General features: G+C 65.5%; 102 protein-coding genes and 1 pseudogene (2 of these 103 cut by a window edge). 50 read left to right on the plus strand and 53 right to left on the minus strand.

Features of this window, described 5'->3' with window-relative positions; genetic code table 11:
- Positions 1 to 19 carry the 5' end (the start) of a hypothetical protein gene (locus QXZ94_RS09610; RefSeq protein WP_315720211.1) on the minus strand. It extends 212 nt beyond the left edge of the window, so only the first 19 of its 231 coding nucleotides appear in the window; the start codon lies at positions 17 to 19; its stop codon lies off the left edge, out of view.
- A gap of 105 nt (positions 20 to 124) precedes the next feature.
- Between QXZ94_RS09610 and QXZ94_RS09615 the strand changes: the two are divergent.
- Positions 125 to 314 (plus strand): annotated as a pseudogene (locus tag QXZ94_RS09615) (DUF3072 domain-containing protein).
- A 120-nt stretch (positions 315 to 434) separates the two neighbouring features.
- Positions 435 to 722 (plus strand): hypothetical protein, encoded by a 288-nt coding sequence (locus QXZ94_RS09620; protein WP_315720212.1) that lies wholly within the window; start codon positions 435 to 437, stop codon positions 720 to 722.
- 33 nt (positions 723 to 755) lie between these two features.
- Here QXZ94_RS09620 and QXZ94_RS09625 read toward each other — a convergent pair whose 3' ends face one another.
- Positions 756 to 2108, minus strand: coding sequence for a glycoside hydrolase family 3 N-terminal domain-containing protein (locus tag QXZ94_RS09625; protein ID WP_315720213.1), 1353 nt, complete (start codon positions 2106 to 2108; stop codon positions 756 to 758).
- Between the two features lie 210 nt (positions 2109 to 2318).
- Between QXZ94_RS09625 and QXZ94_RS09630 the strand changes: the two genes are divergently transcribed.
- The 7 genes from QXZ94_RS09630 to QXZ94_RS09660 all read left to right on the plus strand — a co-directional run bounded on the left by QXZ94_RS09630 (position 2319) and on the right by QXZ94_RS09660 (position 11524).
- Positions 2319 to 3794 carry a DUF4173 domain-containing protein gene (locus QXZ94_RS09630; RefSeq protein WP_315720214.1) on the plus strand — a complete coding sequence of 492 codons (1476 nt, stop codon included), beginning with the start codon at positions 2319 to 2321 and terminating at the stop codon, positions 3792 to 3794.
- Positions 3795 to 3817: 23 nt separating this feature from the next.
- Complete coding sequence (locus QXZ94_RS09635) at positions 3818 to 4519, plus strand: response regulator transcription factor (RefSeq protein ID WP_315720215.1); 702 nt, start codon at positions 3818 to 3820, stop codon at positions 4517 to 4519.
- On the plus strand, positions 4516 to 6135 hold the full coding sequence (locus QXZ94_RS09640) for an ATP-binding protein (RefSeq protein ID WP_315720216.1): 1620 nt from the start codon (positions 4516 to 4518) through the stop codon (positions 6133 to 6135). Before QXZ94_RS09635 ends, QXZ94_RS09640 begins: the two co-directional genes overlap by 4 nt.
- Before the next feature lie 319 nt (positions 6136 to 6454).
- Complete coding sequence (locus tag QXZ94_RS09645) at positions 6455 to 8071, plus strand: ABC transporter substrate-binding protein (RefSeq protein ID WP_315720217.1); 1617 nt, start codon at positions 6455 to 6457, stop codon at positions 8069 to 8071.
- A gap of 23 nt (positions 8072 to 8094) precedes the next feature.
- A complete protein-coding gene (locus QXZ94_RS09650; protein WP_315720218.1) occupies positions 8095 to 9072 on the plus strand; it encodes an ABC transporter permease in 978 nt (325 codons plus the stop codon).
- 2 nt (positions 9073 to 9074) lie between these two features.
- Entirely contained in the window at positions 9075 to 9905 is an 831-nt protein-coding gene (locus tag QXZ94_RS09655; RefSeq protein ID WP_172108707.1) for an ABC transporter permease, read from the plus strand.
- Positions 9902 to 11524, plus strand: a complete 1623-nt coding sequence (locus QXZ94_RS09660) for an ABC transporter ATP-binding protein (RefSeq protein ID WP_315720219.1) — start codon at positions 9902 to 9904, stop codon at positions 11522 to 11524. Before QXZ94_RS09655 ends, QXZ94_RS09660 begins: the two co-directional genes overlap by 4 nt.
- A 104-nt stretch (positions 11525 to 11628) precedes the next feature.
- On the opposite strand, the gene QXZ94_RS09665 is transcribed toward QXZ94_RS09660, so the two are convergent.
- Entirely contained in the window at positions 11629 to 12939 is a 1311-nt protein-coding gene (locus tag QXZ94_RS09665) for an FAD-binding oxidoreductase (RefSeq protein ID WP_315720220.1), read from the minus strand.
- 150 nt (positions 12940 to 13089) lie between these two features.
- Here QXZ94_RS09665 and QXZ94_RS09670 point away from each other — a divergent pair, with 150 nt between their 5' ends.
- Positions 13090 to 13947 carry a VOC family protein gene (locus QXZ94_RS09670; protein WP_315720221.1) on the plus strand — a complete coding sequence of 286 codons (858 nt, stop codon included), beginning with the start codon at positions 13090 to 13092 and terminating at the stop codon, positions 13945 to 13947.
- A 43-nt stretch (positions 13948 to 13990) separates the two neighbouring features.
- On the opposite strand, the gene QXZ94_RS09675 is transcribed toward QXZ94_RS09670, so the two are convergent.
- Genes QXZ94_RS09675 through QXZ94_RS09685 form a run of 3 tightly spaced genes read right to left on the minus strand, consistent with a single transcriptional unit; the run spans position 13991 to position 17132 of the window.
- Positions 13991 to 15025 carry a 2Fe-2S iron-sulfur cluster-binding protein gene (locus tag QXZ94_RS09675; protein WP_172108699.1) on the minus strand — a complete coding sequence of 345 codons (1035 nt, stop codon included), beginning with the start codon at positions 15023 to 15025 and terminating at the stop codon, positions 13991 to 13993.
- Positions 15025 to 16956 (minus strand): ethylbenzene dehydrogenase-related protein, encoded by a 1932-nt coding sequence (locus QXZ94_RS09680; RefSeq protein ID WP_315720222.1) that lies wholly within the window; start codon positions 16954 to 16956, stop codon positions 15025 to 15027. The genes QXZ94_RS09675 and QXZ94_RS09680 overlap by 1 nt, the downstream gene beginning before the upstream one ends.
- Positions 16953 to 17132: a hypothetical protein gene (locus QXZ94_RS09685; protein ID WP_315720223.1), complete on the minus strand. Its 180-nt coding sequence runs from the start codon at positions 17130 to 17132 to the stop codon at positions 16953 to 16955. The genes QXZ94_RS09680 and QXZ94_RS09685 overlap by 4 nt, the downstream gene beginning before the upstream one ends.
- A gap of 828 nt (positions 17133 to 17960) precedes the next feature.
- Between QXZ94_RS09685 and QXZ94_RS09690 the strand changes: the two genes are divergently transcribed.
- From QXZ94_RS09690 to QXZ94_RS09730, 9 genes are all read left to right on the plus strand, one after another.
- Positions 17961 to 19745 carry a type I secretion system permease/ATPase gene (locus QXZ94_RS09690; protein ID WP_315720224.1) on the plus strand — a complete coding sequence of 595 codons (1785 nt, stop codon included), beginning with the start codon at positions 17961 to 17963 and terminating at the stop codon, positions 19743 to 19745.
- A gap of 3 nt (positions 19746 to 19748) precedes the next feature.
- On the plus strand, positions 19749 to 21698 hold the full coding sequence (locus tag QXZ94_RS09695; RefSeq protein ID WP_315720225.1) for an HlyD family type I secretion periplasmic adaptor subunit: 1950 nt from the start codon (positions 19749 to 19751) through the stop codon (positions 21696 to 21698).
- Between the two features lie 121 nt (positions 21699 to 21819).
- A complete protein-coding gene (locus QXZ94_RS09700) occupies positions 21820 to 23901 on the plus strand; it encodes an autotransporter strand-loop-strand O-heptosyltransferase (RefSeq protein WP_315726178.1) in 2082 nt (693 codons plus the stop codon).
- Between the two features lie 503 nt (positions 23902 to 24404).
- A complete protein-coding gene (locus QXZ94_RS09705; protein WP_315720226.1) occupies positions 24405 to 27707 on the plus strand; it encodes a hypothetical protein in 3303 nt (1100 codons plus the stop codon).
- Between the two features lie 574 nt (positions 27708 to 28281).
- Entirely contained in the window at positions 28282 to 30060 is a 1779-nt protein-coding gene (locus QXZ94_RS09710; protein WP_315720227.1) for a hypothetical protein, read from the plus strand.
- A gap of 227 nt (positions 30061 to 30287) precedes the next feature.
- Positions 30288 to 34517, plus strand: a complete 4230-nt coding sequence (locus QXZ94_RS09715) for a sulfotransferase (protein ID WP_315720228.1) — start codon at positions 30288 to 30290, stop codon at positions 34515 to 34517.
- A 625-nt stretch (positions 34518 to 35142) separates the two neighbouring features.
- A complete protein-coding gene (locus QXZ94_RS09720; protein ID WP_315720229.1) occupies positions 35143 to 35736 on the plus strand; it encodes a formyltransferase family protein in 594 nt (197 codons plus the stop codon).
- Between the two features lie 292 nt (positions 35737 to 36028).
- Positions 36029 to 36379, plus strand: a complete 351-nt coding sequence (locus QXZ94_RS09725; RefSeq protein ID WP_315726180.1) for a hypothetical protein — start codon at positions 36029 to 36031, stop codon at positions 36377 to 36379.
- A gap of 55 nt (positions 36380 to 36434) precedes the next feature.
- Positions 36435 to 36869 (plus strand): hypothetical protein, encoded by a 435-nt coding sequence (locus tag QXZ94_RS09730; RefSeq protein WP_315720230.1) that lies wholly within the window; start codon positions 36435 to 36437, stop codon positions 36867 to 36869.
- 6 nt (positions 36870 to 36875) lie between these two features.
- Here the strand turns inward: QXZ94_RS09730 and QXZ94_RS09735 are convergent, their stop codons facing one another.
- A complete protein-coding gene (locus QXZ94_RS09735) occupies positions 36876 to 37103 on the minus strand; it encodes a hypothetical protein (protein WP_315720231.1) in 228 nt (75 codons plus the stop codon).
- Positions 37104 to 37299: 196 nt separating this feature from the next.
- Between QXZ94_RS09735 and QXZ94_RS09740 the strand changes: the two genes are divergently transcribed.
- The 3 genes from QXZ94_RS09740 to QXZ94_RS09750 all read left to right on the plus strand — a co-directional run bounded on the left by QXZ94_RS09740 (position 37300) and on the right by QXZ94_RS09750 (position 41463).
- Positions 37300 to 38190 (plus strand): DMT family transporter, encoded by an 891-nt coding sequence (locus QXZ94_RS09740; RefSeq protein ID WP_315720232.1) that lies wholly within the window; start codon positions 37300 to 37302, stop codon positions 38188 to 38190.
- 210 nt (positions 38191 to 38400) lie between these two features.
- Complete coding sequence (locus QXZ94_RS09745; protein ID WP_172182977.1) at positions 38401 to 39861, plus strand: caspase family protein; 1461 nt, start codon at positions 38401 to 38403, stop codon at positions 39859 to 39861.
- Between the two features lie 180 nt (positions 39862 to 40041).
- On the plus strand, positions 40042 to 41463 hold the full coding sequence (locus QXZ94_RS09750; protein ID WP_315720233.1) for a caspase family protein: 1422 nt from the start codon (positions 40042 to 40044) through the stop codon (positions 41461 to 41463).
- Positions 41464 to 41598: 135 nt separating this feature from the next.
- On the opposite strand, the gene QXZ94_RS09755 is transcribed toward QXZ94_RS09750, so the two are convergent.
- Both QXZ94_RS09755 and cysK read right to left on the minus strand, forming a co-directional pair.
- Positions 41599 to 41838, minus strand: coding sequence for a BrnA antitoxin family protein (locus tag QXZ94_RS09755; protein ID WP_172108669.1), 240 nt, complete (start codon positions 41836 to 41838; stop codon positions 41599 to 41601).
- Positions 41839 to 41840: 2 nt separating this feature from the next.
- Positions 41841 to 42809, minus strand: a complete 969-nt coding sequence (cysK, locus tag QXZ94_RS09760; RefSeq protein ID WP_315720234.1) for a cysteine synthase A — start codon at positions 42807 to 42809, stop codon at positions 41841 to 41843.
- A 482-nt stretch (positions 42810 to 43291) separates the two neighbouring features.
- Here cysK and QXZ94_RS09765 point away from each other — a divergent pair, with 482 nt between their 5' ends.
- Complete coding sequence (locus QXZ94_RS09765; RefSeq protein ID WP_008962685.1) at positions 43292 to 43510, plus strand: hypothetical protein; 219 nt, start codon at positions 43292 to 43294, stop codon at positions 43508 to 43510.
- 136 nt (positions 43511 to 43646) lie between these two features.
- Here the strand turns inward: QXZ94_RS09765 and tgt are convergent, their stop codons facing one another.
- Positions 43647 to 44801, minus strand: a complete 1155-nt coding sequence (tgt, locus tag QXZ94_RS09770; protein WP_315720235.1) for a tRNA guanosine(34) transglycosylase Tgt — start codon at positions 44799 to 44801, stop codon at positions 43647 to 43649.
- Positions 44802 to 45074: 273 nt separating this feature from the next.
- Here tgt and QXZ94_RS09775 point away from each other — a divergent pair, with 273 nt between their 5' ends.
- Complete coding sequence (locus QXZ94_RS09775) at positions 45075 to 46112, plus strand: aspartate-semialdehyde dehydrogenase (RefSeq protein WP_315720236.1); 1038 nt, start codon at positions 45075 to 45077, stop codon at positions 46110 to 46112.
- 349 nt (positions 46113 to 46461) lie between these two features.
- Here QXZ94_RS09775 and queA read toward each other — a convergent pair whose 3' ends face one another.
- The 4 genes from queA to coaD form a co-directional block, all read right to left on the minus strand.
- Entirely contained in the window at positions 46462 to 47556 is a 1095-nt protein-coding gene (queA, locus tag QXZ94_RS09780; RefSeq protein ID WP_315720237.1) for a tRNA preQ1(34) S-adenosylmethionine ribosyltransferase-isomerase QueA, read from the minus strand.
- Positions 47557 to 47759: 203 nt separating this feature from the next.
- Positions 47760 to 48224, minus strand: coding sequence for a peptidylprolyl isomerase (locus tag QXZ94_RS09785; RefSeq protein ID WP_172108659.1), 465 nt, complete (start codon positions 48222 to 48224; stop codon positions 47760 to 47762).
- Between the two features lie 273 nt (positions 48225 to 48497).
- The gene (locus tag QXZ94_RS09790) at positions 48498 to 49061 is read right to left on the minus strand and encodes a peptidylprolyl isomerase (protein WP_172182996.1); all 564 of its coding nucleotides are present in this window, start codon (positions 49059 to 49061) and stop codon (positions 48498 to 48500) included.
- Positions 49062 to 49137: 76 nt separating this feature from the next.
- Positions 49138 to 49632, minus strand: coding sequence for a pantetheine-phosphate adenylyltransferase (gene coaD / locus QXZ94_RS09795; protein ID WP_315720238.1), 495 nt, complete (start codon positions 49630 to 49632; stop codon positions 49138 to 49140).
- Positions 49633 to 49916: 284 nt separating this feature from the next.
- Here coaD and QXZ94_RS09800 point away from each other — a divergent pair, with 284 nt between their 5' ends.
- On the plus strand, positions 49917 to 50174 hold the full coding sequence (locus tag QXZ94_RS09800) for a hypothetical protein (RefSeq protein ID WP_315720239.1): 258 nt from the start codon (positions 49917 to 49919) through the stop codon (positions 50172 to 50174).
- 46 nt (positions 50175 to 50220) lie between these two features.
- Here QXZ94_RS09800 and gyrA read toward each other — a convergent pair whose 3' ends face one another.
- The 3 genes from gyrA to QXZ94_RS09815 form a co-directional block, all read right to left on the minus strand.
- Positions 50221 to 52971, minus strand: a complete 2751-nt coding sequence (gene gyrA / locus QXZ94_RS09805) for a DNA gyrase subunit A (RefSeq protein WP_315720240.1) — start codon at positions 52969 to 52971, stop codon at positions 50221 to 50223.
- 169 nt (positions 52972 to 53140) lie between these two features.
- Positions 53141 to 53539 carry a DUF2306 domain-containing protein gene (locus QXZ94_RS09810; RefSeq protein ID WP_315726182.1) on the minus strand — a complete coding sequence of 133 codons (399 nt, stop codon included), beginning with the start codon at positions 53537 to 53539 and terminating at the stop codon, positions 53141 to 53143.
- A gap of 227 nt (positions 53540 to 53766) precedes the next feature.
- Entirely contained in the window at positions 53767 to 54270 is a 504-nt protein-coding gene (locus QXZ94_RS09815) for a single-stranded DNA-binding protein (protein WP_172133154.1), read from the minus strand.
- Between the two features lie 482 nt (positions 54271 to 54752).
- On the opposite strand from QXZ94_RS09815, the gene QXZ94_RS09820 reads away from it, so the two are divergent.
- The 6 genes from QXZ94_RS09820 to uvrA all read left to right on the plus strand — a co-directional run bounded on the left by QXZ94_RS09820 (position 54753) and on the right by uvrA (position 62813).
- Positions 54753 to 55496: an outer membrane protein gene (locus QXZ94_RS09820; protein ID WP_315720241.1), complete on the plus strand. Its 744-nt coding sequence runs from the start codon at positions 54753 to 54755 to the stop codon at positions 55494 to 55496.
- Positions 55497 to 55689: 193 nt separating this feature from the next.
- Positions 55690 to 56445: an outer membrane protein gene (locus QXZ94_RS09825; RefSeq protein ID WP_172108645.1), complete on the plus strand. Its 756-nt coding sequence runs from the start codon at positions 55690 to 55692 to the stop codon at positions 56443 to 56445.
- 314 nt (positions 56446 to 56759) lie between these two features.
- Complete coding sequence (locus QXZ94_RS09830; RefSeq protein WP_315720242.1) at positions 56760 to 57542, plus strand: outer membrane protein; 783 nt, start codon at positions 56760 to 56762, stop codon at positions 57540 to 57542.
- A 216-nt stretch (positions 57543 to 57758) separates the two neighbouring features.
- On the plus strand, positions 57759 to 58487 hold the full coding sequence (locus QXZ94_RS09835) for an outer membrane protein (RefSeq protein ID WP_172108641.1): 729 nt from the start codon (positions 57759 to 57761) through the stop codon (positions 58485 to 58487).
- A 291-nt stretch (positions 58488 to 58778) separates the two neighbouring features.
- Complete coding sequence (locus QXZ94_RS09840; protein ID WP_172108639.1) at positions 58779 to 59423, plus strand: outer membrane protein; 645 nt, start codon at positions 58779 to 58781, stop codon at positions 59421 to 59423.
- A 327-nt stretch (positions 59424 to 59750) separates the two neighbouring features.
- Positions 59751 to 62813, plus strand: coding sequence for an excinuclease ABC subunit UvrA (gene uvrA / locus QXZ94_RS09845; protein ID WP_315720243.1), 3063 nt, complete (start codon positions 59751 to 59753; stop codon positions 62811 to 62813).
- A 283-nt stretch (positions 62814 to 63096) separates the two neighbouring features.
- Here the strand turns inward: uvrA and QXZ94_RS09850 are convergent, their stop codons facing one another.
- From QXZ94_RS09850 to QXZ94_RS09860, 3 genes are all read right to left on the minus strand, one after another.
- Positions 63097 to 63423 (minus strand): hypothetical protein, encoded by a 327-nt coding sequence (locus QXZ94_RS09850; RefSeq protein ID WP_315720244.1) that lies wholly within the window; start codon positions 63421 to 63423, stop codon positions 63097 to 63099.
- 238 nt (positions 63424 to 63661) lie between these two features.
- Positions 63662 to 63958, minus strand: a complete 297-nt coding sequence (locus QXZ94_RS09855; protein ID WP_315720245.1) for a hypothetical protein — start codon at positions 63956 to 63958, stop codon at positions 63662 to 63664.
- A 179-nt stretch (positions 63959 to 64137) separates the two neighbouring features.
- The gene (locus tag QXZ94_RS09860) at positions 64138 to 65130 is read right to left on the minus strand and encodes a lipase family protein (RefSeq protein ID WP_315720246.1); all 993 of its coding nucleotides are present in this window, start codon (positions 65128 to 65130) and stop codon (positions 64138 to 64140) included.
- Positions 65131 to 65389: 259 nt separating this feature from the next.
- Here QXZ94_RS09860 and QXZ94_RS09865 point away from each other — a divergent pair, with 259 nt between their 5' ends.
- Positions 65390 to 66043: an HAD-IA family hydrolase gene (locus QXZ94_RS09865; protein WP_315720247.1), complete on the plus strand. Its 654-nt coding sequence runs from the start codon at positions 65390 to 65392 to the stop codon at positions 66041 to 66043.
- An 81-nt stretch (positions 66044 to 66124) separates the two neighbouring features.
- Here the strand turns inward: QXZ94_RS09865 and QXZ94_RS09870 are convergent, their stop codons facing one another.
- The 6 genes from QXZ94_RS09870 to QXZ94_RS09895 form a co-directional block, all read right to left on the minus strand.
- Positions 66125 to 67024 carry a cytochrome D1 domain-containing protein gene (locus QXZ94_RS09870; protein ID WP_315726184.1) on the minus strand — a complete coding sequence of 300 codons (900 nt, stop codon included), beginning with the start codon at positions 67022 to 67024 and terminating at the stop codon, positions 66125 to 66127.
- A gap of 281 nt (positions 67025 to 67305) precedes the next feature.
- On the minus strand, positions 67306 to 67872 hold the full coding sequence (locus QXZ94_RS09875; protein WP_315720248.1) for an SRPBCC family protein: 567 nt from the start codon (positions 67870 to 67872) through the stop codon (positions 67306 to 67308).
- A gap of 114 nt (positions 67873 to 67986) precedes the next feature.
- Entirely contained in the window at positions 67987 to 68673 is a 687-nt protein-coding gene (locus QXZ94_RS09880; protein WP_315720249.1) for a UPF0149 family protein, read from the minus strand.
- 818 nt (positions 68674 to 69491) lie between these two features.
- A complete protein-coding gene (locus QXZ94_RS09885) occupies positions 69492 to 70262 on the minus strand; it encodes an AAA family ATPase (protein WP_315720250.1) in 771 nt (256 codons plus the stop codon).
- 75 nt (positions 70263 to 70337) lie between these two features.
- Positions 70338 to 71195 (minus strand): PCC domain-containing protein, encoded by an 858-nt coding sequence (locus QXZ94_RS09890; RefSeq protein WP_315720251.1) that lies wholly within the window; start codon positions 71193 to 71195, stop codon positions 70338 to 70340.
- A 6-nt stretch (positions 71196 to 71201) separates the two neighbouring features.
- Positions 71202 to 72803: an acyl-CoA synthetase gene (locus QXZ94_RS09895; RefSeq protein WP_315720252.1), complete on the minus strand. Its 1602-nt coding sequence runs from the start codon at positions 72801 to 72803 to the stop codon at positions 71202 to 71204.
- A gap of 18 nt (positions 72804 to 72821) precedes the next feature.
- On the opposite strand from QXZ94_RS09895, the gene QXZ94_RS09900 reads away from it, so the two are divergent.
- The 4 genes from QXZ94_RS09900 to QXZ94_RS09915 all read left to right on the plus strand — a co-directional run bounded on the left by QXZ94_RS09900 (position 72822) and on the right by QXZ94_RS09915 (position 74167).
- Entirely contained in the window at positions 72822 to 73061 is a 240-nt protein-coding gene (locus QXZ94_RS09900) for a hypothetical protein (protein WP_315720253.1), read from the plus strand.
- Positions 73062 to 73068: 7 nt separating this feature from the next.
- The gene (locus QXZ94_RS09905; protein ID WP_315720254.1) at positions 73069 to 73608 is read left to right on the plus strand and encodes a DUF3828 domain-containing protein; all 540 of its coding nucleotides are present in this window, start codon (positions 73069 to 73071) and stop codon (positions 73606 to 73608) included.
- Between the two features lie 6 nt (positions 73609 to 73614).
- Positions 73615 to 73887, plus strand: coding sequence for a GNAT family N-acetyltransferase (locus QXZ94_RS09910; protein WP_172108615.1), 273 nt, complete (start codon positions 73615 to 73617; stop codon positions 73885 to 73887).
- 115 nt (positions 73888 to 74002) lie between these two features.
- On the plus strand, positions 74003 to 74167 hold the full coding sequence (locus QXZ94_RS09915) for a DUF1127 domain-containing protein (protein ID WP_315720255.1): 165 nt from the start codon (positions 74003 to 74005) through the stop codon (positions 74165 to 74167).
- Positions 74168 to 74261: 94 nt separating this feature from the next.
- Here QXZ94_RS09915 and QXZ94_RS09920 read toward each other — a convergent pair whose 3' ends face one another.
- On the minus strand, positions 74262 to 74669 hold the full coding sequence (locus QXZ94_RS09920) for a DUF3597 domain-containing protein (RefSeq protein ID WP_315720256.1): 408 nt from the start codon (positions 74667 to 74669) through the stop codon (positions 74262 to 74264).
- A 400-nt stretch (positions 74670 to 75069) separates the two neighbouring features.
- Between QXZ94_RS09920 and QXZ94_RS09925 the strand changes: the two genes are divergently transcribed.
- Both QXZ94_RS09925 and QXZ94_RS09930 read left to right on the plus strand, forming a co-directional pair.
- Positions 75070 to 75981, plus strand: coding sequence for a DUF2189 domain-containing protein (locus QXZ94_RS09925; protein WP_315720257.1), 912 nt, complete (start codon positions 75070 to 75072; stop codon positions 75979 to 75981).
- Between the two features lie 198 nt (positions 75982 to 76179).
- Complete coding sequence (locus tag QXZ94_RS09930; RefSeq protein ID WP_315720258.1) at positions 76180 to 77001, plus strand: lytic murein transglycosylase; 822 nt, start codon at positions 76180 to 76182, stop codon at positions 76999 to 77001.
- A gap of 72 nt (positions 77002 to 77073) precedes the next feature.
- Here the strand turns inward: QXZ94_RS09930 and QXZ94_RS09935 are convergent, their stop codons facing one another.
- On the minus strand, positions 77074 to 77340 hold the full coding sequence (locus QXZ94_RS09935) for a hypothetical protein (RefSeq protein ID WP_315720259.1): 267 nt from the start codon (positions 77338 to 77340) through the stop codon (positions 77074 to 77076).
- A 476-nt stretch (positions 77341 to 77816) separates the two neighbouring features.
- Here QXZ94_RS09935 and QXZ94_RS09940 point away from each other — a divergent pair, with 476 nt between their 5' ends.
- The 5 genes from QXZ94_RS09940 (at position 77817) to QXZ94_RS09960 (ending at position 82563) form a co-directional block, all read left to right on the plus strand.
- Positions 77817 to 77969, plus strand: a complete 153-nt coding sequence (locus QXZ94_RS09940; RefSeq protein WP_172108605.1) for a DUF1127 domain-containing protein — start codon at positions 77817 to 77819, stop codon at positions 77967 to 77969.
- 156 nt (positions 77970 to 78125) lie between these two features.
- The gene (gene trmFO / locus QXZ94_RS09945) at positions 78126 to 79559 is read left to right on the plus strand and encodes a methylenetetrahydrofolate--tRNA-(uracil(54)-C(5))-methyltransferase (FADH(2)-oxidizing) TrmFO (protein WP_315720260.1); all 1434 of its coding nucleotides are present in this window, start codon (positions 78126 to 78128) and stop codon (positions 79557 to 79559) included.
- 7 nt (positions 79560 to 79566) lie between these two features.
- Complete coding sequence (locus tag QXZ94_RS09950) at positions 79567 to 80667, plus strand: AMP-binding enzyme (RefSeq protein WP_315720261.1); 1101 nt, start codon at positions 79567 to 79569, stop codon at positions 80665 to 80667.
- Positions 80668 to 80736: 69 nt separating this feature from the next.
- Positions 80737 to 81627, plus strand: a complete 891-nt coding sequence (locus tag QXZ94_RS09955) for a TauD/TfdA family dioxygenase (protein ID WP_315720262.1) — start codon at positions 80737 to 80739, stop codon at positions 81625 to 81627.
- Positions 81628 to 81870: 243 nt separating this feature from the next.
- Positions 81871 to 82563, plus strand: coding sequence for a TauD/TfdA family dioxygenase (locus QXZ94_RS09960; protein WP_315720263.1), 693 nt, complete (start codon positions 81871 to 81873; stop codon positions 82561 to 82563).
- A gap of 14 nt (positions 82564 to 82577) precedes the next feature.
- On the opposite strand, the gene QXZ94_RS09965 is transcribed toward QXZ94_RS09960, so the two are convergent.
- The 5 genes from QXZ94_RS09965 to yajC all read right to left on the minus strand — a co-directional run bounded on the left by QXZ94_RS09965 (position 82578) and on the right by yajC (position 86927).
- Positions 82578 to 83441, minus strand: coding sequence for a phytoene/squalene synthase family protein (locus tag QXZ94_RS09965; RefSeq protein ID WP_315720264.1), 864 nt, complete (start codon positions 83439 to 83441; stop codon positions 82578 to 82580).
- Positions 83438 to 83815, minus strand: coding sequence for an Mth938-like domain-containing protein (locus QXZ94_RS09970; RefSeq protein WP_315720265.1), 378 nt, complete (start codon positions 83813 to 83815; stop codon positions 83438 to 83440). The genes QXZ94_RS09965 and QXZ94_RS09970 overlap by 4 nt, the downstream gene beginning before the upstream one ends.
- A gap of 42 nt (positions 83816 to 83857) precedes the next feature.
- Complete coding sequence (secF, locus tag QXZ94_RS09975; RefSeq protein ID WP_172133172.1) at positions 83858 to 84865, minus strand: protein translocase subunit SecF; 1008 nt, start codon at positions 84863 to 84865, stop codon at positions 83858 to 83860.
- 8 nt (positions 84866 to 84873) lie between these two features.
- On the minus strand, positions 84874 to 86475 hold the full coding sequence (secD, locus tag QXZ94_RS09980; protein ID WP_315720266.1) for a protein translocase subunit SecD: 1602 nt from the start codon (positions 86473 to 86475) through the stop codon (positions 84874 to 84876).
- A gap of 83 nt (positions 86476 to 86558) precedes the next feature.
- Positions 86559 to 86927: a preprotein translocase subunit YajC gene (gene yajC, locus QXZ94_RS09985; RefSeq protein ID WP_172108587.1), complete on the minus strand. Its 369-nt coding sequence runs from the start codon at positions 86925 to 86927 to the stop codon at positions 86559 to 86561.
- 203 nt (positions 86928 to 87130) lie between these two features.
- On the opposite strand from yajC, the gene QXZ94_RS09990 reads away from it, so the two are divergent.
- Positions 87131 to 88135: an ATP-binding protein gene (locus QXZ94_RS09990; protein ID WP_315720267.1), complete on the plus strand. Its 1005-nt coding sequence runs from the start codon at positions 87131 to 87133 to the stop codon at positions 88133 to 88135.
- A gap of 164 nt (positions 88136 to 88299) precedes the next feature.
- Here QXZ94_RS09990 and QXZ94_RS09995 read toward each other — a convergent pair whose 3' ends face one another.
- Positions 88300 to 89739, minus strand: a complete 1440-nt coding sequence (locus tag QXZ94_RS09995; RefSeq protein WP_315720268.1) for a peptidoglycan DD-metalloendopeptidase family protein — start codon at positions 89737 to 89739, stop codon at positions 88300 to 88302.
- Positions 89740 to 89846: 107 nt separating this feature from the next.
- Positions 89847 to 90494, minus strand: a complete 648-nt coding sequence (locus QXZ94_RS10000) for a protein-L-isoaspartate(D-aspartate) O-methyltransferase (RefSeq protein WP_315720269.1) — start codon at positions 90492 to 90494, stop codon at positions 89847 to 89849.
- 273 nt (positions 90495 to 90767) lie between these two features.
- On the opposite strand from QXZ94_RS10000, the gene QXZ94_RS10005 reads away from it, so the two are divergent.
- The gene (locus tag QXZ94_RS10005) at positions 90768 to 91151 is read left to right on the plus strand and encodes a response regulator (RefSeq protein WP_172108579.1); all 384 of its coding nucleotides are present in this window, start codon (positions 90768 to 90770) and stop codon (positions 91149 to 91151) included.
- A gap of 8 nt (positions 91152 to 91159) precedes the next feature.
- Here the strand turns inward: QXZ94_RS10005 and surE are convergent, their stop codons facing one another.
- The 12 genes from surE to QXZ94_RS10065 form a co-directional block, all read right to left on the minus strand.
- On the minus strand, positions 91160 to 91927 hold the full coding sequence (surE, locus tag QXZ94_RS10010; protein ID WP_315720270.1) for a 5'/3'-nucleotidase SurE: 768 nt from the start codon (positions 91925 to 91927) through the stop codon (positions 91160 to 91162).
- 94 nt (positions 91928 to 92021) lie between these two features.
- A complete protein-coding gene (locus tag QXZ94_RS10015; protein ID WP_315726185.1) occupies positions 92022 to 92378 on the minus strand; it encodes a hypothetical protein in 357 nt (118 codons plus the stop codon).
- 98 nt (positions 92379 to 92476) lie between these two features.
- On the minus strand, positions 92477 to 93802 hold the full coding sequence (gene serS / locus QXZ94_RS10020) for a serine--tRNA ligase (RefSeq protein ID WP_315720271.1): 1326 nt from the start codon (positions 93800 to 93802) through the stop codon (positions 92477 to 92479).
- A 126-nt stretch (positions 93803 to 93928) separates the two neighbouring features.
- Positions 93929 to 94744, minus strand: a complete 816-nt coding sequence (tatC, locus tag QXZ94_RS10025; RefSeq protein ID WP_315720272.1) for a twin-arginine translocase subunit TatC — start codon at positions 94742 to 94744, stop codon at positions 93929 to 93931.
- Positions 94741 to 95268, minus strand: coding sequence for a Sec-independent protein translocase protein TatB (gene tatB, locus QXZ94_RS10030; RefSeq protein WP_315720273.1), 528 nt, complete (start codon positions 95266 to 95268; stop codon positions 94741 to 94743). The genes tatC and tatB overlap by 4 nt, the downstream gene beginning before the upstream one ends.
- Before the next feature lie 103 nt (positions 95269 to 95371).
- Complete coding sequence (locus QXZ94_RS10035) at positions 95372 to 95605, minus strand: twin-arginine translocase TatA/TatE family subunit (RefSeq protein ID WP_172108567.1); 234 nt, start codon at positions 95603 to 95605, stop codon at positions 95372 to 95374.
- Between the two features lie 294 nt (positions 95606 to 95899).
- Entirely contained in the window at positions 95900 to 97063 is a 1164-nt protein-coding gene (scpB, locus tag QXZ94_RS10040) for an SMC-Scp complex subunit ScpB (RefSeq protein WP_315720274.1), read from the minus strand.
- Between the two features lie 19 nt (positions 97064 to 97082).
- Positions 97083 to 97922, minus strand: a complete 840-nt coding sequence (locus QXZ94_RS10045; protein WP_172108563.1) for a segregation and condensation protein A — start codon at positions 97920 to 97922, stop codon at positions 97083 to 97085.
- Complete coding sequence (gene nagZ, locus QXZ94_RS10050) at positions 97919 to 98947, minus strand: beta-N-acetylhexosaminidase (protein WP_315720275.1); 1029 nt, start codon at positions 98945 to 98947, stop codon at positions 97919 to 97921. The genes QXZ94_RS10045 and nagZ overlap by 4 nt, the downstream gene beginning before the upstream one ends.
- Positions 98948 to 98989: 42 nt before the next feature.
- Positions 98990 to 100555: an SPOR domain-containing protein gene (locus QXZ94_RS10055; RefSeq protein WP_315720276.1), complete on the minus strand. Its 1566-nt coding sequence runs from the start codon at positions 100553 to 100555 to the stop codon at positions 98990 to 98992.
- 95 nt (positions 100556 to 100650) lie between these two features.
- Positions 100651 to 102447, minus strand: coding sequence for an arginine--tRNA ligase (gene argS, locus QXZ94_RS10060; RefSeq protein WP_315720277.1), 1797 nt, complete (start codon positions 102445 to 102447; stop codon positions 100651 to 100653).
- A gap of 8 nt (positions 102448 to 102455) precedes the next feature.
- Positions 102456 to 103622 carry a deoxyguanosinetriphosphate triphosphohydrolase gene (locus QXZ94_RS10065; RefSeq protein ID WP_315720278.1) on the minus strand — a complete coding sequence of 389 codons (1167 nt, stop codon included), beginning with the start codon at positions 103620 to 103622 and terminating at the stop codon, positions 102456 to 102458.
- Between the two features lie 110 nt (positions 103623 to 103732).
- On the opposite strand from QXZ94_RS10065, the gene erpA reads away from it, so the two are divergent.
- A complete protein-coding gene (erpA, locus tag QXZ94_RS10070; RefSeq protein ID WP_172108553.1) occupies positions 103733 to 104074 on the plus strand; it encodes an iron-sulfur cluster insertion protein ErpA in 342 nt (113 codons plus the stop codon).
- Positions 104075 to 104090: 16 nt separating this feature from the next.
- Here erpA and QXZ94_RS10075 read toward each other — a convergent pair whose 3' ends face one another.
- Both QXZ94_RS10075 and QXZ94_RS10080 read right to left on the minus strand, forming a co-directional pair.
- Complete coding sequence (locus QXZ94_RS10075) at positions 104091 to 106406, minus strand: ATP-binding protein (RefSeq protein WP_315720279.1); 2316 nt, start codon at positions 106404 to 106406, stop codon at positions 104091 to 104093.
- Between the two features lie 782 nt (positions 106407 to 107188).
- Positions 107189 to 108004: an amidohydrolase family protein gene (locus QXZ94_RS10080; protein ID WP_315720280.1), complete on the minus strand. Its 816-nt coding sequence runs from the start codon at positions 108002 to 108004 to the stop codon at positions 107189 to 107191.
- A 113-nt stretch (positions 108005 to 108117) separates the two neighbouring features.
- Between QXZ94_RS10080 and QXZ94_RS10085 the strand changes: the two genes are divergently transcribed.
- Positions 108118 to 108714, plus strand: coding sequence for a TetR/AcrR family transcriptional regulator (locus QXZ94_RS10085; protein ID WP_315720281.1), 597 nt, complete (start codon positions 108118 to 108120; stop codon positions 108712 to 108714).
- Positions 108715 to 108717: 3 nt separating this feature from the next.
- On the opposite strand, the gene QXZ94_RS10090 is transcribed toward QXZ94_RS10085, so the two are convergent.
- Together QXZ94_RS10090 and QXZ94_RS10095 are read right to left on the minus strand one after the other, a co-directional pair.
- Positions 108718 to 109458 carry a metallophosphoesterase family protein gene (locus QXZ94_RS10090; RefSeq protein ID WP_315720282.1) on the minus strand — a complete coding sequence of 247 codons (741 nt, stop codon included), beginning with the start codon at positions 109456 to 109458 and terminating at the stop codon, positions 108718 to 108720.
- A gap of 95 nt (positions 109459 to 109553) precedes the next feature.
- Complete coding sequence (locus QXZ94_RS10095; RefSeq protein WP_315720283.1) at positions 109554 to 110459, minus strand: LysR family transcriptional regulator; 906 nt, start codon at positions 110457 to 110459, stop codon at positions 109554 to 109556.
- Positions 110460 to 110556: 97 nt separating this feature from the next.
- On the opposite strand from QXZ94_RS10095, the gene styA reads away from it, so the two are divergent.
- Positions 110557 to 111804 carry a styrene monooxygenase subunit StyA gene (gene styA, locus QXZ94_RS10100; protein WP_315720284.1) on the plus strand — a complete coding sequence of 416 codons (1248 nt, stop codon included), beginning with the start codon at positions 110557 to 110559 and terminating at the stop codon, positions 111802 to 111804.
- Between the two features lie 21 nt (positions 111805 to 111825).
- The gene (locus QXZ94_RS10105; RefSeq protein ID WP_315720285.1) at positions 111826 to 112353 is read left to right on the plus strand and encodes a flavin reductase family protein; all 528 of its coding nucleotides are present in this window, start codon (positions 111826 to 111828) and stop codon (positions 112351 to 112353) included.
- Positions 112354 to 112383: 30 nt separating this feature from the next.
- Here QXZ94_RS10105 and QXZ94_RS10110 read toward each other — a convergent pair whose 3' ends face one another.
- Both QXZ94_RS10110 and QXZ94_RS10115 read right to left on the minus strand, forming a co-directional pair.
- Positions 112384 to 113061 carry a glutathione S-transferase family protein gene (locus QXZ94_RS10110; RefSeq protein ID WP_315720286.1) on the minus strand — a complete coding sequence of 226 codons (678 nt, stop codon included), beginning with the start codon at positions 113059 to 113061 and terminating at the stop codon, positions 112384 to 112386.
- Between the two features lie 81 nt (positions 113062 to 113142).
- Complete coding sequence (locus QXZ94_RS10115) at positions 113143 to 114246, minus strand: anhydro-N-acetylmuramic acid kinase (protein ID WP_315720287.1); 1104 nt, start codon at positions 114244 to 114246, stop codon at positions 113143 to 113145.
- Between the two features lie 196 nt (positions 114247 to 114442).
- On the opposite strand from QXZ94_RS10115, the gene tyrS reads away from it, so the two are divergent.
- On the plus strand, positions 114443 to 115343 hold the 5' portion of the coding sequence (gene tyrS, locus QXZ94_RS10120) for a tyrosine--tRNA ligase (RefSeq protein ID WP_315720288.1). Its footprint extends 353 nt past the window's final position; 901 of the gene's 1254 nt are visible here — the first part of the coding sequence; the start codon lies at positions 114443 to 114445; its stop codon lies off the right edge, out of view.

A 115343-nucleotide genomic window follows, 5' to 3' on the forward strand; every position in this document is an offset into this window, starting at 1 on the left:
TGAAACTGAGGTCGCGCATCTGTCCACCATGCCAAGGTCGTGAAGCATTCTAGAACAAACAGGGAACGAATTGCAAGCCAGAAGTGTTCGAGCTTGTGAGTGAGGGCATCAACGGAGGTCCATCATGACCGGAAAGATCGAAAAAGATCCGAGGAACTGGACTTCGGGAGACGATCCGATGACGGACGCAAGCCTCTTACTTGAAGACGCTTGGCCAGCAGACAGGTCGGCCTGATCCGACACAGCACGTGCGGACCAAGGCGCAGGCTTCGGAACTCATCGATGAGTTGAGACGGGCCGCAGAGTTGGAGTGAGCCGCGATCCAGGGACGAGCCGACACGGATTGGTATCTGAGTGCTTCGGAACCAAGGCAGGAGCGGTCGCGAATCAAGAGCCGGTTGTCTAATCTTTGCGGTATTCCTCGGGAGTGCACCATGGTTGCGGACAGTGACAGCAAGGTCGCCTGGCATCGCGCTCAGCTCAAGAAGAACCGCGCGGCGCTCAAGCAGATCGAAACGGCGCGGTTCACCATCGGCGAGAGTGCCGATGCCAGGGCGATCGAGCGGAGCAAACGGCAGGTCGCGGAGCTTTTGCTCAAGATCCGCGAGTCGGAACAGGTCGTCGGTCAACACGACAAGCAGACCCGACGACCATTGGGAACGGATCTGCGCAGCCTCTCCAACGTCGCCTGGCGCAACTGGACCGGCAACGGTCCGCGCTGACGAACGAGCTATCCTCATCGGTTCGCTCTCGTCTCAGTCGACGTGCCTCCGGGAGGCAGAGCTTTCCGAAACGTTGGCCGCCAGAGATCTATCGTCCCCTTGCTGCCAGCGCGCGAGCCGCTCGTCGCTTCTTCGAAGCGCATTCAGGTCGATCCGTCCCTGCGCCAGCGCCCGCTTGGCACAGCCCAGCACCCGATGGAACTGCGTGCCGTCATAGGCGACGAGCAGAAGGTCGGCGCCGCCATTGAGGGCCTCCACGACGGCTCTGCAGAGGTCGCGGCCGTAGATCGCTCCCATCACGAGATCATCGGTCACGATCACGCCGTTGTACTTCCAGCGGTCGCGGATGAGGCCTTGAAGCACGGCCTTGGAATGCGAGGCTGGCCGCTCTGCATCGATCGCGTCGACGACGACGTGACCCACCATCATCGCCGCGTGCGAATTGTCCAGCACCTGACGGAACGGTCGCCAATCCGACTGCTCCAACACATCGGCCGGCGTGTCGAGCTGCGCCGAGAAGTGATGGGTATCGGCCGCGACGCGGCCAAGGCCGGGAAAGTGCTTGACCGCGGCGCGGACACCGCTTGCCTCCAGGCCGCGGACATAACCGAGCGCGATATCGCCCACCGCAGCCGGATCGTCGGAAATCGCGCGCTGTCCTATCAGCGTGTGGAAGTCCAAGCGGTTGCGCTTCCAGCGCGGACGTAGATCGACGACCGGCGCCAGGTTGAAGGTGATACCAGCTGCGGCCAGCGCCTGTCCTTGAGCGCGCCCCATCTCGAAGGCGTCATGCGCGCGACGCGGCGCGGGCAGATCGGCCAGCGTCGCAAGCCCGGGCATGTTCGGCACTGTCGGGGACAGGTGCGCGACGCGGCCTCCTTCCTGATCTGCCGACACCAGCAGCGGTGCCAGCCCGGCATTCAGGCGCTCGGCCTGCAATCGCGCGATCTCGGCGCGCAGCTGAGCCATTGTCCGTCCGCGCACGTTGCGGTGGGTCACATAGACGCCGGCAATCAAGCCCCGCCGTGCCAGCGCCGCGGCATCCTCCGGGACCGTGTAGCCGACCATGAAGTGCCGCCCGAGCAGATGGGCCACGTCCGGGTCTGTGCGAAACGTCTCGTACTTGCGCCAGCCGAACATGAACTGCGTCGATGTCAACGCGAACAGCGGGATGCACCATATCAGCACCAACAGCCGCCCCGCGGGACCTCGTCCCCAACTGCCGCTGAGCAAGAGCAGCAGCGGAGCTGCCAGGCCGATGACGAGCAAGGCTGCGTGGCCGGTTCCGCGCAGGCGGACCAGATACGGCTCGTTGCTGTTGAACGTGATGAAGATGAAGAGCAGAGCAAGGGTCCAGAGGACCAGCGTCCTGATACGCCCGAGCATGTGTGAGGCCGATCATTGCAAGGAGACAACGACCCTTGCGTAACAATGACGATCCGCCGGCGCCAGCCGCGGAATCGCATCTGCACGATATCTGCAAACAAATCCTGAAATGCTGCAGACCTCTTCGTGAGCCCCTGCACGCGGCCGCGTCATGTTGGCTCATCGGCTGGCAAGCGCCGGCCGCATCGCGACTCGTTCGAGGATCCCGCAATGACCAGCTCCGCAGAGCTGACGGCCGCTCCGGCCGTCTCTTTCCCCATGTGGCACAAATTCGCCGTCGCCTTCGGCCTTCTCGGGCTTGCCGACGTGCTGTTCTATGACCAGACCGTTGGGCTCTCTTTTCCGATCTTTGCCGCGGCACTGGTCGCGGCCAGCATGCTGGTGAATCATGCCGGCATCGACCGCCGGCGCGCGATCCTTGCGGCCATCGTCCTCGTCGTTGGCCTACTGCCGGCGGTCGAGGATTTCACCCTGCCGTCGCTGTCGATCGTCGTCGTCACGGCGATCTCGGCCGTCGCCCTGTCGACCAATCCGGCCGTCAAGGGACTTCGCCTGCCGCTCACCGCCGCAAGGCAGTTGCTGCTGATCGGGCCGTTCCGGCTGATACCCGACATGATCACAACGTTCCGCAGCCATGATCTGACGCGGCTGCTCTTGACCTGGAGCATCCCGCTCGCGCTCGGACTCGTCTTCAGCCTGTTGTTCGCCGCCGCCAACCCCGTGATCGAGCAGTGGCTCGATCAACTCCGCCCCCAGCGCCTCGTGTCCAGCCTGAGCTTCGGACGTCCCCTCTTCTGGCTGCTGATGCTGTCCCTGATCTGGCCGTTCATCAATCTGCGTTGGAGGCAGCGGACGACGCCGCCGAGCCAGCCGGTCGAACCCGAGGCCAACCAGATGCCGCCGTCCGTGGTGCCCCTGCTCAGCCCGCAGACCGTCGTGCGCTCCTTGATCCTGTTCAACCTGTTGTTTGCGATTCAGACTGCGCTGGATGGTGCGTATCTGTGGGGACATGCGGCCCTTCCGGACGGGGTGACTTACGCTACCTATGCCCATCGCGGCGCCTATCCGCTGATCGTCACGGCGCTGCTGGCCGCGGTCTTCGTCCTCGCCGCCGTCCGCTCCGGGCAGGACGATGAGCCGCGGCTGATCCGTCCCCTGGTCTACCTCTGGGTCGGCCAGAACCTTCTGCTGGTGCTCTCCTCGATCCAGCGGGTCCACATCTACATCGAAACCTACCTCCTGACGCACTGGCGCATCGCGGCACTGATCTGGATGGGGCTGGTTGCCATCGGTCTGGTCCTGATCGTAATCCGGATCGTTCTGAACCGCCCGACTGCGTGGCTCGTCCGCATGAACCTGATGACGCTCGCCGCGACCCTCTATGCCTGCACGCTCGTCAACTTCTCTGGGCTGATCGCCGACTACAACGTCGCCCACAGCCGTGAGGCAGGACGGAGCGGGGCCGCCATCGACGTGCAGCATCTCTCGATCCTCGGTCCGCAGGCCCTGCCAGCGGTGCGGCGGAGCTTGCTGCTGTCGCCTGGAGAGGCCGGACTGTCCCGGGTGCACGACCGGCTCATGGAGCAGCAGGCAAGCGACATGGCGAACTGGCGCTCCTGGACCTTCCGCGGCTGGCGCTTGCAGCGCTATCTCGATACACATCCCCTGGCGCAGAAGCCAAACTGATGTCCCGCCGCGGAGGCTCCATTTTGTCCCCTCGAATTCTCATCGTCGACGACGATCCGCACATCCGCGAGGTGCTGCGCGTCGCGTTGAGCAAAGCGGGCATGACGGTGACGGAGGCGGCCGACGGCCGCGCCGCCCTCGCCAGGTCCGCCGAGGACCGGCCGGATCTGATCGTGCTCGACGTCGGCATGCCGGAGTTCGACGGCCTCGAGGTCTGCCGGCGCATCCGCCGCACCTCGCAGGTGCCGATCCTGTTCCTGTCGGCCCGCGACGAGGAGATCGATCGTATTCTCGGATTGGAAATCGGCGGCGATGACTACGTGACCAAGCCGTTCAGCCCGCGCGAGCTCGTCGCCCGCATCAATGTCATCCTCAGGCGAGTCACGAACGGCGGGGGTGATCGCTCGGCCGAGCCGGAGGAGCTCGTCCATGGCCGGCTCCGGCTCGACCCGCAGCAGCATCTCGCCCGTTACGGCGACACGCCGCTGACCCTGACCGCGCTCGAGTTCAGCATCCTGCGCACGCTGATGACGCGCCCGACGGTCGTGTTCAGCCGCGACCAGATCATGAGCGCCGCCTATCAGCTCAACATCCAGGTCTCCGACCGCACGATCGACAGCCATATCCGCAACATCCGCGCCAAGCTCGCCGCTGCGCGCTGCGAGGACGCCATCGAGACGGTGCACGGCGTCGGCTTCAGGCTCGGCCGCTGCGGGGCCGCATGATCGCGCCGAAGCCGAAGAAGAAATGGCGGCCGTCGCTTGGACAGATCGTGTTCGGCGTCCTGGCGCTGGTCGCGACCCTGCCGCTGGTCGGGCTGTTCTTCTTCCGCATCTACGACAACCAGCTGATCCGCCAGACCCAGGCCGAGCTGATCGCACAGAGCCGGGTGCTGGCGGCGGTCTATGCCGAGGAGGTCACGGCGCGCCTCGCCTCCGGCATTGCGCTGGGCGCCGAGATCCCGCCGGAAGCCCGGCCCGACGCCTCCGACGAGGTGACGCCGATCCGTCCCCTGCTCGATCTGCTGGCCAACGATCTCTTCGTCCGCCGTCCCGACGCCCGCGAGGCCGTCCGGCCTGCGGACCCCGCTTATGTCGCGATCGGCGCCCGTCTCCTGCCGGTCATCCGCGAGACGCAGAAGGTGACGCTGGCCGGGTTTCGCGTGCTCGATCCGCAGGGTGTGGTCATCGCCGGCCGCGACGAGATGGGCAGATCGCTCGCCCATATCGAAGAGGTCGCCGCAGCGCTGAAGGGAAGATACAGCGCCGCGCTCCGCATCCGCATTCCCGACAAGGCGCCGCCGCCGATCTACTCGATCAGCCGCGGCGTCGGCGTCCATGTGTTTTCGGCCATGCCGGTGGTCGTCGACGATCACGTCGCCGGCGTCATCTACACATCGCGAACGCCCCGCAACATCTTCGAGCATCTCTATGTCGAACGCGGCAAGTTCATCGCCGCGGGATCCGCCATCATTCTCACCACGTTGCTGGTCGGCCTCATCGTCTCGCGCACGATCACCCGGCCGATGCGCGAGCTGGTCGACCGCGCCGGCAGGATCGGCCGCAACGATCCCCAGGGCTTCCGGCCCCTCGCCCATTACGGCACGCGCGACTTCGCCGAGCTGGCCGAGCACTTCTTCGCCATGGCCGCACAGCTCGCGCGGCGCTCGAACTACATCAGAAATTTTTCCGCTCATCTGACGCATGAGCTCAAATCGCCGCTGACCTCGATCAAGGGCGCCGCCGAGCTGATGCTGGACTCGCTCCAGACATCTTCAGCTCTTCTCACCCCCGCGGAGCAGGAAAGGTTTCTCAGCAACATCCTGGGCGATGCGGAGCGGCTCGATCGGATGGCGCAGCGCCTGCGCGAGCTCGCCCGCGCCGAAGCCGTTCAGCAGAGCGAGACAAGCAGCCTGATCGATGTCATTCCCCAGCTGCGCGAGCGGTTTCCCACGCTCCAGATCGAGACGCGCGGCGTGCTGGAGCGACAAGTCGGACTATCGAGCGAGACGCTTCTGATCGTCCTCACCCACCTCGCCGACAACGCCGCGCGCCACGAAGCCCGGACCATCAGCCTGGAGGCGGAGGACCATGCCGACCAGCTGGTCCTGACGGTCGGCAACGACGGCACTCCGATCTCGCCTGCGAACCGCGAGCGGATCTTCGACGCATTCTTCACCACCCGGCGCGACAGCGGCGGCACCGGAATGGGACTGGCCATCGTGCGCGCTATCATGATGAGCCATGGCGGAGAGATCAATCTTCTGCCGGCCGAGCACAACGTCCGTTTCGAGCTGCGTCTGCCGGCCCGCGGAGAATCACGACAGCCCCATCTGAAATAGCAACATACCTCTCCCCTTCTCGGAGGTTGCCGACCAGGCGCAAATCTGTCTGTGGAGGACGCCGGGCGCGGGGCGGCTGGGGACCCGTGCGCCGTCGCCAGCGGCAGCACACCATTTCCCTGCCCCTCGCCGCCAAAGCCTGGCCATCCTGCCGAACGTTCGTATACGAGCAATCCATCTTGCGTCGGCTATCCCGGGCCATCGCAGCTGCGACGGTTCGGCCGCGCAATTGGGAATGACTTGGGCGCGCGATCCGCGTAAGCTCAAGGGCTATTGCACCATCGGCCAGCCTTGTTGCTGCGTCCTTCGGGAGACCTTGATGAATTCGAGCCGTTTCGAAATCAATCGCCGCACCGCCCTTCTGACCTCCGCTGCGATTGCCGCCAACGTCGTCAATCCGTTTCGTGCCTTTGCCCAGGAGACGCCGCGCAAGGGCGGCGTGTTCAACGTGCATTATGGCGCCGAGCAGCGGCAGCTGAATCCGAGCCTGCAGGCCTCGACCGGCGTCTACATAATCGGTGGAAAGATCCAGGAGAACCTCGTCGACCTCGACGCCAACGGCCAGCCGGTCGGAGTGCTCGCCGAGAGCTGGGAGGCGGCCCCCGACGGCAAGACCATTACCTTCAAGCTGCGCAAAGGTATCAGCTGGCACGACGGCAAGCCGTTCACGTCCGCGGATGTGGCCTTCACCGCCATGAACATGTGGAAGAAGATCCTCAACTACGGATCGACCCTGCAACTGTTCCTGACGGCGGTGGATACGCCGGATCCGCAGACCGCGATCTTCCGCTATGAGCGTCCGATGCCGCTCAATCTTCTGCTGCGCGCCCTGCCCGATCTCGGCTACGTCTCCGCCAAGCACATCTATGAGACCGGTGACATCCGCCAGAATCCGGCCAACCTCGCCCCTGTCGGCACCGGCCCGTTCAAGTTCGTCAAATACGAGCGCGGTCAATACGTCATTGCCGAGCGCAATGCCGACTACTGGCGCGCCAACGCCCCCTATCTCGATCGCATCGTCTGGAAGGTCATCACCGATCGCGCCGCCGCGGCGGCACAGCTCGAGGCGGGTGAGCTGCATTACAGCCCATTCTCGGGGTTGACCATCTCCGACATGGCGCGGCTCGGCAAGGACAAGCGCTTCATCGTCTCGACCAAGGGCAACGAGGGCAACGCCCGCACCAATACGCTCGAGTTCAACGTCCGGCGCAAGGAGCTGTCGGACGTCAAGGTCCGCCGCGCCATCGCGCATGCGATCAACGTGCCTTTCTTCATCGAGAACTTCCTCGGCGATTTCGCCAAGCTCGGCACCGGTCCGATCCCGTCGACCTCGACGGACTTCTATCCCGGCGCGAACACGCCGCAATACCCCTACGACAAGGCCAAGGCGGCAGCGCTGCTCGACGAGGCCGGCTACAAGCCCGGCGCCGGCGGCACGCGCTTCGCGCTGAAGCTGCTGCCCGCGCCGTGGGGCGAGGACATCTCGCTGTGGTCGACCTTCATCCAGCAGTCGCTCGGCGAGGTCGGCATCGCAATCGAGATCGTACGCAACGACGGCGGCGGCTTCCTGAAGCAGGTCTACGACGAGCATGCGTTCGATCTGGCGACCGGCTGGCACCAGTATCGCAACGACCCGGCCGTCTCGACCACGGTCTGGTACCGCTCCGGCCAGCCGAAGGGCGCACCCTGGACCAACCAGTGGGGCTGGGACGACGCCAAGATCGACAAGATCATCGACGATGCCGCCACCGAGGTCGATCCGGCCAAGCGCAAGGCGCTCTATGCCGATTTCGTGCGCGAGGCCAACACCGAGCTGCCGGTCTGGATGCCGATCGAGCAGATCTTCGTCACCGTGATCACCGCGAAGGCGCGCAACCATTCCAACACGCCGCGCTGGGGATCGTCGAGCTGGCACGATCTCTGGCTTTCCGCCTGAGCCGGAATCCGTCAGGATAGGCCATGCGCATCTTGAGCCTTGCGGGGCGGCGTCTCGCCGCCTCGATCCCCACTTTGTTCCTGATCCTGATCGGCGTCTTTCTGCTGCTGCAGCTCGCGCCAGGCGACACGGTAGACGCCATGATGGCGCAGATGGGCGGCGGCGATGCGGCCACCGCACGCGAGCTGCGCCGCTTCTATGGCCTTGACGTTTCGGTCCCGGTGCAGCTCGCCAACTATCTATGGCGGCTGGTGCGGCTCGATCTCGGCTTCTCCGCGATCTACGGCAAGCCGGTCGCCGCCGTGATCCTGGAGCGCCTGCCGCCGACCCTGCTGCTGATGACCTCCGCTCTCTCCTTCGCGTTCTTCTTCGGCTTGGTGTTCGGCGTCATCGCGGCACGCAGCGTCAACCGCTGGCCAGATACGCTGATCTCGACGGTCGGCCTGATCTTCTACGCCACGCCTTCGTTCTGGTTCGGCCTGATGGCCATCGTGGTGTTCTCGATCTATCTGCAATGGCTGCCCGCGGGCGGCTTCGAGGACATCGGCGCCGTCAGCACCGGGGTCTGGCGCGTGCTCGACATTGCGAGTCATCTCGTGCTGCCGTCGCTGACGCTCGGCCTGATCTTCCTGGCGATCTATCTGCGCATCATGCGGGCCTCGATGCTCGAGGTCCTGAACCTCGACTTCGTCCGCACCGCACGCGCCAAGGGCCTCGACGAGACCCGCATCGTCACCCGCCACGTGCTGCGCAACGCCCTGCTGCCGATGGTGACACTGATCGGACTGCAGGCTGGAACGATGCTCGGCGGATCGGTGGTCGTCGAAACCGTGTTCTCGCTGCCCGGTCTCGGGCGCCTTGCCTACGAGTCGGTGGTCCAGCGCGATCTGAACACGCTGCTCGGCATCGTCTTCGTGTCCGCATTGCTCGTGATCCTGGTCAACTTCGTCACCGATCTGCTCTACGCGCGGCTTGATCCGCGCATCACGGCGGAGAGCTGAACATGGACGCAGCGAAGCGCTACTTTCGCAGTCCGGCCGCGGTGCTGGGCCTGATTCTGCTGCTGATCGTCGTGGGCATGGCGATCAGCGCCGGCTATCTGTACCCGCGCGATCCGCTCGCGCTCGCCGGCCGGCCGCTGATCTGGCCGTTCGCCAATCCGCGCTTCCTGCTCGGCACCGATAATTCCGGCCGTGATATTGCGGCCCAGATCTTCCACGGCGCTCGCATCTCGCTGTTGATCGGCGGCGTTGCGACGCTGATTGCCGTGACGATCGGAATCATGGTCGGCGCGCTCGCCGGCTACTATGGCGGCTGGATCGACAACATCCTGATGCGGATCACCGAGGCCTTTCAGACGCTGCCGAATTTCGTTCTGCTTCTGGTGCTGGTGGCCGTGTTCGGCTCGACATTGACGACGGTGACGATCGCAGTCGGCATCGTGTCCTGGCCCGCGCCGGCGCGGCTCACACGGGCGGAGTTCCTCTCGTTGCGCAGCCGCGAATTCGTCCAGGCCGGCCGCACCCTCGGCATGCGCGACACGCAACTGATCCTGCGCGAGATCCTGCCCAATGCACTGCCGCCCGTCATCGTCTACGCGGGCGTCGTGATGGCGGTTGCGATCCTCCTGGAAAGCGCGCTCGCCTTCCTGCGGCTGTCCGACGCTAATGTCGCCTCCTGGGGCAATCTGATCGGCCTCGGGCGCGACGTGCTACGCGTGCAATGGTACGTCTCGGCCATTCCCGGCGTCGCCATCCTGACCACCGTGCTGGCGGTGTCGCTGGTCGGCCAGGGTCTCAACGACGCCCTGAACCCGCGGCTGAAGCAACGATGAGTGCGACAGCTACGATTCTCACCGTCGACCGCCTCAGCGTCCGCTTGCCGAAGGGGGCCGACCGGTCTCACGCCATCTCGGAGGTCTCGCTTTCGATCGCCGAAAACGAGATCGTCTGCATCGTCGGCGAGTCCGGCTCCGGCAAGTCGATGATGGCCAACACGATCATGCGGCTGCTGCCGGACGGCGTGACCACCGACGGCGGCCGCATCCTGTTCGCCGGCCACGATCTCTGCACCGCGACGGCGGCCGAGATGCGCCGCATCCGCGGCGCCGACATCGCGATGGTGTTCCAGGAACCGATGACGGCGCTCAATCCATTGCGTACGATCGGCGACCAGATCGGCGAGGTCCTGGACATCCATACCGATCTGTCGAAAGCCGAGATCCGATCGCGCGTGCTGTCGCTGCTGTCGGACGTCAACATTCCCGATCCGCCGCGCGCGGCGAAGGCCTATCCCCATGAGCTGTCCGGCGGCCAGCGCCAGCGCGCAATGATCGCAATGGCCCTGGCGCTCGATCCGAAGCTGCTGATCGCCGACGAGCCGACCACGGCACTCGACGTGACGACACAGGCCCAGATCCTCAAGCTGATCCGTGAGCTGCAACAGCGCCGCAAGACCGCCGTGCTTTTCATCACCCACGACTTCGGCGTCGTCGCCGAGATCGCCGACCGCGTGGTGGTGATGCAGCATGGCGTCGTGGTCGAGCACGGTCCCGCCATGGATGTGCTGCGTCATCCGCAGCACGCCTACACCAAGCAGCTGATCGCCGCGGTGCCGCCGGTTGCGGCGCCACCACCGCGTCCGCTGTCGGACGACGCCATTCTCACGCTCTCCGGCGTGGTCAAGACCTATCGTACCGGCGGCTTTCTCGGTCGCGGCGAGCGTGTGACGCATGCGGTGAAGGATGTCTCGCTCACACTGCCCAAGGGGGCGACGCTCGGCATCGTCGGCGAATCCGGCTCCGGCAAATCCACCCTCGCGCGTTGCATCATCCGCCTGATCGATCCGGATGCGGGATCGATCCTGCTCAACGGTCAAGACTGGGCCCGGCTGTCACGCCGCGACATCCGTGAGCGGACACAGCAGATGCAGATGGTGTTTCAGGATCCGTTCGCCTCGCTGAACCCGCGCCGCAAGGCCGTCGAGCTGGTGGCGCAGGGCCCGATCGTGCACGGCACGCCGCGGAACCAAGCGCTCGCCGAAGCACGTGAGCTGTTCGACCTGGTAGGGCTCGATCCGTCAGCGGCCGATCGCTTTCCGCATGAATTCTCGGGCGGCCAGCGGCAGCGCATCGGACTTGCGCGGGCACTCGCGCTGAGGCCTGCCGTGCTTGTGGCCGATGAGCCGGTGTCGGCGCTCGACGTCTCGGTGCAGGCGCAGGTGCTGAAGCTGCTCAGCGATTTGCGCGAGCGGCTCGGCCTGTCGATCATCTTCATCACGCACGATCTGCGCGTCGCCGCCCAGATCTGCGATCTCGTCGCCGTCATGAAGGACGGTGTCGTGGTCGAGCACGGACTCACCCGCGACGTGTTCGGCAGCCCGCAGCACCCCTATACCCAGGCGCTGCTCGAGGCGATTCCGGGCGGCGACTTCGCCCGGACGGCGCATGGCTGAACGCTAAAGCATGATCCGGAAAAGTGCGCAGCGGTTTTCCGAAAAGATCATGCGCAAACAACGACCTAAAGCGCGATGACTATTCATCCTGATCTCATCGCGCTTTAGGCAATCTCGCGAGCGTCGCGATAGCGGTACAGCAGCAGCATCAGCGGCGCGAACGGACGCAGCAGCGCGTGCGCCGGAATGGTGACCGGCTCCGTGAACGGCAAGGCCAGTTGGTTTGCGGGCACGCCGCGCACCGCCTTGGCAAGCTCCGCACCGAGCGGGATCGTGAGCGCGACCGCGCGACCGTTACAGCCGGTCCAGCCGTAGGCATCCGGGCCGAGGCGATGAATGCGCGGCATGTAATCCGTGGTCATGCCGACATAGCCGTTCCAGACGTAGTCGAACCTGACCTCGCCGATCTGCGGCCACAGCCGCTGCAGGCGTTCGGCGACCCGCGCCTTCAGCCGCTCGGCCTTGTTGCCGGGGCCGATCACGGCGCCGCCGGTGACCAGACGGTTGCGGGCATCGTATCGGGCGAAATAGAGCTCGCCATGGGTGTCCGACATGGCCTGCCGCGCCGGGATGATGGTCTTGCGGATATTGTCCGACAGCGGCTGCGTGGCCATCTGCCACGACAGCACCGGCATCACCTCGTGCGCGATATCGGGTGCGAGCGCCTTGGAGAACTCGCCGCTATAGGCATTGCTCGCGAGCACCAGCGCGCGCGCCGACAGCTCCCCCCGCGCCGTGCGCACGATCCAGCGATCCCCCCGCCGGGCAAAATCGATCACGGGCGAGCGCGCATAGATCCGGCCGCCCAGCCTCAACACCGTCCGCGCGAGGCCGCGCGCCAGCGCAAGCGGATTGATGTGGCCGCCGGTCTTGTTCCAGAAGCCGCCATGCCAGGCGTCCGAGCCGAGCATGTCGCGCGCCTCATCGCGCGACAGCAGCTCGACGGGCGCGCCGAACTTCGACCACTGCTTGAACCTGCGCTCGGCGATCTTGATGCGGCCGGGCGTATGCACCGGCTGGACCCAGCCGGCCTGCTCGTGCTCGGCGTCGATGTTGTAGCGTCTCACGGTGTCGAACAGATTGGACGCGCTGTCGCGCAACATTGCCACGAAGCGCTCGCCAGCGGCGCCATGTCGCGCGACGAGGTCGTCCGGATCGGGACGTGACAGCGTCGGAATGACCTGACCGTTGTTCCGGCCGGACGCACCCCAGCCTGCCTCCATCGCCTCGACGATGGCGACGTCCGTCCCCGCCTCGCGCAGATGCAGCGCCGTCGACAGTCCGGTGAAACCGCCGCCGATGATGACCACATCGGCCTGCACACTGCCCTGGAGCTCGGGCAGCTCAGGTCCGGGCGGGGTCTGCGCCGCCCACAGGGACGGCGGCCATTGAACGGAATTCGTCGTGGTGCTCATCGTGGACAGCTCATCCTTGCTGGTCGACCGCCCTGCCGGAGATCGATCTTGCCTTGCACCCAGCGCCCGGCTGCGCCGGTTGCGGCGCATGGGTCGATTGGGCATAGTTCGGCCGCCAATATGCCAAGTTCGCTGCAAGGAGACAAACGCGTGGCCCTCAAGAATGTCATCGGTATCGATCACGCGGTTGTCGTGGTGAAGGATCTGGACGCAGCGGCCCAGACCTGGAAACAGCTCGGCTTCACATTGTCGCCGCGCGGGACCCACAGCGCCAAGATGGGGTCGGGCAACTACACCATCATGCTCGATCCCGACTACATCGAGCTGCTTGGCATTCTCGCCGAGACCGATCACAACGTTCCGACCCGCAATTTCCTCGCGCAACGCGGCGAAGGCATCGAGCGCATCGCCTTCACGGCGATCGATTCCGCAGCTGGCGCCGAGGAAATCCGCAGCCATGGCTTCGAGCCGATCGGACCCATCGACTTCGAGCGCCCCGTGCCGCTGCCCGACGGCACCATCTCGGCCGCGAAATTCCGTGTCTTCCAATGGCCTGTTGCCGAGGCGCCGGGCGGCCTGCGCATCTTCGCCTGCCAGCACAAGACGCGTGAGACGGTGTGGATTCCGGAATTGATGACCCATGCCAACGGCGCCAGGCAGCTGAAGCAGGCGCTGATCGTCACGCCCGATCCGGCCAAGGATGCCGCGCACATGTCGCGCCTGATCGACCGTGACGGCCGCAGTGAAGCGGATGGCGCCGTGACCGTGGCCTCGGGCGGCGACCGTGCCGATTTCGTGTTCCTGACCCGGGACCAGTTGGCGGCGCGCTATCCCGCCGTTTCACTCGCGGGATTGCCCGAGCGCGGCGGCGCCGGCCTGGTGCTGGCCTCGCATGATCTGGCCGCCACCGAGAAGGCGCTGGGGACGCAGGCTGTCCGCAGCGGCGCCAGCCTCGTGGTGGCCCCGACATCGGCGACGGGGACGCTGCTCGCCTTCATCGCCGGCTGATCGGGCCGACGCAGCGGCCGCACGTTCCGCGGCCGCTGCGAGCTTACTCCGCGGGCTGGAACATGGCCGGACGGCCCCGCTGGCTGTCGAGCCAGCCCACCAGCCGGTCCATCAGTCCGCCGCTCGACTCTGACGGCTGCGCCGACGACACGAACGGATCACAGTGACACTTAGCGCCGGCCGCGCGTGACATCTTGGCGACTGCATCGGTCATCGCCGGCGCGCCGCAGGTGTAGACGACGTCATTCGGCGTGAGCTCCGGCATGTGCTCGGTCGGACGGCCGCTCCGAATCGCGGGCGAGACGTTCTGCGGCTCCGACACGATCGGAATGATCTTGACGTTCGGAAAGCGCGCCAGCCGGCACAGCGCCTGATGCATGTAGAACGATTGCAGCGTGCGCGACACGACGATGAAGACGATCTCGCGCTTCGGATTCTCGGTGATGGCCGCCACCGCAATCGCCCACATCGGCGCGAAGCCGGTGCCGCTCGCCACCAGGATGATCCGGCCGCGATGCTTCTGACGGAAGAACGCGGTACCGAGCGGGGCCGTCAGCTTGACGCGATGGCCGACCTGAATGTCGCGGCCGAGCGCCGACGACACCAAGCCATCCTTCAGGATGCGGATGTGCAGATACAGCAGATGGCTGTCGGGCGCGCCGACCATCGGATAGGTCGGGCTGTAGCAGCGCGTCGGAAAACCGCGGTACTGGACCTTTGCATATTGTCCGGGGAAGAACCGCAGCGGCTTCGGCATTTCGATGGTCACGCCGACGACGTCGGGCGCGAGCCGCACCAGATCACCCACCTCGCAATTCATGGTCACCGTATCGGGCACGGGCTCGGTGATGATCTTGAGGTCGGATACGACACGCGCCTGGCATGCGTGCGCCATGTCGCCTTCCATACCGCCGAACAGCTTGCCGTCGACGACCGTCACCTTGCACGAACCGCAGATTCCACTGCGGCAGTCATGGGGCAAATCCACGCCGCTGTTGATGGCGCCGTCGAGCAGGATATCGCCCACATTCGCGTAGAACGTTTCCCTGTTGTACTGGATTTTGCAAATCTTACCCATCACTGCACCTCAAGTCGCATCGGCCGGATCTGCCTCGTATGTCTGATCTGGGTATGGTCGAACGCTGCGACACGCATGAACACGCCATTCTTGATGGCAACGTCGTATTTGCTTTTCGTGTCTATTTTGCGGGCGATTTCGAGCGTCCAGTGGCCCGCGGCCCAACGTGCGGCACAACGGATGTCGGCGCGGTCGCCGGTGAACTCGCCGCTGACGAGAACGCCGGGCACCACCGTCCCGATCGGCGTCTGCGCGTCGGCTTCGGCCGAATACGGCACCGATTCGGCCTCCGTCATGAACCAGCGCGCGCCTTCGCTCTCGCCGATGTTGGGATCGAGATTGATCTCGCCCATCGCGGCGGTCATGGCCGCGACGTCCTTCGGAAGGCGCTTCGGTCTCACGCCCCGATTTCCAAGCCTTGCAGCCTCCCTGTCGATCACGAAATTGTCCGAATAGTTCGCGGTGCCCGGATCGGCGGCGAAGCCGCCTTTATAGGGGGCGAGGCCCTTGACCTGATCCGGCGTCGCCTCGGCCGGGGGTCCGAAATGATCGTCGTCCATCCAGCCGGTCGGGCCGCCGCTGGTCGCTTTCCACAGCCACGCGTCGGCATAGAGATTCGGCGCCGGCGTGTAGTGAATGCCGCGTCCCGACAGCGTCGCAGGCTTGTCGGGCATCGGCTGCGAGCTCATGTGGAACGTTCGGTCTGCGGCCAGCGTGATCGGCAGCGTCGTGAACAGCAGCGAGAACTTGTCCTCGTTGAAGTCGTTTTCGTCGCCCTTCTCGAAGCCGTTGTGCAGCAGATGCCAGCCATCGGCCTTCTTGATCATCGGCAGTTGCTTCAGCGAACGGGTCGGATCCTCCCAGATGACGAGGAAGTAGACCCATGTGCCGTCATGCGCGGCCTTGATCCACACGCGTGATTCGCCGGTGCCGTCGAAATTGTCACCCTGGTTGGTCGTCACCATGTGCGGCTGGATATTGCGCCAGACACGATCGGATGAATCACCGTCGAGCGTCGGCGCATCGGAGGACGCGATGCGGTACACCGTGACGCTGTCCTCGGCGTAGTAGTCGGCTGCAAACATCGCCGAGCCGATCACGATGGCTGCGGCCGTTGCGACCATGAACGGGTTGGCCTGGAAGCTCGGGTTGCGGCGACGCGAGTTGCCCTTCGCGGGCGCCGGCGGTGGGCGCATCCGTCCCGGCGGCATGCGCTGCTCGGCGCGGCCGCGCATCGGCTCCTCCATGCGGCGCGGCGCCGGCATCGGGTCACGCGCGGCGGGTCGCGCAGCCGGCGCGGGTTTCCTCGGCGGCGCTTCGGCCTCCTCCAGCTTCTCCGACTGCTCCACCAGCATTGTGAGGAGTTCAACGGGGTCGAGTTTCGGCGGCGGCGGCGGCAAGGGCGCCGGCCGGAACACGCGATAGAGCTGCATCTTTCCGCCGATGCTGAAGTGAACCAGGACGTGCAGCACCACGAACGCCGGAATGACCCAGGTCGCGTACCAGTGGATCATCATGGTCACGTAACCGGACGCCACGCCGAAGAACAGCATTCCGCCGGTGACGATCAGCGTCGCCATGGAGATGAACAGCGTCCAGTGCAGCAGCACGCTAATCGAACCGAGCCGCGCCGGCCGTTTTCCGAGCAGACCCTTGAACCGCATCTTGTCGACGGTGACGCGACGGCCGAGCCCGGACTTCGCGATATAGATCATGTAGGCGACGGCGACGCTCGCCAGCACGACTCCGGCCGGCATGTGCCAGGTCCAGGTCCGGTGCCGTGGCAGCAACCAGTCGAGGTTGTTTGCGATCCAGGCGTGTCCCGGCGCTTCGGTCGCCATGCGAAGCCCCGTCAGGAATGCGATCACGGTGGCCCCGACGAGGGTCCAGTGCAGAATGATCGTTCCGTAATCGGTCTTGCGAATCTTCATGCGTGCGCCTCCCGACCTGCGCGCACGCGATCGGCGCGACTCACCGCCGATCCGGTGACCGAATTTCGTTTCGGCGGATGGATCTGGCGCGGGATGGCCTGATGTGCAGGCATGGCCCGTTCTTGGCTCAAATCCATTCCCGCATCACGCGTCCCGATGATGGTGATGTAGTCCAACTTGTCGTCCCCCGGATACTCTCAGTGAGCAACTGCTTCGTCTGATTTCGGCGAAACCGCGCCGCCCTCCATGCCGATCGTTGCCACGTTACGTTTCAACGCGACCGCGTGGATCACGTCTGTGGTTGGTCAGTTGTTGCGGACCGAGCCGGTGACGGGTTGCTCGGATCGCATGGGAACTGGCCCGCTTCGTCCTCCCCTGATCTGTTCTGACTGTCGTCATGCGACCGATTGCCGGACCCATCGCGATAGCGCGTTCGCTGACAGAACGTACTACCAACTACGACGGCCGACAGTGTTGGTCGTGGATCTCAGGCCGATGCGCGAAACCGAAGTGTCCATGTGTTGCCGCCGTCGCCATGGTCAGTTCTCCGCACCGCCGTCGAATGACAACGCATGTGCGTTGCACCGCAGGAAGATTTATTCGCCTTCGTGGCGTCAATCGGCCCGGACCACGGCCAATGAGTGCAGAAGCAAGGTGATAGGCCGACGAATGTGTGACGCACGCCTTGCGTGTTGGTTGTCATCACACCGCAACCATCGAAGATCGTAAGCGGATTCCGGATCGTCGTGATCGCCGCGAACGATTTCGTCGGCCTGCGGCCGGCACGGCGACTTGCCGTGCCCCGGAGAATTCGTCCCCGACGGCTGCGACAGAAAGGGCTGCGTGTCTAATTGTTGCCGGAAAATCGTCGGCATCGACTGTCAAGAGCGCTGATTGAAGCACTAGCCTTTGGGAGACGCGCCTGGATGAGTCTGGCTCAAGACCGCCCGCGAACGAAAGCTGCGGCTGCCCTCACTGACCTTCTCTCGGGAAGCGACGATCCAGTGACGCGCGGATTGCGGCAGGCTGTCAAGCGCATGGCCGGCATCGGCGTGTTCAGCGGCGTCATCAACGTCCTGATGCTTTCCGGCTCCGTCTATATGATGCAGGTCAACGACCGCGTGGTTCCCAGCAAGAACCTGGCGACGCTGATCGGCCTCTCGGTCATGATTCTGGCCGTCTACGTCATCCAGGGCTATTTCGACGCGTTGCGCACGCGCATGCTGTGTCGTGTCGCGACCGTGTTCGACGCAAGCTTGCAGGACGCCATTCACCACGCGCTGGCCACGCTGCCCCTGCGCGGCACCAAGCCGATGCTGATGCAGCAGCCGCTGCGCGATCTCGACCAGCTCCGCGCCTTCATGTCGAGCATGGGACCGACCGCCTTTCTCGACATGCCCTGGATTCCGATCTTCCTGATCGGCATGTTCCTGTTTCATCCACTGATCGGCATCACTGCCGTTCTCGGCACGGTGGCGATCGTCTCGATGACGCTCGTGACGGAACGATTGTCGCGGCAGGCGAGCAAATCCGCCAGCGACACCAGCGCTGCGCGCCAGGTTCTCGCCGATGCCACTCAGCGCAATGCCGAGGTGATTCGCGCGCTCGGGATGCTGGATCGCTTTTCGGCGCGCTGGAACGCCGTCAACGAGCGCTATCTCAAGGACAATATTCGCGCGAGCGACGTCTACGCCAATCTCGGCGCGGCCGCGAAGGTGCTGCGTTTCATGTTGCAGTCGGGCATGCTCGGGATCGGCGCCGCGCTCGTCGTCTCCGAGCAGGCGTCCGGCGGCGTCATGATGGCGTCGTCGATCCTCATGGGCCGCGCGCTCGCGCCGGTGGAGATCGCGCTCGGCAGCTGGAAGCAGCTGGTCGCCGCGCGCCAGGGCATCGTGCGCCTGCGCGACATCTGCAGAGCGACCGCCAGGCCGGAAGCGCCGCCGGTGGCGCTGCCACGCCCGTTCCGCGAGCTGGCCGTCCAGGAGCTGACCGTTGCAGCACCGGGCACGGACCGCCCGATCGTTCACAACGTGTCGTTCTCCATCAAGGCGGGCACGGGCCTCGCGCTGCTCGGCGCGAGCGCCTCCGGGAAAACCTCGCTGTCGAAGGCGCTGGTCGGCATCTGGCCCGCCGTGCAGGGAACGGTCCGGCTTGATGGTGCCGCGCTGGACCAGTGGAGCAACGAGGATCTCGGTCGCCACATCGGCTATCTGCCGCAGGACGTTGCCCTGTTCGACGGCAGCATTGCCGACAACATCTGCCGCTTCGACGAGAATGCGAGCTCGGATGCCATCCTGAAGGCGGCGCAGATCGCCGGCGTGCACGACATCATCCTGCGGCTGCCGGAAGGCTACTCGACGCGAATCGGCCAGGGCGGCATGTCGCTATCGGCCGGTCAGCGCCAGCGCGTCGGTCTTGCCCGCGCGGTGTATGGCGATCCGTTCCTGATCGTCCTCGACGAGCCGAATGCGAATCTGGACACCGACGGCGAGAATGCGCTCAGCCGCGCCATTCAGATCATGCGACAGCAGAATCAGAGCATCGTCATCGTCATCTCGCATCGCCCGAGCGCTCTGAATGCGCTCAACATGGCGCTGGTGCTCTTCGAGGGCAAGGCGATCGCATTCGGTCCCTGTCAGGAAATCTTTGCCCGCGTCGCCGGCGCCAAGGCTCCTGCTGGACCAGCGGTCACGCACGCCACCGCTGCACCCAGGGTTGCCGCTCCGGTCGCAGCGCCAAATCCGAACGCCCGAACGCTTCGTCGCGCCGCCCCAGCAGAAAGCGCTTGATCCATGAAACACATCAACGACTTCAGGCCCTTTGACGACGAAGACTATGTGCGTCCCAAGACCCGCGCCGTCGGTCCGCAGGGCGACGCTCTGATCCTCGAGCTGCAACGGTTGCAAGGCGCGTTCGACGACGGCTCGGACGAAGACCCGCGGCAGCGCCGCGGCTCGCGCGACGGGAAGAAGCGTCGGCGCCCGCCGCCATCGCAAGTCAGGCCCAAGCCGCGCAAGAAGAAAGGCAGCACGATGGGCCGCGCCATCGGTGCGTCGTTGTCGCTGTTCGGTCTCGGCGGCCAAGCGCCGAGAGCACGCCGGGGTGAAGGCATCCGCGAGATGGACTGGCAGCAGCCGGTACCGACGCGCGGCTACGAGCCGGAGCTGTCTCCGCCGCCACGCCATGCGCCCGCGCGGATGCCGGGCAACAACAATTCCGCCGCCCTCGTCGATCTCAGGAATGCGCGGCGCGACGACGACTTCGGCGTTGCTCCGCGCACGATGGGACAGCAGAATCTGCCTGCCCGTCTCGCGCATGCGCCTGCCGTTCCGCAAACCGGCGTCCGCCGCCTCGTCGGCACCGCCGGCACGGCCTTGACGACCGGCATGACCTTCATCGCCACGCAGGGAACGGCGGCGGATCTCGACGACGGCTCGGACGAATCGCTCGTCCCGCGCGTCGGCCGCATGTTCGAGAACGAATTGCGGCTCGGCCTGCGTGTGCTGCTCGTGGCGGGGGTTCTCGGCGGAGGCTGGCTGACTTTGGTGCCGCTGGCCGGCGCGATCGTGGTGCCCGGCAATCTCGTGGTGCAATCCAACGTCAAGGCGATCCAGCATCCCACCGGCGGCATCGTCGCGGAGATCAAGGTCGACAATGGCAAGCGTGTGGCTGCCGGCGATCTGCTCGTGCGGCTCGACGCGACTCAGAGCCAGGCCCAGTTGCAGTCGATCACCAAGCAGCTGAACGAGCAGCGCGCCAAGATTGCCCGCCTCTCCGCCGAACGCGACGGTCTCGATCAGCCGGACTACCCGACCACGCTGACGTCGCGCCCGGACGATCCTCACGTTCGTGCGGTGATCGCCTCGGAGAACGCGCTGTTCAAGGCCCGTGCGGTCACGCGCAGGAGCCAGAAGGAGCTGCTGCAGGGACGCATCGTCCAGCTCAACAACGAGATCAGCGGCATGGAAGCCCAGCTCGATTCGAAGGGCAAGCAGATCGACCTGATCAAGGGCGAGCTCGCCGGCGTGCAGGATCTCTATGACAAGCGCCTCGTTCCGTTGACGCGACTGACGACGCTGCAGCGGGAAGCCGCCCGGATCGATGGCGAGCGCGGCCAGCTGGTGTCCAGCGTCGCGGAGACCAGGTCAAAGATCAGCGAAGCCGAGCTGCAGACGGTCAAGATCGACCAGGATTTCCGCAGCGAGGTGGTCAAGGATCTCAGCGAGGCGCAGGCCAAGGAAGGCGATCTGGTCGAGAAGGGCGTCGCCGCGCGCGACCAGCTGGACCGCATCGAGATGCGCGCACCGAACTCCGGCACCATCCATCAGCTCGCCGTTCACACCATCGGCGGCGTGATCAAGCCGGGCGAGACGATCATGGAGCTGGTTCCGGACTCCGACGAGCTGCAGGTCGAGGGGCATGTGCAGCCCAAGGACATCGATCACGTGCACACCGGACAGGATGCGATGGTGCACTTCAATGCCTTCAACCAGCGCACCACACCGCAGGTGAGCGGCCAAGTCTCGTTCGTGTCGCCCGACATCACCAACGACCCGCGGACGGGCTCGACCTTCTACACGGTCAGGATCACGCTGTCGGACGAGGAGCGGAAGCGACTCGGCGGCGTCAATCTGATGCCCGGCATGCAGGCCGAAGTCTACGTCCAGACCGGCAGCCGGACGATGCTCAGCTATCTGATGAAGCCGGTTCTCGATCAGTGGCGCCGCGCCTTCGTGGAGTAATAAGGCCGAACAGGCGCGGTCTGCGACCTCCTTCGAGGCCTGCAAACCGCGTCGGCCAGTCAAGATGAACGTTGCAAATTTTTCCCGCACCTCGGATCCGACGATGGTGCCGACGATTGCGATGCCGTCAGCCGACGCCCGACCGGGCGTACGAACAGACGCGGCCGCTCGCCTGGACCGGCCTCGGCTGCCGCCGCCATCGACGGTGCCGACCCAAGAGGGACCGCAGGGACTTCGATTCGATTTCAACGACGGCTGCCGCGTCATGCTGCCCGACAACGGGCCGGCCTGGCGCGTCCGCCTGAGCGATCTCGAAACCGCCAACGTCCTGTTCGACATCGATCTGCGTTCGGGGCACGTCAACAGCAGCAAGCGCTATTTCATTCCGTTCAGGCTCGAGGTCTGGTCGGAGGACGAGCTTCTGCTGCGCCATGACTACGACGCCAGCGGGCGCGACGTCCTGATCCAGCTTCCCGTCGGCACGATCGGCGACGTCATCGGCTGGATGAGCTACGCAGAGAAGTTCAAGGCGCTGCATCAGTGCCGTCTCACTTGCGCGATGGGCGAGACACTGATCCCGCTGTTCCGCAACGCCTACCCTGACATCACCTTCGTCACCCACGAAATGATCCAGGCGGAACGCTATTATGCCACCTACTCCGTCGGCCTGTTCTTCGACGATGCCGACCTGGTCTATCATCCCTGCGACTTCCGCAAGGTCGGCCTGCATCGCGTCGCAGCCCATATTCTCGGCGTCGATCCCACCGAACGGCCGCCGCGCGTCGCGCTCAGCGAGGACAGCCGTCCGATCGCGGAGCCCTATGTCTGCATCGCGGTACAGGCGACGACTCAATGCAAGCACTGGAACAATCCGAATGGCTGGGACAGCATCGTCGCCTTCCTCAGGACCGCCGGCTACCGCGTCATCTGCATTGACCAGAAAGCGGAAAGCAGTCGTGGCGCCTACCGGACCCGAATTCCCGAGGAGGCTGAGGATCAGACCGGTGACCGTCCGCTTACGGAGCGCGCCCGCTGGCTGAGGCACGCTGCGTGCTTCATCGGTCTCTCCTCCGGCCTGTCGTGGCTCGCCTGGGCCGTCGGCACGCCGGTCGTGCTGATCAGCGGCTTCACCGATCCTTCCAACGAATTCGCGACGCCCTATCGCATCATCAACCGTCACGCCTGCAACAGCTGCTGGAATGACGCGCGTCATCGCTTCGATCATGAAGACGCGCTCTGGTGCCCGCGATGGAAGGGCACGCCGCGGCAGTTCGAATGCACCCGCCTGATCAAGGCCGAGCACGTCGAGGCGATCTTGCGCAGCATCCCCGGCTTCGGACAAGGATTGAGCCAGCAAACGCGCCCGCAAGCCTCGGCCGCGCAGCAGGCCGCACCGGCCCGGCCGGACGATCCGGCTTTTGCAGCAGGCTCTCAGGCGGCTTCAGCCGGCGGTGACGAGCCGATCGCGCTCGCGGCGCTGTTGGCTCGGCCGCGCGGTGACGTTGTCCGTGGCGGCCTCGCCATTGGCGTGACGGTCGCCGCGGGACGGCTGTTGGACCAGGCCGCAGCTCAGATCGCAGAAGGTGATCGCAGCGCAACGGCCGGCGATCTGATCAGCGCGATGCAGAACTACAGGCAGAGCATCGAGATCGTCAGGCACCTGACCCAGGCCGAACCCGACAATGGCGGCTTTCAGCGCAACCTCTCGGTCGCGTTGAACCGGATCGGCGCCGTGCTGTTCGTTCAGCGAAATCTTCCGGGTGCCTATGCCGCCTATTCCGCGGGCCTTGCAATCATCCAGAAGCTGACCGCCGCGCATCGCGGCCATCTTGGCTTTCAACGCGATCTCGCCTGGTGCCACGCGCTGCTCGCAGACGTGCTCGCCGCCCAGGGCCGCCATGCCGAGGCCTTCGAGCATCGCCGCTCCAACGCGGCGCTGATCACCCAACTCGCCAACACCGCTCCAGATGATTCGTCTTTGCAGCAATCGCTCGCCACGTCCTACCAGAGCCTGGGCGATGCCTTCGTTCCCCTCGGCAACATCGATGGCGCGCTGACCGTCTACCGGGTCAGCCTCGGCCTGACCAAGCGCGGGCTCGACGCGAACGGGCAGGATCCGGCCTGGAATCAGCTCTACAATACCCTGCTGCAGAAGATCCGGACCGCGTTGCTGGCACAGCGGAAGACCACCACGCCGTCGTGAGACGGCATCGTATCCTCGATAGACATCATCCCCACCTGCTCGTGCGGTCGCACAGGCAACGCGCTTTCGCGTCGAACAGGCTTCACGCCGAACAGGACGTGAGCGCGACGCGACGGCCGCTGCCGCACTCGCTCTCCTGACGGCTTCAGAACCGGGGCATCGCCGGCAAGATACAGGCGACATCTTGACTGGAAGATGCAAAAGGCGTCAGATTGACGCACCCAGCATTTGCCCTTGACCCAATGCTTCAAGGACTTGGCGGCTGGTCCGGGCTGCACGGCAACACACGTGCCTTGCCACAACATCACCAGATTTGCGGACGGCCACACGCCTCTTTTGGCCTGATTGCTGCGACCAAATAGCACAGTGCGACATAACGGCGCACGCCTCGCGTCCATGACGACGCGCGGCATACGGCCTCAGCAACGACGATGCCGACCGTATCGTCGAGCCAGTCTCGTATCGGGGCCATCGAGCGTCGGATGAATTTGGAGAGATGATCCATGGCGAATAACACCTTCAATCCGACGGCGCTGGCCAACGGAACGTCGAACCTGCTGGTGCGCGCCTCAGCGCTCAACATGTCGACCGACCTGGTCCAGGCCGGTGTGGTGTTCAACGATGCGGTTCGCGCATCACTCGGCCTGTTCACGCAGGCCGGCAGTGGCAACTCCAATCCATTCCTTGGCAGCTATACGACCGATCTGCACGCGGTGCAGAACGACATCGCGGCGATGCTCGCCAATGCCGGACAGGTGACGCTCGGCGGCCAAGCCTTCACGCTGAACGCCACCGACACCGCCGTTCTCACCAACGTGCAGGCTCAGATCTCGACATTGCTCACGGCCGCCCAGCAGACCACGAACGCCGCGACGATCTCCGCGGCCGACCAGACGCTGCACGCGGTCCAGCAAGAGATCCTGCAGGAGATCAATGGCGACGCGCATCTCTCCGGCGCGCTGAACAAGGTGAACTTCCTCGCCAACACCGGCGGCCAGGACGTCGCCTTCCAGAATTCGCCGGCCGGCGCCGACGATGCGGCGACCCTGGCCGCCGCGACGGCAGGCAACACGCTCAAGGACGTCGGCCTCGTCTTCAACAAGGTAGTCGAACTGGCGTCCGGCGGCATCCACACCGGCAACCTGCAGGAGGTCACGACCGACCTGACCGCGATCTCGCAGGGCCTGACCAACATCCTGAACAACAAGACCCAGCTCGCGCAGATCGAAAATGGCGAGACGGCCAACGCGGCTGCGCTGACCACGGTTCATCTGCAGACCGTGCTCGGACAGATCAACCTCGAGCTCAATCAGTATGCCAAGGCCGAGACGACCGGCAATCAGGCAGCGCTGCGCGGCACGGCCGACAATCTGCTCGACAGCATCGACATCATCCAGGGCGATGCCAATCTGAACATGGCCGCCGGTGGCAACGGCATGGCGGGCCATGCCGGCGGCTTCGCCGAGGATCCGGGCGGATTGACCGGAACCGTGACCAAATTTCAGGACAATCAGGCGCAGACCAATTTCTGGGCCGCATTCCTGGCCGAGGCCAACACGATCAACGCCACGCTGCAGAAGATTTCGACCGGCGGCGCGCAGGCCAGCGCGGCTCTCGTCACGCAGATTCAGAACTATCAGCAGTTCGGTGCCAATTTCGACGCGGCCCAGGGCAACGTCTTTCGCGGACGCTTCGACAATGAGCTGCTCAGCGGCACGCTGGAAGCCGACTCGGCGGCTGCAGTGAAGGGCTTGCAGGGCATTCTCAACGGCGACACCGGCGCGGCGCTGGCTGCCGACAAGGCGATGCTCGCCGCGGCCGGCCAGGGCTTTGCCGCCGACGCGATGGACGTGTCGGGCAACAACATCGCGATCGGCGGCGCCACCTATGTCGGCTCGGCGACCACGGTGTCGACGGCCACCTCGGTTCACGGCCTCGCCCAGGGCACGATCCCGGTCACCGCAACTCCCAACCTCGCCAACGGCACCGGCGGCACGAGCACGACGCCGCCCTCCACCGGCGGCGGGACGGGCACCGGCGGAATGCATACGACTCCCGTCAATTTCAGTCCGACGGCGCTGGCCAACGGCACCTCGAACCTCCTGACTCGCGCCACGGCCATTCAGCATTCGACCGACCTCGTGCAGGCCGGCGTCGTATTCAACGATGCAGTACGAGCCTCGCTCGGCCTGTTCAGCCTCGCCAACAGCGGCAACTCGCCGACCTTCCTCAGCAGCTATCAGGCGGACATCACGGCGGTGCAGACCGACATCGCGGCGATGCTCGCCAATCCGGGCCAGGTCACGCTCGGCGGACAGACATTCGCGCTGAATGCGACCGACACCGCGGTCCTCACCAATGTCGAGGCTCAACTCGGCACGCTGCTGCAGGCAGCCGGGCAGTTTGCCAACGCGACGACCCAGGCCGCCGCGAGCCAGACGATCCATGCGCTGCAGCAGGAGATCCTGGGGGAGATCCACAACGACGCGCATCTGGCGAACGCGTTGAACAACGTGCCCTTCCTCGCCAATACCGGCGGTCAGGACATCGCCTTCCAGACGTCACCGGCGGGTGCCGACGATCCGGCAAGCCTCGCGGCAGCCACCGCAGGCAACAGCCTGAAGGACGTCGGCCTCGTCTTCAACAAGGTCGTCGAGCTCGCATCCGGCGGCATCGATGCCGCCCATCTGCAGGAGATCAACACCGATCTCACCGCCGTTTCTCAAGGCCTCACGGCGATCCTCAACAACAAGACGCAGCTCGCGCAGATCGAAGCCGGCGAGACCGCAAATGCCGCAGCGCTCACCACCATCCACCTGCAGACCGCGCTCGGCCAGATCAACCTGCAGCTCAACAAATATGATGCGGCCGCGACCACGGGCAACCAGGCTGCGCTGCGCGGCACGGCCGACAATCTGCTCGACATCATCGACATCGTTCAGGGCGACACCAACCTCAACATGGCCGCGGGCGGCAACGGCAATGCGGGTCACTCCGGCGGCTTCGCCGAGGATCCGGGCGGGCTGACCGGCACCGTCACCAGGTTCCAGGACAATCAGGCGCAGACCAATTTCTGGGCCGCATTCCTGGCCGAGGCCAACACGATCAACGCGACCCTGCAGAAGATCTCGACCGGCGGAGCGCAGGCCAGCGCGGCTCTCATCACGCAGATCCAGAACTATCAGCAGTTCGGCGCCAATTTCGACGCCGCCCAGGGCGCCGTGTTCCAGGGCCGCTTCGACAACGAGCTGCTCAGCGGCACGCTGGAGGCCGATACGTCCGCCGCAGTGAAGGGCCTGCAGGGCATCCTCAACGGTGATACCGGCGCTGCGCTCGCCGCCGACAAGGCGATGCTCGCCGCAGCCGGCCAGGGCTTCGCGGCCGACGCGATGGACGTGTCAGGCAACAACATCCCTGTCAATGGCGGCACCTATGTGGGGACCGCAACGACCGTCTCGGCAGCAACCTCGATCAAGGGCACCGCGCACGGCACCATCCCGGTCACGGCCACACCGAACCTCGCCAACGGCACCGGGGGCACGGCGGCGGCAGGAACGACCGCGGCGGGCGGCGCTGCTGCCGGTGGAACGGCGGCGAACGGCGGTACGTCTGCCGGCGCCACTGCGGGGCAGACCGGCGGCACATCGACGGGCACCACCGCGGCAAACAACGGCAGCAACAACGCGCACCACGGCGATCATCATCACCATCACGACCACCTCAGCCAGGCCACGCATACGAGCCAGGCCGCAGCTGTCGGTCCCGACATGTCGCATCTCCACGCGATGCATCACATGTGGGCCTGACGCAGCCGGATGGATCAACCGCACCCGCAGCGGCAACGACATCCCTGGAAGCACCAGACCGAGCCTGTCACTCGCTGGTGCTCTCCGTGGACAAGCGAGCGTCAACGCTCAGAGGAAGTACGACCGCAAATGTCCGAGGGAGAGCCCGCAAGATTCGCGAAGATGCATGTTCCATTCCGCGCCAAGTGCGCACGTCACGTTGGAACTTTTCTAAGGAGAGCCCGGACGACAGTCGCAAGATCGGGGCAACTTCTTGTCTGGACGGTGCGTCGAAGCGTCGCCCGATGAGAACGTTGCAGAGATGCCACGACGGAAATCAAGGAGTTAGAATGTTTCCAAGCGTTGCCGTGACACGCCTGCGACACTGAGCGCTTGCCCGAACAACATCATATTTGGGGACTCTGCGGCGCTTCTTTTGGCCCCATTGGAGCAAATAATTCCCAGGTGCTCTGAGGCTGCGACATTTCGCCCGCTCCGCGAAGGGGTGAACGAGACATCGCAGCCCGATCAACGCCCGCGTGCTGCCGAACCGCCAAGCAGCAGACGCCGGGTTGAAACTTGGGGAGATGATCTAATGGCAGCCAATACCTTCAACCCGACGGCGCTGGCGAATGGCACGTCCAACCTGCTGGTTCGCGCCTCGGCGCTCAATCTGTCGACCGACCTCGTGCAGGCCGGCGTCGTGTTCAACGATGCCGTTCGCATCTCGACCGGCCTGTGGTCGACGCCACAGAACAGCGGCAACTCCAACCCATTCCTCGGCAGCTACACCACCGACCTGCATGCCGTGCAGAACGACATCAACGCGATGCTGGCCAATCCCGGCCAGGTCACGATCGGCGGTCAGGCGTTCACGCTCAACGCAACCGACACCGCGGTGCTCACCCAGGTTTCGAACGAAATCACGACGCTGATCAACGCGGCGCCGCTGACGACCAATCCTGCGACGCTCGCCGAGGCCGACCAGACCATCCACAACGTTCAGATGCAGATCCTGGCGCAGATCCAGGGCGACGCGCATCTTTCGGCCGCGCTCAACAACGTTCCCTTCCTGGCCAACACCGGCGCCATGGACGTGGCGTTCCAGAGCATGCCCGCCGGCAACGACAGCGCCACCAATCTCGCTGCAGCGGCAGCCGGCGACCTGACCGCCATCGGAACGGTGTTCAATGCCGCCGCCGACCTTTCGCTGGGCGGCATGAGCGCCAACAACATCAATCAGATCCAGGCGGACTTCACGGCCATCACGCAGGGCCTGCAAAACATCCTGAATGACCCGGCGAAGCTGGCCGCGATTGAAGCGGGCGAAACCTCCGTCGCTGCGCAGACGACGACGCTCCATCTGATGACGATCCTCAGCCAGGCCAACCTGCAGCTGAACAACTACAACGTCGCCGAGACGATGGCCAATCCGACGGCGCTGCGCGGTTCGGCCGACAACATCGTCGACATGATCGACGTGTTTCAGAACGACGAGGCGCTCAACAAGGCGGCGGGCGGCACCGGCGCGCCCGGTCACATTGGCGGGTTCTCCGAAATGCCGGGCGGCCTGACCGGAACAGTTACGAGGTTCCAGGACAATCAGGCGCAGACCAATTTCTGGGCCAACTTCCTCGCCGAGGGCAACACGCTTGGTGCGAAGCTGGTTGCGGTCGCCAACGGAACGATGACGGCGTCGCAGGCCCTGATCGACCAGATCACGAACTATCAGAACTTCGGCGCCGCGTTCGACATGGCGCAGGGGGCGGTGTTCAAGGGACGGTTCGACGACGAGCTCGTCGCCGGCGCTCTGCAGTCCGACACCACCATGGCCACGAAGGCGCTGATGGGAATCATGAACGGCGACACGGGCGCGGCCCTGGCGACCGATCAGGCGATGTTGAAGGCTGCGGCCGCGAACTACATCGGCAATGCCGGAGACATCGCGGGCAACAACATCGCAATCGGCGGCTCTGACTACGTGACCTCAGCGACGAGCTTCGTGACGGCGACGGCGGTCAATGGCATCGCCCAGGGCACCGGCATGCCGGCGGGCGCCAACCCGAACATCGCCAACGGCACTGGCGGAGCGGCCGCCGCCCCGACCACGCCGGCGCCCACCACACCCGCGCCGACCACTCCTGCTCCGACGACACCGGCGCCGACGACCCCGGCCCCCACCACGCCGGCCCCGACCACCGGGGGCGGAACGAACACCAACACGACGCATCACCACCACTGCCACAACAGTCACCACACGGCGACCGCGGCGACGGCAGGCACGGCTGCTGCTGCAGCGGCGGGCACGGCGGCCGCAGCCACCACGGTTCCCGACATGTCGCATCACCACGCGATGCATCACATGTGGGGCTGACGCTCCAACACCACGAGCGATCAAAGCCGGTGCAGACCCTTCGGTCTGCGCCGGCTTCGTTGTTTCCCGGCAGGAGCCGGCGATTGCGCGAAGGACCTTCGCAACTCCGGGCGTCACGTGACCGCGAAAGTGCTCCGACCGATCGCGACCGACGCTCCGCCAAGCCTCCGTTTCGCTTCATTCCGCCACGACAACTGCTTCCGTCGAACAATCAGTAAGTTGTGATCATGAACGAGCCAGCACTCGCCTTCCGTCCCCGACTCGTCTCCGCATCGACCAACTCCGGCGCACCACTCCCCTCTCCGATCGATGGTCGCGCTCTGCAGGTTGCCGAGGAGGCCTATCGCAAGGTGCTTGCTCTTCAGCCCAAGCATTTCCGCACCCTGTGCAGCCTTGCGACCGTCCGCCTGCAACTCGGTGACGCGCAGGAGGCACGAACCCTGCTGGACCGAGCCGCCGACGCCGCGGGCGATTCGGCAGACCTGCACGTGATGCTCGGAAAGGCGTTCGCCGGCCTGGGTGATCTGGCCAAGGCGACCTCGCATTTCGCGCGTGCCGCCGCGCTCGATGAGTCCTCGATCGAACCCCGCCTGCTGCTAGGCGGCGCATTGTACGGCCTCGGAGATCCCGCAGCAGCCGTCCGGCACCTCGAAGCCGCGCTTGCCATCGACGGCACGAACCCGGATCTCCACCAGGCGCTCGGCCTCGCCCTGCAACGGCTCGGCCAGTTCGAGAGGGCGATCTCGCATCATGGGGCGGCGCTTGCGGCGAGGCCGCAATTTGCCGCAGCAGCCGGCAGCCTCGGTGATGCCTGCCGGCAGCTCGGCCGCCATTCCGAAGCGATCGCACACTATACTCGCGCGCTCGCCATCGAGCCCAACGTGCCGACGGTGCTGCTCAATCTCGGCGGCTGTCATCAGGCGATGGGCGAAACGAGCGCCGCCATTCGCAGCCTGCAGCAGGCACTCGCATTGAGTCCTCATCTTGCCGAGGCGCACTATAATCTCGGCAATATCCATCTCGACATGAAGAGCTGGCCGGGCGCGATTTTCCACTATGAGCGCGCCCTCGCCGAGCGGCCGGACTTCCCGGAAGCGCATAACAATCTCGCCAATGCGCTGGAATCGTCGGGCCGGCACGAAGAGGCCCTCTCCCATTACGACGAGGCGCTGCGGCTGCGGCCCGACTACGCCATCGCCCACCGCAATCGCGCCGACTCGCTGCGGAACGTGCAGCGATATGACGAGGCGATCGTCGGGTATCAGGCGGCTCTTGCGCACGATCCGCGCGACACCACGACCATGAACCATCTCGCGGGCGTCCTGACGATCGTGGGCAGGCTCGATGAAGCGGGACGCGCCTACGAATCTGCCCTGGCAGTCAACCCGCGCAGCATCGGCACTCACCTCAACTACAGCGTGGTCAAGCCGTTCGCGGTCGACGATGCCCGCTGGGCGCCGCTGCAGGAGCTGGCCGCAAGCGCGGAGACACTCACCGAGGACGCTCGCATCGCCCTGCATTTCACGCTGGGGCGCGCCTATGCCGACGTCAAGGACGGTGAACGGTCGCTGCTGCATCTCAATGCCGGCAACAGCCTCGAGCGCCGCCGCATCAACTATGACGAGAACCAGGCGCTGCGCCAGATCGAGCGCGTTCGCACCGTATTCTCCAAGGCCATGCTGCAGGCGCGTGCCGGTCACGGCGATCCGTCGGACGCGCCCGTGTTCGTGATCGGCATGCCGCGTTCCGGCACCAGCCTGGTCGAGCAGCTCCTGGCCAGCCATCCGGCCGTGCATGGCGCAGGCGAGGTCAACTACTTCGCGGCGGCTGCCGGGCTGTTCACCGACCGTGCCCGCGGCGACTACCCGGAGATGCTCGCCAAACTGTCCGATGCCGATATCGCGAGCCTCGCACGCGCTTATCGCGAGCGGTTCACGGGCCTGCCGGCCGGCGTCCGGCGTTTGGTCGACAAGATGCCGTCGAACTTCCTGTTCGCAGGGCTCATCCATCTGGCGCTGCCGAATGCACGCATCATTCACGTCCGGCGCAATCCGATCGACACCTGCCTGTCCTGCTATACTCAGCTGTTCGCCGAGCCGCAGCCCTTCGCCTACGATCTCGGCGAGCTCGGGCGCTACTACCGGGCCTACGATGCGCTGATGAGCCATTGGCGCGCGGTGCTGCCGGACGGCGTCATGCTGGAGGTGGCGTATGAGGACATGGTGCGCGACTTCGATGCACATGCCCGCAAGATCGTCGCGCATTGTAGGCTCGATTGGGATGACTCCTGCCTGTCGTTTCACGAGAACGGACGCCCGGTGAACACCGCAAGCCTCGTCCAGGTCCGCAAGCCGCTGTTCTCCGGCTCGGTCGGCCGCTGGCGGATGTATGGCGACCGGCTGAAGCCGCTGCTCGATGCGCTCGGAACCGAGGCGCTGCGGCCGACGATCGCCGAGGCCATCGCCGGCATCAAGCAGCCGCAGCCCGTCAACGTCGCCCCGCCGGTGGTCACGCCGACGACGGATTCGCGCCCCTTCGACGCCACGCGGCTCGCCTCGCTTCAGACGCTGGCCGACGGCGTGGTCACCGTCGCCAAGAAGCTGCAGAGCCGCGGCGAACTCGGCGACGCCGAGCAGATCTTCAAGCTCATCCTGGCCGGCCAGCCGACCAATTTCGACGCCCTCGTCGGCCTCGGGATGATCTCGACCACCGCCAACCGGCTCGATGAGGCCAAGGACTACTTCGAGCGCGCGGTGGCGGTGAACGACAAATCCGCCGAGGCCCGTGGCAGCATCGGCGCCGTCGAGGCCTCGGCAGGCCGCTATGAGATCGCAGTGCAGCATTACGAGGCCGCGCTCGCGCTGGCGCCGAGCCATCCCGGCATCCTCTACGCCTTCGCCATGGTCCGGCAGAACCAGGGGCTGATCGACGAGGCGATAGCTCTCCTCAGGCGGGCGATCGACAACAAGCCGCAGCATCTCGACGCGCATTTTGCGCTCGGCAACCTGCTGTATACAGCCGGCAAGGACATCGAGGCGGCGCGCTGCTACCTGAAGGTCCTCGACTTCAGCCCGGAGCACGCCGAGACCCACAACAACATCGCCAACGTGCTGCTGCGCCAGGGCCACCGCGAGCGCGCCATCGAGCACTACAAGCGGGCGATCGCGAGCCGGCCCGATTATGCCGACGCCTACGGCAACCTCGGCAATGCCTATCTCGAGCTCAACAGGCTCGAGGAATCGATCGAGCAGAACCTCCTGGCCATCAAGATCAAGCCGGAGCGCTTCGGCTCCTACAACAATCTCGGCGTCGCCTATCAGGCGCTCGGCCGTTTCGAGGAGGCGACCGCAGCTTTCCAGAAGGCGCTGGAGCTGGCTCCCGACGACGCGTCGATCCACCTCAATCTCGCAAACATGTCGAAGTTCAAGCCGGACGACAGCCGGCTGCCGAGCCTGCAGCGGCTGCTCGAACGCGCCGATCAGCTCGACCAGGAGAAGCAGATCGCCGCGCATTTCGCGATGGGCAAGGCGCTGTCTGATCTGAAGGACTACGACGGATCCTTCTCGCATCTGCAAAAGGCCAACACGCTCAAGCGCAAGAGCATGGACTACGACCATGAGCAGCGGCTCGGCATGATGCGCAATGTCGCCAGCCGTTTCACGCCGGAGTTCTTCCGCTCGGTGGCGGGCCAAGGCGACGAGTCCTGGGCTCCGATCTTCATCGTCGGCATGCCGCGCTCGGGAACGACGCTGATGGAGCAGGTGCTGGCCAGCCATTCCAAGGTCTTCGGCGCGGGCGAGCTCGAGACGTTCAAGGAGCTGGTCGGAGAATCCGCCAGCCGGCAGAAGCTCGTTCCCGCCTATCCCGATCTGGTTGCGCTGCTGCCGCCCGAGGAGATGACGAAGCTCGGACAGGACTACACCACCCGCGTGCGGCCCCTGGCGCCGGCGGCCGAGCGCATCGTCGACAAGATGCCTCTGAATTTCCTGTTCGTCGGACTGATCCACGCCGCGTTCCCGCGCGCCAGGATCATCAATACCCGGCGCGACCCGCTCGACAATTGCGTGTCCTGCTATCAGTTGCTGTTCACCGGAGCCCAGCCCTTCGCCTACGACCTCACCGAGCTCGGCCAGTATTACCGCGGCTATGAGGGCGTGATGGAGCATTGGCACAAGGTGCTGCCGCCCGGCATCCTGATGGACGTCCAGTACGAGGATCTGGTCGATGATCTCGAAGGCGTCTCACGCCGGGTGCTCGACCATTGCGGCCTCGACTGGGAGGATGCCTGCCTCGATTTCCATCGCACCGAGCGCACGGTGCGCACCGCCAGCCTGATGCAGGTGCGCGAGCCCATCTACCGCCGCTCGATCGGAAGCTGGCGGCGCTACGAGAAGCATCTCGGGCCGTTGTGCGATGCGCTCGGGATCGAGGTTCCGCCGCCGGCGGAAGCGACCTGACCGCCGGCAAATAACCGGGTGCTGTTGCCCAGGGATCGGTGACAGGCGCGGCACCCGGCTATCCGGCCGCGCGGCGGAGCGGCATGCACATTGTGCGCGATCGGCTTTAAGAAATTATATTCGTCATATGCCAAGGCGTCAGTTTTACTACGCACGTGGGACAGCTAATTACACAAGCTAAAGTTGTGTCGCTCCCCGCAACTCAGGTTCACGCGAGTTGCGTTCGCAGATCGGTCAGATGGATCGCACTACGGCACCTGCGATTGATCCGCGCGACAGATGGACTGGTAGTTCGGCTCATTAGTTCGAGCCGCCCCGGCGAGTTGATGGCGCGAGACGTCACGGCCCGACCTCAACGCGATCACCGGCAACCGAAACAGGTGCGCCATCGCGACCGGCCGAGGGACTCGCGCGGCCGGCCGGGATCCTTTCGCCGAACTGCCGCCGACATCGAAGGCGAGATCTGCTGTCTTGCGAGCGCGAAACCCGCTCGGGCGCGCATTCTGACGGCGTTCCGGGGCCGCCCCGGGTTGTGAGGAACGACCAGCCGGCGCTTGACCTGGACGCCAAGGCTTGGTTTGACCCGATTTCGTCCGCCCGCCCCAACCGTGGAAGATCCCTGACCATGCGTATCACCCTCGTCGGCTCCCGCCATTTCGGTGTCGCCACGCTGAACATGTTGCGCGAGAGAGGAATCGAGATCGCGCGCGTGGTCGTGCACGATGGCGAGGACCGGCTTGCGGCGGCGGCACGCGCGGCCGGGATCGAGGTCGTGGTCCAGGCCAATCCGAAGGTGGTTCCGGCCGGCGAGATCGCCCCCGGCACGGATCTGATCGTCACGGCGCACAGCCACGCCCGCGTCACGCAGGAGGCGGTCGCCGCCGCCAGGCTCGGCGGCATCGGCTACCATCCCTCGCTGCTGCCGCGGCATCGGGGTATCGCCGCCGTGGAGTGGACGATCAAGGAAGGAGATCCGGTCGCAGGGGGCACGATCTATCACCTGGCCGAGCGCATGGACGCCGGCGCCATCGCCGCGCAGGATTGGTGCTTCGTCCGCAAGGGGGAGACGGCCCGCGAATTGTGGGAGCGCGCGCTGGCGCCGCTCGGCCTCAAGCTGCTCGGTGATGTCGTGGAATCAGCCAAGGCGACCGGCACCATTCCGGCCAAGCCGCAGGACGAGCAGTTTGCCACCAAGGCTCCCAGCATGATCCCGCATTGAGCGACAGACCACGCCTCGGTCGCTGCAAGCCCATCCTCGTGCCCCTGAGGGCTCCTGCTCCGCTGCGAACAATCGTGCAGTCAACGCAAGGCTGTGGCGCCGATCTGCTCATGCGGTGCGCGAGGGCGCAGTTTGCCCACAATGCCGCCCCGTTGGCTGAAAAGCGGGTTCCGCGTTAATCCTTAACGGGCTGAAATTGCTGAATAAAATCTGCTTGCGGCGATGCGGCAAACTTTCGTCACAATTTCTCCAAATAAGGTTCGTCATCAAAGACATTGAGGGACAACGATTCATGCGTCTCGACCGCATTGGAATGGCTTTCGTCGCGTCGATCCTGGCCGGCACCGCAACCGCCCCGGCTTTCGCCCAGTCGCCCTATGACGGCCAGTGGCAGGTCACCATCGTCACCAGCAGCGGCAGCTGCGAGCCTACGGCCAGCTCGACCCTGATCGTCGCAGACGGTAAGGTTTCTGCGGCCGGCGCCAATGTCACAGGTTCGATTGGGCGCGAAGGCCTGGTTAAGGTCTCCATCAATGGCGCATTCGCGAATGGTCAGCTCAACGGCAACTCCGGCTCGGGAAAATGGAACGGCGCGTCGGCAGGTATTCCTTGCAGCGGACGCTGGCAGGCATCACGCATGTAATGACCGGCCCGGTCTGAACGTGTCCAAGCGGCGGCTCTCGGTAGCCGCCGTTTTGATGTCGACGCTCCTGACAGCATCGCCCGGGCAGGCCGATCCGGGCCCTTTCACCGGCATGGCCGGAACCTGGGGCGGCAGCGGCACCGTAGCCCTCGAGGACGGGTCGACCGAGCGCATCCGCTGCCGGGCAAGCTACAGCGTGTCCGGACCAAGGATGAACCTGGTCCTGACCTGTGCGAGCGACGCCTACAAATTCGGTCTGCAGGCCGACGTCATCGCCGAGGGCGGGACCATTTCAGGCAGCTGGACCGAGACCAGCCGCGGCATCAGCGGGGTGCTGCAGGGGCGCGGCGGCAACGGCAGCTTCCAGCTCGTCGCGACCACGGCCGGCTTCAACGCCAACATCGCGCTCGCGACCCGCGGCAACCGGCAATCGGTGTCGATCCGTGCCGACAGCCAGTTCCGCGCAGCCAACATCTCGCTGTCGCGGTAATGGCGTTCAGGCGCGCTTGACGCTGGGGACCGGACCGCCGCTCGGAGCCGGAGCCAGTTGGGCCGCGGTTCGCTTGATGGTCTTGGCAACCAGCAGCGCCTGCTCGCGGGTCATGGCAAAATCCTGCACGCCCTTTTGGGTGGTCAGCGACAGCACCATGAGGTGAGGCTCGCGCTCCGGCCAGCCGGTGGCGAAGGCGGTCAGGAAGTCGGCTGAGGCGGCACGGTCGGTCATGTGTGAAAGCTGCCCTTGGCTGTTTCGCGGCGGTCGCTTTAGGACGAAACGCCGCCACACTCCATGTTTTTCTCGGCACATCGTCCGCGGCCTTCCGTGGCGGCGTTGATGCACTGCACCGTTGATTTCATTTGCATTGCTGTGCACGCGAGGTGATACAGCCGCTCTCGCCTCCTGCCCGCCCCCATTCGGCCTCATGCATCGCCCCGCTTCGAAACTGATGGCCGCGCTGTGGATGACCGGATGGCTCAGCCTCATGTTGGTGATGGCGGTGGCCGGGCGCGAAGCCATGCGCGAGCTCAACGTCTTCGAGCTGATGGAGCTGCGCTGTCTCATCGGCCTGGTGATGCTGTCGCCCGTCATCGCCCTCAGCGGCGGCTTTGCGACCCTGCGCACGACGCGGCTGAAGCAACATGCCGCCCGCAATCTGATCCACTACGGCGCGCAGCTCGGCTGGTTCTTCGCGCTCACCCTGATTCCGATCGGTCAGGTCGTGGCGATCGAGTTCACGATGCCGATCTGGACCGCCCTGCTCGCCGCGACCTTCCTCGGCGAGCGGATCACCCTGTTCAAGCTGGCGGCGATCGTGCTTGGACTGGTTGGCGTGGTGGTGATCGTGCGCCCCGATACCGGTGCGATCAATCCGGGCCAGCTGATTGCGCTGGCCGCCGCCGTCGGCTTCGGCATCTCGATCGCGCTGGTCAAGTTCCTGACCCGCACCGAGCCGACCGTGTCGATCATCTTCTGGATGCTGGCGGTGCAGTCGGTCGCCGGCCTCATTCCCACGCTGGTATGGTGGAGCTGGCCATCGGCGACCGGCTGGGGATGGATCGTCCTGGTCGCGCTCTGCGGTACCTTCTCGCACTTCTGCATGGCGCGCGCGATGCTCTACGCCGACGCCACGATCGTGATACCGATGGACTTCCTGCGCGTGCCGCTGACGGCGACGGTCGGCTGGCTGGTGTATTCGGAGCGCCTGGACGGTTTCACGGTGCTGGGCGCCGCGCTGATTCTGGCCGGGAACCTGTTGAACCTCCGGCCACCGCAGCCTCAACCCGTGCCGGTCAACACCTCGACGCAAAGCTGATCCAAGGTCTTCAGCGTCGTGCACGGCTGAATGTCTGTGATGTCTCTCACGGAACGGGTGAGATACACGTGTTCGGCGTTGGCTGCGCGCAACACTCGCGAACTGCTTTGTGGCGAAAGCGAGATTTTTTGTTTGGGAACAAGACTTTTCGGCTCGAACGGCGACAAATGCTGCAGTGATCGCTTCGCTGGATCGTTAGGGGATCTCCTGATGCGCTTTCTCACCATCACCTTGTCGCTGCTCTGCATGGCGCTGACGGCCGGGGCCGCCAAGGCGGACCGCCGCGTCGCCTTCGTCGTCGGCAACGGCGCCTACAAGAGCGTGGCTCAATTGCCAAACCCGCCGGTCGACGCCAAGGCCATGGCGGCCACCCTGCGCAATGTCGGCTTCGACGTCGTCGAAGGCACCAACCTCACACGCGACAGGATGACCGAGAAGCTGCTCGACTTCGGTCGCAAGGCGCAGGGCGCCGACATTGCGGTGTTCTATTACGCCGGCCACGGTATCGCGATCGCCGGCACCAACTATCTGCTGCCGGTCGATGCCGACCTGAAATCGGAGATGGACGTCAAGCTCGGCTCGGCGATCAACATCGACGTGACGCTCGACCAGACCATGGGCGATGCCAAGGTCAAGCTGGTGTTCCTCGACGCCTGCCGTGACAATCCGTTCGCAGCCAAGATCAAGTCGAACTCACCGACGCGCAGCGTGTCGGTGCAGACGGGTCTCGCCGAGATGAAATCGGGCGAAGGCACGCTGATCGCGTTCGCGACGGGGCCCGGCCAGACGGCGCTCGACGGCGACGCCGGCGGCAACAGCCCGTTCACGCGCGCGCTGATCTCGCACATCGCTCAGCCCGGCGTCGAGATCCAGCAGGCCATGACCTCGGTACGCGCGCAGGTCAACGAGGAGACCAGCAAGGGCCAGCTGCCCTGGGGCCACACCAACCTGATCGGCGCGGTCTATCTCAATCCGGCCGCAGCACCTGCTGCGACGGCCGCCACGGCCGGAACCACGCCGGTTGCTGCCGCAGCGAGCCCGACCGCTGCCGAGGCCGAGCTCGAGTTCTGGCGCTCGGTGAAGGACTCCAACAAGCCCGAGGAGCTCAACGCCTACCTCTCGACCTATCCGAACGGACAGTTCAAATCGCTGGCGATGGCGCGTATCGCCTCGATCGAGAGCGGCGCCATCAACACCGCGACCCGCAACGTCGCCAAGGGCGTGGACCCCGCGACCTTCACCGAGGAAGGCACCCAGGTCAGCGAGGATCAGATCGGCCTCGACAAGACCAAGCGTCGCGACGTGCAGCGCCGCCTGACCGGTCTCGGCTTCGATACCAAGATGACCGGCGTGTTCGACGACGAGACCCGTGGCGTGATGAAGCGCTGGCAGGCCGCGCGCGGCTACCCCTCGACCGGCTTCCTGACCAAGCTGCAGCACAAGGCTTTGCTCGCCGAGCCGCAGCCGGCGCCCGCGACTGCCGCGGTCGGTGACGAGGCCAAGCCCCGCCGCGCCAAGCCGGCCGGCAATGTTGCCGCCGGTGGCCCGCCGCCCCAGGGTGCGCCGGTCTATCGCAACCCGCCGCCGCAGGATAACGCGGGCAACGCTGCCGGCGCCGCCTTCATCGGCGGCATGATGGGCGGCGTGCTCGGCAGTGCCCTGCGCCGGTAAGCTGCAGCATCCCTGACATGCGCGAGCCCGTGCCGTGATCGGCACGGGCTTTTTGCTGTCTCGTGGGCGCGACCACCTGCGCTGCAACCATCGATTTGGCTTGGGCAAATCACGGCTTTTTGGTGTAGACATGACGGCGGATTTCAGTCGTCCATCATGCTTTGGCCTGGGGGATTTCAGATGCGGGGGATCAGCCTCATTGCGGCGGGGGTGTTGTCGCTCGTCGTGTCAGCGCTCGGCGTCGACGCCGCCCGGGCCGACCGGCGCGTCGCCTTCGTGGTCGGCAACGGCGCGTACAAAAACGTGGCCCAGCTGCCCAATCCGCCGGTCGATGCCAAGGCCATGGCGGTCACCTTGCGCAATGTCGGCTTCGACGTCGTCGAGGGCACCAATCTGAATCGCGAGCAGATGACCGAGAAGCTGCTCGAGTTCGGCCGCCGCAGCCAGGGCGCCGACGTCGCCCTGTTCTACTATGCCGGCCATGGCATCGCGATCTCCGGCACAAACTACCTGCTACCCGTCGATGCCGACATCAAGTCCGAGATGGACGCCAAGCTGGGCGCCGCGATCAATGTCGACGTCACGCTCGACCAGACGCTCGGCGATGCCAAGGTCAAGCTGGTATTCCTCGATGCCTGCCGCGACAACCCGTTCGCGGCCAAGATCAGATCGGCTGCATCCACGCGCAGCGTCTCGGTGCAGACCGGCCTTGCCGAGATGAAATCCGGCGAAGGCACCCTGATCGCGTTCGCCACCGGTCCGGGCCAGACCGCGCTCGACGGCGAGGCCGGCACCAACAGCCCGTTCACCCGCGCCCTGATCGCACACATCACCCAGCCGGGCCTCGAGATCCAGCAGGCGATGACCCAGGTCCGCGCCCAGGTGAACGAGGAGACCGCCAAGGGCCAGCTGCCCTGGGGCCATACCAACCTGATCGGCGCCGTCTATCTCAATCCCGCGGCCGGCAATGTCGCTGCGGCGGGCACCGTCCCGGCGGCCGTCGCCACCCAGCCGGCGAACGACGTCGAGCTCGAATTCTGGCGTTCGGTGAAGGACACCAACAAGACAGAGGAGCTCAAGGCCTATCTGACCAACTATCCGAACGGTCAGTTCAGGTCGCTGGCGCTGGCGCGGGTGGCCTCGCTGGAGAATGCTCCCTCCTCGACCACAACGCGCAACCTGACCACCGGCATCGACCCCGCCACGTTCACCGAGCAGGGCACGCAGGTCACCGAGGATCAGATCGGGCTCGACAAGGGCCTGCGCCGCGACGTGCAGCGCCGCCTCACGGGTCTCGGCTTCGATACCAAGGCCACCGGCAAGTTCGACGAGCCGACGCGCGCCGTGCTCAAGCGCTGGCAGGCCGCGCGCGGCTATCCGTCGAGCGGCTATCTCACGAAGCTGCAGCACAAGGCCCTGCTCGCCGAGATCGTCCCGGCCGCTGCAACGGCCAGCGCGACTGATGAAGAACGTCCGGCGCGCCGGGCCCAGCGCAGCAGCGGCGGTGGCGGCGGCTATCACCGCAGCGGCGGCCCGGATGCCGGCGCGGCCTTCATCGGCGGCGTGATGGGCGGCATGCTCGGCGGCGCGTTCCGGCGCTGAGCGGCCCGGCCCCGACGATCAGCAAGACAGTCGCTGCCGAGAGAGCGCTGCCGAGACAGCGCGCCCGTAGCGATGTCCCGCGCGGCCCCCGAAGCGGCAGAGACACGGTCCGCCGCTTCCTCGCTTCAATCTCGCTCAGAGCCCCGCGGCCTTGCGCAAGGCAGCGTTCATTCGCTCCTGCCAACCCGGCCCTTCGGACTGAAAGTGCTCGAGCACGTCCTGGTCGATCCGCAACGTCACCTGCTCGCGGACGCCGGGGACCGCCGCCTTCTTCGGCGGCGCCTCCACCGGCTTGGTGGTCACCTTCTTGAAGGCGGCCTCGGCCTCGGTGCGGGCGTCGGCCAGGGTCCGGGGACGCCGCGGCTGGTCAGCCATGATCAGATTCCCTCGAACAGCGCCGTGGACAAATAGCGCTCGGAGAACGACGGCACGATGGCCAGGATCGTCTTGCCGGCGTTCTCCGGCCGCTTGCCGAGCTCGATCGCCGCCGCGATCGCAGCGCCCGAGGAGATGCCGCCGGGGATGCCCTCGTTGCGCGCCAGCGCCCGCGAGGTCTCGATCGCGGTCGTGCTGTTGATCTTGACGATCTCGTCGATGACCGAGCGGTCGAGAATATCGGGCACGAAGCCCGCGCCGATGCCCTGGATCTTGTGCGGCGAGTGCTGCCCGCCCGACAGCACCGGGCTCTCCTCCGGCTCCACCGCAACCACCTTGAGACCAGGCTTGCGTGATTTCAGCACCTGACCGACGCCTGTGATCGTGCCGCCGGTGCCGACGCCGGCGACGAACACGTCGATATTGCCGGCGGTGTCGTTCCAGATCTCCTCTGCCGTGGTGCGGCGATGGATGTCGGGATTGGCGAGGTTCTTGAACTGCTGAGGCATCACGGAGTTCGGTGTGGTTCGCAACAGCTCCTCGGCGGTCGCGATCGCGCCCTTCATGCCCTGCGCCGCCGGCGTCAGCACGATCTCCGCGCCGAGGAAGGCGAGCATCTTGCGCCGTTCGACGGACATCGACTCCGGCATCACCAGCTTCAGCTTGTAGCCGCGCGCCGCCGCCACGAAGGCCAGCGCAATGCCGGTATTGCCGGAGGTCGGCTCGATCAGCACGGTATCCGGCTTCAGCACCCCGGCCTGCTCCATCGCCAGGATCATGCCCACGCCGATGCGATCCTTCACGCTCGCCGCAGGATTGAAATATTCCAGCTTGGCGAGGATGGTCGCCTTCACGCCGTGCTGCTCCGGCAGCTTTCGCAGTCGCACAATCGGCGTATTGCCGAACGCCTCGACAATTGAATCAAATACGCGTCCGCGTCCGGGACGCTGTGTTGCAGCTGACGACTCCATCAAATCACTCCTTTGCGCGCTTCCGGCGCGACGTTGACAATGGTCCTCGCCATCTTCAGCGAGCCTATTGCGCTGCGCAAGCACGTTTACGCGATCGCAAGATGACCGCGGCGCACAACAAGTCGTCGCTAAATTGCGAAAAACCAACGCATTTGTGTTGCGACAAGGTCAACAAACCCAGTGTATCTTCGGACGGAGATTCACGGTTCGGCGTCGATCGCGGCCGAGCGGGCATCAGCAAAATGTCATCTTCGGAATGATACAAGCAGGATGTTCCCAGCGATCGGCATCGCCGCCGCAGAATGAACCACGTAAGAACAGCCCACATAAGAACAGACCACCCAGACAAACTCTTTGTGTGACGGACTCGATATCCGCGAAAGTTGGACTCGTCGGAAATAGACTCGTTCGAAATTGCACAGTTCGAAATTGACGTCGTTCAAACAGAGATCACCAACAAAGAGATCGCCCAGGAGGTCCCTATGTCAGCACTCGCTGATCTCATGTCGACCGCATCCCCCCGTCCGGATCCGCGCGGCTGTGATCTACCGACCTGTCCGGTTTGCGCGGACTCCATGATAGCTGCGGAGGCATCGGCGTATCTGGCCGACAATGCGATCAGCTATCTCTGGACCTGCGACACCTGCGGCTACGGCTTCGTCACCAAGCATTCCGTCAAGAGCCGCTTCGTCTGCAACTGAACGGCATCGCGGCCGAAGCGTTCCATGGTGTGACGCCGCAGCCGTCACGCCATGATGTATCCCCGAGGCGGTCTGCCAGGTCCATCCAGCCATCTGATGCCAAGAGGTGCACTGAGCGGGCCCTGTGAGGGAGCCGTCAGCCGGCGCGTGCGGGAATGTCGCCGCGCGCCCAATCCGCCTTGGTGCGCTCATAGAATTCCGTGAAGCGCCGCGATGCGATCGCCTCGCGCATCCCGGCCATCAGCTGCTGGAAATAGGCGATGTTGATCTCCGACAGCAGCGTCGCGCCGAGCGCCTCACCGGCCTTGATGAGGTGATGCAGATAAGCGCGCGCGTAGCTGCGCGCCGGCGGCCAGGGACTCTCCTCGTCGAGCGGCCTGGCATCGTCGGCGTGGCGCGCGTTGCGGAGGTTTACCGGACCGAAACGGGTGTAGGCAACGCCATGGCGACCGTTGCGGGTCGGTAGCACGCAGTCGAACATGTCGATGCCGCGCTTCACCGACTCCAGGAGATCATCGGGCGTCCCGACGCCCATCAGATAACGTGGCCGGTCGCCGGGCAGCACCGGCACGGTGGCCTCGATCATCTCCAGCATGACGGCCTGCGGCTCGCCCACCGCAAGGCCGCCGATCGCATAGCCATGAAAGCCGATCGCGGCGAGCGCCTCCGCGCTGGCAACCCGCAAAGCCGGCACGTCGCCGCCCTGCACGATGCCGAACAGCATGTAGCCGGCGGGCGCGCTCTCGAACGCCCGGCGGCAGCGCTCGGCCCAGCGCAGCGACAGCCGCATCGCGCGCTCGATGTCGTCAGGCTCGGCCGGCAGCCGCACGCATTCGTCGAGCTGCATCGCGATGTCGGAGTTGAGCAGCCGCTGCACCTCGATGGCGCGCTCCGGCGACAGCTCGATCTTGGCGCCGTCGATATGCGAGCGGAACGTCACGGCCTGCTCGGTCACCTTGCGCAGGCCCGACAGCGACATCACCTGGAAGCCGCCGGAATCCGTCAGCATCGGCCCACCCCAGCCGGTGAAGCGCTGCAGGCCGCCAAGGGCGGCGATGCGCTCCGCGGTAGGCCGCAACATCAGGTGGTAGGTGTTGCCGAGCACGATGTCGGCGCCGGCCTCGCGGACGTCGCGCCAGTGGATGCCCTTCATGGCGCCGGCAGTGCCGACCGGCATGAAGGCCGGGGTGCGCACCACGCCATGCGGGGTCGTCAGCCGGCCGGTACGGGCCACGCCGTCATTGCCGAGCAGTTCGAAATGGTTGGGAAGGTCGCTAGCCGAGGAGCTCATGGCCGGCTTATTGCGTCAGGATGGGCGACGTTTCAACCGCGATCGGCCGTATTTGACGCTTAACGGCCGTTGACGGCGGTTCCGCGCGCCCCTATGGTCCCGCGCCATGACGACCTCGACCAAACGCACGACGAAAACCACCAAGCCCCAGGGGGACTCGGGAGGCGTGCGCGCGTAATCGACCTCGATCGCGACCATCTTCGAACCGAAGCCCCGCCTGATGAAGGTCCGGGGCTTTTTTTATGCCCAAATTTCAACCGGAGACTTCGAGACGTGCCCCAAGATTCCCGCCAAGATCCCACCATTGCCATCGTCGGCGTCACCGGCGCGGTCGGCGCCGAGTTCATCGCCACCCTGGACCGCCGAAACGTCCGCGTCGGCAGACTGAAGGCGCTCGCGAGCGCCCGCTCGGCCGGCCAGACCCTGACCTTCCGCGGCCAGACGATCGTGATCGAGGAGCTCAATGAGCGCTCGTTCGAGGGCGTCGACGTCGCGCTGTTCTCGGCGGGCAGCGGCATCTCCAGGAAGTTCGCCCCGATTGCGGTGCGCTCCGGCGCCGTTGTCGTCGACAATTCCTCGGCGTTCCGCATGGACCCGAACGTGCCTCTCGTAATCCCCGAGATCAACGCTCGCCGCATCCGCGACCACAAGGGCATCATCGCCAATCCGAACTGCGCGGCGATCACCGCCCTGGTGCCGCTGTGGCCGATCCACCAGCAGAACCGCATCAAGCGCATGATCATCTCGACCTACCAGGCCGCCAGCGGCGCCGGTGCGGCGGCGATGGACGAGCTGGTGCAGTCGACCCGCGCGAGCCTCAACGGCCAGGTCTATGCGCCCAAGGTGATGCCGCATCCCTTCGCCTTCAACCTATTCAGCCACAACACTGCCATCGATCCCGACACCGGCTACAATGACGAAGAGACCAAGGTCATCAACGAGACCCGCAAGATCTTCGAGGACGAAGGCATCGCCATCGGCGTCACCTGTGTCCGCGTGCCGGTGCTGCGCGCGCATTGCGAAGCCATCACCTTCGAGTGCGAGAAGCCGATCACGGAAGACGAAGTGCGCCGTATCCTCGCGACCGCGCCGGGCGTGCGCACGGTCGACGATCGCGCCAAGAACTACTTCCCGATGCCGGTCGATGCCTCCGGCCAGGACGACGTTCTGGTGGGGCGCATCAGGAAGGACCTGTCGGATCCGTCCGGCCATTCGATCGCGATGTTCGTCGCCGCCGACCAGCTGCTCAAGGGCGCCGCGCTGAACGCGGTGCAGATCGCCGAGCTGCTGCCGGAGCGCGCGATGGCGTAAGGCGGCACGCGCTCGCGACACCGCAAGCTGCCATCACCCGCGAAAGCGGGTGATCCAGTACCCACCGGGCACCTGTGATCAGCCGATCCGCCACGGCGTACTGGATTCCCCGCCTTCGCGGGGAATGGCGGCGGGGTGTGCCGTGACAGGTCGGCTCTTACGCGCATCGATGCGCCTCTCTCCCCACGTCATTCCGGGGCGCGCGCAGCGCGAGCCCGGAATCCATAGCCACAGCTGATCATTGGACGCGAGATCGATGTGGCGCCAATCTTCAAGACAACACACGCTCATGGGTATGGATTCCGGGCTCATCGCTGCGCGATGCCCCGGAATGACGGGCCGATGGATGCTACGGCTCGACGATCCGCTCGTCCGGTTGCCGGAACAACAAACACGCATCGCCATACGAATAGAACCGGTAGCCGCTGCTGATCGCGTGCGCATACGCCGCCTGCATCGTCTCCAGGCCGGCGAAGGCCGAGACCAGCATGAACAGGGTCGAGCGCGGCAGATGGAAGTTGGTCATCAGGATGTCGACCGCGCGGAAGCGATAGCCGGGCGTGATGAAGATCGAGGTCTCCTGCTCGAACGGCGCGATGGTGCCGTCGGGCTGCGCTGCGCTCTCGAGGAGCCGCAGCGACGTGGTGCCGACGGCGACGATGCGGCCGCCTTGGGCGCGCGCTTCGTTCAGCGCGTGAGCCGTCTCGGCCGTAAGACTCCCCCACTCCGCATGCATGCGGTGGCCTTCGGTGTCCTCGACCTTCACCGGAAGAAACGTGCCGGCCCCGACATGCAGCGTCACGCGCTGCAGCCCGACCCCGCGCTCGCGTAGCCGTTCCTCCAAGGCCGGCGTGAAATGCAGCCCGGCCGTGGGCGCAGCCACGGCGCCCTCCCTCGCCGCGAACATGGTCTGATAGTCGGCGGCGTCCTGCTCATCGGCGGGCCGCTTGCCGGCGATGTAGGGCGGCAGCGGCGGCCGGCCGAGATCGGCGATCGCCTGATCGAGCGCCGGGCCATGGAACACGAAGGCCAGCGTCACCTCGCCCTCCTCGCCCTTGGCCTCGACGAGGGCGTCGAGATGGCCGAGCAGGCAGACCTTGCCCTCGTTGCCGAAGCGGACCGTATCGCCCGGCGCGAGCTTCTTGGCCGGCCGCACCAGCGCCTGCCAGCGCGAGCCGTCGAGCCGTTTGATCAAGGTGGCCTCGATCTTGGCCTCTGTCTCGCGGCTGATGCGGCGGCCGGAAAGCTGGGCCGCGATCACCTTGGTGTCGTTGACGACGAGCTGATCGCCGGGCTCGAGCCAGTCCGGCAGATCGCCGACGGTGCGGTCGCGCAGCACGCCGTCGCCCTGCACCACCAGCATGCGCGCGGATTCGCGCGGGTTCGCCGGGCGGAGCGCGATGTTCTCGGGGGGGAGATGGAAATCGAACAGGTCGGTGCGCATCGTCGTTCTGGAACGACCATCGGCCCCTCATCCTGAGGAGCGTGCGTAGCACGCGTCTCGAAGGATGAGGCCCGACTGTGGCCTCATGGTTCGAGACGCGTGCTGCGCACGCTCCTCACCATGAGGGTTGAGCGCCGTAGCCGGCGCTGCACATGGGACCATGAACACGCCGAGAGGCGGGTTCATGGAGAGCGTCTCGAAGTTTACGCCGCGTCGGCGGCCATGTAGGCCTTCACGATCTTGTCGGGATTCTGCACCGGCTCGCCGCGCTTGATCTTGTCGACGTTCTCCATGCCGTCGGTGACCTTGCCCCAGACCGTGTACTGCTTGTCCAGGAAGCGGGCGTCGTCGAAGCAGATGAAGAACTGGCTGTCGCCGGAATCCGGGTTGGCGGCGCGGGCCATCGAGGCGGTGCCGCGGACGTGCGGCTCGGCGTTGAACTCGGCCTTCAGCTTCTTGCCGGAGCCGCCGGTGCCGGTGCCCTGCGGACAGCCGGTCTGCGCCATGAAGCCGTCGATCACGCGGTGGAAGACGATGCCGTCATAGAAGCCCTCGCGGACGAGCTCCTTGATGCGCGCGACATGGCCGGGGGCGAGATCGGGACGCATCTCGATGGTGACGGGGCCCTGGGTGGTCTCGAGGATCAAGGTATTTTCGGTCACAGCCATGCTGGTCTCTCGGTTCTGGTTGGAATTGATGAGGGGCAGGACAACGGACAGTTCGGGGTCTGAAATGTCGCGGCGCCTTCTCATGTGCGGCCGCCACCCCTCCTGACGGCCCTCCGAGCACAACGGGGCCCGGGCGATGCGGGTCCAGATTAGACCCAACGCGTTTAAAGCTGAAGCCGCCCGTCCTGTCGATGCAACGGGCGATGCGTGGCAAAGGGTTCCTTAAGGCCTTGGGAACCCGGACGTGAGTCCGGGTGACCCCGCCCTCCGAGCTTACTTGATATCGGAGGCGACCTGGACCTTGACCATCTTGTCCGGGTCGGTCACTGCGCCGCCTGCCGAGCCCGGAGGCGCCTTCTTGAGCTTGTCGACCACGTCCATGCCCTGCACGACCTCACCGATCACGGTGTACTGGCCGTTGAGGAAGGACGCGTCGCCGAAGCAGATGAAGAACTGCGAGTTGGCGGAATCGACGCTGTCGCCGCGGCGCGCCATGCCGACGGTGCCGCGCTTGAACGGCGTCTGAGAAAACTCCTGCTTCAGGTTCGGATATTTTGAGCCGCCGGTGCCGTTGAAGTTCTGGCCGTCGCCGGTCTGCGCCATGAAGCCGTCCATGACGCGGTGGAACGGCACGTTGTTGTAAAAGCCTTCGCGCGCCAGCGTCTTCAGCCGTTCGGCGTGCTGCGGCGCCAGGTCCGTGCGCAGCTTGATGACGATGCGGCCCTTGGTGGTGTCGATGACCAGCGCATTCTGCTTGTCGAGGCCGGCGGGAAGCGATTGCGCCAGCGCGGGCAGCGCGAACACGAGAGCAAAGACGAAGGCGAGAGCGCGGATCATGGCAACTCCGAAGTCAGGATGAGAGGAAACGCTCGAGAAGGCGGTCCGGCGCCGGGAGCTGCCGGACGCCGGGACGTCAGGCAAACTTGGCTTTCAGGGGAGCCACCACCGATAGCGGGACGAAATGCGAAATCTCGCCCCCCATCGCAGCGATCTGCCGCACGAGGCTCGCGGTAATCGGGCGGACCGGCACGGAGGCCGGCACGAACACCGTCTGGATTGCCGGTGCCATGGTCTGGTTCATGCCCGCCAATTGCATCTCGTAGTCGAGATCGGTGCCGTCGCGCAGGCCGCGGATCATCATGATCGCACCGGCCTTCGCAGCGGCCGTGACCGTCAAATTGTCATAGGTCGAAGCATCGAAGGCGCAGCCGGCGGCGGCCGCGATCGGGCCGAACACCTCATGGGCCATCGCCAGCCGCTCCTCGGTCGAAAACAGCGGCTTCTTGCCGTGATGCACGCCGACCGCGACGATGAGCTTGTCGCAGAGGTGAACGGCCTGCCGGACCACGTCGAGATGGCCGTTGGTGACGGGATCGAACGAGCCCGGATAGAGCGCAATGCGTTGCATGCGTCCGTCCTATACCGGCCGGAACAGGCCGGCAAGCCGCCCTCGCCTGCCCTGGCGCGGCTGTGATGGGCTCGGGCCGGCGCCACAGGGCCGCTCCCGCGACGAAAGGCGACCGGAACCACCGGACCGCTGCCGCGATTGTTTCGTCGGAACATCGGCCACGAAACACGTCCGCGACGCGACGAAACCAATTGGTCGCCCCGGCGAAAGCGTCTCGAAACCGGAAATGGTTATCAAATCCTTAACGAACGACGGGCCGAACGGCCCAACCACAGGGGACCGTCATGATCAAAGCGCTTTCTGCCGTTGCAGCGGCCGGCTTCGTGGCTGCCGCCCTCACCGTCCTGCCCGGCCTCGCTCCGGAAGTGAACGCCAGCGTGCCGCAGCCGCTGGCCAAGGGTGATCGCCTGGACTTCCGCCCGATCGGCCGCGACTGCTCGCAGCAGGCCTGGCCGAATTTCGAAGCCGCCTGCCTGCGCGGCGCCGGAACGAAGACCACGATCCGGGAGGCCCGCATCGTCGGGGTCGATCGGACGCAATGAAAGATAGCGAGTAGGTGAGATCCGATTCGTCTCACTTCGCTACTCCCTATTCGCCATTCGCCCCTTCGGCGCCATTCCCGCCATTGCCATTCTCCGTCTCCTCACCGATGTGCTCGACAGAGACGACGTGCTCGTCATCGGCGGTGTTGAACACGATGACGCCCTGAGTGGAGCGGCCGGCAATGCGGATGCCGTCGACCGGACAACGGATCAACTGGCCCTTGTCGGTCACGAGCATGATCTGGTCGCCATCCTCGACCGGGAATGACGCGACCAGCTTGCCGTTTCGGTTGTTGACCGACATCGCGACGATGCCTTTGCCGCCGCGGCCGGTGGTGCGGTACTCGTAGGATGAGGTGCGCTTGCCGTAGCCGTTGACGGACACGGTCAGCACCACCTGCTCCTGCGCCGACATCTCGACGTAGCGCTCCTGCGACAGCTGGATGGAGCCCGCGGCCGCCTCCTCGCTTTCGCTCTCGACCGGCTCCTCGGCCGTCGTCTCGCCTGCCATGGCGCGGCGCATCTTCAAATACGCCGTGCGCTCGTCCGAAGTGGTCTCGACATGGCGCAGGATCGACAGCGAGATCACCTTGTCGGCCTCCGCCAGCGCGATGCCGCGCACGCCCATCGAGGTGCGTCCGGTAAAGACCCGCACATCGGTCACGGGGAAGCGGATGCACTGGCCGCCGGAGGCCGTGAGCAGCACGTCGTCGCGCTCGGTGCAGATCTGCACGTTGACGATCTCCTCGCCTTCGTCGAGCTTCATCGCGATGATGCCGGAGCGCCTGACATCGACGAAGTCCGACAGCTTGTTGCGCCGGACGTTGCCGCCCGTGGTGGCGAACATCACGTCGAGATTGGCCCAGGAGGATTCATCCTCCGGCAGCGGCATGATGGTGGTGATGCGCTCGCCCTGCTCCAGCGGCAGGATGTTGATCAGCGCCTTGCCGCGCGCGTTGGGAGCTGCCATCGGCAGCCGCCAGACCTTCTCCTTGTAGACCTGGCCGCGCGACGAGAAGAACAGCACCGGCGTGTGCGTGGAGGCCACGAACAGCCGGCTGACGAAATCCTCCTCACGGGTCTGCATGCCCGAGCGGCCCTTGCCGCCGCGGCGCTGCGCCCGATAGGCCGACAGCGGCACGCGCTTGGTGTAGCCGGCGTGAGACACGGTCACGACCATGTCCTCGCGCTGGATCAGGTCCTCGTCCTCGACTTCGCCTTCCTGCTCGGCGATCAGGGTCCGGCGGGGCGTGCCGAACTCGGCCTTGATGGCGGTCAGCTCGTCCTTGATGATTCCCTGCACCCGCGCCCGCGAGCGCAGGATGTCGAGGTAGTCGTTGATCTCGATCTTGAGCTTGTCGAGCTCGTCGGAGATCTCCTCGCGGCCGAGCGCGGTCAGCCGCTGCAGCCGCAGGTCGAGAATCGCCTTGGCCTGCTCGAACGACAGCCGGATGGTGCCGTCCTCGGAAAGACGATGGCGCGGATCGTCGATCAGCGTGATGATGGCCTCGACGTCGCGTGCCGGCCAGTCGCGCGACATCAGCGCCTCGCGCGCGGTCGCGGGATCAGGCGAGGTCCTGATCACCCGGATGACCTCGTCGATATTGGCCACGGCCACCGCGAGGCCGACCAGGATGTGGGCGCGGTCACGCGCCTTGTTCAGCAGATACTTGGTCCTGCGCGTGACGACACGCTCGCGGAACGCGACGAAGATCGTCAGCAGGTCCTTCAAGTTCATCGTCTGCGGGCGGCCGCCGTCCAGTGCCAGCATGTTGGCCGCGAAGCTCGTCTGCAGCGGCGTGAACTTGTAGAGCTGGTTGAGCACGACGTCCGGCACCGCGTCGCGCTTCAGCTCGACGACGACGCGGTAGCCCTCGCGGTCGCTCTCGTCGCGCAGGTCGGCGACGCCTTCGATCTTCTTCTCGCGCACCAGCTCGGCGATGCGCTCGACCATGGTGGCCTTGTTCACTTGGTAGGGAATCTCGGAGATGATGATCGCCTCGCGATCCCGGCGGATCGTGTCGATCGTCACCTTGCCGCGCATCATGATCGAGCCGCGGCCGAGATGATAGGCCGAGCGGATGCCGGCGCGGCCCAGGATGATGCCGCCGGTGGGAAAGTCCGGCCCCGGGATGATGTTGATGAGATCATCGATCGTGAGCGCAGGATTGTCGATCAGCGCGATGCAGGCATCGATCACCTCGCCGAGATTGTGCGGCGGGATGTTGGTGGCCATGCCGACCGCGATGCCGCCGGCGCCGTTGACGAGCAGGTTCGGGAACTTGGCCGGAAGAACCGACGGCTCCTTGTCCGAATTGTCGTAGTTCGGCTGGAAGTCGACGGTGTCCTTGTCGATGTCGTCGAGCAGCGGGATCGCGGACTTGGCGAGCTTCGCCTCGGTGTATCGATACGCGGCCGGCGGATCGCCGTCGACCGAGCCGAAATTGCCCTGGCCGTCGATCAACGGCACGCGCATCGAGAAGTCCTGCGCCATGCGCACCATGGCGTCGTAGATCGACTGGTCGCCATGCGGATGGTATTTACCGATGACGTCACCGACCACGCGCGCGGACTTGACGTACTTCTTGTCGGGCGTGTGCCCCTGCTCGTACATCGAGTACAGGATGCGGCGGTGCACCGGCTTCAGGCCGTCACGCGCATCGGGAAGCGCTCGCGACACGATCACGCTCATCGCGTAATCGAGATAGGAGCGCTTCATCTCGTCGAGGATGGAAACGGGACGAATGTCGGAAGGTCCGCCCGGCTCGCCGGGCTTCTCATCTTCTTTATCGGACAAAGGGGATACCGGTCGGTTTTGACACGCGAAAATCGCTTGGAATCATATAGCGCATGGCGACCTCGCAGGCCACCCCCAAGCGGGTCAGGAGCGCGCTTTTTCTGCTCGCCTTTCCAGTCACTTAACCGAACGGCACAGCCGCTAGGCGCACGCGGCGGCAGCCCTGTTGCTAGACCCCGAAGACCACCCTGTGCATGATCCGTCCCGGCAGCAGCGTGAACAGTCCGGCAATCACCAGCGCGCCGGAAAACAGCATGATCATGGCCCGGCGATGCGCCGCCACCCGATGGCGGTGTGCGGCCCATATCGCGAGCGGCAGCATGGCCAGCGTGTAGAGCGACAGCAGGTGGATCGGGCTGAATGGACCGACCAGCCGGATGGTGTGAATCCAGAACGAGCTGACCGCCACCGCGGCCATGAGGGCAACCCAGATCCAGCCGATCGTTCGATGCGGCACGGTGCCCTTCGGCGCGGCGAACTGAACCACTCCCAGCGCGAATGCCGTCATCGCCGCAAAGGCATGCAGAACGACGGCAGGCTCGGCGGCGAGCAACGGTGCGAAGCTCATGATCACCCCCCGTGGTCAGCGGGCCGGGCGTCGCGAAGGGCTCGCTGACGTCGATGTCTATCGCGCCAGCAAGCACTGCTCTTCGCTGCGACCTGCCGTTTCACGCCTCCCGCACGACGACCAGCGAGGCATCGGCCTCACGTGATCGCGTGCAGGGCTCAAGCCGCTCCGGCTGCCGTTCCAGACAGGACGGAAGCCGTCTCATATAGGCAGAGAATTCGCGCGCCTCAGAACGGAATGTCGTCGTCCATGTCGCTGTTGCTGCGTCCGCCACCACCGGCCGAGGCGACCGCGCGGCGCGGCGGCGCCATCGACGGTCCGCTGCTGCCGAAATCGCCGCCTCCCATGTCGTCGGAGAAGCTGCCGCCGCCCCCGCCGCCACGGCCATCGAGCATGGTCAGCGTCGAGTTGAAACCCTGCAGCACCACCTCGGTCGAATACTTCTCGACGCCGCTCTGGTCGGTCCATTTCCGGGTCTGCAATGCACCCTCGATGTACACCTTGGCGCCCTTCTTGAGATACTGCTCGGCGACCTTGCACAGACCTTCATTGAAGATCACCACGCGGTGCCACTCAGTCTTCTCCTTGCGCTCGCCCGTCCCCTTGTCGCGCCACGTTTCGGAGGTCGCGATGCTCAGATTGGCGATCGGCCGACCATCCTGCGTGCGCCGGATCTCCGGGTCCTTCCCGAGATTGCCGACCAGAATCACCTTGTTCACGCTACCCGCCATCACACTCTCCCGCGGTTTTCAGATCACCGGACCGGTCGTCTCCACCGGCCTGTCGGCACAAGGTGGCTAACCCTTCCTCTCGCGCCGGACCCTATACGGTTGCCGCGCCAGCCACCTGCTTTCTCGCTGCTTATCCACATATAGCACTCCGGGTGCGATTGTTCCAGTTTTGTTCGCGATACTGTGCACACAACCAGACAGCGAGTTCCATGGAACTCGAGGGAACCCAAGGGAACCAGAAGTTCCCGAAATGGAACCCGCTAAAAGTTCCCTCAATCACGAAAAAGCGATTAACTTTCATTAAGTTAGCTCGCCTCATATCCTCCGCGCCTGTGGCTTTTGGGAGACGGTATCCAGGGTTGAATCGCGTATATTTTCGGATGGATTGAGGCCGCCAAGGCGGTCGCGCCACCTCACAGAAGTGCGCCTCCGGGGACGAATGTCGGGGCGCCCAACGCGGGAGACTTGGGATGAATGTTGGGATGAAAAGAATTTTTCTTGGAGCTGTCAGCTTGATGGTTTTGGGGGCGCTGACGCCGGCGGGAGCCGCCGATCTCGCCGCCCGCCCGTACACGAAGGCCCCGGTGATGGCGCCGGCTCCGCTTCCGACCTGGGCCGGCTTCTACCTCGGTCTGCAGGGCGGCGGCGGCTGGGGCCGCAGCGATGAGACCTTCTTCGGCGCGCCGAATACGGCGATCTTCGCCGGCACGCAGCGTTACGACATCACCGGCGGCTTCGCCGGCGGCGTGATCGGCTACAATTGGCAGGTCGATAACATCGTGTTCGGTCTCGAAGGTGACTACCACTGGGCGGACATCGACGGCCGCTCGGCCGTGATCAACGCCGGCGTCGGTGACACCTACTTCACCAAGCTGCGCGGCTTCGGCGACATCAAGGGCCGGCTCGGCTGGGCGGCCGGTCCTGCGCTGTTCTTCGTCAGCGGCGGTGCCGCCGTCGGCGATCTGCAGCATCGCTACGATGGCGTTCCCGGCAACTCGTTCGTGACCAACGACTGGCGTTGGGGTTGGACGATCGGCGCCGGTGCCGAGTACATGTTCGCTCAGAACTGGTCGGCCAAGGTCGAGTACAACTACCTCGACTTCGGCAAGAGCTCGATCCAGTACTCGCCGGTTGCGACCAACCGCTCGGAGTGGAACGACACCATCCACACCGTCAAGGCTGGCGTCTCCTACCACTTCGGTGGCCCGAGCGTGTCCCGCTACTGATTGCACGCGAACCGCGAATATGTCGAAAGGCCGGCCTCGTGCCGGCCTTTTTTTGCGTGCCGAAACCGGCACTTGCTGGGCCGCTGTGTCGTTTGGGTGACGGCTTTTTACCACGGAAGGGTCTATCAAGACGGCGCGGGTGGGCGTTGGTGAGAGCGTGCGTGCGGGCGTCGGACTTGGTTTGGGGAATGCGATGAGAAGGCTGTTGCTGGGGGCGACAACTTCGCTGGCGCTGGGGATTGCGCCGGCCATCGCTGCCGATTTGCCCGCGCGCACCTTCACCAAGGCGCCCGCGATGATCACGACGATCTATGATTGGAGCGGCTTTTATCTCGGCCTGAACGCCGGTGGCGGCTCGGCACGCACCTGCTGGACCAACAATGTGGCGTTCGGCGGCGTCGCAGCGACCAATGCCGAAGGCTGCCATGATGCGGCCGGTGCACTGGCCGGCGGCCAGATCGGATATCGCTGGCAGACCGGCAGCTGGGTGTTCGGCGTCGAAGGCCAGGGCAACTGGGCCAACCTCAAGGGCAGCAACACCAGCCAGCTGGCTCCGGCCGTGACCAACCAGACCAAAGTCAATGGCGTCGGCCTGCTCACTGGCCAGATCGGCTATGCCTGGAACAACGTGCTCTGGTACGTGAAGGGCGGCGCCGCGGTCGCAAACGAAAAGTACAACGGTCTCACGACCGCGACGGGAGCGACATTCGACCAATCGAGCGCCACGAGGTGGGGCGCCACGGTGGGCACCGGTGTCGAAGTCGGCTTTGGCAAGAACTGGTCGGTCGGCGCCGAGTATGAGCACATCTTCATGGGCAATAAGGCCCTGAACTTCTCAGGCGTTCCCGCCGGTGCGGCGACCCGGACCGATACGGTCGGCCAGGACGTCGACATGGCCACGGTCCGCGTCAACTACCGCTGGGGCGGCCCGGTCGTCTCCAAGCACTGACCTCCGATCGCCGATCTCGTCCTCTCTTCCAGAATCGTTGCTCGGGAGCGCGCATTTCCTTTGGCGCACAGGTGTGGCCTTCGGCGCGAGGCTCGGAGGCCGGCGACACGCGAACAGGCATGACTTCCTGCCTCCATGGATTGGTCGGCGCCGCGTGATTTACATCTGCTTAAGCACGATCGACACATCTCGCCCTGCCCGGCCCGCCGGTCTCAGTTTTTAGAAATCAGTCTCTCCTACAACCAGCGACAGGCCACACGCGGGCCGGATCGGAGGGATCCGGCGACAGCCATTCTGGGACTGGGGAGAGACACATGGACAAGACCACTCTGATCACGACTGCGGGCGTCGCATTGCTGGGGCTGGCCCCGGCATCGGCCGCCGACTTTGCTGCGCGCCCCTATGGCAAGGCGCCGCCGCCGGCCTATGTCACGCCGCTGCCGAGCTGGGCCGGGTTCTATCTCGGCGTCAACGGCGGCGCCGATTGGAGCCGCAATTGCTGGACGCTGAACAACATCGGCGGCGTGCCCGTCGCTCCGACGCAGTCTGAGGGCTGCCACAATGCGAGCAGCGGTCTGATCGGCGGTCAGGTCGGCTACCGCTGGCAGGCCGCCAGCTGGGTGTTCGGCTTGGAAGCCCAGGGCAACTGGACCGACCTCAAATCATCGAACGCCAGCACGGCCGCACTGGCAGCCGGAATCACCAACACCACCAAGACCGACGCCATCGGCCTGTTCACCGGCCAGGTCGGCTACGCCTGGGGCAACGTGCTCTGGTACGTGAAGGGCGGTGCGGCGGTCACGCACAACAAATACACCGGCACCGCCAACGCCGCCGCTCCCTTCCCGGTCGGCACGCTGCTGGACTCCGCCAGCGAGACTCGCTGGGGCGGTACCGTCGGCACCGGCGTCGAGTTCGGCTTTGCGCCGAACTGGTCGGTCGCGGTCGAGTACGACCACCTCTTCATGGGCTCGCGTGACATCAGCTTCCCGGCCACGGCAACCGTGAACTCACGCGTCGATACCATCAAGCAGGACATCGACATGGCCACGGTCCGCGTCAACTACCGATTCGGCGCTCCGGCCACGCGCTACTGACGCTGAAGACGTCTCATCCGACGGGCTTGGAAAAGGCCGGCGACCCCGCCGGCCTTTTTCGTGTCCAGAGCTCGGCACCGAAACGGCCGTTTTGTGTTAAATATTTGATTTATAACGCTTTTTCATCGTTGTGGCGCACGCGTTACAGCATCTCCGGGATGCCCCGTGTATGAACGTTTCCATCGCTTGTCATTCCAACTCCCGGGGGAGAATTTGATGAAGAAGTTGCTTGTGATCACGACGGCCCTCGTCGGCATCGCAACCGCCACGTCCGCTTCGGCGGCCGACATGGCAGCCCGCCCGTACACCAAGGCGCCCCCGATGATGGTCGCCATCAACGACTGGAGCGGCTTCTACCTTGGCATCAACGGCGGCTACGGCACGAGCCGCAATTGCTGGACGCTCGTGAATGGCCCCGCCGAGGGCTGCCACAACGCCACCGGCGGCACGATCGGCGGCCAGTTCGGCTACCGCTGGCAGATGGGCTCTGTCGTGTTCGGCCTCGAGGCGCAGGGCAACTGGGCTGACCTCACCGGCAACAACGTCAGCCCGGTGTTTGCGCCCGACCGCAACCGCACCAAGCTCAACGCCTTCGGCCTGTTCACCGGCCAGATCGGCTATTCCTTCGACAACGTTCTGCTCTACGCCAAGGGCGGCGCGGCCGTCACCGACACCAAGTACGAGATCTTCTCCGGCGTGATCAACAGCGTGCTGGCCACCACGACCGTGACCAAGTGGGGAGCGTCGGTCGGCGCCGGTGTCGAATACGCCTTCTCGCCGGGCTGGTCGGTGGGCTTCGAGTACGATCACCTGTTCATGGGCAACACGAACGTCCCGTTCCGCGGCGCGGTCTTCACCCAGACCGACAACATCAAGCAGGATGTCGACCTGTTCACGGCGCGGTTGAACTACCGGTTCGGCGGCCCGGTCGTCGCGAAGTATTGATCGACCGTTATCAAGTTGTGTTTTCTGAAAGGCCGGCGCAAGCCGGCCTTTTTTGTTGCCCGTGCGACACCCCCGACGCATCGGTCACACATGGAACCAAGCCATTGTGTGGCCTTATGTTTTGGGAACCGTCCCGTAAATGTCCGGTTTCGTCCCGAGTGTGGCTTCTGGGTGACGGCAATCCGCTAGGAACCCGGCTATAGGATGGTCGTCAACTTGAACGGGTGAGTCTGTTTCGTGCGTAAGGCTTTCGATGCGACGCGGACTTCACGGACTAAACTGGAGACAAGAATGAAGAAGATCCTGCTCGCGACCGTGGCCCTGGCCGCCCTGGCCGCTCCCGCTGCCGCCGCTGATCTCGCTGCGCGCCCGACCTACACCAAGGCCCCGGTTCTCGCGCCGGTCATGACCTGGACCGGTTTCTACATCGGTGCGATGGGTGGCTATGCCAACGAGGACGCCGACTTCGCCGCGATGAAGGGTGGCTTCGCCGGTGGCACCATCGGCTACAACTGGCAGCAGGGCGCTGTCGTGTTCGGCCTCGAGGCTGACGCTGCTTGGGCTGACATCTCCGCGTCGGCGACCGCTCTCGGCGTGACCGCCAACTCGAAGATCCGTGATTGGGGCACCGTTCGTGGCCGTCTCGGCTACGCCTTCGGCCCGACCCTGCTGTACGTCACCGGCGGTTACGCCTGGGCCGACAACCGCATCACCCTGTCGGCTCCTGGCATCAGCCTGTCGGACAGCAAGATCCACTCCGGCTGGACGGTCGGTGCCGGCGCAGAATGGATGTTCGCTCCGCAGTGGTCGCTCAAGGGCGAATACCTCTACAAGAGCTTCGGCGGTGAGAGCTACACCTTCACCGGTCTGGGCACTCTGGCCACCGGCACGCTCAACGTGCACTCGGGTCAGGTCGGCATCAACTACCACTTCTAAGATTTTCGCCTTCGGGCGGGATCTCGGCCTCCGGGCCAACGCACAAGGCCTCCGCTCCCCAAGAGCGGAGGCTTTTTCTTTGCCGGCTCGTCCCGCTGATTGCGCATTCTTCGCCGCGAGTCCGCCCGCTCGATTGCCGAACCGGTTCCGCTCCTGCCATTCGCTGCCATTCCTCGAGCGCATTGTTGATGATTCGCTGGCGGCACTGGAAATCCGGCCTCGTTCTTCCTACGTTCCGACGATACCTTTTCCCTTGGCGTCCGATGGCCGGCTTCCGGCGAACGCGCCTGCAACGATGGCGCAGCCTTGCGCCGTGGGACGATCGTCATGGATGAAGTGCTCAAGGCCAAGCAGCGCGCGCAAGCCAATCAGTCGAGCCTGCGGGCGATCACCATCCGTGGCGCCCGCGAGCACAATCTCAAGAACATCGACGTCGAGATTCCGCGCGACAAGCTCGTCGTGTTCACCGGCCTCTCCGGCTCCGGCAAGTCGTCGCTCGCCTTCGACACGATCTATGCCGAGGGCCAGCGCCGCTACGTCGAATCGCTGTCGGCCTATGCGCGCCAGTTCCTGGAGATGATGCAGAAGCCGGACGTCGACCAGATCGACGGCCTGTCGCCGGCGATCTCGATCGAGCAGAAGACGACCTCGAAGAACCCGCGCTCCACCGTCGGCACCGTCACCGAGATCTACGACTACATGCGCCTGCTGTGGGCGCGCGTCGGCGTGCCCTACTCGCCGGCGACCGGCCTGCCGATCGAGAGCCAGACCGTGTCGCAGATGGTCGACCGCGTGCTGGCGCTACCCGAGGGCACCCGCCTGTATCTGCTGGCGCCGGTCGTGCGCGGACGCAAGGGCGAGTACAAGAAGGAGCTCGCCGAATACCTCAAGAAGGGCTTTCAGCGTGTCAAGATCGACGGCACCTTCCACGAGCTCGCCGAGGCGCCGGTTCTCGACAAGAAGTTTCCGCACGACATCGATGTCGTCGTCGACCGCATCGTCGTGCGCCCCGACATCGGCCAGCGTCTCGCCGAGAGCTTCGAGACCGCGCTGAAGCTGGCCGAGGGCTTGGCCGTGGTCGAATTTGCCGATCCCAGCCCCTCCTCGTCATCACCGGGCCGCGCCGAAGGCGCGAGACCCGGTGATCCATCCTCTTCGAAGGAGATGGATGGCCGGGTCAAGCCCGGCCATGACGAGAAGAAGAAGGTGGCCAAGATCCACGACAAGAGCGGGCCGGAGCGCATCCTGTTCTCGGAGAAGTTCGCCTGCCCGGTCTCCGGCTTCACCATCCCCGAGATCGAGCCGCGGCTGTTCTCGTTCAACAATCCCTACGGCGCCTGCCCGGAATGCGGCGGCCTCGGCGTCGAGCAGCATGTCGATGCCGATCTCGTCATTCCCGACAAGGACGTCACCCTGCGCAAGGGCGCGATCGCGCCCTGGGCCAAGTCGTCGTCGCCCTATTATCTGCAGACGCTGACCGCGCTCGGCAAATTCTACAAGTTCACGCTCGACACCAAGTGGAAGGATCTGCCCAAGAAGACGCAGAACGCCCTCCTGCACGGCTCCGGCGACGACGAGATCAAGTTCACCTATGAGGACGGCGTCCGCTCCTACGACACCAAGAAGCCGTTCGAGGGCGTGATCACCAATATCGAGCGCCGCTTCCGCGAGACCGAGAGCGAATGGGCGCGCGAGGAGCTCGGCAAATACTTCAACGACGTGCCCTGCGCCGCCTGCAAGGGTTTCCGGCTGAAGCCCGAGGCGCTGTGCGTCAAGGTCGGCGGCAAGCATATCGGCGAGATCTCGGATCTCAGCGTCAAGGCGGCCGGCGAATGGTTCGCCGAGGTGCCGAAGCAGCTCAACGCGCAGCAGACAGAGATTGCCACGCGCATCCTCAAGGAAATCCGCGACCGCCTCACCTTCCTGCTCGACGTCGGCTTGAATTACCTGACGCTGGCGCGCTCCTCCGGCACCCTGTCGGGCGGCGAGAGCCAGCGCATCCGCCTGGCCTCGCAGATCGGCTCGGGCCTCACCGGCGTGCTCTACGTGCTCGACGAGCCGTCGATCGGCCTGCACCAGCGCGACAATTCTCGCCTGCTCGATACGCTCAAGCGGCTGCGCGACCTCGGCAACACCGTGATCGTCGTCGAGCATGACGAGGACGCGATTCGCCTCGCCGACTACGTGCTCGACATCGGCCCGGGCGCCGGCACCCATGGCGGCCATATCGTCGCCGAGGGCACGCCGGCCGAGATCATGCGCAATCCGAAATCGCTGACCGGCAAGTATCTGACCGGCGAGCTCGAGGTCGAGGTGCCGGAGCGGCGGCCGCCGAACCATCGCCGCACCATCAAGGTCGTCAACGCCCGCGGCAACAATCTCAAGAACGTCTCGGCCGAGATTCCGCTCGGCCTGTTCACCGCCATCACCGGCGTGTCCGGCGGCGGCAAGTCGACGCTGCTGATCGACACGCTCTACAAGGCGATTGCGCGCAAGCTCAACGGCGCCAACGAGGCCGCCGCGCCGCATGACCGCATCGAGGGCCTGGAGCACATCGACAAGATCATCGACATCGACCAGTCGCCGATCGGCCGCACGCCGCGCTCCAATCCCGCGACCTATACCGGCGCGTTCACGCCGATCCGCGAATGGTTCGCCGGCCTGCCCGAGGCCAAGGCGCGCGGCTACGAGCCGGGCCGCTTCTCGTTCAACGTCAAGGGCGGCCGCTGCGAGGCCTGCCAGGGCGACGGCGTCATCAAGATCGAGATGCACTTCCTGCCCGACGTCTACGTCACCTGCGACGTCTGCAAGGGCAAGCGCTACAACCGCGAGACGCTCGACGTGCTGTTCAAGGGCAAGTCGATCGCCGACGTGCTCGACATGACCGTGGAAGAAGCCGCCGAGTTCTTCAAGGCCGTGCCGCGCGTCCGCGACACCTTCGAGACCCTGCGCCGCGTCGGCCTCGACTACATCCATGTGGGACAGCAGGCCACCACGCTGTCCGGCGGCGAGGCCCAGCGCGTCAAGCTCGCCAAGGAGCTGTCCAAGCGCGCCACGGGACGCACGCTCTACATCCTCGACGAGCCCACGACCGGCCTGCACTTCCACGACGTCAAGAAGCTCCTGGAAGTGCTGCACGAGCTTGTCGCGCAGGGCAACACGGTGGTCGTCATCGAGCACAATCTCGAGGTCATCAAGACCGCGGACTGGGTCATCGACCTCGGCCCCGAAGGCGGCGACGGCGGCGGCGAGATCGTTGCCTGGGGCCCGCCCGAGGACATCGTCAAAGCGCCGCGCAGCTACACCGGGCAGTTCCTGAAGCCGGTGCTGGAGAAGTCAGCCAAGCCGAAGAAGCGCGGCCGCGGCGCGGCAAGCGAGGCGGCGGAGTAGCATCGTGGCCCGGTGAGCGCAGCGACATCCGGCTCACCACCACCGCCAGCGATGATCCCGGACGTCGCTGCGCTGATCACGGCTACGGGTACAGCGCAACACCTCTGCCTGCGCCGCCGTCATTGCGAGCGAAGCGAAGCAATCCAGAGTCCCGCCCGCGACCCTGGATTGCTTCGTCGCTCCGCTCCTCGCAATGACGCCCGCAGAGACGGCGTCGTTTCAAAACGAAAGCCCGCCGCTCAGCCAAGAGCGACGGGCCCGATTGTGGTTCTTCGAACTCAACTCACCACCGATAATACCCACTCCGCGTGCCGTTGTTGTTGCCCCACGGGCCGACGTCGCCCTGGGTCGAGCTCGGAGTCGGGTGGTTGGTGCCGTTGTAGCCGGCGCCCCAGCCCGGGCCCGCATACGGGCCCGGCGCGACGGCGACGTAGCCTTCCTCATAGACCGGGCCCGGCGCCCAGGCGTAGGAGTCGCGGTAGGCATAGGTGCTGGTGATTTGGCCGCCATAGCCGTAGCCGCCCGGGCCGTACTCGCCGGCCGAGGCGCCGACGGTGCCGGCCACCAGCGTGACGGCGGTCAGCGCGGCCAATCCAAACGTGCGTGTCATGAGCTTGCTCCCTTGTTCCAAATTCATCGGGGAACAAACACCATCGATGCGGCAGCGGTTCCGCCGGTGCTCACAAGATTTGTGCGACACAACGCGGCGCTCACGTTCCCGCGATGACATGATCCAACCGCAATTGGCCTCAGCGGCCGACGGATGGCCTCAAACGACAAACCCGCCGCTCGTGTCGAGCGACGGGTTTGCTGAACTCACACGAACTCAAACTGTCGTGTGACGGCGATTACCACTGCCGATAGACGCCGGTCAGCGTGCCGTTGTTGTTGCCGGACGGGCCGACATCGCCCTGGGTCGAGCCGGGGGTCGGATGATTGGTGCCGTTGTAGCCGCGGCTCCAGGTCACCGGACCGGCCGCCGGACCGGGTGCATAGGCCTGCGCGCCATAGACCGGCTCGGAGTCGTATCCTTGTGCCGGCGGCACCCAGGCCATCGTGTCGCCATAGCCCTGCGCCGACGCGGCGGCGGTGCCAATCACCAGGGTTGCTGCGGCCAGCGCAGCCATCTTGATCGTGCGTTGCATGGAGGTCTCCTTGCTGCTGTCGGGAGTCAACCACCGCAATGCAGCACCGTTCCTGCAACGCACGCTCACATCGATCGTGATGCAATCGTGATCCTGCCGGAGAGGGCAGCGCCTTGCAGACTTGCGAGGCGCAGTCCAGCAATCATCGGAACCAGAGCTCGCCCGGGCTCCCCGGCCGCTCACGCCGCGGCGGCAGCCGCGCGCGGACGCGCCACGCCCGTCTTGGTGATTCCCGGCAGCACCGGCGCCGTGGTGCCGGTCGCGTGCGGAAAGTACTGCAGCTGCATCGAATGCATATACCCCGCCTCCGCAGTCCAGGAATCGTTCGACTCCGCGACCGGCGCAATCGTGAACGCATCCGGATTGCTCGGCGTGATCGGCGTATAGGTCGGGATGGTGTTGCTGAGCCCCTTCAGCGGCAGGTAGATCGAGAAATAGTTGGTGTCCTTCAGCACCGGGGCCGGCGCCGGATAGGTGCCGAGAATGCCCTTCAGATTGGCCCAGCCCATCGGCACGATGTCGTTGCTGTTGACGGCGGCGTAGTAGGTGTAGGACTTGGCGAACGTGGTCGCGAAGCCGTCGTTCCACATCGTCGGTGCGGCGAAGCTGTGCGGCCACAGCGTGAAGGTCATCGACGAATTCAGCTTCGGCAGCTGATCCTGCAGCCACGCCGTTGCGACGACGGCAAGCGCGCCGCCCAGGCTGTGCCCGGTCACCATCAGTTGCAGGTTCTGCTTGGCGGCAAGACCGCGCAGATAGTCCAGCAGCGACAGGTCCGTCGTGGGGTCGGTCATCGCGATCGCCAGCGCCAGCGCATCGTTGATGCCGGCGCTGACCTGCTGCGGCGCTCCCGTCTGCTGCGGATACAGCCAGGGCACCAGAAAGACCGCATCGGCATCGGCCAGCACGTTCTCGAATGCGCCTGCGACCGAGCCGTCGACATCGGTGCCGCGGAACGCCAGCGCGTAGCTGCCGTCATTGCCCTGCGCGACGTAGGCGAGCACGCCGTCGTTGACCGCCGGCCCCCAGCACAGCGACCACGGACCGTTCGCGGCCCCCGACGGCACTGCGCTGAGCATCTTGGTGAAATCGCTCGGCTGGACGGTGTCCAGCGCATCGTCGATATAGGCGAAGTAGGACAGATAGGCGGCAGCAACCTTGTTGAGGGCCATGTGAAATCTCTCTGCTCGCAAATGAAAAAATGATTCAAATCGTGCAGGCCGAGCGAACGCGCGCCCTGCCTGCCATCAGCATAGCCGCGGCCCATCCGGCGTGCACATCACAACATGTTCAACCTCAGATTTTCTTCGTCGACCGCCCGGCGCGGACCGGCCGCCGGCCTGATCACGTTGCGCCGTGAGCGTGCCGTTGCTATGGCGCATGCTGTCGTACCAACATGCTGCCGTCGTCCCGCCCACCGCTTCAGGTCCGATGCCCTATTCTCTCGTCATCTTCGATCTCGACGGCACCCTGGCCGACAGCCTGCCCTGGTTTCGTCGCAACGTGAATACGGTGGCCGCGCGCTATCGCTTTCGCCCCGTCGTCGACGAGGACGTCGAGCTGCTCCGCCATTCCTCGACCGCCGAGGTGCTGAACCATCTCGGCGTCTCGCGCTGGAAGCTGCCGCTGATCGCGCGGCACATCCGCCGCCTCAAGACCGAGCAGGCCGCCAGCATTCCGCTGTTCGCCGGCGTCGAGGCCATGCTGGCGGCGCTGGCAGCGGCGGACATCCGCCTGGCGCTGGTGTCGTCGGACACCGAGGCCAATGCGCGGCAGAAGCTCGGAGCGTCGGCGCAGCTGTTCTCGGTCTATGACTGCTCCGCCTCGCTGTATGGCAAGGCGAAGAAGTTCAAGCGTGTCGTCAAGCGCATCGGCGCAAACCCGGCCGAGGTGATCGCGATCGGCGACGAGACCCGCGACATCGAGGCGGCGCGCACCGCCGGCATCGCGTTCGGCGCCGTGACGTGGGGCTATGCCGCGGAGAAGGCGCTGCGGGACCGGCAGCCGGAGCTGGTGTTCACGCGGATGGAGGAGATCGTGGAGCGGCTGGTGATGACCCAGGCCGCCGCCTCGTCGCCCGCATGAGCGCAGCGACATCGGGGATTATCGCTGATGTCCGAGGAGAACCCGGATGTCGCTCGCGCTCATCCGGGCTGCGCAAGCGCCTCACCGGCGCAGGAACGCGCCGAACGCGCGCGGGCCGTTGCCGACCTTGATCTCGCTTGTCACCTTCAACGCGGCCACGTCGATGACGCTCAGGATGTTGCTCTCCCAATTGGCCACTATGATCCGCTGGCCGTCCGCGGTCGCCTCGATGCCTTCGGGATAGTCGCCGACATTGATGCGCTCGAGCGGCTGCAGGCTGGCGATGTCGAACACGCTCACCGTGCCGTCATACTGGTCGGTGACGAAGCCCCGGCCCTGCGCCAGCGCGACCGCATAGGGCCGCAGGCCGGTCTTGATGCGGCCGATCTCACGGCCGCCGGCGAGATCGATCACCGAGACGTCGTTGGAGCCGACATTGGCGGTGTAGGCGCGCCGGCCCTCGGCATCGATGGTGATGCCGAACGGCCGCGTGCCCACCTTGATGGTCTTGAGCCGCTGCCGGGTCGCGGTGTCGATCACCGAGACCATGTCGTCGTCACGATCGGCCGACAGCAGCAGCTTGCCGTCTTGTGTCACCGCGAGCCCCGAGGGCGATGCGCCGACAGCGATGCTGCCGGTCACGGCGCGGGCTTTCGCATCGATCACGCGGATCGCGGCATTGTACCAGTCGGCAACATAGACCGTCGCGCCATCCGGCGTCACGGCGATGCCGAGCGGCCCACCACCGACATCGATACGTCCGACCACCTTGCGCGCGACGGCGTCGAGGACGCTGACGGATTTATCGTCGGGGCTCGCCACGTAGGCGAAGCGCCCGTCCGCGGCGACGGCCACGCCCGCCGGCTTGCCGCCGATCGGAATGGTGGCGACGGGCTTCGAGGTGGCGAGGTCGACGATGGTGAGATCATCGCTGAGCTGATTGGTGACGAAGGCTTCCTCGGCGTGGGCGGTGATGGCGATACAGGCGAGGAAAGAACCGACTAAAAGAACTCGATACCAGACCGCGCGAATTTGAAAGCTGCCGAAGTGACCCTGGTCCTTATCTCTGCGCGGCTGCGTGGGCGCGACGAATTGCGCGCGCACTGATTGCACCGTCAGATCCGATCCGGATGAAAGGATGCGGGTCTCCCCACGTACACTCCCCGTGCGGCTGCCCCTCACCCCAACCCTCTCCCCGTAAGAACGGGGAGAGGGAGCGCAGCGCGCGCTGAGCCACATGAGCGATCCCTCAACCGCAATCCTTAGCTCCCGCTCTCCACCTTCTTCTTCAAGCCTTCCAGTCCGCCCTTGTAGAGCCCGGTCACCGCATCGACCGCGGCCTCGTCGCTCAGCTCCGGCGGCGGGTCGTTGTTCGGGAAGCCGCGGTAGAAGGCGCCGGTCCATTCGACCACGCTGCCCTTTCCGTCCGCGGTCGGCGTCACCGCGATCGTCGACGAGTAGTTCGTCACCGGCAGCACCTTCACGTCGACGCTCGTGATGCGGTACGAATAGCTCATCTTCTCGGCGTCGTATTTGTAGAGCTCCTCATCGACGGTGGCGCCGCCCTTCAGGGTCAGCTTGCGCGTGGCGCCGATCTCGTTGCCCTTGTCGCCCGCGGTCTTCTCGACCGGACCGAGCCAGCTCATGTCCTGAAAGTTGCCGATCACGGCCCACACCTTGGCGGGTGCGGCATTGATCTCGACATGCTCCTGCACCTTGCGCCGGGTCGGACCATGCGCTTCCGCCGTGGTCAGAGCCGTGATTGTCAGGGCCGTTGCGATCGCGAGCGCCGCCGTCACGGCCGGCGCCTTGCCGAACACCATCCTCATGTCGTTTCCTCAACCAGTCTCATTGGCCCGCGCATCCGGCGCGGGCAGCACCATATTTGCACCGCACCGGATTGTTGCAACAAAAAAGACCGTGTCGTGGCGGTCGCGGCCGCCTCAATTCGCGCCGCAGCAGCGCTTGTATTTCCGGCCGGAACCGCAGGGACACGGATCGTTGCGGCCGATCTTGCCGAATGACGCGAACGGATTGGGCTGCTCGGTGAAGGCGGGTGCGCCGGGCACGGTCGCGCCGCTCCGACGATGACGGTTCAAGGTCAGCACGGCATCGCGGATGTCAGCCGGCGCCGCGCGGTCGAGCTCGGGATTGGCGACACGATCGCCGTCTTCGTCAAGCGCCAGCTCGATCGCCACCATCAGTCTCAGCGCCGCCTCGCCGACGTCGCCGTCGACCTGCCGATAGGCGGCGAACCGCGCGCCACGGAGGTCCACCGCCGCAGCAAAGCCGTCGATCCACAGCTCCCACATCACGTCGCCGTTCACGGGATCGACCGGAAAGCGCGGCTGATACAGCTCCGGCTCGCGCGTCAGCGTCCGTGCGATCTCGTCGTAATATGCCATCACCAGATCGAGCACCGCGTTGGCATGGTCGATGCTCGCGAACACCGAGCGCTTCCCCCTGCCGAACCCGAACGCCGCCGCGAACCATTCGCCGGGTGGGACCTGCTCGGGCAGAACCAGCAGACCGGCGATGAAGCCGTCGAGCTCCTCCAGCACCATGGCCCGGTCATCGAGCGCGAGCAGCGCCTGCTCGAGCTCGGCGTGAGAATCGGCTCGCTCCGGCATCTGCAACCCTGCTCTTCCCTGCCCGCGTCGCGACCTGATTTGCCCGACGCCCACGCCGCGACACTGCCGTTTGACACCAAAACAGGGCCGCGCGCAAAATCTAAATTTCGACAAGGGATCAGCGGCATCACCCCTGTCCAGTCGGTCCGCGAAAAATATTCCGCTTTCGTCTTTGCAGAATTTCGGTTTTTCTGTCGCCGTCCTGCCCTCACGAGAGGGGCGCTTCGCGGTCGTCACGGGCGTGGAGGGCGGGATGCGATGGACGTCACGGACCCGGTGCTTTTGCGCAGACGACGGGTTTCGGGGCGGACGGCGAAATCGTGTGGTCCTGACCTCCCGACGCTGAGGTCAAGTGGGTGTCGATGTCTTCAGGGCGTCACGCCGATGACGGTGGCCAAAAAGCCCGGTGCACCGAGGAGAGCGCGTATAAGCCGTAAACCGTCGCGCAGGGAAGGCCGGTTGTCCGGCCAATCCTGTGGTTCCTGCCGCCTGCATTTTTTTCGCAGGCGGGCCATGGGTGCGGCCTGCACCCGGCCTTCCCTGCGCCCTCTCACTTCCGGAGGGCGACATGAATGGCAAAGCTCGGATGCAGAGGCATCGCGAGAACGGTGCTTCATGCCAACTTATTGCGCAACACCACAGTCCCACACTCCCCTGTCATCGCCCGGCTTGACCGGGCGATCGAGTATTCCAGAAGCGGTCGTTGTTGATCGATGGGCCGCGGCGAAATGGATCGCCCGGTCAAGCCGGGCGATGACAGCTGTGATTGTCGTCCCGAGCGGCGCAAAGCCACGCAGATGACCAGAGCGCTCGTGCCCTCACTCCGCGAGCACGCCCTGCACGAACCCATCAGGATCGGTGCAGAACTCCCGCAGCGCCTTGAAATGATCGGTGTCCTGCACCCGGACGGGCTCAAGACCATTCTTGCTCAGGCGCAGCAAGCTCGCGCCGGGATAGGCCATCAGCACCGGCGAATGCGTCGCCATCAGCAGCTGGCAATGTCCGGAGTCATCCATGCGCCGCATCAGCCTGAGGAACTCGATCTGGCGCGCAGGCGACAGCGCCGATTCCGGCTCGTCGAAGATGTAGATGCCCTGGCGCTGGCAGCGCTCCTCGAAGAAGCGCAGGAAGCCTTCGCCATGCGAATGCGACAGGAAGTCGGGCGGCGGCCCACCGAGCGGATCGTCCAGCGCAGCCTCGTCGAGATAGCGCGCCACCGAGAAGAAGCTTTCGGCGCGGAAGAACCAGCCTTGCGTGATCCTGGGCAGCCAGGCGGCGCGGAAGGCCTTGCCCAGCGCGCCACCCATGCGCTCCACCGCGCGGGCGTGATTCACCGGCATGTATCCCTTGCCGCCGCCGGCCTCGTCATAGCCTGCGAGCGCCGCGATGCCTTCGAGCAACGTCGACTTCCCGGTGCCGTTCTCGCCGACAATGATGGTGATCGCGCTGGTGAAGCTCAGCTCGAAGTCGTCGCGGAGAAACGGCAGGCAGAACGGATAGGCGGTCCGGTCATCGACCTTTGCCGGATCGAGCCACAGCCGCTTCAGATAGGGTGCGCGCAGCCGGATCTCACGCTGCTTCCTCGCCATGCCGTCTACACAACCTCAGTGACCTCACGGGCAATCTCGCACATCAAGGCGCCGCCCGCCACCACGGCCATCGATCTATGCCACGACCTCCAGCACCAGCTCCATGGTCATCAGCACCGGATTGTCACCGCGCACCAGACGGCCCTGCGTCAGCGCTCCGGTGTAGTCGACCAGCGCGACGTCGAGCGTGGCTTGGAGACCGTCGGCGCTGGGCGCGATCGCGCCCGAAGTGATGGTCAGCTCGGTCGCGAACGGCTCGACGACGCCGCCGTCGTCGAAGCGCGCGCCGATGGTCGAACCGACGCCGCCGCGGATGCGGGCCTCACGGACGCCCTGCGTCTTGCAGAACGCTTCGAGGCAGCCGGCGAAATCCTGGTTCGGCCGCAGCCGCAGCGCGAAGGCGCGGCGATCCGTCGTCGCGCCGCGCGGTGCGGCAGTGACCGGTCCGAACAGCTTGAAGCCGGTCTCGGGATCAGGCTCGGCCGCGAAGATCGCGCCCTCGACGCCAAACGCCGCGACCTCGAACGGCTCGGCGACGACGGTTTCCTCCGGCAGGATGTGCCCGCCTCCAGCGCGGCCGCCCGCCTCCGTCCACAACGCGTGGCAATGGAAGAATGGCGCGCCGTCGCGCACGCCGAGCGTCATCGTGGCGGTCGAGAGCCGCGTCACGCCGGCGGGACGATAGGTCTCGCTGTAGAACGCGGCGTGATCCGCGGTCTTCGACAGCGCCGGCATCACATAGGCGAACGGTCCGAGCGCACCGCGCTTGATCTCGAGCACGCCACCGGCAAATCCATGCGCCGCAAAGCCGCGGCGCGCAGCCTCCAGCAGCGGCTGCCCTTGCTCCATGGTGAACGTGAAAGCGCGGCCGCGCGCCTCGACCCATTGGATTCGCTCGGCGACCGGCAAGCCGGGTTGCGTGATCGATCTCATCGACTTTCAACCCTGCTTGGTGAGGTCGAGCAGGCCGCGCGCCTCGAGCTCGTCGCGCACCAAGCGCTTCGGGATCTTGCCATAGCCCGACTTCGGCAAGGCATCCCAGAAAAAGAACCGCTTCGGCATCTTGTAGCGCGGCAGCTTGGTGGCGAGATAGCCGGCGATGGCGCTTTCGCTCGGCGCGGCCGCGCCCTCGCGCGCGACGCAGACGGCGACGCCGACCTCGCCCCATACCGGATCGGGCACGCCGAGCACGGCGACCTCGCCGATATCCGGATGGGTCAGGATCTTTTCCTCGACCTCCCGCGGATAGATGTTGGAGCCGCCGGAGATGTACATGTCGGACGCGCGGCCGGTGATGTAGACGAAGCCCTGCGCGTCCATGTGACCGAGATCGCCAGTGCGGAACCAGCCGTCGCGGAACGCCTTCGCATTGGCTTCGGGATTGTCGTAGTAGCCCGCGAACACCGCCGGCCCGATGACGCAGATCTCGCCGGTCTCGCCCGAGTTCAGCTCGCGGCCTTGATCGTCCTGGATCGAGACCTGCATGCCCGTGCGCTCATAGCCGCAGCTGCCGATCCGCGCGTCGGGTCCGTCCTCCTCCTCATGCGCGGCGGCCGGCAGCACGGTGATGTTGCCGGTGACCTCGCCGAGCCCGAAATACTGCACGATGACCTTGCCGAGCCGCGCCAGCGCGCGCTTCTGGTCCTCGCGGTACATCGGTGCACCGGCATAGATGACATGGCGCAGCGAGGAATGATCGAACTGCTCGACCGCAGGATGCTCGACCATCATCTTCAGGATCGTCGGCACGGTGAACAGATTGCTGACGCGATGCCTCTCGATCAGCCGGAAGGCCTCGGCGATGTCGAACTTCTCGCTCGGCAGCAGCACGGTCTTGGCGCCGCGCGCGCTCTGCATCAGCTGGTGCACGCCCGCGCCATGCGACAGCGGCGCAACCACCAGCGACGCGTCGCGCTCGGTCGTGCCCGGCGTCAGGTCGGCGAGATGGTTGGTGATGACGAAGGCCATCTGGCCATGGGTGAGCACTGCAGCTTTCGAGCGGCCCGTCGTGCCGGAGGTGAAGAAGAACCAGCAGGGATCGTCGTGCTCCACCGCTGCGTTCGCGACATCCGCCCCCGCATGCGCCTTCATCACCTCGGCGACCGAGCGGGTGCCGAAATCGCCACTCTCGCCGACGCGCCAGGTGAATGCTGCCGTCGTCACCGCCGCGGCATGCTCGGGAAAATCGCCATGGCAGAGGAAGGCCTTCGCGCCCGAGGCGGTGGCGAGATAGGCGACCTCGTCCGGCATCAGGCGGAAATTGGTGGGCACCCAGACCGCGCCGAGCCGGAACGCGGCGAACATCGAGACGAACATCTCCTCGCAATTCTTGGAATGCACCAGGATGCGGTCGCCCTTGGCGATCCCTTGCGCGGCGAGCCCCGCAGCCAGCGCCGAGACCATCGCGTCGATCTCGCGCCAGGTCCACGAACGTTCCCCCCACACGAAGCCGATGCGGTCTGCGAGCCGACGGCCGTTCTGGGTCACGATATGCGCGAGGTTCATCACCCGCCGCGACATGCGCAGGGATCCGGTGGTCATCGAGGGGCCCTCGCTTGCTTGCAGCTGATGAACAAAACCATTGGCGGCGTCCCCTCGATCGATCCCGGGGCGATCTCGGCCGCCCTGCTCCGTGCCTGTTTATCGTGGTACCGCAAGCCGTCGCAAGATCACCCGGGCCATCGCCCCCATGCAGCCGCCTCATTCGAACGAATGCAGGCGCCGTGCGACAAAACCCTGCCGGCCGCGCTGTCGTCCATCCCGAATTCCTGCATCCCCGGCGCACCGAATCTGATTTGAGGACACCATGATCGATCGCCGTCTCCTGCTGCTCAGCCTCGCCAGCTTGCTGGCCGTCTCGCCTGTTCACGCGCAGGCCCCCGCCAACGATCCGGTGGGCATCATGACCGCGATCTACACCCGCGTCGCCAAGGGCAAGGGCGAGGACGGCGGCAATTTCGTCATCGAGACCAAGGCAGCACGGGCCAAATATCTGTCGAAGTCGCTGGCGGCCCAATGGGCGACGATGGATGCCCGCACGCCCAAGGGCGAGGTTGGCGCGGTCGACTTCGATCCGATCACCAATTCCCAGGATCCCGACGTCGCATCGTTCAAGGTGACACCCGAAAAGCAGGACGCCGACAAGGCGACCATCGCCGTCACCATCGCCGGCCACCGCGACGATCGCAAGGAACAGGCCGACAACGTCATCCGTTATGACTTCGTGCGCGATACCGGCCAATGGAAGATCGACGACATCCGCGGCGCCATTGATGGCAAGCCGTGGTCGATCCGCGAGATGCTGGCCGAGTTCATCAAGCTGACCGACAAACCGAAACGAAGGTAGAGCATCATGACCACCGTCCGCGACAACAAGGCCGAGAGCCGCTTCGAGCTCGACATCGAAGGCAGCATCGCGTTCGCCAATTATCGCGCGACACCGCAGGCGGTGATCATCACCCACACCGAGACGCCGCGTCCGCTCCGCGGGCGGGGCATCGCGTCCGAGCTGGTCAAGGGCGCGCTGGAGCTGATCCGCAGCGAGGGACGCAAGGTCGCCGCAGGCTGCAGCTTCGTCGCCGATTACCTCAGGGATCACCCGGAGAACCGCGACATCATGGCCTGACGACCCGTAGAACTACCGAACGGAGCGAGCTCAGCACCCACATTAACGCAATGGCTACCCGGATGGATCAGCAATCCCCCGCCGAACAGACAACCAGACCAATGGGGAGAGGCTCATGTTCATCACCGCCATTTTCGACGTTCTCAAGCGCTACGTTCACTACCGCGCCCAGCTCGCCTGCCTCGAACGACTCGACGATCGCACGCTGCGCGACATCGGGGTCAACCGCGACCAGATGTATGCGCAGGCGTGGGAGCGCGCCGCGCTCGTGCGCGCCTGAGGCGTTCAGGCATCGCCATCCAACACGCGATCAGAGACGACGAAGGCCCGCACGATGGCGGGCCTTTCGCTTCTTGAACGAGAGCGGCACACGCTCAGTGCTTGATCTCCGGCGGCAGCTTGCCGCCATTGGCCGCGAGCTTGCTCATGACCTGCTTGTGCAGCCAGACGTTCATGCTGGCGGAGTCGTTGGTGTCGCCGCTGTAGCCGAGCTCCTTGGCGAGCTCCTTGCGCGCGGCCAGGCTCGAATCGATGTCGAGCGCCTTCATCAGGTCGACGATCGAGGTGCGCCACTCCAGCTTCTCATGCTTGGCCGCCGCGGCCTTGTCGACGATTGCAGCCACGTCGACGTTTTGCGGCGCAGCAGCAGGGGCCGCCGTCGGAGCCGCTGCGGTGCCGCCCGCTGGCGCGCTGCCGCCCGTGGCAGGCGCACTGCCACCGGCCGGCGCGGCCTCGGCATGATGACCGAAAATCGCGCCCATGATCTTTCCGAAAACGCTCATCAATGGCTCCCAATGGATAGTGATCGAATGAAGAACTCGGCCGGCGGTGTTCCGTTGCGGAGCTGCCCGTCACAGCCTCTTCGCCCCCGGTCGCCTGCCAAGCGAACACGGCGACGATTGTGAAGCTTACCGAAGGCGGAATGACGGCGGAATGACTTTGTCCGGGGAATGCTCAGCTTCATGGATGGCGAACGTGGCTCTAATGCACCGCGACATTCACAACACTCACCGAGGCGTGAGTAGGCGCTGCCGCGATCACCATTATGCTCTTCGCTTCCGTTCGCGAATGGCCGCCCTGAGGTTCGTCGCGTCTGGCCATCCGCGAAACCGTCCAACGACGAGCGCAGCCCGGCCTGCGTGGTTGGGAAGCGCCCCACACGAGATGAGGGAGCGAACGACGATGGCCACCTATCACAGCAATGCCGCGGCACATCTGCGGCCCGCCGACGAAGTCGCAGCGGAGATCACGATCCGCACGATCGACTTTTCGAGCCTGACGCGCGCGCTGCGGCTCGGCTGGGATGATTTCAAGGCTGTTCCCAGCCATGCCGTGATGCTGTGCGCGATCTATCCCGTGCTCGGTCTGGTGCTGGCGCGCGCCGTATTCGGCTATGCGGTGCTGCCGTTGCTGTTCCCGCTGGCGGCCGGTTTCGCCCTGCTCGGCCCATTCGCGGCGCTCGGACTCTATGAGCTCAGCAGCCGCCGCGATCGCGGCGAGGAAGCCAGCGCATGGGATGCGTTCGACGTGCTGCGCTCGCCCTCGTTCGGTGCGATGCTGGGACTCGGCACATTGCTGCTCGCACTGTTCGTCACCTGGGTGGCGACGGCGCAGGCGATCTATGTCGCGGTGTTCGGCTATGGCGGCGCGGCCAGTGCGAGCGAGTTCCTTCAGCGCGTGTTCACCACGCCGCAAGGATGGTGGCTGATCGCGGTCGGCTGCGGTGCCGGCTTCCTGTTTGCACTGCTGGCGCTGTGCCTCAGCATCGTCTCGTTCCCCCTGATGCTCGACCGTCATGCCGGCGCACTCGAGGCAGTGGTGACCTCGCTGCGCGTAGCGGCACAGAACCCGATCCCGGTCGCCACCTGGGGCCTGATCGTCGCGGTGCTGCTGGTGGCCGGCACGATCCCGTTCTTCCTGGGCCTCGCGGTGGTGATCCCGGTGCTCGGCCACGCCACCTGGCATCTCTATCGCGAGGCGATCGCGATCCACCCCGACGCCGCGCCGATCATGCGGCCGGCTCCGCGCGGGTCGAAGCCGGCGGCGGATTTTCCCGCGAACCTCTTCCCATGGCGCTCGCGTGACTCGATGTGAGGGCGCACCGATTAGTTGTCATTGCCGCCGGCCCACGGGCCGGCGGCGTCTTGCAGGCCGGCGGTAATGGACGATAGCGGCGCAGTCACGAAAACCGACATCAATGTGATCGGCAGGCCTTGTTGCTGCCGCGGTTGCGCCCGACATGGAGCACGTCCCCACGTCCTATTTTGAGTCCATTGCCGTTCAGGTGTTTCGATGATTGCTCGCGTTCTCACTGCCCCAGCCTTTGCCTGTCTCGCTGTCCTATTGGCCCTCACCTCACCGGCCAGGGCGGCCGTTCCCTGCGGGACCGGAAATTTCGATGCGTGGCTTGCCGAACTCAAGACCGAGGCGGCGGCGAAGGGCATCTCGCAGAATGCGATCAACGCCGCGCTGACGGGCGTCACCCCCGACCCGAGCGTGCTCAATCGCGACCGCGGTCAGAAAGTGTTCAGCCAGACCTTCGAGGAGTTCTCCGGGCGCATGGTGCCGCCGCGCCTGACCCGCGGCTCCAACATGCTCAAGCAATACGGCTCGGTGCTGTCGCGGATCGAGCAGAGCTACGGGGTGCCGGGCGAGGTGCTGGTCGCGATCTGGGGGCTGGAGACCGATTTCGGCGTCAATGTCGGCAAGTTTCCGACCATCCGGGCGCTGGCGACCTTGGCTCATGATTGCCGGCGGGCCGAGCAGTTCCGCGGCGAGTTGATGGACGCCCTGCGCATCGTCGACCGCGGCGATCTCCAGCCTGCCGAGATGCGCGGCGCCTGGGCCGGCGAGATCGGGCAGACGCAATTCATGCCGTCGTCCTGGATGAAATACGCGGTCGATTTCGACGGCAACGGCCGCCGTGACCTGATCCGCAACGTGCCCGACGTGCTCGCCTCCACCGCGAACTATCTGAAGGGCTATGGCTGGCAGAAGGGCAAGGATTGGGAACCCGGCAGCCCGAATTTCGCGATCATTCAGCAGTGGAACAAGAGCGAGGTCTATGCGCGGACGATCGCAACGTTTGCGACCCAGCTGGCGCGGGCGCCGTAGCCTGCGCCATAGAAAAGGCCGATCGCGGTGAGGCGACCGGCCGTGGGTTCGACGATGCGAACGAACGACGCGCTACTTGATCATCCCGGCCTGCATCGCCTTGGTCAGATGAACGCTGCAGGCGCCCATCTTGCCGCTCAGCAGCGCATCCTGGGCCGCCGCGATCTCCCGCTGCGCGGTGTATCTGGCATCGCCATCGGCCATCGCCTCGATCGCGGTCTCCGTCTTTTCCAAGTTGGCCCCGCTGCAGCCGGCGCCGTGCATCCTCGCCGCCTGGGCCGGCCCGAAGATTGTCATCGCCGCGACGGCGAGCGCGGCCCCCAACAGTTTGCTGTTCATTGTTTTTCCTCGCTGGTGCGATGGCGTCGGCATCATTGCCCTCCACCGCGACACTTTGTCGCACCTCCCGGACATTCCAACGAAATGAAATCCTTGCGAGCGGCACGTGATGGCGCCCATCGGCCTGGAGTCGCGGCATCAAATAATGAATATAAATTCATAACCCAGGACCCATGCACTCCGACGAGGCCCGTGGGACGATCGACACTTGATGGCTTCGCAGTCGCAGGGCCGGTCGATCAATTGAGCGACTCGAACGAACGATTGAAAAACCGCATGATTACGGCGGTTTTCGACCGACGCTTACCCGCTGAGCGCCCCTGCCCGATTCTTACTCAAGCGTTACCCAAGCTATGCGCCGACGGTTTAGCTGCATCGCAACATCAACGCTTCCGCATCGCAACAATCTCTTCTATGTTCATTTTAACGATGAGGTTCACACGAAGAACTGAATCGCGAACTAAAGGAGAATTTTCATGTTGCTCTCGCTCATCCGCATGGTCCAGGCGTTCCGTGAGTATCAGCGCAACGTTGCCGAGCTGTCGCAGCTCAGCGATCGCGAACTCGCCGACATCGGTCTCGATCGTTCGGACATTCCGCGCGTTGCCGCTGGCCAATACAACGGCTGATCAAGCCTTCTTCCGATATCGACCGGACATCGCCCGCCTCGCTGCGGGCGTTGCCGTTTCCAGGGCTTCCCACACGCAACACACGCGCCCGGTTTCTCGCACTGAACCGCACTGGCGCATTTGCAGCGGTGAGGAAAAGCGCTACCTGTCCCGCGCATGACAGGCACCAAATCACCTTCCAATACCGTCCACGTTGTCGGCGCCGGCCTCGCCGGCTCCGAAGCCGCCTGGCAGCTTGCTGAGGCCGGGGTCGACGTGGTGCTGCACGAGATGCGGCCCGACCGCATGACCGAGGCACATCGGACCGCCACGCCGGCGGAGCTCGTCTGCTCCAACTCGTTCCGCTCCGACGATGCCGCCAACAACGCCGTCGGCCTGCTGCATGCGGAGATGCGCCGGCTCGGCTCGCTGATCATGCGCGCCGCCGACGCCAACCAGGTCCCGGCCGGTGGTGCGCTGGCGGTCGACCGTGATGGCTTCTCGGCGGCCGTCGCTGCGGCTCTGGAAGGGCATCCCCGCATCGCGCTGCGCCGCGGCGAGATCTCCGGCGTTCCGCCCGCCGATTGGAGCCGGGTCATCATCGCGACCGGTCCCCTCACCGCGCAACCGCTGGCCGAAGCGATCCGTGACCTCACCGACGAGACGGCGCTCGCCTTCTTCGATGCCATTGCGCCGATCGTCCACAAGGACACGATCGACATGTCGAAGGCCTGGTTCCAGTCGCGCTACGACAAGGTTGGTCCGGGCGGCACCGGTGCCGATTACATCAACTGCCCGATGACGAGGGAGCAGTACGATGCCTTCGTCGCCGCGTTGCTCGCAGGTGAAAAGACCGACTTCAAGGAGTGGGAGACCAACACGCCCTATTTCGACGGCTGCCTGCCGATCGAGGTCATGGCGGAGCGCGGCCACGAGACGCTGCGGCATGGCCCGATGAAGCCGGTCGGGTTGACCAATCCGCACGACCCGACGGTCAAGCCGTACGCGATCGTGCAGCTGCGCCAGGACAACAAGCTCGGCACGCTCTACAACATGGTCGGCTTCCAGACGAAGCTGAAATACGGGCCGCAGCAGCAGATCTTCCGCACCATTCCCGGCCTCGAAAACGCGGAGTTCGCCCGCCTCGGCGGCCTGCACCGCAATACGTTTCTGAACTCGCCGAAGCTGCTCGACCAGCAGTTGCGCCTGCGCGTGCAGCCGAGGCTGCGCTTTGCCGGCCAGATGACCGGCTGCGAAGGCTATGTCGAGTCGGCGAGCATCGGGTTGATCGCAGGGCTATACGCCGCTGCCGAAGTGCGCGGCGCGACTCTCCTGCCGCCACCCCCGACCACTGCGCTCGGCGCGCTGCTCGGGCACATCACCGGCGGCCATATCGAGACGATCGACGGTCCGACCCGCTCGTTCCAGCCGATGAACATCAATTTCGGCCTGTTCCCGCCGTTGGCGACCGCCCCGACGCGAAAGCCGGATGGAACACGGCTCAAGGGCAACGAGAAGACGGTCGCAAAGAAGCAGGCGATGAGCGCCCGGGCGCTCGCGGATCTCGATCGCTGGATCGCCGAGCATCTGCGCGTCGCGGCCGCTGCGTGAGAGTCCGATGAGCTTGCCGAAGACCGACTCTGCCTTGCTGGCGGCGCGCTGGAGCGAAGGCGTGCTGCTCAAGCGCGATGTGTTCTCGACCGTGGAGCGTGGCCGCTTCAAGACCGAGGCCGGCGATGTCGATGCGGTGCTCCGCCGGCTCGACGAGGTGCCGTGGTGGTCGTTCGTGCTGGCGCGTCATCTGTTCGCGCGTGAGCGCAAGGCGCTTGCACTCGCCAAGAGGCTCAGCGCCGGGCCCGATCTGTTGTGGGCGGGAGATCGCGCGCTGGTGCGCGGCTTCATCAATGGCGTGGCGCTGCACCTGGCCAAGCCGCACGGCAACGTCGCCTATTTCCGCTCGGCCAAGCAGATGATGCGCCGGCTGCATCGCGCCGGGATCACGCACAACGACCTTGCCAAAGAGCAGAACTGGCTGGTCGGCCATGACGGCCGTTGCTACGTGACGGACTTCCAGCTCGCCGCATGCTTCTCGCATCGCAGCCGGCTGTTCCGGATCGCGGCCTATGAGGATCTGCGCCACCTGCTCAAGCACAAGCGCACCTACGCGCCCGACGCGCTGACGCCGAAAGAGCGCAAGATCCTGGCGCGGAAATCGCTGTTCGCACGCATCTGGCTGATGACGGGCAAGAAGGTCTACCGCGCAATCACTCGCGGCATCTTCAACTTCACCGACCGCGAAGGTGGTGGCCGGCGGCTGGTGAACGACGCGCCGGTGCTGATGGATCTGATTCGCAGGAATCCCGGCGTGCGCGACGCAGCGATCGTCGCCTTCGCCGATCGCCGCACCGGTGTCGGCCTCTATGCCTTCGTCGAGGCCGAGCAGCCTGCGCTTGAAACTCAGTTGCAGGACGAGCTCGCGGCCGCCAGGGGCCCAAAGCCGCCGGAGCACATCCAGGTCGTCCACGCTCTGCCGCGCGACGCCAGCGGCCGGCCCCGCACCGAGCTGCTGCAACTCGTGGCGATGAACCAGATCGACCTGATCGAGCCGATGCTCACCAGCGACAGCGATCGCGCGTTCCTGAAGGACATCCTCGACTCGCGAAAGAACCTGCGCGACCGGTTCAATTTCGAGGCGGACTTGAAGCTGCCCTCGGCCTGAGCGGACGAGACTTCGCAGGCCGCCGGCTGTATCCTGCAAAGCTGCGATGTCGTTGGGGAGGATTGGACCATGAACGTCGAGACCCGCGCGGACACGGCCTTCCAGTCATCCCGCATGGAGATCGTTCCGACGGGCAGCCAGCTCGGTGCCGAGGTCCGGCACGTCGACCTCAAACATCTGGACGACGCGGGGTTCAGCGCCCTGCTCCGCGCCTTCCACCTACATTCCGTGCTGCTGGTGCGCGGCCAAGATCTTTCCGACCAGGATCTGATCGCCTTCAGCCGTCGCTTCGGCGATCTCGACTGGGCGCCTGTCCAGGAGAATGGACGCCGCTTCGTCGACGGACTGCCCGAGATCTACATCGTCTCGAATGTGAAGGTGAATGGCGAGGCCATCGGCAGCCTGGGCGCGGGCGAAGCGGTGTGGCACACCGACATGTCGTATCTCGACACGCCACCGATCGCGAGTGCACTCTATGCGCTGGAGATTCCGCCCGTGGGCGGCAACACCTCGTTCTGCAGCATGTACGCCGTCTATGACGCGCTTCCATCCGATCTGAAGCGCCGTATCGCGGATCTCGAGATCAAGCATGACGGCACCTACAATAGCGGCGGCTTCGTCCGTCAGGGTGTCACGCCGACGGATGATCCGCGGACCTCGCCCGGCGCCATTCATCCCCTGGTCTGCACGCATCCCGAGTCCGGTCGACAGATGCTGTATCTCGGACGCCGTCGCAACGCGTATCTGATCGGCCTCGAGCTTGCCGAGTCGGAGACGCTGCTCGACGAATTGTGGACCTACGTCGCGCGCCCGGACTTCGCTTGGGAACATGTGTGGAAGGTCGGCGATCTCGTCATCTGGGACAATCGCTCGACGATGCATCGGCGCGATCCGTTCGATGATCATGCGCGGCGAATCATGCATCGGACCCAAATCAAGGGAACGCAGCGGCCGCGCTGATTCGCTCGCGCGGCCGACGCGCCCGCCGAAGCGTCATGATGCCTGCGAATGAGTTGCAGGTTGCTTGATATTTCCTCGCGCGCCGCCTTGAAGCGTCCAATTTCTGACTCAGAGCGGCAGAGTGTGCCGACAATCGGCAGATCGTGCCGCGATCCTTCCGCGAATTGCCTCCGAGCCGAAACACCCCCGACAAATTACGATGGTTGATTCCCAGGCGCTGGTGAAACTTGGGAGATGACGCACGTGAGTCTCAGAAGCAACGTTGCTCGAAGCGCTGAAAGCAGCCTCGTCCAGGTCCTCCCGACGGGAAAGGCGCTCGGCGCCGAAGTCTGCAACGTCGATCTCAGATCTTTCGACGACTGGGCGTTCGCTTCGTTCATGCGCGCGCTGCTCAAGCACCAGGTGCTGCTGGTGCGCGGCCAGCGCCTCGGCGAGCGCGACATCTCCGCCTTCAGCCGGCGCTTCGGCCACGCCGATCTGATCTACACATCCCCCGGCACCACGTTCGGCGACCGGCTGTCGTTCTGCAGCCTCTACGCCGCCTATGACGCGCTCTCGCCCGCGTTGCGCAGCCGGGTCGCTCATCTGAAGATTCGCCATCTCACCACCGACACCTCCGACGATGGGCGCCGCACCACCACCGCAGGTCCGGTGCATCCGCTGGTCGGCATTCATGCCGATACGGGCCGCTCGATGCTGGCGCTCGGACAGCGCCGGCATTCCTCCGTCGTCGGGCTCGCCGGGTGCGAGTCCGATGCCCTGCTCGATGATCTCTGGCAGCTTGCCGAGCGGCCCGAGTTCAGCTGGGCCCACACCTGTCGGCCCGGTGATCTCGTCGTCTGGGATACCCGCTGCACGATCCACCGCCACGAGGCGCCCGACATGCCGCGCCTGCTGCATAGCCCGCCGCTCTGGAATGCGATGCCGACGGCGTGAGCCCGCGAAAGGCGTCAACGTCCGCGGTAGCTTGCGGTCCTCGCTGCGCGCCACAGCGTCCACAGCGTCGCGAGGCGTGAGCGGGGCTGCGGCTGGAACGGATCGTCGTTGCGGCGCTCAGCCCGCGTCAGGTCGCGACGAACCAACGCCAGCGGCAACAGAACCGGCCGCACGGCGGGCGGAGCCTCCCGCGCCAGCTCCATCGTGTGATCCAGATGCTGCCGGGCCTGCCCGCGCAGATCGGCCAGCAGGGCCCGGATCGCTGGCGTCGGCTTGCCGGCGAAGATCTCTTCCTGGCCGACACCATGCTGGGAAAGGAGATCAAGCGGCACATAGAGCTGCCGGTGAGCGGCATCCCGCGGCAGCGATGCAATCACCTGCATGATTCCGAGTGCGATTCCCGCGTGATGAGCCAGATGATCCGCGCCGGCGAAGGGGGGCGCGGTGATTTGCGCGGCGAGCGCGAACAGCGCCCCGCGCGTATCGCCGAGATGGCCGTCGAGCGCGGCCATGGTCGGCATGGGATCGTTGTAGAGATCGAACTGATGCTCGTCGACCAGACGCGTCAGCCGCTCGATCGGAAGACCGAAGCGTTGCACGGTCAACAGCAACTCGGCGGCAACGGGATTGCCTTCGACGCCGCCATGCTCGAGGCCCGTCAAGGTGTCGCGCCACCATTGCTGGCGAACCTCGCCCGGCAGCGGCTGCGAGACCAGATCGCGAATCCGGGTGACCTCGACGTTGAACGCATAGAGCGACAGCAATGCCCGTCGGATCTCCGGCCCGACGAACAAGGTCGAGGCGTAACGGTCGAAATCATGCTCCCGTACCAGGCCGGCACAGAACGTGGCATCGCTGTCAGCGCTGGTCTGGCTCATGGGACGGCAATGAGCGCCGCCGCAACCCGGCGCCGCTCGCCGATCATGACGTTGTAGGTGCGGATGGCCGGTCCGGTCTGCATCGCATCGAGCACGACGTTCACGTTGCGCAGCGCCGAGCGCAACGGCGCCGGCGGGATCCAGACCTCGGTCCCGGTCCCGACGATCAGCGTGTCGATCTTGTTCGCTGCATCGAACACGCGCTGCAGCGCATGGCGGTCGATCTGACTCGGCTGGGTGACGTCCCAGGCCCAGATCGAATCCGGCAGGCACAGCAGCGAGCCGCGATGCGACATGTCGGCAAAGGCGAAGCCGCCTTTGCCATAGCCGTCGATCGGCGCGGACCGCGGGAAATGTGGCGTGTCAGCTGACATGCGAGACCAACCTCTCAACCCCGATCCGGGTCCAATGGCTGATCAGGGCTTCTTCTTCGGCTCGTCGACCTGGTCACCCCGGATCGTCCCAACGCCGAGATAGATCAGGATCGGTGCAGCGATGAAGATCGAGGTGTAGGTGCCGACCAGCACGACGCCGAACATCATCACAGCGGTGAAGCTGTGGATCGCCGGGCCGCCGAACAGCAGCAGCGCGAGCAGCGCCAGGGTGACGGTGACGTGGGTGATGATCGAGCGCGACAGCGTCGAATTGATCGACTCGTTGAGCAGCTGCGGCATCGGCATCTTCTTGTAGCGCCTGAGCATCTCGCGGATACGGTCGTAGATGACGACGGTGTCGTTGAGCGAATAGCCGAGGATGGTCAGCAGCGCCGCGATGCTGGTGAGGTCGAAATCGACCTGGCTGATCGACATGAAGCCGATCGTCAGCACGATGTCGTGGACGTTGGCGATCATGGCGCCGAGCGCGAACTGCCACTCGAAGCGGAACCAGAGATAGATCAGGATCGAGACGATCGCGAGCATCAGGCCGAGCATGCCGACGGCCAGGAACTCACCGGAGACGCGCGGACCGACGACCTCGACCCGGCGATACTCGACGGAATCGCCGATCGCCGCCTTCACCTTGTTGGCGGCTTCCTGCTGCGCGGCGTCGCCGCCGGGCTGCTCGGCCACGCGGATCAGCACGCCCTCCGGCCCGCCGAACTGCTGCAGCTGCACCTCGCCGAGCTCGAGCTTGGCCAGCGTCGCGCGCATGCCCGCGATGTCGGCGGGACCCGACTTGGACCGCACCTCCAGCAAGCTGCCGCCGCGGAAGTCGATGCCGAGGTTAAGACCGTGGGTGAAGAACAGCACGATCGCGAGGATCGACAGCGCTGCGGAGATCGGAAAGCTGATGCGCCGGAACTGCGTGAAATCGAAATGCGTGTCGTCGGGAACGATGCGCAGCGACGGCAGCAGGCCGAGCGCGCTGACCACCGTCAGCACCGCGATCAGGATGCCAAGCCCGATGAGAACCCAGTGTGTCACTTTAGCTCCTAGATTGGCACGCTTTGCGGCCGCTTCCACCGCACCCACGCCGCGACGATCAGACGGGTCAGCGTGAAGGCGGTGAAGACCGTGGTGAGGATGCCGATGCCGAGAGTCACGGCAAAGCCGCGCACGGGACCGGTGCCGATGTAGAACAGCACGGCGGCAGCGATGAAGGTGGTGATGTTGGAGTCGAGAATCGTCGCCAGCGCCCGCTTGAAGCCGGCGTCGATCGCCGAGATCGCGTTGCGGCCGCCGCGCAGCTCCTCGCGGATGCGCTCATAGATCAGCACGTTCGAGTCGACGGCGATGCCGACGGTGAGCACGATGCCGGCGATGCCGGGCAGCGTCAGCGTGGCATTGAGCAGCGACAGCACGCCGAAGATCATCGCGACGTTGACCACCACGGCAATGTTCGCGAATACGCCGAACAGCCGGTAGGTCACCAGCATGAACACGATGACCAGGATCGAGCCGACATAAGACGCGAGCTCTCCCTTGGCGATCGAGTCGGCGCCGAGGCCGGGACCGACGGTGCGCTCCTCGATGACCGTCAGCGGCGCCGGCAGCGCGCCGGCGCGCAGCAGGATCGCCAGCTCGTTGGCCGACTGCACGGTGAAATTGCCGGAGATCTGGCCCGAACCGCCGGTGATCGGCTCGCGGATGACCGGCGCCGAGATCACCTTGTTGTCGAGCACGATCGCGAATGGCTGGCCGACATTCTCGGTCGTCGCCTGTGCGAATTTGCGGGCGCCGGCCGAGTTGAAGCGGAACGAGACGATCGGCTCGTTGGTGCGCTGGTCGAACCCGGTCTGCGCGTCGGACAGATCGCCGCCGGAAACCAGCACCTGCTTCTTCACGACATAAGGCTGGTTCGGCGGCGAGGCACTCTGCAGCACTTCGGAATCCGACGGCACCCGCCCTTGCAGCGCCTGCTCGGGCGACACCGTGGTGTCGACCATGCGGAATTCCATCTTCGCCGTCCGGCCGAGCAGGTTCTTCAGCTGGGTCGGATCCTGCAGACCGGGCACCTGCACCAGGATGCGGTCGGTGCCTTGGCGCTGGATCACCGGCTCGACGGTGCCGAGCTCGTTGATGCGGCGCTCGACGATCTGGATCGACTGCTCGATCGTCTGGCGGACGCGCTCGGTGATGGCAGCCTGCGGGATCACCAGCCTGATCACACTGCCGCCGGCGTCGCTGACTTCGAGGCTGCGCTGGCCGCTCGATCCCAGCAGGCCGCCAAGTGGCTGGGAGAGATCGCGCAGCTTGGACAGCGCGGTCGGGACGTCGGCATCCTTGGTGATGCGGACCTCGACGCCGTCACCCTTGCTTGCCAATCCGGTGTAGCCGATCTTGGCATCGCGGAGCGTCCGGCGCACGTCATCGCGCACGGAATCGAGCCGCTCCTTCTTGACGTAGTTGGAGTCGACTTCGAGCAGCAGATAGGAGCCACCCTGCAGATCGAGACCGAGGACGATGTGACGCTGCGCCCAGGCCGGCCAGGTCTTGACCGTCGCTTCGGGGAAAAAGTTGGGCACCGCGCACAGGCACACCACGAGCGCCGTGAGGATGATGCCCAGCGCCTTCCACCGCGTGAAATACAACATGAGAGGTGTCCGTAAGGGCCGAAAGGCGGCCCGGGAAATCAGAACATCAGAGGAGGACCGGCGTGACGCCGGCCAAGCCGAAATCAGCTCGCGGCCTTTTCGTCCTTCTTGTCGTCCTTCGCATCCGCCTTGGCGGGCTCGCCCTTGGTGCGGACGCCCGTGATCATCTGGCGCATCTGGCGCACGCGGATGCCGTCCGCAATCTCGAACTCGACCTGGTCGTCGTCGACGACCTTGGTGACCTTGCCGACCAGACCGCCCTGGGTCACGATCGTGTCGCCGCGGCGGACGTTCTTGACGAGATCGGCGTGCTCTTTGACCTTCTTCTGCTGCGGCCGCAGGATCAGGAAGTACATGATCACGAAGATCAGCGCGAACGGCAGCAGCGACATCAGCATGCTGTTGGTATCGCCAGCGCCGGCGGCCTGGGCATAGGCAGGGGTAATCAGCATGTGGTCGATCCTCGAGGGCCAGTGCCCGGTGAGACGGAAATAGCCGGCGAACCACGCTGCTCTCGGCGCGGGCCGGCCTCTTGCGAATTTCGCGCGGAATATAACGGCCGCGGTCCCAATAGCAAGGCGCCCGGTCCCTTGATTTCCTCCGCTTGCGGCCGCCCCCGAGGCCCGATATGGCTGCCTCATCAGGAACTTGCAGCATGTCGAAAAAACCAGCCAAAGCCCCGCCCCACAGCCCCGCCAAAACGATCGCCAGACCCGTCGCCAAGCCTCCCCGGTCCGCGGTGAAAGAGCCGTCGAAGGTCGCGGCAAAACGTCCCGCCGGCGCGGCTGCCGACGACACGCCGGAGCGGATCGCCCGCGCGCTGGAAGCGATCGCGGCGCATCTGGCCGCAACTCATGCGGGTGCCGCACCTGCGCTCGACCTGAATGCCGCCGACGCCTTCGTCTGGCATCCGGACGGCCGGCTCTCGACCGTGCCGCGCGTCAGCCGCGTCGAGATCGATCTGCTCAAGGGTATCGACCGGATGCGCGACATCCTGATCGAGAACACCGAGCGCTTCGCCAACGGCCTGCCCGCCAACAACGCCCTGTTGTGGGGCGCGCGCGGCATGGGCAAGTCGTCGCTGGTGAAGGCCGCCCATGCCAGCATCAACGTCGCGCGCAAGCCGGCCGACCGCCTGAAGCTGATCGAGATCCACCGCGAGGACATCGAGAGCCTGCCGGCGCTGATGGACATCCTGCGGGCGGCCCCGTTCCACTTCATCGTGTTCTGCGACGACCTGTCGTTCGACGGCAATGATGCATCCTACAAGTCGCTGAAGGCAGTGCTCGAAGGCGGCATCGAGGGCCGGCCCGAGAACGTCATTCTCTACGCAACCTCGAATCGCCGCCACCTGCTTGCCCGCGACATGATCGAGAACGAGCGCTCGACCGCGATCAATCCGGGCGAAGCGGTCGAGGAGAAGGTCTCGCTATCGGACCGCTTCGGCCTGTGGCTTGGTTTCCACCGCTGCAGCCAGGACGAGTACCTCGCGATGGTCCGGGGCTATTGCAGCCATTTCGACATCGCGGTCGCCGAGGATCAGTTGGAGCGCGAGGCGCTGGAATGGGCCACCACGCGCGGCTCACGCTCGGGCCGCGTCGCCTGGCAGTTCACACAGGACCTCGCCGGCCGGCTCGGCGTGCGGCTGAGCGCGAGGTAACGGCGAACTTCGCCAGCCCTCGCGGGCGACGACGTCTGGATGCGTGGCACTCAGCCAGCCTCAGCCACCGTGATTGCGGCGATCTCCCCGCCCCACACTAGCCCGAACTAGAAGGGCTCGCCGAAAGGCGAGCCCTAGCACCGGACGGCGGCAGGCGCTCTCGCCTATGCCCCATTGAGGAATTGCAGCGGGTCAACCGGGGACGAACCCTTGCGGATCTCGAAGTGGAGCTGCGGCGATCCGACTTCTCCCGATTGACCCGACTTGGCAATGACCTGGCCGCGCTTGATCGGATCACCGCGCTTCACCATCAGCTCACTCGCATGGGCATATGCGGTGACATAGCCGTTGGAATGCCGCACCAGAACCAGGTTGCCGTAACCTTTCAATTCATTGCCGGCATAGGCCACGACGCCATCCTCGGCGGCCTTCACCGGGGTGCCCTCGGGCACGGCGATGTTGATGCCGTCATTGGATTTGCCATTGGTCTTGGCGCCATAGCTCGTGATCACCTTGCCGCGCGCCGGCCAGCGGAACGTCGGCAGCGAGCTCGTCGTCTCGGCCGGGCGCGCCGGCTCCTCCTCTTTCTCGGGCGCCGGATTGGCCTGGGCCAGCCGGGCGCTCTGCACCGGACCCGCTGCCGTCGCCACACGCGTGGTCGGGACCGGGGCGGGCACGGTCGCAACCGCCTGGGGAACGGTTGCGACCGGAGCCACGGGCGCAGCAACCGCTGCGACCTTGCCAGGGACGGTCAACCTGGCACCGAGCTTCAGGGGCGAAGCCTGATCGAGATTGTTGGCGCGCGCGAGCTCCGCGGCCGAGAGGTGATTCTGGCGCGCGATGCTGGCCAGCGTGTCGCCGCGATTGACGAAGTGGACGGTAGACGGCGTGGCGGGCGCCGCGACCGCCATCTGCCGCGGCGCCATCGGAGCCGCAGCAACCGGCGTTGCGACCGGCTGCACCGCGGGCGCAGCCGCGACCGTGCCGGGATGCGGGATGATCAGCTGCTGTCCCGGCGACAACGCACGCGGCCCCTTGTAGCCGTTGGCAGCCAGGATCTCAGCCGGCGTGACGCGATAGCGCCGGGCAAGGATATCGAGCGTATCGCTGGTGCCGACGATGATCTTCGTGCCGGCCGGGGGACGTGCCGCAGCGACCGAGCGCGGCGGCACCGTGCCGGTGGTCTCGAGCTGCGGGCGGGCCGGCGGGGCGTAGGCATGGGCCGGCGGCGCATAGGCCTGAGGCGCCGGGACCGACGCAGGCGGCGCGTAGGACGCGACGCCGCGACCGCCGGACGCGACGCCTCCCGGGCTGCCGCCGGACGGATAGGATTGCGGCGCCCCGACGGCCGGTGGCGGCAGCGCCGAAGACGAATAGGTCGGCACCGGCGCGGGCGCCGGGGTGTATTGCTGGTGCTGCCGGGCCGGCTGCGCCTGAACCGAGCCGGTGGAGTCGGAAGCAAAGGGGTTGGAAAAAGGATTTTGCGTCTGCGACAGCCGCGTCGACATATCGGCGCTGCAGCCGGCAACGCCGAACGACATCAGCGCCAACGCCGCAACCTGCGGCAGGCGGCGCGAGCGAGGCAACTCGACGATAGCGGGCATGGTTACTCACTCGTACGCAACAAACAACGAATTCGAGTAAACACAGCCGCGGTAAATAAGCGCTTAAGCCGCGAATAAAGCGTTGTGCAGATTGCTGATCCGCTCCTTTAGAGTTCGCGCGCAATCCCCGGAATTGCCGGCACAAATCGGACGTCGACGAGCTCTTTGCGATCGAAACGATCGCCGTCTCGCGTGACCCTGACGAGGGTCTGGACGCCATGCTGGGGCCCGACAGGCGCGATCAGGATACCGTCCGGCTCCAGCCGGTCGAGCAGAGCCTGGGGAATCTCGTCCATCGCCGCGGTGACGATGATGCGGTCGAACTGGCCAGCCCCCGACGGCAGGGCGTAGCCATCGCCCAGCATCACCTCGACATTGAAGCAGTTCAGCTTCTCCAGCCGCTCCCGCGCCTTGTCCGCCAGGGTTCGGAATCGTTCGACAGTCAGGACGCTCGCGGTCAGCCGGGAGAGGATCGCGGCCTGGTATCCGGATCCGGTGCCGATTTCGAGCACGCGGTGAGACTTTTGCAGCTTCAACTGCTCGGTCATATAGGCAACGACGAAGGGCTGGCTGATCGTCTGCCCGCAGGCGATCGCCATCGCGCTGTCGCGATAGGCGTCGGGACGGTCGGCCGGTAGGACGAACTCCTCCCGCGGCACCTCTTCCATCGCACGCAAGACAGCCTGGTCGCTGATCCCGCGACGGCGCAGGGTCAGCTGAAACATCATCTTTTCGGGCGGAGGGGTCGGGGGCATCGCGCCGTTTCGGGTTGTTCGCCTGGCTCCAATTTAGAGCATCCTCCGCCTGTTGCGCAGTGAATTCGACCGCCCTGCCATCACGCCCGCAAAGCTCATTCTTGCGCAGACCCATCGGTGGGCTCCCGGCGGGGAACCATCGGCGGTCGAGTTCGTTCACCTTCGGGGCGATCTTGCCCTCTCGGCAAGGTCACGGTTTGACGACGTGGTTGACGTTGCGCCACGAGCCGTTATTTGCGAGCGTCACATCGGGTATGGGCAAGGACTGACATCATGACTGCACCGCGGCCGCCACGCGGCTCTGTGTTTCTGGTTGAAGACGAGGTCATGATCAGAATGATGGTCGCCGACATGCTGGAAGAGCTCGGCTACACCGTCGCGGCAGAGGCCGGCGAGATCGGCGAGGCGATGCGGCTCGCGGAGAGCACTTATTTCGACGTTGCCATCCTCGACGTCAACGTCAACGGCAAGGTCATCTCGCCGGTGGCCGATCTCATCAAGGCCCGCAATCGCCCCTTCATCTTCGCAACCGGCTATGGCTCGTCCGGCCTTCCGGAAGAGTATCGCGACCGACCGGCGCTGCAGAAGCCGTTTCAGCTCGAGACGCTCAGCAAGGCGATCGAGCATGCCCTGCGCGGGGCTGAGTCGCAGGGTTAGCGAACGACTCAGCCGAGAATGTCGCTGAGCTTGCCGGAGAACGCCTCATCGGTGCGATCCAGCCGCAACGGCGTCACCGACACGTAACGCGCCGCCAGCGCGGCAAGATCCGTCCCCTCGTCGGGCACGTCGAGCGCCGCAGCGCGGTCGAAGCCGATCCAGAAATAGGGACTGCCGCGGCCATCGCGGCGCTCGTCGACCTTCAGGAAGCCGAGATTGCGCTTGCCCTGGCGGGTCACCACGATGCCGCGGACATCATCGGGCGCGCAGGACGGAAAGTTGACGTTGATCACGGTGTTCTTCGGCACGCCGGCCTCGAGCACCTTGCGCACGATCTGAGGGCCGAATTCGAGCGCGGTGTCCCAGGACGGCTTGTCGCGGGTGGCGATGCTGAACTCCTGCGACAGCGCAAACGACGGCAGTCCCAGGATGGTGCCTTCGAGCGCGCCGGCGATGGTGCCGGAATAGACGACATCCTCGGCGACATTGCGGCCCTTGTTCACCCCGGACAGCACGAGGTCGGGAAGCTTCTCCCCGAGAATGTGCCGCGCGCCCATGATGACGCAGTCGGTCGGCGTACCGCGCACCGCGAAGTGCCGCGGGCCGACCTCGCGCAGCCGCAGGGGATCGTTGAGCGAAAGCGAATGCGAAACGCCGCTCTGGTCGAGTTCGGGCGCGACGATCCACACGTCGTCGGACAAAGCGCGTGCGATCTCCTCGACCACCTTCAGACCCGGCGCATGGATCCCGTCGTCATTGGTGCAGAGAATCCGCATGTCGCCCTTCCATCCCGTTCAAGCCGATTGCGAGGGTGTCTTATCTGCTGCGCAGCATCGAGGCAAACCCGCCGCGGTGCCCGCGCTCAGTAGCTCAGCGCCGGATCCGCCACTGCGGCAGGAACCGGGCGAGCTTCCCTCGCGCGTCCAGCCGGAGCGGGACGATGGGTACGGCGGAGGCATCGACCGCCTTCGCGGAGGTCGGCGCCGGCGCAGCGACCGCCGGTGGCGGCTCGGCGGGAAAACGGCTGCGCGCGACACCCAGCGCCTTCTCGAAATCGGCGGCGTTGAACCAAGTCTGGTCGCGCAGGGACTCGATCAGGCCCTCGTTCCACACCGTCGCGCGGTCGATGTCGAACGCGCCCTTGAGGCGCTGATCGACCGCCTGGATGCCGGAGCCAGTGACGGCCCATTGCCGTCCGATCCAGAAAATGTCCCGATGCAGGGCCATGGCGCCCGTTCTGAAAAGCAGTCGCTGAACGACATCGAGCATACGATCTGGCGGACGCTGCGCAAGCGCCGTCCACCCGGCCGCGGTTCTCGTCCCGCCTACTCCGCCACCACCACCTTGAGGCCGCCCATGTAAGGCTGCAGCACGTCGGGGACCGCGATCGAGCCGTCGGCCTGCTGATAGGTCTCCATGACCGCGATCAGCGCGCGGCCGACCGCGGTGCCGGAGCCGTTCAAGGTGTGCACGAAGCGGGGCTTGCCGTCGCCGGCGCGGTAGCGCGCATCCATCCGGCGGGCCTGGAAGTCGCCGCACACCGAGCAGCTGGAGATCTCGCGGAAGGCGCCGCCGTCGCCCTGCCCGGGCATCCAGACCTCGATGTCGTAGGTCTTCTGCGACGAGAAGCCCATGTCGCCAGTGCACAGCGTGATCACGCGATAATGCAGATCGAGCCGGCGCAGCACCTCCTCGGCACAGGCGAGCATGCGCTCATGCTCGTCCTTGCTCGTCTCCGGCGTCGTGATCGACACCAGCTCGACCTTGGTGAACTGGTGCTGGCGGATCATGCCGCGGGTGTCGCGTCCGGCAGCGCCGGCCTCGGCGCGGAAGCACGGCGTGAGCGCCGTGAGCCGCATCGGCAGTTCCTTCTCGTCCACGATGGATTCGCGGACCAGGTTGGTCAAAGCGACCTCGGCCGTCGGAATGAGGCCGAGGCGATCGGTCTTGAGCCGCTCATCCGGCGCGATCAGCAGTTCGCCCCGCACCGCCCAGAACTGGTCGTCCTCGAACTTCGGCAGCTGCCCGGTGCCGAACATGACATCGTTGCGCACCAGCAGCGGCGGATTGATCTCGGTGTAGCCGTGCTCGGTGGTGTGCAGGTCGAGCATGAACTGGCCGATCGCGCGCTCCAGCCGCGCCAGCCCCTTCTTCAGCACGACGAAGCGCGCACCGGACAGCTTTGCCGCCGATTCGAAGTCCATGCCAAGAGCCGCGCCGATCTCGTCGTGCGGCTTTGGCGCGAAGGCGTAGCTGCGCTTCGCGCCGAACACATGACGCTCGATATTGTCGTGCTCGTCCTTGCCGTCGGGCACCTCGTCGAGCGGCAGGTTGGGAATCGCCGATAGCTCGCGCGCGAGCTCGTCGTCGGCCTGCTTGGCGGCGGCCTCGAGCTCCGGCATCGTCGTCTTGAGCTTGGCGACCTCCTCCATCAGCGCGGATGCGCGCGCGTCGTCCTTGGCCTTCTTGGCCTCGCCGATCTCCTTGGAGGCCGCGTTGCGCCGCGCCTGCGCCTGCTCGGAGGCCTGGATGGCCGCGCGACGCCGCTCGTCGATGGCCAGGAGCTGCGACGACAAGGGCGACAGACCCCGGCGCGTCAGCGCCGCATCGAAACCTTGCGGATTGTCGCGGATCGATCTGATGTCGTGCATGGTCGTTCGGTCCCTGGAACGAAAGGATGTCGGCGAGTCGCCCTGGGTCACAGGCCGGCCTGCACTACCGCGAATGGCAGCGGATGGGAACAGGCAAGCCCGGGACAGGCCCGGGCGGCAGACCGCCTATTCGGACGGATTGGCCGGCAGATTGCCAGATCCCGACGACGAGCCGGACTTGGCCGCAGCCGCCTGCTTCTCGACGATGCTGACCGCGATGATGGCGCCCTCGTAGAGCGCCAGCAACGGCAGCGCCAGCGAGGCCTGGCTGAGCACGTCCGGCGGGGTCAGCACGGCCGCGATGATGAAGGCGATCACGATGAAATAGCGCCGCTTCTCCCGCAGCATCTGCGAGGTGACGATGCCGATCCGGCCGAGCAGGGTCAGGATGACCGGCAGCTGGAAGGCGATGCCGAACGCGAAGATCAGCGACATCATCAGCGACAGATACTCGCCGACCTTCGGCAACAACGCGATCTGTGCAGTATCCGGACCGCCCAGCTGCTGCATGCCGAGCGAGAACCGGACCAGCATCGGCAGCACGATGAAATACACCAGCGCCGCGCCGAGCACGAAGAACACGGGCGTCGCCACCAGATAGGGCAGGAACGCGTTGCGCTCGTGCCGATAGAGACCGGGCGCGACGAATTTGTAGATCTGCGTCGCCACGATCGGGAACGAGATGAAGCCGGCACCGAACATCGCGAGCTTGAGCTGCGTGATGAAGTATTCGAGCAGCTGGGTGTAGATGAACTTGCTGTTCTCCGCGCCCGCCACCCAGACGAACGGCAGCACCAGGATGTTGTAGATCTGCTTGGCGAAGAAGAAGCAGAAGATGAAGGCAATGCCGAAGCCGAGCAGCGCCTTGATCAGCCGCGACCGCAACTCGATCAGGTGATCCATCAACGGGGCCTTGCTGGCCTCGATATCTTCGACGGTCATGACGCTTTGGCGTCCTTCAGACGTTCAGCCTCAGCCGGCGCAGCCACGTCGGCAGGGTGCGGCTGCGGCTCGGGCTTGATCTCGCGCACGATGGCCAACGGTTCGCCTACGGCCTGATGGGCCTCGGCTTCCACGAAGGTCTCGGGGGTTGGAGGCTCAGGTGTGGTGGGGGTCACCGGCGTCTCTGTCAAAACGGCAACCGCGTCCGATGCCGGTGCCGCCGGCTTGTCGATGCCCTCGATGTCCAGCGCCTTGTCGACGTCGCGTTGCAGCGACGACATCATGCCGCTGGGGGAGAAACCGCTCGCGGCTTCCTTGACCTCGTCAAAACTCTTCTTCAGGTCGGCCATCTCGGCCTCGCGCATGGCCTCCTGGAACTGCCCCTGGAACTCCGAGGCCATCCGGCGGGCCTTGCCGATCCACTGCCCGACCATCCGCAGGACGCCGGGAAGCTCCTTGGGGCCAATCGCAATCAGCGCGACGACCCCAATGACGAGCAGCTCACTCCACCCGATATCGAACATGTAACATTCCGCCTACGCGACGACGCCTCTGTTCTCGCCCTGCCCGTCCGAGCAGGTCCGCCCCTTGCGGGAGCGCGCGCCGCCCGCGCCTTTCACGCGCAGATCAAACGGCCTTGCTGCCGACATCCGTGCGGGTGGCCGAAGGCGTGGTGCCATGGTCGATCGACTTGACCGGCTCGGTCTTCTCCGGCGCCTTGTCGTCGTCCTGCATGCCCTTCTTGAAGGCCTTGATGCCTTGCGCGACGTCGCCCATCAGATCGGAGATCTTGCCGCGCCCGAACAGGAGCAGGACGACCGCGATCACCACGATCCAGTGCCAAATGCTAAGCGAACCCATCCTGCAACCCTCCAAACACCGGCGCAGCCTTCATCCGACTGCCCGTCGACGCTACCGCCGAAATCGCGCCATATCCATGGACTTGCCCGCGACACTTCGCTTCTAGCATTCGATTGCGAAACAGCAACCCGAACCAAGGCGGCAATCAGCCGAAAGCGGCGCGCGGAGAGCCCGATCTGGCCGGAAGGTAGGCGTCAGCGCCCCCAAAAACAAGCGCTTAAGGTCCGCCAAATCGGGGGCGGACCTACGTAATAACGCGAGTGTTAACGGCGCCGAGGGAGCCGTTCCTTTCCGCTACTCCCGGTGTGACGAACCGTCCTCGTCGGTATCGCGGTCGTCTTCGTCATCCGCCGCGTCGATATCGCGTTCGGCATCGACTTCGGCTTGGGGTGCTTCCTCGCTCCGAGCTTCCGTCTCATCCGCTGTATCGGCCGAAAGATCGACCAGTTCGGCAACGGGCTCATCATCCTGCTCGCCGACGAGTTCCTCGGCATCGAGCTCCTCGACGAGAGACTCCTGGATCTCGATGCTCGTCTCCACGGCCTCATCCTCCGCGTCTGAAGTCGAGATCTCCAGATCACCGACGGCGAGCTGCGACGTCGCCTCATCGTCCAGAACGGCCGTTTCGGCCTCTGCCGCTCCCGCCTCTGCTGTTTCGGTCAGCGTGTCGATCACAGCGGTCTCGACGAGGCCAGCTTCGGCAACAGCCGTTTCCGCCTCGGACGATTCCGCTTCCGCGCCATCGGCGTCGCCAGGCTCGGCCTCGACCGCCGGTGCGAGCGCCAGATCGAGATCGCCTGGGTCCAGCGGCTCCTCGTCCTCGCGGAGCGTGGGATCATCGGATGGCGTCGGAACGGTAAAGCCGGTGGGCAGGCGCGAATCCAACAGGCCCGTGCCCTTCAACTCTTCCAGGCCCGGCAGATCACCGAGCGTCTCCAGGCTGAACTGCGCCAGGAACGCGTCGGTGGTGCCGAACGTCAGAGGCCGGCCCGGGGTCTTGCGGCGGCCACGCGGCTTGATCCAGCCGGTCTCCAGCAGAACGTCCAGCGTCCCCTTGGAGGTGACGACGCCGCGGATCTCTTCGATCTCGGCCCGCGTCACCGGCTGATGATAGGCGACGATGGCCAGCACCTCGATCGCGGCACGCGACAATTTGCGCGTCTCGGTGCTCTCGCGCGTCATCAGCCAGGCGAGATCGCCGGCGGTGCGGAAGGTCCATTTGTTGGCGACGCGCACGAGGTTGACGCCGCGGGTGGCGTATTCCGCCTGCAGTTGCGCCAGTGCGGCCTTGATGTCGACACCTTCGGGCATACGCTTGGCAAGCGTGGCCTGCTCCAGCGGCTCGGCCGCGGCGAACAGCAGTGCCTCGAGGATGCGCAACTCTTCGGGGCGCACCTCAGGCTCGCTCGTCGCGATCTCGTCGGGCTCTTCCATGCGCAGTTCCGCCAAGCTTGCCATGGCAGGGTCTCCTTCTTCGTTACTCAACCGTCAAGTCCGGCGCAGCCATGGCGCCGGGCTGGTTCGGTGGACGCTTACGAAAATACAGCGGCGCGAACGCCTGCTTCTGGTTCAGCTCGAGCTTGCCTTCGCGGACCAGCTCGAGCACGGCCGCAAAGCTCGATGCGAAGACGGTGGCCTTCTGTGCAGGCTCGACGACATAGTCCAGCAGGTAGTCGTCGAGACATCCCCAATCGTCCGAGACCTCGGTCATGCCGACCAGACGCTCGAGCGAAGCACGCGCCTCTGCCAGCGACCACACGGTTCGCTTGGCCATATGCACCGACGTGACGACGCGCGACTGCCGTTGAATGGCGTAGGCCGACAGCAGGTCGAACAGGGTCGCGGTGAACTTGGGGTGCCGGACTTCGGCGATCTGTTCGGGATTGCCGCGCGGGAACACGTCACGCTGGAACTGCGGCCGGTTCATCAAGCGATTCGCAGCTTCGCGGATCGCCTCCAGCCGCCGCAGCCGGTTGGCGAGCGCCGTCGCCATCTCCTCGGCACTCGGGCCTTCCTGCGCCGGCGGCTCCGGCAACAGCAGGCGCGACTTCAGAAACGCGAGCCAGGCCGCCATCACGAGATAGTCGGCGGCGAGCTCGAGCCGGATCTTGCGCGCGGCCTCGATGAACTGGAGATACTGATCGGCCAGCGCCAGGATCGAGATCTTGGCGAGGTCCACCTTCTGCTGGCGCGCCAGCGCGAGCAGAAGGTCGAGCGGGCCTTCATAGCCCTCGACGTCGACGACCAACGCCGGTTCGGCCTCGGCCAGCTCCGTTGTGGGCCGGCCGGTTTCAAACGACAGAATTTCCGCGGTCATGCGCTCGCTGGTCCCAGCCGGTTGATCAGGGCGTCGAGCTCGGCGCGCGCCGCGCCGCGATCGAAGCTTGCGGGTGCCTTGCGCGCCGCGAGCGCGCGATCGGCCCGTGTCAGAGCCTGTCGCGCAAGCTCAGGTGTTTCGGCGGCGACGGCCTGCATCTCGTCCAGTCTGCCGTTGCAATGCAGAACCATGTCGCAGCCCGCCGCGACGATCGCGCGCGTGCGCTCGGCGATCGATCCCGCCAGTGCGTTCATGGAAACGTCATCACTCATCAACAAACCCTGGAACCCGATCCGCTCGCGAATCACCCGCTGAATCATTGTCGCAGAAGTCGTGGCCGGATGGGCGGCGTCGATTGCGCTAAACACAACATGTGCAGTCATCGCCATCGGCAGGTCCGACAGCGGTCGGAAGGCCGCGAAATCGGTGGCGTCGAGCTCCGCTTCGGGGGTGTCGACCGTCGGCAGCCGGAAATGGGTATCGGCCGTGGCCCGGCCATGGCCGGGAATGTGCTTGAGCACCGGCAGCATGCCGCCCTGCTCCAGCCCCTCCGTCACCGCCCGGGCGATCGCCGCCACCTTGGCCGGTGTCGTGCCATAGGCGCGATCGCCAATGACGGCATCGGCGCCGGCAACCGGCACGTCGGCCAGCGGCAGGCAGTCCACGGTAATCCCCAGCTGATTCAGATCGTCGGCGATCAGGCGGGCGCTGAGCCAGGCGGCACGAAGGCCCAGGGCCGAATCAAGGTCGTAGAGCCGATCGAACACGACGCCGGCGGGATAGGTCGGCCAGTGTGGCGGGCCAAGCCGCTGCACCCGGCCGCCTTCCTGGTCGATCAGCACGGGGGCGTCGGCGCGATCCGCGCAATTCCTTAATTCCTCAACGAGTGCAGTCACTTGAGCGGGTGACTGGACGTTGCGTTTGAACAGGATGAAGCCCCAAGGCTTCGCATCGCGGATGAACGCGCGCTCGGCGTCGGTGAGGTCCAGCCCGGCGACGCCGGTAATGAAAGCCCGCATGGTCATGCGGGCCGCATAGACCCCGCCTTCCGGGCGGTCAAGCGAGCCTTAATTGTTGCTAAACGGGAAACACTGACCGCCGGCAGTTTTCAACGTTCCGCACATCTTGTTGGCCTCTTCCTTCGTCGCGAAGGGGCCGACGGCGGCGCGGTACTTGACGCCGCCCTTCTCGCCGAGGTCCATGCGCTTGATGATCGGCTCATATTTGCCGAGCACGGCGCCGTACTTGTCCTGCACGGCCTTGTAGGATGTCATCGCCTCGGCCTCGCTGGCCTGCGACGAGATCGAAACGAGATAACCACCGGTTCGCTCCGGCTGGGTCTGTTCGGTGACCGGCACGGCCGCCGCGATGCGCGCGGGCGCCGGCGTGGCCGGTTGCGGCGTCAGCGGCATCGGGCTCTCGGCCGCCGACGCATTGGCATTGGCCGGTGACTTGCGGCCCTTCGGCGTCGCCGGGGGCTTTGTCGCAGGCGCCGCCGGCATCGCCGCGCCGCCGGGATCGGCCGCCGCCTGGTTGCCGCCGGTCACGGACAGCGTCTTGATCGGACGCGGATCAGAGTTGGGCAGGATGCCGTTGGCATTGGCCATTTGCGACATCGGAGCCGCTCCGGCGCTGGGCGGCGGGGCTCCGTTCTGGCTCATCTGCGGGAAAACGACCCGGGGGTTGCCGCCGCCGCGGGTATTCAGATCCATCGGCGTCTCCTCGCGGGACACCAGCTTCTCGCCGCCGTCATTGCCCAGCAGCCGATCCGGCACCTTCGGCGTCAGGTCCTGCTGCGCCATGATCTTGGTCGGGCTGTTGTCGGCGCGAATGATCGGCGGCTCGCCGGTGCGGCCGGACGAGATGTAGGTCTTGTAGCCATAGGCGCCGCCGGTTCCGACCACCGCAAGGGTCAGCACCGCGAGCACCGTGCTCATGCCGCTGCGGCGGCGGGGCCGTTCCTCTTCCTCGCCCTCGTCATAGCCGTCCTGGTAGCCGTACTGGCCGTCCTGGAAGTCGTTGTCGCCCTGAAACCCCTGTTGACCGGATCCCATCTGGCCAAACAGCGCGTCGTCGTAGCGCGACGAGTCCTGCTCGTTGTCGTCAAAGCCGTTGCCGCGGTCGTAGTCGCGGTCATTCTCAGCAAAGCCGTGGCGCGACTCGCCGACGCTGTAATCCAGCTTGGACAACTGGTCGGCGAACTCGGCGTTGGGATAACCCTGCGGCTGCCGGGGAGCGGCGGCTGCGGGCGCAAAATCCTGCTCGGGGAAGCCCGGCGGCTGGCCGCGTGGATCCTGATAGCCGGCGGGAAATGCCGGCGGCGCTGGCGCCGGCTGCTGCGGCTCGCGCCCCATGTCGGCGAACGGATTGGCCGCGGCGGGCTGAGCGCGCTGCATCCAGGCTGGAGCGCCGGCCGGAGGCATGCCGGCGGCCGGCTGCTCGGGAGCAGGCGCGGCAGGCCGGGCCATCGGACGCGGCTGGGACTGAGGTGTGGCCCGACCGGAAGCTGCGAAAGGATCGTTCTGCCCGATCAGACGGGCGAGTTCGGCGAGCGGATCAGCATCAGCCGACTGGTTTCCGCCGCGGCCAAAACCATCAGCGGGAAAGGGTCTGTCCTGGTAACGATCAGCCATCGTTTTGAAGCGTCCCTGCGGGTGAGCCGCATATGCGTCCTAAGGCGGACCCTGCCAGATTGAGGCCCCCAACTGAAGTCGCGTGTTTCCCCCAATCAGCGCATTGCATCAGGAGCATTAACGCCCAAGATGGCAAGTCCCGACGCCAGAACCGAGACGACGCCCTGAACCATGGCCAAACGTGCCTTGGTCAATTCTGCATCATCATCGATAATGAAGCGTAAATAGGGCAAATCCCGCCCCCGCGTCCAGTGGGCGTGAAATTCGCTTGCAAGTTCATAGAGGTAGAAGGCGACCCGGTGCGGCTCATGCGCCAGCGCCGCGCTCTCGACCGTACGTGGGTACAGCGCGAGCTGTTTCAAGAGGCCGTGTTCGGTCGGATGGGACAGTTTTTCCAGGTTCGCGCTGCTCAGGAACGCGATTCGAGCTCCCTCCTCTTCCGGCAGGTCCGGGAACATCTCCCGGGCATTGCGGAACACCGAGTAGCCCCGAGCGTGGCCGTACTGGACATAGAACACCGGATTGTCGCGCGACTGCTCGATCACCTTGGCAAGGTCGAAATCGAGCACGGCGTCGTTCTTGCGATAAAGCATCATGAAACGGACCGCATCGCGCCCCACTTCATCAACAACTTCCCGCAAGGTGACGAAGTCGCCGGAGCGCTTCGACATCTTCACCGGCTCGCCGTCACGCAAAAGCTTGACCAGATTCACGATCTTCACATCAAGAACCGCTTGTCCGGCACTTACTGCCTTCACGGCTGCTTGCATGCGCTTGATGTAGCCTTTGTGATCCTCGCCAAAGACGTCGATGAGATCCGCAAACCCGCGTTCGAACTTGTTGCGATGATTAGCAATATCGGAGGCGAAGTAGGTGTAGCTGTTGTCTGACTTGATGAGCGGACGATCGACATCATCGCCATAGGCTGTGGCGCGGAACAGCGTCTGGACTCTGTCTTCGTAGTCTTCGACGGGCTTACCCTTGGGCGGCGGGAGACTTCCCTCGTAGATATCGCCCCGCTCGCGCAGGAAATCGATGGTCTCGGCGACTTTGTTGGTGCCGCCGGTGATCAACGAGCGTTCCGAGAAGAACACGTCGTGACGGATGTTGAGCGCGGCAAGATCATCCTTGATCTCGGCCATCATCATCGCGATCGCCTTGTCGCGCACGATCGGCAGCCACTCGGCTTCCGACATCGCCTTCAGCTTGTCGCCATGCTCGGCGGCGAGCGCCTGCCCGACGGGCTTCAGGTAGTCGCCAGGATAGAGCCCGTCTGGAATCGCGCCGATCTCCTCGCCGAGCGCCTCGCGATAGCGGAGGAAGGCGGAGCGCGCGAGCACGTCGACCTGGGCGCCGGCATCGTTGATGTAGTATTCGCGCGTAACGTCGCGCCCGGCGAACTGCAGCAGGCTGCACAGCGCATCGCCGAACACGGCGCCGCGGCAATGGCCGACATGCATGGGTCCGGTCGGATTGGCGGAGACGTATTCGACGTTGACCTTCGGCGCGCCCTGCACCGGCGCGACGCGACCGTAAGCAGCGCCTTCGCGCAGGATCGTGCCAAGCTGCCTGGCCCAGACGGCCGGCTGCAGAGAGAGGTTGATGAAACCGGGACCGGCGACATCGACCTTCGCGACCAGCTCATCGGCCCGCATGCGCTCGGCGATCTGCTCGGCGAGATCACGCGGCTTGGCTTTGGCCTCCTTCGCGAGCACCATCGCGGCGTTGGTGGCCATGTCGCCGTGGCTCGGATCGCGCGGCGGCTCGACGACGACGCGCGAGAAATCGATGCCTTCGGGCCAGCCGGCATCCTTGGCCAGCGCGGCGCAGACGGCGTGCACGCGGGCGAGCATGTCGGCAAAAAGGTAAGGGGTGGATGCTTGTTCAACCATGCCGCCGCCTAACGCAAATCCGGGGTCGAGTCAAAAAGCCGGTGATGCTCGGTTAAGGCAAAACGGTCGGTCATTCCGGCGATAAAGTGGCTGATGCGGCGGGCGCGATCGCTCTCCCCCGCGCAGCCGTCGAGCCATCCCGCGGGCAGCGTCGCGCCGTCCTCCTGGTAGCGACCGAACAGGTCGGCGACGATGCGCTCGGCGTCGCGCATCACCCGCATGACCCGCTCGTGCCGGTACATCCGCTGCCAGAGAAACGCCTTGATGGTGGCCTCGTGCGCGGCGACATCGGCCGGAAACGCCACCAGCGGTCCGCTATGCCTCCGCACGTCGAGCGGCGACATCGGCTGCGCCTGCTCGATCCGGCGCTCGGCTTCAGTCGCGACGGCCGCAATCAGGTAGGAGATCAGCTCGCGGACCAGCTCGGCCCCGCGCCGGATGTCGTCGAGACCAGGATAGTGCCGGTCGATCTCGTCGATCATCGCCGCGAGCAGCGGGACCTCCTTGAGGTCGCTCACCGTGAATAGGCCCGCACGCAGGCCGTCGTCGATATCGTGCGCATCATAGGCGATGTCGTCGGCGAGCGCTGCGACCTGGGCCTCCAGCGAGGCGTAGCTCCACAGCTCCAGGTCGAAGCCGGCGTTGAACTCGGCAATCCCCGCGGGGATCGGTCCCTGCAACGGCCCGTTGTGCTTGACGATGCCTTCGAGCGATTCCCAGCTCAGATTGAGGCCATCGAAATCGGGGTAGCGCTGCTCGAACGACGTGACGATGCGCAGAGTCTGGGCATTGTGGTCGAAGCCGCCATGGTCCGCCATGCAGCGGTTGAGCGCCCGCTCCCCGGCATGGCCGAATGGCGGATGTCCCAGATCGTGCGCCAAGGCGAGCGTCTCCGTCAGATCCTCGTCGAGGCCGAGCTGGCGGGCCAGCGCGCGGGCGATCTGGGCGACTTCCAAGGAATGCGTCAAACGGGTGCGGTAATGGTCGCCTTCGTGGAAGACGAACACCTGGGTCTTGTGCTTCAGCCTCCGGAAGGCGGTCGAATGGATCACCCGGTCGCAATCCCGCCGAAACGGGCTGCGGGTGCGCGAGGGCGGCTCGGCGAACAGCCGGCCCCGGCTGCGATCCGGATCGCAGGAATAAGGGGCGCGGGGGGCAGCCATTCCGACCGACACGAGCGATTGTTTCCTTTGCGATTTGATTCCAGGCCGGAGCCCACTTAACTATGGGGAGTGCCCGGCACCAAATGAATAGGGCATGACGAGCATTCCGGAGACCATTTGCCATGACTGATGCCCTGACCGGCCCCGTCACCATCAGCGAACGCGCCGCCCGCCGCATCGGCGAGATTCTCGGCAAGGAGACGGCCGGCGCGATGCTGCGCATCTCGGTCGAAGGCGGCGGCTGCTCCGGCTTCCAGTACAAGTTCGACATCGACCGCGCCAAGGCGGACGACGATCTGGTCATCGCGCGCGACCGCGCGGTGGTGCTGGTCGATCCCGCCTCGGTCCCGTTCCTCGCGGGCTCCGAGGTCGACTTCGTCGACGATCTGATGGGCGCCTCGTTCCGGATCAACAACCCCAACGCCACCGCGTCCTGCGGCTGCGGGACCAGCTTCTCGGTCTGACTCCCCTCCTCGCGGCTCAGGCCTCCGCCGTCGCCGCGGGACCGTCGGCCGGCGCAAGACTCGGCGCCTCCACGCTGGGCGCGGGCGTGCCGATCGCCTTCAGCATCGCCGCCACCATCGCCGGCTTGCGCAGCGGCTTGGCCAGGAAGTCGGTCATGCCCGCCTCGCGGCACTGCTTGATGTCGTCGGGAAAGGCGTTCGCAGTGAGCGCGATGATCGGCAGCTCGGCGAGCCGGCCGCCCTTGGCGCGGATGGTCCGCGTCGCCGTGATGCCGTCCATCTCGGGCATGCGGACGTCCATCAGCACCAGGTCGAACTCCTGCTCGGAGGCCGCCTTCACCGCCTGCAGGCCATCCGGCACGATGCATTTGTCGACGCCGAACTCCTGCAGCATCTTCGACACCACCATGCGGTTGGTGGCATCGTCCTCGGCGATCAGCACGCGCAGCGGCCGGCCGAGCTGCTCGATCCGCGTCTTGAGATCGCCGGCGCCGACCCGGTCGCCGCGCTGATCCGACACCTGCTTGTCGCTCCACGGCAAGGTCAGGCTGAAGCGGAAGGTCGAGCCCTCGCCCTGCACGGACGACACCGCGATCGCCCCTCCCATCTGCTCGATGATGCGGCGGGAGATCGCAAGCCCCAGCCCGGTGCCGCCGAAGCGGCGGTTGATCGAGGCATCGGCCTGGGCGAAATCGGTGAACAGCTTGCCGACCCGGTCGGCGGGAATGCCGATGCCGGTGTCGGAGACGCGCCACTCGATCGTCGCCTTCTGGTCGTCGCGCGACCGGCACGCGACCGCGATGGTGACGCCGCCGCGCTCCGTGAACTTCACGGCGTTGGAGGCCAGGTTGATCAGCACCTGGCGAATGCGCGCGACGTCGCCCTTCAGCGCCGGCGGCAGCTTCGGATCGATGTCGGCATTGACCAGCAGGCTCTTCGATTTCGCGTTGACCCCCATAATGGCGGTGACCGCCTCGACCAGCACCGACGGCGAGAAATCGACCGTCTCGAACTCCAGCTTGCCGGCGTTGAGCTTCGACAGATCGAGAATGTCATTGAGGATGCGCTGCAGATTGTCGCCGGATTCGCGGATGGTCATCACGGCATGGCGCTGCTCGTCATCGAGCTTGGTCTCCAGCAAGGTCGAGGCAAGGCCGAGCACGCCGTTCATCGGGGTGCGGATCTCGTGACTCATCATCGCCAGGAAGTCGGATTTCGCCCTGCTCTCCGCCTCCGCCTGCTCGGCGCGCCAGCGCTCGGTGACGTCGCGGCCGAAACCGCGATAGCCGGCGAACTTGCCTTCGTAGTCGCGCGCCGGGCGTGCGGTCAGCGCCCAGCGCCGGCGCTCGCCGCCAGCGACCACGACATGGATCAGGATCTCCGGGATCGAGAGCCGCTGCGCCATGCGGTCGGCGAAGGTCTTGAGCGTCGCGGTATCGGTCGGGCACAGATATTTCAGCGTATCGATCAGTCGCTCGCCCTTGAGCTGGTCGAGCGGAAGCTGGGCTACGTCGGCGAAGCGTTGCGGCGCATCGATCAGGCGCCCCTCGGCGTCGGTCTGCCACAGCCAGCTCGCGGCATTCTCCTGGAATTCCTTCAGCAGCAGCGAGATCGTCTCGTTCTGCCGCTCGTGGCGGATCTGCGCCTTCAGGTTCTCCAGGAACACATTGCCGTGCGACACCAGGTGGCGCACCATGAAAGACGTGTAGAGTCCCAGGAACACCACGAGCACGAGAAAGGTCGTACCGCCGCACAGGAGCAGCGAGGCGACCGAGCACAGCATCAGGGTCCAGGTATAGGCGAGGCCCGCCCGCGGCACGCTCGACATCGCAAACGCACCGCCCGAGATCATCCCGGTCATCAGCGATCCGACGATGATCTGCAGATGTGGCTCGACCTGCGGCATCACGATCAGCGGCAGCGATCCCCACACGGCCGAGAGGAAGAACGCCTGCAGGGTCATCCGATTGATGGCGCGCTCCGATGCCTCCTGCGGGCGCGACTTGCGTGCACGCCACCAGCCGCGCAGCGCCAGGGCGCCGGCCACGCCGATCGCCGCGCCCCAAGCGGTGAGGAAGAGGTTGGAGACGGTGTTCCAGAACACGCCGAGAATGATCGCGGCATTGGCGAAATTGATGCCGATCGTGACCGGCACGAGGCGCGCCACGGCATCGATCTGCCGCGCCCGGATGCGACGGCGATCGCGCTCCGTGAGAGCTTCGTCATCGAGACCTTCGATGGCGCCAAAGCCGCCGATCCAAAGGAAGAAAGCACCCAGCGGGCTGCCACCGGCAGATCGCTTCGCGCTCGTGAGATCCCCAGGCCAATTCATGAGGGCGCAGTACTTTCCTTGTGATCCCCTTGCCATGCCTGATCGGCTGCTTCAGCCACGTTAATTGTCCCGCCCGTAGAATTACGGAACCATGACATTCGCCGTGAAATCGCATCGTCCACCGGACATTTTCGACGGAGCTGCCAGGTTCGGGACGCGGCGCGTCGTTCTCGCGGCATGATCTGCCCGAGCCTTGCATCTGGTTTTCACCCTCTCGGAAACGAGGGCGCAGGGAATGCCGGGTGCTGGCCGCAACCCATGGCCCGCCTGCAGAAAAAAAGCAGGCGGCAGTCACCACAGGTCCAGCCGGTCAACCGGCATTCCCTGCGCGATGGCGTTACGCCTTATACGCACTCTCCCCGGGGACCGGCTGTCTTGCCCCCGTGACCGGCGGATCATCGTCACCACCGGCGTGGCCTCAGCGTCGGGAGACCAGGACCATGCGATTTCGGCGTGCGCCGGAGCCGTTCGTCCGCACGGCATCAGCCCTGCTGCAGCTCCAAGCGCCCATCGCATCCCGCCTCGCGTGTCGTGACGATCGCGATACGCCCCTCGTGCCGGGGCGGGACGGCCTGAATGAAGCACGATTTCTGATAAAAAGAAACGCCAAAATGTTCAGCCGCGCCACTGGTCGGACCGATCGGCTTGACGGGACTGCTAAAATTAGTTCTTGCGCGCAGAGGATTTTTGCCTCCGCGCCACGGTTTGACGCGAACAAACAAGCCTCACCGCGCACATTGATTTGCCCGACGGCCGCGAGCGGCGCGCAAGTTTGGCAACGATCAGAGCTTGAACACCCGCGCGGCATTGCCGCCGAGAAACAGCTCGCGCGCCTCGGCATCGAGCCCGAGTTCCTCGAGCCCTTCGAGCGCCTTGGCCGGCGTGATCATCGGATAGTTCGTACCGAACAGCACCTTCCGCCGGCCGTTCGTCTTTATGTACTGCACGATCTCCGGCGGATAGCGCTTCACCGTGTAGGCGGACGTGTCGATGTAGACGTTCTCGTGCTTGGTGGCGACCGCGATCATCTCCTGCGTCCAGGGATAGCCGATGTGCCCGGCGACGATGACGAGCTCGGGAAAATCCAGCGCCACCTCGTCGATATAGGGAATCGGCCGGCCGGTCTCCGACGGCCGCAGCGGCCCGGTGTGACCGACCTGGGTGCAGAACGGAATCCCAAGCTCGATGCATTCGGCGAACAGCGGATAGAACCGGCGGTCGGTCGGCGGCACGCCCCACAGCCAGGGCAGCACGCGCAGGCCCTTGAAGCCGAGCGTGCGGACCGCGCGCCGGAGCTCGCGCACCGCCTCCATCGGGCGGGCCAGATCGGTGCTGGCGATGCCGACGATGCGGCCGGGATGACTCGCCGTGACAGACGCGACCTCGTCGTTGGAAATCATCCAGCCATGCGGCGCGCACCACGCCGAGGCGAGGCCGACGGCCACCCCGCCCTCGTCCATCGCCGCGATCGTCATCTCCTCCGTGATGACCTCCGGACGCGGCGTCTTCGCCGTCCAGCGCCGCAGCGAGGCGAACATCGGATCGGCCGAATGGCGCGCGGTCGGATGCTGCATCCAGGCATCGATGATCCGTGACATGACGGGCCTCCCCAAAGCAGTATTAGAGTTATACTCTAGAGCAATACTCTAGAGCGTGGCGCGTTATGTTGTCAAACCGGGGATCGACGCCCGGAAAGAGGAGCGGTGAGCCGATGATGCGCAAGACCAGCCGGGAGCGGATCATCGACGCCGCGCTGGCGGAGTTCGACCACAGCGGCACCGAGGCCGGGACCATCGCCGCGATCTGCGAGCGCGCCGGTGTCTCCAATGGCAGCTTCTTTCACGCCTTTCCCTCGAAGGAGGCGGTCGCCGGCGCGGTGTTCCTGGCGGCGCTCGACGCCTATCATGACGCGCTGGTCGGGGCGCTGGCCGGCGAGCTCCCGGCCCGGGACGGCGTCGCCGCGCTGGTGACGGCGCATCTGCGCTTCGTCATCGACCACCGCGCGCAGGCCCGCTTCATGTTCGTGCATGCGGCAGGCGCCCATGCGGCGGCGATCCGTGACGCCCAGGCCGCCAGCAACGCGCGGTTCCGTGCCGGACTTGCGCGCTGGTACGAGCCGAACCTGGCGCGCGGCACGCTGGTCGCGCTGGCTCCGGAGGTCCTGATCAGCCAGATCATCGGGCCGGCGCAGCTGTTCTGCCGGGCCTGGCTGGCCGGCCGCAGCCGCGGCAAGCCGGACAGTCATCTGTCCGACCTGATCGCCTGCGCCATTCGCGCCGTCGTCGCCGGCGCGGCGCAGAACGATTGACGGTCAGATCACCGCGCCGGAGGCGTAGGCGCCGGCCCAGTTCGGAAAGCCGTTCTGCGTAGCGCGCGCGGCGGCGTGATCCCAGTCATAGGCGAGCGCCAGCAGCTCGGCCTGCCAATGGCCGCGACGCTCGGTCAGCACGGCGTAGCGCGCATGCGGGGAGCGATATTCGAGTTGCGCCGCGATCGGGATGTCGCCGAACACGGGACAGCCGACGCTGCCGGGATTGACGACAAGAGGCCCGCGCGGCACCTGCACCATCGCCTGGCGGTGGCTGTGGCCGCACAGCACGAGCGTGGCGCCGCCGAGGTCGACGAGGCGCGCGGCCAGCACGTCGCGGCGTGCCGCGACGTAGCGGCCGTCATCGAGCACCTCCTCAAGCAGCAGCGCGCTGTCATTGTCGGGTGTGCCGTGCACTGCAAGGATGCCCTGCTCCAGCGCGAGCCGCGGCGGCAGCGCGTGCAGCATACGGCGCTGCTCGGCGGTCAGCGCGGCGCGCGCGAAGCGGCCGGCGGGAGACAGCTTCTGGTCGGAAAATTCCTCGATCCAGCGGTCGTGATTGCCGCGCACGGTGGGAAGGGCCAGCGACTGCAGCAGCTCGAACGTCTCGCGCGGCCACAGCGGGCTGGTGACGCAGTCGCCGAGATTGACGGTGGCATCGACGCCGCGCGTCCCGATATCCGCGAGCACCGCCTCCAGCGCCGGCAGATTGCCGTGCACATCGGATATCACAGCCAGCCGCATCGATCGTCTCCTTCGTCACGCAGTTTGAACGGTTCGTCAGCAGCGAACTTTAGCATCCTCGTCATTGCTGCTTTCTTGATAGATGGGTCAATCCCTCACTGCATTGCGCCGATCGCGAACACATCGGCACGCTCGATGATCAGATCACGAAACAATCGCGCCCGATGGGACATCCATTGCGGGTCGGGATAGACGACGTGCAGCGGCAGCGAGGGGACGTCGTAGTCGGGCAGCAGATGGATGAGTTTGCCGGATGCAATGTGAGCCACCGCGCACCAGTCGGGCAGCACGGCGGCGCCGAGGCCTTCGAGCGCGGCCAGCGTCATGATGTCGGCGTCGTCGCAGGTGAGCGAGGGCGTGATTCCGACGACGTGGCGGCCGGTCTCGGACTCGAAGCTCCATTCGTTCTTCGGCGACAGCCGCGAATAGGTCACGCAGGGCAGCTGGCGCAGATCGTTGGGCAGGCGCGGCGCACGGTGTCTGGTCAGCAGCGCCGGCGCCGCGACCAGCAGCCGCTTCACGGTGCCGACGCGGCGCGCGACCAGCGAGCTGGATGAGAGCACGCCGATGCGGATGGCGAGCTCGGTGCCGGTTTCGACGAGGTCGACGAACTGCTCGGTGAAGCGGATGTCGAGCCGCACCTCGGGATAGCGGCGGCCGTATTCGGCGAAGATGTCGGCGAAGAAATAGCGGCCGAACGAGGTCGGCACCGTCATCCGCAACGTGCCGGAGGGCGCCCCGACCCGTCTCGGCGACGGCACGCCGGCGCTCTCGAACAAGGTGACGATGTCCTTGGCGAGCTTCAGCACCCGATCGGCATCGGGCGTGGGACGCAGCTTGCGCGTGGTGCGGACGAACAGCCGGCAGCCGAATTGCTCCTCCAGGAGCGCGATGCGCTTGGTGATCGCGGGCTGCCCCAGGCCGAGATCGGCGGCGGCCTGGGTGAAGCTGCCGGCCTCCATGACCCGGATGAAGGTCTGCAGCGCGTCGATCCGGTCCATCCATTCCTCCCCGGAATGAGTTTTATTCTTGCCATTCCGTATACGTGATCGGGAGGACTGGTCTAGCCTCTCAAAAAAATCAAACGGAGGGAGACCCATGGAGAAGTCGATTGGCATCGTCGGCGCCGGCATCGGCGGACTGCATCTCGCGCTCTATCTGCAGAAGCACGGCATCCGGGCCACCGTCCTGACCGACCGCGAGCCGGAGCAGTATGCTGCAACGCGACTGATGAACACCGTGGCGCACCACGGCATCACGGTGGCGCGCGAGAACGAGCTCGGCGTCAACCATTGGGACGATCCCGAATTCGTCTATCACCACCACGATCACTTCTTCAATTTCCCGGGCAGCCCCCTGCTCTTTCGCGGCGCGTTCAAGCAGCCGAGCCGCGCGGTCGACTACCGGATCTATTTGCCGGCGCTGATGAAGGATTTCGAGGATCGCGGCGGCTCCATCGAATATGCCAGCATCCAGGACGACGACATTCCGGCGCTGGTGGCACGGTTCGATCTGCTGGTGGTGTCGACCGGCAAGGGTGCGCTCGGGCGGATGTTCAGCCACCGGCCGGAGCTGTCGCCCTACAACCAGCCGCAACGCCTGCTCTGCGTCGGCCTCTATGACGGCGTCGATCACGGCAGCCCCGATGGCGACGATCCGCGCGGCGTGACGCTGTCGGTTTCGCCGGGACATGGCGAGATGATCGTGATCCCGACGCTGACATTCGGCGGCATGAAGACGGCGCTGCTGATGGAGAACATTCCCGGCGGCGACATGGCCGATCTCGTGTCGCTCAACTACGATTCCGATCCCACAGCGTTCCGGCAGACGATGCTGGACAAGCTCGAGAAGCACCATCCGCACACCTACAACAAGATCGACACGCACCGCTTCGATCTGCAGCCGCTCGACCTGTTGCAGGGCGCCGTGGTGCCGACGGTGCGGCGCTCCTCGGTCAGCTTCGACGACGGCAAGATCGCGCTCGCGCTCGGCGACGTGCATTCGGTGGTCGATCCGATGATGGGCCAGGGCGCCAACATGGCCTCCTATGCGGCGTTCGAGCTCGGCAAGGCGATCGTCGACGCCGTCGCGTTCGACGACCGCTTCGTCGAGACGGTCGATCGCGCCCGCGAGAACCGGGTGCTCGCCGCGGCGCGCTGGACCAACCTGATGCTGCAGCCGCCGTCGGAGGCGATGGGCCGGCTGATCTTCACGATGGCGCAGAACCGCGCGCTCTGCGACGAGTTCACCGACAATTTCAACTATCCGGAGCGGCAATGGGACCGGCTCGCCAGCGACCGGCGCATTCATGCCTGGATCGACGAGCGAACGCCGCTCGCAGCGTGACATCGCAGCGGAGCAGCTGACATGAGCCATCATGCCGACCCCGCCAGTTTTCGCGCAGCCGCCTCGCGCTTCTCCACCGGAGTGACCGTCGTGACGAGCAGCGATCCCGACGGTGCGCCGGTCGGCATGACCGCCAACAGCTTCACCACCGTCTCGATGCAACCGCCGACGGTGCTGGTGTCGCTGAAGCGCGGCCGCACCTGGCAGGCGGTGAGCACGTCCGGCCGCTACGCGGTCAACGTGCTCGCGGCAAGTGATGTCGCGATAGGCCGGCATTTCGCAGGGGCGCCACTGGCACAAGGCGCGCCCGCCTTGGATGAACGCGGCGGTTTCTTCCTGCTGCCGCAGGCCATCGCGCAATTCGGCTGCGAGGTGGTCAATGCCGTCGAGATCGCCGACCACACTCTGTTCATCGGCGAAGTGCGCTGGTGCCGGCACCAGGACGGCCTGCCGCTGGCCTTCTACGCCAGCTGCTTCCGCAACGGACTGGGTGCGGAGATCGGAGCAAGCGAAGCACTGGCCTATCCGGCGGAGGGATGGACGCTTTGAGCGCCGCGCCCTTGCCGCACGGCGGAGCGGCTACGCCGCCTGCTTCAACAGATGTGCATCATGCCGCGCAAGGAACGCGCGAAGCAGATCCGGATAATCGGCGCTGACCGCGGTCCTCACACTCGGGCGCCGCGCGAGCTGACCGCGCCACGCACGACTCTTGGGCGTCGAAGCAAAGATGCCGAGATCGCCATAGGCATCGAACACATCGAAATAGCGGAAGATCGGTGCGAACACGGCGTCGACCAGGCTGAAACGCGCGCCGGCGAAATACGGCCCCTCGCCCAACGCGTCTTCGACGCGGGCGAACTTCGCCGTCAGCGCCTCGCGCTTGGCGGCGAACACCGCAGCATCCTGCGTCGTCTCCAGGCCCCAGAGATCGCCAAGGATCGCCGATCCGAACTCCATCCAGGCGCGGTGCTGCGCGCGGGCGAGCGCGTCCTCCGGATGCAGCCTGGCGCCGGTCTGGGTGTCCTCGATGTACTCGCAGATCACGTTGCTCTCGAACAGCGCCACCTCGCCCTGCGGCGTCGGCACCACCAGCACCGGCACCTTGCCGAGCGGCGAGAGCTTCAGGAACCAGTCGGGCTTGGCGGCGAGATCGATGTCGATCCGCTCGAATTCCGTGCCCTTCTCGGTCAGCGCGATCACCGCGCGTTGCACATAGGGGCAGAGCTTGTGGCTGATCAGCTTCAGGACGGGCGCCATGACATCCTCGGCAGTTTAATGCAGATGCATTAAACTAGATGCAGACGCATGAAGCTGTCAAGGTGAATGCAGATGCATCGATCAGGGCCGCGCGATCACCCCGCCGGTCATCGGGAATGGCACGCCCGTGGTGGTGGGATAGCTCAGCGGCAGGCCCTTCATGCCGCGCACGGCGAGGAAACCGAACGCCTGGGCCTCGATCGCGTCCGCCGACCAGCCGAGCGCATCCGCCGATTCGACGCTCGCCGGCACCACGCGCTGGCGCAGCATCCGCATCATGGTGTGGTTGCGGGCGCCGCCGCCACAGACGATCCAGCTCGCCGGTGGCTTCGGCAACAGGGGAGCGATGCGGGCGATGGCCGCGGCTGTGAACGCGGTCAAGGTCGCCGCCCCGTCGGCCGGCGCCGCGTCGCCCAGCCGCAGGGCGGCGAAGTCGTTGCGGTCCAGCGATTTCGGCGGCGGCAACGCAAAGAACGGCAGCGCCAGCGCGCTGGCAATCCACGCCTCGTCCGGGGTGCCCTGCTCGGCCACGCGGCCATCCTGGTCGAACGCCTGCCCGGTCGTGCGGTGCATGAAGTCGTCGAGCAGCGCATTGCCCGGACCGGTGTCGCAGGCGATCAGCACGTCGTCGCCGTCGATATAGGTGATGTTGGAGACGCCGCCGATATTGACGACGGCGATCGGCCCCGGGCGGGACAGCGACTGCGCCAGGGCACGGTGATAGACCGGCACCAGCGGCGCGCCCTGCCCGCCGAAATCGACGTCCGCGGCGCGGAAATCATGCATCACCGGGATGTGGACGGCCTTGGCGAGAGCAGCCGCGTCGCCGACCTGCACGGTCAGGCGGCGCTCGGGGCGGTGCAGCACGGTCTGGCCATGAAAGCCGATGATGTCGATGTCCTCCGGCATCAGCCGGTTCTGGGCGAGGAAGGCCGCGATCGCCTCGGCATGCGCCGCCGTCACCACCTGCTCCGCGTCACGCACCCGGCCGGGCCGCGCCTCGCGCCGCTCGATCTGCACCGCATCCGCGAGCGCCTCGCGCAGCAGGCTCCGCTCGGCGGCCGTGTAGGCTCGGTACCCCGACGGGCCGAGCGCCTTGATCTGCCGCCCGTCGGTCTCGATCATGGCCACGTCCACCCCGTCGAGCGAGGTGCCACTCATGAGGCCAAGTGCGGTCAGAATCATTGCAGTCGAACCCGAAAATCCTGGCCTCGCCTGGAAGTGCGGCTGATTTGAGGTCCCGCCGGCGCCTTGCACATGACCTTGTACAAGCCCGGCGCGTCCTATAATGCCACAACGCCTGGACCGGCGGCAGCCGCTGTCCCGCGCCGGGCCGCGACAAGCGGCCAATACCGTAAACAAATGCTCAGAGTCGCCGACAATGACTGGCTTCAAGTCTGATTTCCTGAACGTGCTGCAGAGCCGCGGGTTCATTCATCAGTGCTCGGATTTCGAGGGCCTGGATGCGCTCGCCGCCAAGGGCCAGGCGACCGCCTATGTCGGCTATGACTGCACCGCACGCTCGCTGCACATCGGCAACTTCCTGACCATGATGATGCTGTACTGGCTGCAGCAGACCGGGAACAAGCCGATCACCCTGATGGGCGGCGGCACCACGATGGTCGGCGACCCCTCCGGCAAGGACGAGACGCGGGCGATGCGCACGGTCGAGGAGATCGAGGCCAACAAGGCCTCGATCCGCGGCGTGTTCGCCAAGGTGCTGCGCTATGGCGATGGCTCCACCGACGCCATCATGCTCGACAATGCCGAATGGCTGACCAAGCTCAACTGGATCGAGATGCTGCGCGACATCGGCCGGCACTTCTCGGTCAACCGCATGCTGACCATGGACTCCGTGCGCCTGCGCCTCGAGCGCGAGCAGGAGATGAGCTTCATCGAGTTCAACTACATGGTCTGCCAGGCCTACGACTTCGTCGAGCTGTCCCGCCGCACCGGCTGCCGGCTGCAGATGGGCGGCTCCGACCAGTGGGGCAACATCGTCAACGGCGTCGAGCTCGGCCGCCGCATGGGCACCGAGCAGCTGTTCGCGCTGACCACGCCGCTGCTCACCACCGCCTCCGGCGCCAAGATGGGCAAGACCGCGCAGGGCGCGATCTGGCTCAACGCCGACCAGTGCAGCCCGTATGATTTCTGGCAGTACTGGCGCAACACCGAGGACGCCGACGTCGTCAAGTTCCTCAAGCTGTTCACGACGCTGCCGCTGTCCGAGATCGAGAAGCTCGGCGCGCTGCAGGGTGCGGAGATCAACGAGGCCAAGAAGG

The sequence above is a fragment of the Bradyrhizobium sp. SZCCHNS2022 genome (assembly GCF_032377575.1).
GTDB lineage: Bacteria > Pseudomonadota > Alphaproteobacteria > Rhizobiales > Xanthobacteraceae > Bradyrhizobium > Bradyrhizobium aeschynomenes.

Bases quoted from the DNA above. Each gene is read 5' to 3' on its own strand.
- QXZ94_RS09620 (WP_315720212.1), top strand. From the start codon at position 435: ATGGTTGCGGACAGTGACAGCAAGGTCGCCTGGCATCGCGCTCAGCTC.
- QXZ94_RS09625 (WP_315720213.1), bottom strand. From the start codon at position 2,108: ATGCTCGGGCGTATCAGGACGCTGGTCCTCTGGACCCTTGCTCTGCTC.
- QXZ94_RS09630 (WP_315720214.1), top strand. From the start codon at position 2,319: ATGACCAGCTCCGCAGAGCTGACGGCCGCTCCGGCCGTCTCTTTCCCC.
- QXZ94_RS09640 (WP_315720216.1), top strand. From the start codon at position 4,516: ATGATCGCGCCGAAGCCGAAGAAGAAATGGCGGCCGTCGCTTGGACAG.
- QXZ94_RS09645 (WP_315720217.1), top strand. From the start codon at position 6,455: ATGAATTCGAGCCGTTTCGAAATCAATCGCCGCACCGCCCTTCTGACC.
- QXZ94_RS09650 (WP_315720218.1), top strand. From the start codon at position 8,095: ATGCGCATCTTGAGCCTTGCGGGGCGGCGTCTCGCCGCCTCGATCCCC.
- QXZ94_RS09655 (WP_172108707.1), top strand. From the start codon at position 9,075: ATGGACGCAGCGAAGCGCTACTTTCGCAGTCCGGCCGCGGTGCTGGGC.
- QXZ94_RS09660 (WP_315720219.1), top strand. From the start codon at position 9,902: ATGAGTGCGACAGCTACGATTCTCACCGTCGACCGCCTCAGCGTCCGC.
- QXZ94_RS09665 (WP_315720220.1), bottom strand. From the start codon at position 12,939: ATGAGCACCACGACGAATTCCGTTCAATGGCCGCCGTCCCTGTGGGCG.
- QXZ94_RS09675 (WP_172108699.1), bottom strand. From the start codon at position 15,025: ATGGGTAAGATTTGCAAAATCCAGTACAACAGGGAAACGTTCTACGCG.
- QXZ94_RS09680 (WP_315720222.1), bottom strand. From the start codon at position 16,956: ATGAAGATTCGCAAGACCGATTACGGAACGATCATTCTGCACTGGACC.
- QXZ94_RS09695 (WP_315720225.1), top strand. From the start codon at position 19,749: ATGAAACACATCAACGACTTCAGGCCCTTTGACGACGAAGACTATGTG.
- QXZ94_RS09700 (WP_315726178.1), top strand. From the start codon at position 21,820: ATGCCGTCAGCCGACGCCCGACCGGGCGTACGAACAGACGCGGCCGCT.
- QXZ94_RS09705 (WP_315720226.1), top strand. From the start codon at position 24,405: ATGGCGAATAACACCTTCAATCCGACGGCGCTGGCCAACGGAACGTCG.
- QXZ94_RS09710 (WP_315720227.1), top strand. From the start codon at position 28,282: ATGGCAGCCAATACCTTCAACCCGACGGCGCTGGCGAATGGCACGTCC.
- QXZ94_RS09715 (WP_315720228.1), top strand. From the start codon at position 30,288: ATGAACGAGCCAGCACTCGCCTTCCGTCCCCGACTCGTCTCCGCATCG.
- QXZ94_RS09720 (WP_315720229.1), top strand. From the start codon at position 35,143: ATGCGTATCACCCTCGTCGGCTCCCGCCATTTCGGTGTCGCCACGCTG.
- QXZ94_RS09725 (WP_315726180.1), top strand. From the start codon at position 36,029: ATGCGTCTCGACCGCATTGGAATGGCTTTCGTCGCGTCGATCCTGGCC.
- QXZ94_RS09730 (WP_315720230.1), top strand. From the start codon at position 36,435: ATGTCGACGCTCCTGACAGCATCGCCCGGGCAGGCCGATCCGGGCCCT.
- QXZ94_RS09735 (WP_315720231.1), bottom strand. From the start codon at position 37,103: ATGACCGACCGTGCCGCCTCAGCCGACTTCCTGACCGCCTTCGCCACC.
- QXZ94_RS09740 (WP_315720232.1), top strand. From the start codon at position 37,300: ATGCATCGCCCCGCTTCGAAACTGATGGCCGCGCTGTGGATGACCGGA.
- QXZ94_RS09745 (WP_172182977.1), top strand. From the start codon at position 38,401: ATGCGCTTTCTCACCATCACCTTGTCGCTGCTCTGCATGGCGCTGACG.
- QXZ94_RS09750 (WP_315720233.1), top strand. From the start codon at position 40,042: ATGCGGGGGATCAGCCTCATTGCGGCGGGGGTGTTGTCGCTCGTCGTG.
- QXZ94_RS09755 (WP_172108669.1), bottom strand. From the start codon at position 41,838: ATGGCTGACCAGCCGCGGCGTCCCCGGACCCTGGCCGACGCCCGCACC.
- cysK (WP_315720234.1), bottom strand. From the start codon at position 42,809: ATGGAGTCGTCAGCTGCAACACAGCGTCCCGGACGCGGACGCGTATTT.
- QXZ94_RS09765 (WP_008962685.1), top strand. From the start codon at position 43,292: ATGTCAGCACTCGCTGATCTCATGTCGACCGCATCCCCCCGTCCGGAT.
- tgt (WP_315720235.1), bottom strand. From the start codon at position 44,801: ATGAGCTCCTCGGCTAGCGACCTTCCCAACCATTTCGAACTGCTCGGC.
- queA (WP_315720237.1), bottom strand. From the start codon at position 47,556: ATGCGCACCGACCTGTTCGATTTCCATCTCCCCCCCGAGAACATCGCG.
- QXZ94_RS09785 (WP_172108659.1), bottom strand. From the start codon at position 48,224: ATGGCTGTGACCGAAAATACCTTGATCCTCGAGACCACCCAGGGCCCC.
- QXZ94_RS09790 (WP_172182996.1), bottom strand. From the start codon at position 49,061: ATGATCCGCGCTCTCGCCTTCGTCTTTGCTCTCGTGTTCGCGCTGCCC.
- coaD (WP_315720238.1), bottom strand. From the start codon at position 49,632: ATGCAACGCATTGCGCTCTATCCGGGCTCGTTCGATCCCGTCACCAAC.
- QXZ94_RS09800 (WP_315720239.1), top strand. From the start codon at position 49,917: ATGATCAAAGCGCTTTCTGCCGTTGCAGCGGCCGGCTTCGTGGCTGCC.
- QXZ94_RS09810 (WP_315726182.1), bottom strand. From the start codon at position 53,539: ATGAGCTTCGCACCGTTGCTCGCCGCCGAGCCTGCCGTCGTTCTGCAT.
- QXZ94_RS09815 (WP_172133154.1), bottom strand. From the start codon at position 54,270: ATGGCGGGTAGCGTGAACAAGGTGATTCTGGTCGGCAATCTCGGGAAG.
- QXZ94_RS09820 (WP_315720241.1), top strand. From the start codon at position 54,753: ATGAAAAGAATTTTTCTTGGAGCTGTCAGCTTGATGGTTTTGGGGGCG.
- QXZ94_RS09825 (WP_172108645.1), top strand. From the start codon at position 55,690: ATGAGAAGGCTGTTGCTGGGGGCGACAACTTCGCTGGCGCTGGGGATT.
- QXZ94_RS09830 (WP_315720242.1), top strand. From the start codon at position 56,760: ATGGACAAGACCACTCTGATCACGACTGCGGGCGTCGCATTGCTGGGG.
- QXZ94_RS09835 (WP_172108641.1), top strand. From the start codon at position 57,759: ATGAAGAAGTTGCTTGTGATCACGACGGCCCTCGTCGGCATCGCAACC.
- QXZ94_RS09840 (WP_172108639.1), top strand. From the start codon at position 58,779: ATGAAGAAGATCCTGCTCGCGACCGTGGCCCTGGCCGCCCTGGCCGCT.
- uvrA (WP_315720243.1), top strand. From the start codon at position 59,751: ATGGATGAAGTGCTCAAGGCCAAGCAGCGCGCGCAAGCCAATCAGTCG.
- QXZ94_RS09850 (WP_315720244.1), bottom strand. From the start codon at position 63,423: ATGACACGCACGTTTGGATTGGCCGCGCTGACCGCCGTCACGCTGGTG.
- QXZ94_RS09855 (WP_315720245.1), bottom strand. From the start codon at position 63,958: ATGCAACGCACGATCAAGATGGCTGCGCTGGCCGCAGCAACCCTGGTG.
- QXZ94_RS09860 (WP_315720246.1), bottom strand. From the start codon at position 65,130: ATGGCCCTCAACAAGGTTGCTGCCGCCTATCTGTCCTACTTCGCCTAT.
- QXZ94_RS09865 (WP_315720247.1), top strand. From the start codon at position 65,390: ATGCCCTATTCTCTCGTCATCTTCGATCTCGACGGCACCCTGGCCGAC.
- QXZ94_RS09875 (WP_315720248.1), bottom strand. From the start codon at position 67,872: ATGAGGATGGTGTTCGGCAAGGCGCCGGCCGTGACGGCGGCGCTCGCG.
- QXZ94_RS09880 (WP_315720249.1), bottom strand. From the start codon at position 68,673: ATGCCGGAGCGAGCCGATTCTCACGCCGAGCTCGAGCAGGCGCTGCTC.
- QXZ94_RS09885 (WP_315720250.1), bottom strand. From the start codon at position 70,262: ATGGCGAGGAAGCAGCGTGAGATCCGGCTGCGCGCACCCTATCTGAAG.
- QXZ94_RS09890 (WP_315720251.1), bottom strand. From the start codon at position 71,195: ATGAGATCGATCACGCAACCCGGCTTGCCGGTCGCCGAGCGAATCCAA.
- QXZ94_RS09895 (WP_315720252.1), bottom strand. From the start codon at position 72,803: ATGACCACCGGATCCCTGCGCATGTCGCGGCGGGTGATGAACCTCGCG.
- QXZ94_RS09905 (WP_315720254.1), top strand. From the start codon at position 73,069: ATGATCGATCGCCGTCTCCTGCTGCTCAGCCTCGCCAGCTTGCTGGCC.
- QXZ94_RS09910 (WP_172108615.1), top strand. From the start codon at position 73,615: ATGACCACCGTCCGCGACAACAAGGCCGAGAGCCGCTTCGAGCTCGAC.
- QXZ94_RS09915 (WP_315720255.1), top strand. From the start codon at position 74,003: ATGTTCATCACCGCCATTTTCGACGTTCTCAAGCGCTACGTTCACTAC.
- QXZ94_RS09920 (WP_315720256.1), bottom strand. From the start codon at position 74,669: ATGAGCGTTTTCGGAAAGATCATGGGCGCGATTTTCGGTCATCATGCC.
- QXZ94_RS09925 (WP_315720257.1), top strand. From the start codon at position 75,070: ATGGCCACCTATCACAGCAATGCCGCGGCACATCTGCGGCCCGCCGAC.
- QXZ94_RS09930 (WP_315720258.1), top strand. From the start codon at position 76,180: ATGATTGCTCGCGTTCTCACTGCCCCAGCCTTTGCCTGTCTCGCTGTC.
- QXZ94_RS09935 (WP_315720259.1), bottom strand. From the start codon at position 77,340: ATGAACAGCAAACTGTTGGGGGCCGCGCTCGCCGTCGCGGCGATGACA.
- QXZ94_RS09940 (WP_172108605.1), top strand. From the start codon at position 77,817: ATGTTGCTCTCGCTCATCCGCATGGTCCAGGCGTTCCGTGAGTATCAG.
- trmFO (WP_315720260.1), top strand. From the start codon at position 78,126: ATGACAGGCACCAAATCACCTTCCAATACCGTCCACGTTGTCGGCGCC.
- QXZ94_RS09950 (WP_315720261.1), top strand. From the start codon at position 79,567: ATGAGCTTGCCGAAGACCGACTCTGCCTTGCTGGCGGCGCGCTGGAGC.
- QXZ94_RS09955 (WP_315720262.1), top strand. From the start codon at position 80,737: ATGAACGTCGAGACCCGCGCGGACACGGCCTTCCAGTCATCCCGCATG.
- QXZ94_RS09965 (WP_315720264.1), bottom strand. From the start codon at position 83,441: ATGAGCCAGACCAGCGCTGACAGCGATGCCACGTTCTGTGCCGGCCTG.
- QXZ94_RS09970 (WP_315720265.1), bottom strand. From the start codon at position 83,815: ATGTCAGCTGACACGCCACATTTCCCGCGGTCCGCGCCGATCGACGGC.
- secD (WP_315720266.1), bottom strand. From the start codon at position 86,475: ATGTTGTATTTCACGCGGTGGAAGGCGCTGGGCATCATCCTCACGGCG.
- yajC (WP_172108587.1), bottom strand. From the start codon at position 86,927: ATGCTGATTACCCCTGCCTATGCCCAGGCCGCCGGCGCTGGCGATACC.
- QXZ94_RS09990 (WP_315720267.1), top strand. From the start codon at position 87,131: ATGTCGAAAAAACCAGCCAAAGCCCCGCCCCACAGCCCCGCCAAAACG.
- QXZ94_RS09995 (WP_315720268.1), bottom strand. From the start codon at position 89,739: ATGCCCGCTATCGTCGAGTTGCCTCGCTCGCGCCGCCTGCCGCAGGTT.
- QXZ94_RS10000 (WP_315720269.1), bottom strand. From the start codon at position 90,494: ATGCCCCCGACCCCTCCGCCCGAAAAGATGATGTTTCAGCTGACCCTG.
- QXZ94_RS10005 (WP_172108579.1), top strand. From the start codon at position 90,768: ATGACTGCACCGCGGCCGCCACGCGGCTCTGTGTTTCTGGTTGAAGAC.
- surE (WP_315720270.1), bottom strand. From the start codon at position 91,927: ATGCGGATTCTCTGCACCAATGACGACGGGATCCATGCGCCGGGTCTG.
- QXZ94_RS10015 (WP_315726185.1), bottom strand. From the start codon at position 92,378: ATGGCCCTGCATCGGGACATTTTCTGGATCGGACGGCAATGGGCCGTC.
- serS (WP_315720271.1), bottom strand. From the start codon at position 93,802: ATGCACGACATCAGATCGATCCGCGACAATCCGCAAGGTTTCGATGCG.
- tatC (WP_315720272.1), bottom strand. From the start codon at position 94,744: ATGACCGTCGAAGATATCGAGGCCAGCAAGGCCCCGTTGATGGATCAC.
- tatB (WP_315720273.1), bottom strand. From the start codon at position 95,268: ATGTTCGATATCGGGTGGAGTGAGCTGCTCGTCATTGGGGTCGTCGCG.
- QXZ94_RS10035 (WP_172108567.1), bottom strand. From the start codon at position 95,605: ATGGGTTCGCTTAGCATTTGGCACTGGATCGTGGTGATCGCGGTCGTC.
- scpB (WP_315720274.1), bottom strand. From the start codon at position 97,063: ATGGCAAGCTTGGCGGAACTGCGCATGGAAGAGCCCGACGAGATCGCG.
- QXZ94_RS10045 (WP_172108563.1), bottom strand. From the start codon at position 97,922: ATGACCGCGGAAATTCTGTCGTTTGAAACCGGCCGGCCCACAACGGAG.
- nagZ (WP_315720275.1), bottom strand. From the start codon at position 98,947: ATGACCATGCGGGCTTTCATTACCGGCGTCGCCGGGCTGGACCTCACC.
- QXZ94_RS10055 (WP_315720276.1), bottom strand. From the start codon at position 100,555: ATGGCTGATCGTTACCAGGACAGACCCTTTCCCGCTGATGGTTTTGGC.
- argS (WP_315720277.1), bottom strand. From the start codon at position 102,447: ATGGTTGAACAAGCATCCACCCCTTACCTTTTTGCCGACATGCTCGCC.
- erpA (WP_172108553.1), top strand. From the start codon at position 103,733: ATGACTGATGCCCTGACCGGCCCCGTCACCATCAGCGAACGCGCCGCC.
- QXZ94_RS10075 (WP_315720279.1), bottom strand. From the start codon at position 106,406: ATGAATTGGCCTGGGGATCTCACGAGCGCGAAGCGATCTGCCGGTGGC.
- QXZ94_RS10080 (WP_315720280.1), bottom strand. From the start codon at position 108,004: ATGTCACGGATCATCGATGCCTGGATGCAGCATCCGACCGCGCGCCAT.
- QXZ94_RS10085 (WP_315720281.1), top strand. From the start codon at position 108,118: ATGATGCGCAAGACCAGCCGGGAGCGGATCATCGACGCCGCGCTGGCG.
- QXZ94_RS10090 (WP_315720282.1), bottom strand. From the start codon at position 109,458: ATGCGGCTGGCTGTGATATCCGATGTGCACGGCAATCTGCCGGCGCTG.
- QXZ94_RS10095 (WP_315720283.1), bottom strand. From the start codon at position 110,459: ATGGACCGGATCGACGCGCTGCAGACCTTCATCCGGGTCATGGAGGCC.
- styA (WP_315720284.1), top strand. From the start codon at position 110,557: ATGGAGAAGTCGATTGGCATCGTCGGCGCCGGCATCGGCGGACTGCAT.
- QXZ94_RS10105 (WP_315720285.1), top strand. From the start codon at position 111,826: ATGAGCCATCATGCCGACCCCGCCAGTTTTCGCGCAGCCGCCTCGCGC.
- QXZ94_RS10110 (WP_315720286.1), bottom strand. From the start codon at position 113,061: ATGGCGCCCGTCCTGAAGCTGATCAGCCACAAGCTCTGCCCCTATGTG.
- QXZ94_RS10115 (WP_315720287.1), bottom strand. From the start codon at position 114,246: ATGATTCTGACCGCACTTGGCCTCATGAGTGGCACCTCGCTCGACGGG.